Source organism: Streptomyces sp. NPDC087901, from assembly GCF_044742205.1.
In the GTDB taxonomy this organism is placed as follows: domain Bacteria; phylum Actinomycetota; class Actinomycetes; order Streptomycetales; family Streptomycetaceae; genus Streptomyces.
This window is the reverse complement of the sequence record NZ_JBIUUC010000001.1, coordinates 852,808-967,100: the sequence shown is the minus strand read 5'-3', so window position 1 is coordinate 967,100 and position 114,293 is coordinate 852,808. Positions and strand designations below refer to the sequence as shown.

The 114,293-nt window shown below is 70.7% G+C and carries 96 protein-coding genes and 1 riboswitch (2 of these 97 only partly in view); of the genes, 48 read left to right on the top strand and 48 right to left on the bottom strand.

Going from position 1 to position 114,293, the window contains the following annotated elements:
- A protein-coding gene (locus ACIOEW_RS04280; protein WP_401961140.1) for an AMP-dependent synthetase/ligase crosses the window boundary here: on the top strand, window positions 1-1,382 show its 3' portion. It extends 415 nt beyond the left edge of the window; the window shows 1,382 of its 1,797 coding nt (coding positions 416-1,797); the start codon falls outside the window, past its left edge; its stop codon occupies window positions 1,380-1,382.
- 69 nt (window positions 1,383-1,451) lie between these two features.
- Here the strand turns inward: ACIOEW_RS04280 and ACIOEW_RS04275 are convergent, their stop codons facing one another.
- Window positions 1,452-2,594 (bottom strand): glycosyltransferase family 4 protein, encoded by a 1,143-nt coding sequence (locus tag ACIOEW_RS04275; RefSeq protein ID WP_362555102.1) that lies wholly within the window; start codon window positions 2,592-2,594, stop codon window positions 1,452-1,454.
- Window positions 2,595-2,696: 102 nt separating this feature from the next.
- Here ACIOEW_RS04275 and ACIOEW_RS04270 point away from each other — a divergent pair, with 102 nt between their 5' ends.
- Complete coding sequence (locus ACIOEW_RS04270; RefSeq protein ID WP_401961138.1) at window positions 2,697-3,989, top strand: glycosyltransferase 87 family protein; 1,293 nt, start codon at window positions 2,697-2,699, stop codon at window positions 3,987-3,989.
- On the opposite strand, the gene ACIOEW_RS04265 is transcribed toward ACIOEW_RS04270, so the two are convergent.
- From ACIOEW_RS04265 to ACIOEW_RS04245, 5 genes are all read right to left on the bottom strand, one after another.
- Window positions 3,946-5,199, bottom strand: coding sequence for a hypothetical protein (locus tag ACIOEW_RS04265; protein ID WP_401961137.1), 1,254 nt, complete (start codon window positions 5,197-5,199; stop codon window positions 3,946-3,948). The genes ACIOEW_RS04270 and ACIOEW_RS04265 overlap by 44 nt on opposite strands.
- A gap of 128 nt (window positions 5,200-5,327) precedes the next feature.
- Window positions 5,328-6,362, bottom strand: coding sequence for an NlpC/P60 family protein (locus ACIOEW_RS04260; protein ID WP_401961135.1), 1,035 nt, complete (start codon window positions 6,360-6,362; stop codon window positions 5,328-5,330).
- Window positions 6,363-6,600: 238 nt separating this feature from the next.
- Entirely contained in the window at window positions 6,601-7,626 is a 1,026-nt protein-coding gene (locus ACIOEW_RS04255) for an NlpC/P60 family protein (protein WP_362555094.1), read from the bottom strand.
- A 286-nt stretch (window positions 7,627-7,912) separates the two neighbouring features.
- The gene (locus ACIOEW_RS04250) at window positions 7,913-9,274 is read right to left on the bottom strand and encodes an NYN domain-containing protein (protein ID WP_401961548.1); all 1,362 of its coding nucleotides are present in this window, start codon (window positions 9,272-9,274) and stop codon (window positions 7,913-7,915) included.
- Window positions 9,275-9,311: 37 nt separating this feature from the next.
- A complete protein-coding gene (locus ACIOEW_RS04245; protein ID WP_014156692.1) occupies window positions 9,312-9,554 on the bottom strand; it encodes a hypothetical protein in 243 nt (80 codons plus the stop codon).
- A gap of 160 nt (window positions 9,555-9,714) precedes the next feature.
- On the opposite strand from ACIOEW_RS04245, the gene ACIOEW_RS04240 reads away from it, so the two are divergent.
- Complete coding sequence (locus ACIOEW_RS04240; protein ID WP_362555090.1) at window positions 9,715-10,434, top strand: rhomboid family intramembrane serine protease; 720 nt, start codon at window positions 9,715-9,717, stop codon at window positions 10,432-10,434.
- A 176-nt stretch (window positions 10,435-10,610) separates the two neighbouring features.
- Window positions 10,611-10,892 carry an Lrp/AsnC ligand binding domain-containing protein gene (locus ACIOEW_RS04235; RefSeq protein ID WP_362555088.1) on the top strand — a complete coding sequence of 94 codons (282 nt, stop codon included), beginning with the start codon at window positions 10,611-10,613 and terminating at the stop codon, window positions 10,890-10,892.
- Between the two features lie 72 nt (window positions 10,893-10,964).
- Here the strand turns inward: ACIOEW_RS04235 and ACIOEW_RS04230 are convergent, their stop codons facing one another.
- The 6 genes from ACIOEW_RS04230 to ACIOEW_RS04205 form a co-directional block, all read right to left on the bottom strand.
- Window positions 10,965-12,344 carry an aminotransferase class V-fold PLP-dependent enzyme gene (locus ACIOEW_RS04230; protein WP_362555778.1) on the bottom strand — a complete coding sequence of 460 codons (1,380 nt, stop codon included), beginning with the start codon at window positions 12,342-12,344 and terminating at the stop codon, window positions 10,965-10,967.
- Window positions 12,345-12,518: 174 nt separating this feature from the next.
- Window positions 12,519-12,636: riboswitch (SAM riboswitch) on the bottom strand.
- Window positions 12,637-12,726: 90 nt separating this feature from the next.
- A complete protein-coding gene (gene trpD, locus ACIOEW_RS04225) occupies window positions 12,727-13,791 on the bottom strand; it encodes an anthranilate phosphoribosyltransferase (RefSeq protein ID WP_362555776.1) in 1,065 nt (354 codons plus the stop codon).
- A 122-nt stretch (window positions 13,792-13,913) separates the two neighbouring features.
- The gene (locus ACIOEW_RS04220) at window positions 13,914-15,539 is read right to left on the bottom strand and encodes a ubiquinol-cytochrome c reductase cytochrome b subunit (protein ID WP_362555774.1); all 1,626 of its coding nucleotides are present in this window, start codon (window positions 15,537-15,539) and stop codon (window positions 13,914-13,916) included.
- Window positions 15,536-16,588, bottom strand: coding sequence for a Rieske 2Fe-2S domain-containing protein (locus tag ACIOEW_RS04215; protein WP_362555773.1), 1,053 nt, complete (start codon window positions 16,586-16,588; stop codon window positions 15,536-15,538). The genes ACIOEW_RS04220 and ACIOEW_RS04215 overlap by 4 nt, the downstream gene beginning before the upstream one ends.
- A complete protein-coding gene (locus tag ACIOEW_RS04210; protein WP_362555771.1) occupies window positions 16,585-17,394 on the bottom strand; it encodes a c-type cytochrome in 810 nt (269 codons plus the stop codon). Before ACIOEW_RS04210 ends, ACIOEW_RS04215 begins: the two co-directional genes overlap by 4 nt.
- Window positions 17,395-17,452: 58 nt before the next feature.
- Complete coding sequence (locus ACIOEW_RS04205) at window positions 17,453-18,073, bottom strand: heme-copper oxidase subunit III (RefSeq protein WP_164399455.1); 621 nt, start codon at window positions 18,071-18,073, stop codon at window positions 17,453-17,455.
- 202 nt (window positions 18,074-18,275) lie between these two features.
- Here ACIOEW_RS04205 and ACIOEW_RS04200 point away from each other — a divergent pair, with 202 nt between their 5' ends.
- Window positions 18,276-18,677, top strand: a complete 402-nt coding sequence (locus tag ACIOEW_RS04200; RefSeq protein ID WP_148017684.1) for a hypothetical protein — start codon at window positions 18,276-18,278, stop codon at window positions 18,675-18,677.
- A gap of 47 nt (window positions 18,678-18,724) precedes the next feature.
- Here the strand turns inward: ACIOEW_RS04200 and ACIOEW_RS04195 are convergent, their stop codons facing one another.
- From ACIOEW_RS04195 to coxB, 4 genes are all read right to left on the bottom strand, one after another.
- The gene (locus tag ACIOEW_RS04195) at window positions 18,725-19,981 is read right to left on the bottom strand and encodes an Ig-like domain-containing protein (RefSeq protein ID WP_401961130.1); all 1,257 of its coding nucleotides are present in this window, start codon (window positions 19,979-19,981) and stop codon (window positions 18,725-18,727) included.
- A 122-nt stretch (window positions 19,982-20,103) separates the two neighbouring features.
- Window positions 20,104-20,502, bottom strand: coding sequence for a cytochrome c oxidase subunit 4 (locus tag ACIOEW_RS04190; protein WP_362555767.1), 399 nt, complete (start codon window positions 20,500-20,502; stop codon window positions 20,104-20,106).
- Window positions 20,499-22,235, bottom strand: a complete 1,737-nt coding sequence (gene ctaD, locus ACIOEW_RS04185; RefSeq protein WP_362555765.1) for a cytochrome c oxidase subunit I — start codon at window positions 22,233-22,235, stop codon at window positions 20,499-20,501. Before ctaD ends, ACIOEW_RS04190 begins: the two co-directional genes overlap by 4 nt.
- On the bottom strand, window positions 22,232-23,200 hold the full coding sequence (coxB, locus tag ACIOEW_RS04180) for a cytochrome c oxidase subunit II (protein WP_362555763.1): 969 nt from the start codon (window positions 23,198-23,200) through the stop codon (window positions 22,232-22,234). The genes ctaD and coxB overlap by 4 nt, the downstream gene beginning before the upstream one ends.
- 271 nt (window positions 23,201-23,471) lie before the next feature.
- Here coxB and ACIOEW_RS04175 point away from each other — a divergent pair, with 271 nt between their 5' ends.
- Window positions 23,472-24,869: an aminotransferase class V-fold PLP-dependent enzyme gene (locus ACIOEW_RS04175; protein WP_362555761.1), complete on the top strand. Its 1,398-nt coding sequence runs from the start codon at window positions 23,472-23,474 to the stop codon at window positions 24,867-24,869.
- Window positions 24,870-24,879: 10 nt separating this feature from the next.
- Here ACIOEW_RS04175 and ACIOEW_RS04170 read toward each other — a convergent pair whose 3' ends face one another.
- A complete protein-coding gene (locus ACIOEW_RS04170; protein WP_362555759.1) occupies window positions 24,880-25,854 on the bottom strand; it encodes a carbohydrate kinase family protein in 975 nt (324 codons plus the stop codon).
- A gap of 182 nt (window positions 25,855-26,036) precedes the next feature.
- Here ACIOEW_RS04170 and ACIOEW_RS04165 point away from each other — a divergent pair, with 182 nt between their 5' ends.
- Window positions 26,037-26,234: a hypothetical protein gene (locus tag ACIOEW_RS04165; protein WP_362555757.1), complete on the top strand. Its 198-nt coding sequence runs from the start codon at window positions 26,037-26,039 to the stop codon at window positions 26,232-26,234.
- A gap of 132 nt (window positions 26,235-26,366) precedes the next feature.
- Window positions 26,367-27,836, top strand: a complete 1,470-nt coding sequence (locus ACIOEW_RS04160; RefSeq protein ID WP_401961126.1) for a hypothetical protein — start codon at window positions 26,367-26,369, stop codon at window positions 27,834-27,836.
- Window positions 27,837-27,922: 86 nt separating this feature from the next.
- On the opposite strand, the gene ACIOEW_RS04155 is transcribed toward ACIOEW_RS04160, so the two are convergent.
- The gene (locus ACIOEW_RS04155; RefSeq protein ID WP_030970782.1) at window positions 27,923-28,279 is read right to left on the bottom strand and encodes an iron-sulfur cluster assembly accessory protein; all 357 of its coding nucleotides are present in this window, start codon (window positions 28,277-28,279) and stop codon (window positions 27,923-27,925) included.
- A 223-nt stretch (window positions 28,280-28,502) separates the two neighbouring features.
- Here ACIOEW_RS04155 and nadA point away from each other — a divergent pair, with 223 nt between their 5' ends.
- Window positions 28,503-29,699 carry a quinolinate synthase NadA gene (gene nadA / locus ACIOEW_RS04150; RefSeq protein WP_401961124.1) on the top strand — a complete coding sequence of 399 codons (1,197 nt, stop codon included), beginning with the start codon at window positions 28,503-28,505 and terminating at the stop codon, window positions 29,697-29,699.
- 292 nt (window positions 29,700-29,991) lie between these two features.
- Here the strand turns inward: nadA and ACIOEW_RS04145 are convergent, their stop codons facing one another.
- From ACIOEW_RS04145 to ACIOEW_RS04125, 5 genes are all read right to left on the bottom strand, one after another.
- Window positions 29,992-33,147: an efflux RND transporter permease subunit gene (locus tag ACIOEW_RS04145; protein ID WP_401961122.1), complete on the bottom strand. Its 3,156-nt coding sequence runs from the start codon at window positions 33,145-33,147 to the stop codon at window positions 29,992-29,994.
- A 164-nt stretch (window positions 33,148-33,311) separates the two neighbouring features.
- Window positions 33,312-34,007 carry a response regulator transcription factor gene (locus tag ACIOEW_RS04140; protein ID WP_351003503.1) on the bottom strand — a complete coding sequence of 232 codons (696 nt, stop codon included), beginning with the start codon at window positions 34,005-34,007 and terminating at the stop codon, window positions 33,312-33,314.
- The gene (locus ACIOEW_RS04135; protein ID WP_401961120.1) at window positions 34,004-35,275 is read right to left on the bottom strand and encodes a sensor histidine kinase; all 1,272 of its coding nucleotides are present in this window, start codon (window positions 35,273-35,275) and stop codon (window positions 34,004-34,006) included. The genes ACIOEW_RS04140 and ACIOEW_RS04135 overlap by 4 nt, the downstream gene beginning before the upstream one ends.
- A gap of 163 nt (window positions 35,276-35,438) precedes the next feature.
- Window positions 35,439-35,717, bottom strand: coding sequence for a hypothetical protein (locus tag ACIOEW_RS04130; RefSeq protein ID WP_362555742.1), 279 nt, complete (start codon window positions 35,715-35,717; stop codon window positions 35,439-35,441).
- 9 nt (window positions 35,718-35,726) lie between these two features.
- The gene (locus ACIOEW_RS04125; protein WP_330826684.1) at window positions 35,727-36,506 is read right to left on the bottom strand and encodes a PspA/IM30 family protein; all 780 of its coding nucleotides are present in this window, start codon (window positions 36,504-36,506) and stop codon (window positions 35,727-35,729) included.
- Between the two features lie 295 nt (window positions 36,507-36,801).
- Between ACIOEW_RS04125 and ACIOEW_RS04120 the strand changes: the two genes are divergently transcribed.
- The 3 genes from ACIOEW_RS04120 to ACIOEW_RS04110 all read left to right on the top strand — a co-directional run bounded on the left by ACIOEW_RS04120 (window position 36,802) and on the right by ACIOEW_RS04110 (window position 39,440).
- Window positions 36,802-37,401, top strand: coding sequence for a DUF3043 domain-containing protein (locus ACIOEW_RS04120; RefSeq protein ID WP_362555740.1), 600 nt, complete (start codon window positions 36,802-36,804; stop codon window positions 37,399-37,401).
- An 89-nt stretch (window positions 37,402-37,490) separates the two neighbouring features.
- Window positions 37,491-38,243, top strand: a complete 753-nt coding sequence (locus ACIOEW_RS04115) for a methyltransferase domain-containing protein (protein WP_362555780.1) — start codon at window positions 37,491-37,493, stop codon at window positions 38,241-38,243.
- Between the two features lie 105 nt (window positions 38,244-38,348).
- Window positions 38,349-39,440 carry a S1C family serine protease gene (locus ACIOEW_RS04110; protein WP_401961117.1) on the top strand — a complete coding sequence of 364 codons (1,092 nt, stop codon included), beginning with the start codon at window positions 38,349-38,351 and terminating at the stop codon, window positions 39,438-39,440.
- Between the two features lie 63 nt (window positions 39,441-39,503).
- On the opposite strand, the gene ACIOEW_RS04105 is transcribed toward ACIOEW_RS04110, so the two are convergent.
- Entirely contained in the window at window positions 39,504-39,713 is a 210-nt protein-coding gene (locus ACIOEW_RS04105; RefSeq protein WP_362555737.1) for a hypothetical protein, read from the bottom strand.
- Between the two features lie 243 nt (window positions 39,714-39,956).
- On the opposite strand from ACIOEW_RS04105, the gene ACIOEW_RS04100 reads away from it, so the two are divergent.
- The 5 genes from ACIOEW_RS04100 (at window position 39,957) to ACIOEW_RS04080 (ending at window position 45,890) form a co-directional block, all read left to right on the top strand.
- A complete protein-coding gene (locus ACIOEW_RS04100; RefSeq protein WP_401961115.1) occupies window positions 39,957-41,159 on the top strand; it encodes a bifunctional adenosylcobinamide kinase/adenosylcobinamide-phosphate guanylyltransferase in 1,203 nt (400 codons plus the stop codon).
- Window positions 41,160-41,223: 64 nt separating this feature from the next.
- Window positions 41,224-42,063, top strand: coding sequence for a class I SAM-dependent methyltransferase (locus tag ACIOEW_RS04095; protein ID WP_362555733.1), 840 nt, complete (start codon window positions 41,224-41,226; stop codon window positions 42,061-42,063).
- Between the two features lie 95 nt (window positions 42,064-42,158).
- A complete protein-coding gene (gene cobT, locus ACIOEW_RS04090) occupies window positions 42,159-43,283 on the top strand; it encodes a nicotinate-nucleotide--dimethylbenzimidazole phosphoribosyltransferase (protein WP_401961112.1) in 1,125 nt (374 codons plus the stop codon).
- A 94-nt stretch (window positions 43,284-43,377) separates the two neighbouring features.
- Window positions 43,378-45,177: a phosphatidylglycerol lysyltransferase domain-containing protein gene (locus ACIOEW_RS04085; protein ID WP_401961110.1), complete on the top strand. Its 1,800-nt coding sequence runs from the start codon at window positions 43,378-43,380 to the stop codon at window positions 45,175-45,177.
- Complete coding sequence (locus tag ACIOEW_RS04080) at window positions 45,174-45,890, top strand: hypothetical protein (protein WP_401961108.1); 717 nt, start codon at window positions 45,174-45,176, stop codon at window positions 45,888-45,890. Before ACIOEW_RS04085 ends, ACIOEW_RS04080 begins: the two co-directional genes overlap by 4 nt.
- Here ACIOEW_RS04080 and ACIOEW_RS04075 read toward each other — a convergent pair.
- Window positions 45,833-46,594: a hypothetical protein gene (locus ACIOEW_RS04075; protein ID WP_362555725.1), complete on the bottom strand. Its 762-nt coding sequence runs from the start codon at window positions 46,592-46,594 to the stop codon at window positions 45,833-45,835. The two genes, ACIOEW_RS04080 and ACIOEW_RS04075, sit on opposite strands and share 58 nt — an antisense overlap.
- An 88-nt stretch (window positions 46,595-46,682) precedes the next feature.
- Here ACIOEW_RS04075 and ACIOEW_RS04070 point away from each other — a divergent pair, with 88 nt between their 5' ends.
- Window positions 46,683-47,462, top strand: coding sequence for an adenosylcobinamide-GDP ribazoletransferase (locus tag ACIOEW_RS04070; protein ID WP_362555723.1), 780 nt, complete (start codon window positions 46,683-46,685; stop codon window positions 47,460-47,462).
- Window positions 47,463-47,493: 31 nt separating this feature from the next.
- Here ACIOEW_RS04070 and ACIOEW_RS04065 read toward each other — a convergent pair whose 3' ends face one another.
- Window positions 47,494-48,351: an endo alpha-1,4 polygalactosaminidase gene (locus tag ACIOEW_RS04065; RefSeq protein ID WP_401961106.1), complete on the bottom strand. Its 858-nt coding sequence runs from the start codon at window positions 48,349-48,351 to the stop codon at window positions 47,494-47,496.
- A gap of 248 nt (window positions 48,352-48,599) precedes the next feature.
- On the opposite strand from ACIOEW_RS04065, the gene ACIOEW_RS04060 reads away from it, so the two are divergent.
- The 7 genes from ACIOEW_RS04060 (at window position 48,600) to ACIOEW_RS04030 (ending at window position 59,160) form a co-directional block, all read left to right on the top strand.
- Complete coding sequence (locus tag ACIOEW_RS04060; protein WP_362555720.1) at window positions 48,600-50,153, top strand: leucyl aminopeptidase; 1,554 nt, start codon at window positions 48,600-48,602, stop codon at window positions 50,151-50,153.
- A 335-nt stretch (window positions 50,154-50,488) separates the two neighbouring features.
- The gene (lpdA, locus tag ACIOEW_RS04055; protein WP_351002598.1) at window positions 50,489-51,877 is read left to right on the top strand and encodes a dihydrolipoyl dehydrogenase; all 1,389 of its coding nucleotides are present in this window, start codon (window positions 50,489-50,491) and stop codon (window positions 51,875-51,877) included.
- Between the two features lie 61 nt (window positions 51,878-51,938).
- A complete protein-coding gene (gene sucB, locus ACIOEW_RS04050; RefSeq protein WP_401961105.1) occupies window positions 51,939-53,726 on the top strand; it encodes a 2-oxoglutarate dehydrogenase, E2 component, dihydrolipoamide succinyltransferase in 1,788 nt (595 codons plus the stop codon).
- Window positions 53,727-53,873: 147 nt separating this feature from the next.
- Window positions 53,874-54,497 carry a GntR family transcriptional regulator gene (locus tag ACIOEW_RS04045; RefSeq protein ID WP_148017657.1) on the top strand — a complete coding sequence of 208 codons (624 nt, stop codon included), beginning with the start codon at window positions 53,874-53,876 and terminating at the stop codon, window positions 54,495-54,497.
- Between the two features lie 269 nt (window positions 54,498-54,766).
- Complete coding sequence (aceE, locus tag ACIOEW_RS04040; RefSeq protein ID WP_401961103.1) at window positions 54,767-57,436, top strand: pyruvate dehydrogenase (acetyl-transferring), homodimeric type; 2,670 nt, start codon at window positions 54,767-54,769, stop codon at window positions 57,434-57,436.
- A 164-nt stretch (window positions 57,437-57,600) separates the two neighbouring features.
- Window positions 57,601-58,578, top strand: a complete 978-nt coding sequence (locus ACIOEW_RS04035) for a YafY family protein (protein ID WP_362555714.1) — start codon at window positions 57,601-57,603, stop codon at window positions 58,576-58,578.
- 60 nt (window positions 58,579-58,638) lie between these two features.
- On the top strand, window positions 58,639-59,160 hold the full coding sequence (locus ACIOEW_RS04030; protein ID WP_401961102.1) for a DUF4240 domain-containing protein: 522 nt from the start codon (window positions 58,639-58,641) through the stop codon (window positions 59,158-59,160).
- A 22-nt stretch (window positions 59,161-59,182) separates the two neighbouring features.
- Here the strand turns inward: ACIOEW_RS04030 and ACIOEW_RS04025 are convergent, their stop codons facing one another.
- A complete protein-coding gene (locus tag ACIOEW_RS04025; protein WP_362555710.1) occupies window positions 59,183-59,710 on the bottom strand; it encodes a GNAT family N-acetyltransferase in 528 nt (175 codons plus the stop codon).
- Window positions 59,711-59,761: 51 nt separating this feature from the next.
- Between ACIOEW_RS04025 and ACIOEW_RS04020 the strand changes: the two genes are divergently transcribed.
- Both ACIOEW_RS04020 and ACIOEW_RS04015 read left to right on the top strand, forming a co-directional pair.
- Window positions 59,762-60,661: a TIGR01777 family oxidoreductase gene (locus tag ACIOEW_RS04020; RefSeq protein WP_401961100.1), complete on the top strand. Its 900-nt coding sequence runs from the start codon at window positions 59,762-59,764 to the stop codon at window positions 60,659-60,661.
- Window positions 60,662-60,852: 191 nt separating this feature from the next.
- Complete coding sequence (locus ACIOEW_RS04015; protein ID WP_401961099.1) at window positions 60,853-62,202, top strand: NAD(P)/FAD-dependent oxidoreductase; 1,350 nt, start codon at window positions 60,853-60,855, stop codon at window positions 62,200-62,202.
- Window positions 62,203-62,300: 98 nt separating this feature from the next.
- On the opposite strand, the gene ACIOEW_RS04010 is transcribed toward ACIOEW_RS04015, so the two are convergent.
- A complete protein-coding gene (locus ACIOEW_RS04010; RefSeq protein ID WP_401961097.1) occupies window positions 62,301-63,980 on the bottom strand; it encodes a regulator in 1,680 nt (559 codons plus the stop codon).
- A gap of 328 nt (window positions 63,981-64,308) precedes the next feature.
- Here ACIOEW_RS04010 and lipB point away from each other — a divergent pair, with 328 nt between their 5' ends.
- From lipB to ACIOEW_RS03990, 4 genes are all read left to right on the top strand, one after another.
- Window positions 64,309-65,130 carry a lipoyl(octanoyl) transferase LipB gene (gene lipB / locus ACIOEW_RS04005; RefSeq protein WP_401961096.1) on the top strand — a complete coding sequence of 274 codons (822 nt, stop codon included), beginning with the start codon at window positions 64,309-64,311 and terminating at the stop codon, window positions 65,128-65,130.
- Window positions 65,131-65,262: 132 nt separating this feature from the next.
- A complete protein-coding gene (lipA, locus tag ACIOEW_RS04000; RefSeq protein WP_351003627.1) occupies window positions 65,263-66,228 on the top strand; it encodes a lipoyl synthase in 966 nt (321 codons plus the stop codon).
- 309 nt (window positions 66,229-66,537) lie between these two features.
- Window positions 66,538-66,738, top strand: a complete 201-nt coding sequence (locus ACIOEW_RS03995) for a hypothetical protein (RefSeq protein ID WP_136330099.1) — start codon at window positions 66,538-66,540, stop codon at window positions 66,736-66,738.
- 19 nt (window positions 66,739-66,757) lie between these two features.
- Window positions 66,758-67,468, top strand: coding sequence for a DUF4191 domain-containing protein (locus ACIOEW_RS03990; protein WP_362556756.1), 711 nt, complete (start codon window positions 66,758-66,760; stop codon window positions 67,466-67,468).
- Window positions 67,469-67,649: 181 nt separating this feature from the next.
- On the opposite strand, the gene ACIOEW_RS03985 is transcribed toward ACIOEW_RS03990, so the two are convergent.
- A complete protein-coding gene (locus tag ACIOEW_RS03985) occupies window positions 67,650-68,117 on the bottom strand; it encodes an RDD family protein (protein WP_401961093.1) in 468 nt (155 codons plus the stop codon).
- A gap of 277 nt (window positions 68,118-68,394) precedes the next feature.
- Between ACIOEW_RS03985 and glnA the strand changes: the two genes are divergently transcribed.
- On the top strand, window positions 68,395-69,804 hold the full coding sequence (glnA, locus tag ACIOEW_RS03980) for a type I glutamate--ammonia ligase (RefSeq protein ID WP_351003228.1): 1,410 nt from the start codon (window positions 68,395-68,397) through the stop codon (window positions 69,802-69,804).
- A gap of 122 nt (window positions 69,805-69,926) precedes the next feature.
- Here the strand turns inward: glnA and ACIOEW_RS03975 are convergent, their stop codons facing one another.
- A complete protein-coding gene (locus tag ACIOEW_RS03975; protein ID WP_401961092.1) occupies window positions 69,927-71,384 on the bottom strand; it encodes an MFS transporter in 1,458 nt (485 codons plus the stop codon).
- Between the two features lie 161 nt (window positions 71,385-71,545).
- On the opposite strand from ACIOEW_RS03975, the gene ACIOEW_RS03970 reads away from it, so the two are divergent.
- Window positions 71,546-72,193, top strand: a complete 648-nt coding sequence (locus tag ACIOEW_RS03970) for a TetR/AcrR family transcriptional regulator (RefSeq protein ID WP_362556811.1) — start codon at window positions 71,546-71,548, stop codon at window positions 72,191-72,193.
- Between the two features lie 125 nt (window positions 72,194-72,318).
- Here the strand turns inward: ACIOEW_RS03970 and ACIOEW_RS03965 are convergent, their stop codons facing one another.
- Window positions 72,319-72,705 (bottom strand): VOC family protein, encoded by a 387-nt coding sequence (locus ACIOEW_RS03965; RefSeq protein WP_362556761.1) that lies wholly within the window; start codon window positions 72,703-72,705, stop codon window positions 72,319-72,321.
- An 88-nt stretch (window positions 72,706-72,793) separates the two neighbouring features.
- Window positions 72,794-73,279 (bottom strand): hypothetical protein, encoded by a 486-nt coding sequence (locus ACIOEW_RS03960; protein ID WP_362556763.1) that lies wholly within the window; start codon window positions 73,277-73,279, stop codon window positions 72,794-72,796.
- 135 nt (window positions 73,280-73,414) lie between these two features.
- On the opposite strand from ACIOEW_RS03960, the gene ACIOEW_RS03955 reads away from it, so the two are divergent.
- Window positions 73,415-73,852: a hypothetical protein gene (locus ACIOEW_RS03955; RefSeq protein ID WP_401961089.1), complete on the top strand. Its 438-nt coding sequence runs from the start codon at window positions 73,415-73,417 to the stop codon at window positions 73,850-73,852.
- Between the two features lie 58 nt (window positions 73,853-73,910).
- On the opposite strand, the gene ACIOEW_RS03950 is transcribed toward ACIOEW_RS03955, so the two are convergent.
- The gene (locus tag ACIOEW_RS03950; protein ID WP_401961086.1) at window positions 73,911-74,180 is read right to left on the bottom strand and encodes a hypothetical protein; all 270 of its coding nucleotides are present in this window, start codon (window positions 74,178-74,180) and stop codon (window positions 73,911-73,913) included.
- Between the two features lie 119 nt (window positions 74,181-74,299).
- On the opposite strand from ACIOEW_RS03950, the gene ACIOEW_RS03945 reads away from it, so the two are divergent.
- Window positions 74,300-74,659 (top strand): arsenate reductase family protein, encoded by a 360-nt coding sequence (locus ACIOEW_RS03945; protein ID WP_401961083.1) that lies wholly within the window; start codon window positions 74,300-74,302, stop codon window positions 74,657-74,659.
- A gap of 51 nt (window positions 74,660-74,710) precedes the next feature.
- Here the strand turns inward: ACIOEW_RS03945 and ACIOEW_RS03940 are convergent, their stop codons facing one another.
- Window positions 74,711-75,619: a Gfo/Idh/MocA family protein gene (locus tag ACIOEW_RS03940; RefSeq protein WP_401961080.1), complete on the bottom strand. Its 909-nt coding sequence runs from the start codon at window positions 75,617-75,619 to the stop codon at window positions 74,711-74,713.
- Window positions 75,620-75,830: 211 nt separating this feature from the next.
- Here ACIOEW_RS03940 and ACIOEW_RS03935 point away from each other — a divergent pair, with 211 nt between their 5' ends.
- The 4 genes from ACIOEW_RS03935 (at window position 75,831) to ACIOEW_RS03920 (ending at window position 80,644) form a co-directional block, all read left to right on the top strand.
- A complete protein-coding gene (locus tag ACIOEW_RS03935; RefSeq protein ID WP_401961077.1) occupies window positions 75,831-77,318 on the top strand; it encodes a hypothetical protein in 1,488 nt (495 codons plus the stop codon).
- Complete coding sequence (locus tag ACIOEW_RS03930) at window positions 77,315-78,460, top strand: ARPP-2 domain-containing protein (protein WP_401961075.1); 1,146 nt, start codon at window positions 77,315-77,317, stop codon at window positions 78,458-78,460. The genes ACIOEW_RS03935 and ACIOEW_RS03930 overlap by 4 nt, the downstream gene beginning before the upstream one ends.
- A gap of 135 nt (window positions 78,461-78,595) precedes the next feature.
- Window positions 78,596-79,630, top strand: a complete 1,035-nt coding sequence (gene glnII / locus ACIOEW_RS03925) for a glutamine synthetase (RefSeq protein WP_401961072.1) — start codon at window positions 78,596-78,598, stop codon at window positions 79,628-79,630.
- 405 nt (window positions 79,631-80,035) lie between these two features.
- Window positions 80,036-80,644 carry a winged helix-turn-helix domain-containing protein gene (locus ACIOEW_RS03920; protein ID WP_401961070.1) on the top strand — a complete coding sequence of 203 codons (609 nt, stop codon included), beginning with the start codon at window positions 80,036-80,038 and terminating at the stop codon, window positions 80,642-80,644.
- Between the two features lie 65 nt (window positions 80,645-80,709).
- Here the strand turns inward: ACIOEW_RS03920 and ACIOEW_RS03915 are convergent, their stop codons facing one another.
- The gene (locus tag ACIOEW_RS03915; protein WP_401961067.1) at window positions 80,710-82,839 is read right to left on the bottom strand and encodes an MMPL family transporter; all 2,130 of its coding nucleotides are present in this window, start codon (window positions 82,837-82,839) and stop codon (window positions 80,710-80,712) included.
- A 247-nt stretch (window positions 82,840-83,086) separates the two neighbouring features.
- Here ACIOEW_RS03915 and ACIOEW_RS03910 point away from each other — a divergent pair, with 247 nt between their 5' ends.
- Together ACIOEW_RS03910 and ACIOEW_RS03905 are read left to right on the top strand one after the other, a co-directional pair.
- Entirely contained in the window at window positions 83,087-84,355 is a 1,269-nt protein-coding gene (locus tag ACIOEW_RS03910; RefSeq protein ID WP_401961065.1) for a histidine kinase, read from the top strand.
- On the top strand, window positions 84,340-84,987 hold the full coding sequence (locus tag ACIOEW_RS03905; RefSeq protein WP_393057309.1) for a LuxR C-terminal-related transcriptional regulator: 648 nt from the start codon (window positions 84,340-84,342) through the stop codon (window positions 84,985-84,987). The genes ACIOEW_RS03910 and ACIOEW_RS03905 overlap by 16 nt, the downstream gene beginning before the upstream one ends.
- Here the strand turns inward: ACIOEW_RS03905 and ACIOEW_RS03900 are convergent.
- Window positions 84,984-86,657: an alpha-L-fucosidase gene (locus tag ACIOEW_RS03900; protein ID WP_401961061.1), complete on the bottom strand. Its 1,674-nt coding sequence runs from the start codon at window positions 86,655-86,657 to the stop codon at window positions 84,984-84,986. The two genes, ACIOEW_RS03905 and ACIOEW_RS03900, sit on opposite strands and share 4 nt — an antisense overlap.
- 280 nt (window positions 86,658-86,937) lie before the next feature.
- On the opposite strand from ACIOEW_RS03900, the gene ACIOEW_RS03895 reads away from it, so the two are divergent.
- Window positions 86,938-88,455, top strand: a complete 1,518-nt coding sequence (locus ACIOEW_RS03895) for a DUF1996 domain-containing protein (protein WP_401961058.1) — start codon at window positions 86,938-86,940, stop codon at window positions 88,453-88,455.
- 40 nt (window positions 88,456-88,495) lie between these two features.
- Here the strand turns inward: ACIOEW_RS03895 and ACIOEW_RS03890 are convergent, their stop codons facing one another.
- Window positions 88,496-88,972 (bottom strand): hypothetical protein, encoded by a 477-nt coding sequence (locus ACIOEW_RS03890; RefSeq protein WP_401961055.1) that lies wholly within the window; start codon window positions 88,970-88,972, stop codon window positions 88,496-88,498.
- Between the two features lie 134 nt (window positions 88,973-89,106).
- Between ACIOEW_RS03890 and ACIOEW_RS03885 the strand changes: the two genes are divergently transcribed.
- The 4 genes from ACIOEW_RS03885 to ACIOEW_RS03870 all read left to right on the top strand — a co-directional run bounded on the left by ACIOEW_RS03885 (window position 89,107) and on the right by ACIOEW_RS03870 (window position 93,893).
- Window positions 89,107-91,056, top strand: a complete 1,950-nt coding sequence (locus ACIOEW_RS03885; protein WP_401961053.1) for a hypothetical protein — start codon at window positions 89,107-89,109, stop codon at window positions 91,054-91,056.
- Window positions 91,057-91,142: 86 nt separating this feature from the next.
- Window positions 91,143-92,048 (top strand): metal-dependent hydrolase, encoded by a 906-nt coding sequence (locus ACIOEW_RS03880; protein WP_401961050.1) that lies wholly within the window; start codon window positions 91,143-91,145, stop codon window positions 92,046-92,048.
- A 2-nt stretch (window positions 92,049-92,050) separates the two neighbouring features.
- Window positions 92,051-93,133, top strand: a complete 1,083-nt coding sequence (locus ACIOEW_RS03875; protein ID WP_401961047.1) for a PDR/VanB family oxidoreductase — start codon at window positions 92,051-92,053, stop codon at window positions 93,131-93,133.
- A 37-nt stretch (window positions 93,134-93,170) separates the two neighbouring features.
- On the top strand, window positions 93,171-93,893 hold the full coding sequence (locus ACIOEW_RS03870) for a TetR/AcrR family transcriptional regulator (RefSeq protein ID WP_362556796.1): 723 nt from the start codon (window positions 93,171-93,173) through the stop codon (window positions 93,891-93,893).
- Window positions 93,894-93,909: 16 nt separating this feature from the next.
- Here ACIOEW_RS03870 and ACIOEW_RS03865 read toward each other — a convergent pair whose 3' ends face one another.
- From ACIOEW_RS03865 to ACIOEW_RS03820, 10 genes are all read right to left on the bottom strand, one after another.
- A complete protein-coding gene (locus ACIOEW_RS03865) occupies window positions 93,910-94,260 on the bottom strand; it encodes an isomerase (protein WP_362556798.1) in 351 nt (116 codons plus the stop codon).
- A gap of 92 nt (window positions 94,261-94,352) precedes the next feature.
- On the bottom strand, window positions 94,353-96,389 hold the full coding sequence (locus ACIOEW_RS03860; RefSeq protein WP_401961044.1) for an ATP-binding protein: 2,037 nt from the start codon (window positions 96,387-96,389) through the stop codon (window positions 94,353-94,355).
- Between the two features lie 191 nt (window positions 96,390-96,580).
- The gene (gene pulA / locus ACIOEW_RS03855) at window positions 96,581-101,908 is read right to left on the bottom strand and encodes a pullulanase-type alpha-1,6-glucosidase (protein WP_401961041.1); all 5,328 of its coding nucleotides are present in this window, start codon (window positions 101,906-101,908) and stop codon (window positions 96,581-96,583) included.
- A 78-nt stretch (window positions 101,909-101,986) separates the two neighbouring features.
- Window positions 101,987-103,708, bottom strand: a complete 1,722-nt coding sequence (locus ACIOEW_RS03850; RefSeq protein WP_401961038.1) for a carbohydrate-binding module family 20 domain-containing protein — start codon at window positions 103,706-103,708, stop codon at window positions 101,987-101,989.
- A 671-nt stretch (window positions 103,709-104,379) separates the two neighbouring features.
- Window positions 104,380-104,721, bottom strand: coding sequence for a hypothetical protein (locus ACIOEW_RS03845; RefSeq protein ID WP_401961035.1), 342 nt, complete (start codon window positions 104,719-104,721; stop codon window positions 104,380-104,382).
- Between the two features lie 226 nt (window positions 104,722-104,947).
- Entirely contained in the window at window positions 104,948-106,006 is a 1,059-nt protein-coding gene (locus ACIOEW_RS03840; RefSeq protein ID WP_362556806.1) for a LacI family DNA-binding transcriptional regulator, read from the bottom strand.
- Window positions 105,991-107,667, bottom strand: coding sequence for a glycoside hydrolase family 13 protein (locus tag ACIOEW_RS03835; protein ID WP_401961032.1), 1,677 nt, complete (start codon window positions 107,665-107,667; stop codon window positions 105,991-105,993). Before ACIOEW_RS03835 ends, ACIOEW_RS03840 begins: the two co-directional genes overlap by 16 nt.
- A gap of 102 nt (window positions 107,668-107,769) precedes the next feature.
- Window positions 107,770-108,648 carry a carbohydrate ABC transporter permease gene (locus ACIOEW_RS03830; RefSeq protein ID WP_362556809.1) on the bottom strand — a complete coding sequence of 293 codons (879 nt, stop codon included), beginning with the start codon at window positions 108,646-108,648 and terminating at the stop codon, window positions 107,770-107,772.
- Window positions 108,645-109,661 (bottom strand): carbohydrate ABC transporter permease, encoded by a 1,017-nt coding sequence (locus ACIOEW_RS03825; protein WP_401961029.1) that lies wholly within the window; start codon window positions 109,659-109,661, stop codon window positions 108,645-108,647. Before ACIOEW_RS03825 ends, ACIOEW_RS03830 begins: the two co-directional genes overlap by 4 nt.
- 21 nt (window positions 109,662-109,682) lie before the next feature.
- A complete protein-coding gene (locus ACIOEW_RS03820; protein ID WP_362554577.1) occupies window positions 109,683-110,960 on the bottom strand; it encodes an extracellular solute-binding protein in 1,278 nt (425 codons plus the stop codon).
- Window positions 110,961-111,342: 382 nt separating this feature from the next.
- Between ACIOEW_RS03820 and ACIOEW_RS03815 the strand changes: the two genes are divergently transcribed.
- Entirely contained in the window at window positions 111,343-112,410 is a 1,068-nt protein-coding gene (locus ACIOEW_RS03815; protein WP_401961025.1) for a LacI family DNA-binding transcriptional regulator, read from the top strand.
- A 135-nt stretch (window positions 112,411-112,545) separates the two neighbouring features.
- The gene (locus tag ACIOEW_RS03810) at window positions 112,546-113,457 is read left to right on the top strand and encodes a phosphatase PAP2 family protein (RefSeq protein ID WP_401961543.1); all 912 of its coding nucleotides are present in this window, start codon (window positions 112,546-112,548) and stop codon (window positions 113,455-113,457) included.
- A 90-nt stretch (window positions 113,458-113,547) separates the two neighbouring features.
- Here the strand turns inward: ACIOEW_RS03810 and ACIOEW_RS03805 are convergent, their stop codons facing one another.
- Window positions 113,548-114,293, bottom strand: the end of a protein-coding gene (locus tag ACIOEW_RS03805; protein WP_362554583.1) for a bifunctional [glutamine synthetase] adenylyltransferase/[glutamine synthetase]-adenylyl-L-tyrosine phosphorylase. It continues 2,254 nt past the right edge of the window; only the last 746 of its 3,000 coding nucleotides appear in the window; its start codon lies off the right edge, out of view — the gene reads right to left on this strand; its stop codon occupies window positions 113,548-113,550.

Below are 114,293 nucleotides of genomic sequence, written 5' to 3'. Positions count from 1 at the left end.
TGCCGGAACTGCGCCATGTGTGGCAGATCGACAAGGGCGCGGTCGACGCGCTGACGGCGTCGGGTGCGGAGGTCTCCGAGGAGACCGTGGATCTGCGCAGCACGAGCGCGAAGGCCGACGATCCGGCCACCATCGTCTACACCTCGGGCACCACCGGCCGCCCCAAGGGCTGTGTGCTGACGCACCGCAGCTTCTTCGCGGAGTGCGGCAACGTGGTGGAGCGGCTGAAGCCGCTGTTCCGTACCGGCGAGTGCTCCGTGCTGCTCTTCCTGCCCGCCGCGCACGTCTTCGGCCGGCTGGTCGAGGTCGCCTCCGTGATGGCACCGATCAAGCTCGGCTGCGTACCGGACATCAAGAACCTCACCGACGAGCTGGCCGCGTTCCGGCCGACCCTGATCCTCGGGGTGCCGCGGGTCTTCGAGAAGGTCTACAACTCGGCCCGTGCCAAGGCGCAGGCCGACGGCAAGGGCAAGATCTTCGACAAGGCGGCGAACACGGCGATCGCCTACAGCCGCGCGCTGGGCACGCCGCAGGGTCCGTCCGTGGGCCTGAAGTTCAAGCACAAGGTCTTCGACCGGCTGGTCTACAGCAAGCTTCGGGCCGTGCTCGGCGGACGCGGCGAGTACGCGATCTCCGGCGGCGCGCCGCTCGGCGAGCGGCTCGGCCACTTCTACCGCGGGATCGGCTTCACCGTCCTGGAGGGCTACGGCCTGACCGAGACGTGTGCGGCCACGGCCTTCAACCCGTGGGACCGGCAGAAGATCGGTACGGTCGGCCAGCCGTTGCCCGGCTCCGTCGTGCGCATCGCCGACGACGGCGAGGTGCTGCTGCACGGCGAGCACCTGTTCGCCGGCTACTGGAACAACGAGGCGGCGACGGCCGAGGCACTGGCCGACGGCTGGTTCCACACCGGTGACATCGGCACCCTCGACGAGGACGGCTACCTCGCGATCACCGGCCGCAAGAAGGAGATCATCGTCACGGCCGGCGGCAAGAACGTCGCTCCCGCCGTCATCGAGGACCGCATCCGCGGGCACGCCCTGGTGGCGGAGTGCATGGTCGTCGGCGACGGCCGCCCGTTCGTGGGCGCGCTGGTGACGCTGGACGAGGAGTTCCTGGGCCACTGGGCCGAGGAGCACGGCAAGCCCGTCGGCTCGACCGCCCTGTCGCTGCGCGAGGACCCGGAGCTGCTGGCCGAGGTGCAGCGCGCGATCGACGACGGCAACGCCGCGGTGTCCAAGGCCGAGTCGGTACGCAAGTTCCGCATCCTGGCCGCCCAGTTCACCGAGGAGGCGGGCCACATCACGCCGTCGCTGAAGCTGAAGCGGAACGTGGTGGCGAAGGACTTCGCCGACGAGGTCGAGTCGATCTACCGCGCCTGATCCGTGTGACGCGTACGAAGGGGCCCGCACCACGTCCGGTGCGGGCCCCTTCGGCGCTCGGAGCAGCGCTCAGAGCAGTTCCCTGAGCTTCTCCGCCAGCAGGTCCCAGCGCCACTTCTCCTCGACCCAGGCCCGGCCCCGCTCCCCCATCCGCTGCCGCAGCTCCGCATCGCCGAGCAGTGCGACGATCCGCTCCGCCGACTCCTCGGCCGAGCCGCCGCGCACCACCCACCCGGTCTCGCCGTCGAGCACGGCGTCCGGGGCTCCGCCCGAGTCGCCCGCCACCACCGGCAGCCCGGTCGCGGACGCTTCCAGGTAGACGATGCCGAGGCCCTCCACGTCGAGGCCGCCGCGCCGGGTGCGGCACGGCATCGCGAACACGTCGCCTGCCCCGTAGTGCGCGGGCAGTTCCTCCCACGGCACCGGACCGGTGAACCGCACCGAGTCCTGCACCCCGGTCTCCGCTGCCAGCTTCCTCAGTTCCCCGGCGTACGGCCCGCCGCCGACGATCAGCAGGACCGCGTCGGGCACCTCGGCCAGGATCGCCGGCATCGCGAGGATCAGGGTGTCCTGGCCCTTGCGGGGCACCAGCCGGGACACGCAGACGACGACCGGCCGGTCGGTGAGCCCGAGCCGGGCCCTGACACGGTCGCCGCCGGAGTCCGGGTGGAAGGTCTTCTCGTCGACGCCGGGCGGGAGCCGGACCATGCGGCCCGCGGCCGCCGGGGTGAGCGCGGCGGCGATCCGGGAGCGGGTGTACTCGCCGAGGTAGGTGATCGTGTCCGTGCCCTCGCCGATCCTCCGCAGCAGCTGACGGGAGGCGGGCAGCTGGGCCCATCCGGCCTCGTGCCCGTGGGTGGTGGCGACCAGCCGGCGGGCGCCGGCCCGGCGCAGCGCCGGTGCCATCAGGCCGAGCGGGGCGGCGGCCCCGAACCAGACGGACGAACAGCCGTGGCTGCGCAGCAGTTCGGTGGCGCGCCGGGTCACCCGCGGGGTCGGCAGCAGCATCGTCGTACGGTCGCGGACCACGGTGAAGGGCTGCTCGGCGTCGAAGGCGGCGGTGGCTGCCGCGCCCTCGGCGCCGCGCTTCCAGGTGGAGGCGTAGACGACGACCTGTTCCGGGTCCAGGCGCAGCGCCATGTTGTGCAGGAACGCCTGGATGCCACCGGGGCGGGGCGGGAAGTCATTGGTCACGATCAAGGTCTTGTCCATCGCCGCCGACAGTACCGGGCGGCTGTGCCTGATGGCTCCCGCACAGACGGGCGGGGCATGATGGCCTGTCGTACTCACTGGCGGAACGGGCAAGGGCGGGTCATGACGGGTTCGAGCGGCTCACGGCCGGCAGCTTTCGCGGTGTGGGCGCTCACCAGATCCCTGCTCCTGCTCTGCGTCGTGAAGGTGATCACGCTGCCGGGCCCGGACGTGACGAGCGACGTGTCGGTGATCTACCACGGCTGGTACGACGTGCTGAGGTCGGGCAGCTACCCGCAGTCCGACGTGACCTGGCAGTACCCGCCGGTGGCGGCGCTCTCGATCCTCTCCCCCGCCCTGCTGCCCTTCCTGGACTACGCCTCGGCCTTCTTCGTCCTGGCCTTCCTGTGCGACGCGCTGGTGCTGGGCCTGCTGCTGTACGCGGGCCGGAGCGCCGCCCGGCGGACCGCCGGGGCCTGGGTGTGGGTGGCCGGGGTGCCGCTGCTCGGTACGACCGCGTACGCCCGGTACGACGTGATGGTCACGGCCGTCGCGGTGGCGGCCCTGCTCGCGGGGGTCCGGCATCCGCGGGTGCTGGGGGCGCTCGCGGCGTTCGGGGCGCTGCTGAAGGTGTGGCCGGTGCTGCTGCTCGCCGGTACGGCCCGCGGTCGCCGTACCCGCCTTGCGTGGACGACGGCGGCCGGAGTGGCGCTCGGGCTGCTGGTGCTGTGCACCGCGGCGGCGCCCGGTGCGCTGGCGTTCCTGGGCTTCCAGCGGGACCGGGGCACCGAGGTCGAGTCGCTGGGGGCGCTGGTCTTCCATGTGGCGCGGCAGTTCGGCTGGCAGGGCCGGGTGGAGCTGCACTACGGCTCGCTGGAGTTCCTGGGGCCGCACGTGCCGCTGGTGAGCACTCTCGCCCTGGGGCTGAGCGTGGCCGCGTTCGGCTGGCTGCTGGTGTGGCGGCTGCGGGCGCGCACGTTCGGGGTGAGTACGACGGCGGACGCGGCGTTCACCGCGGTGCTGCTGTTCACCACCACGAGCCGGGTGATCAGCCCCCAGTACATGCTGTGGCTGGTCGGTCTGGCCGCGGTGTGCCTGGTCTTCCGGGAGAGTCGGATGGCCTGGCCGGCCGCACTGGTGCTGGTGGCGACGGGCGTCACGCAGCTGGAGTTCCCGCTCGGCTTCATCCACGTGGTGACCAGCGACGCGACGGGCCTGACCCTGATGTTCCTGCGCAACGGGCTGCTGGTCGCGGCGTCCCTGCTCGCGTGTGCGCGGCTGTGGCGGGACACGGTGCCCGGCCCGTCCTCGGACGGGGCTTCGACCGATGACGTACCGGCGGCGGGAGACGGAGGATCCGCCGCGCCTCCGCTCAGCCGAGCCGGCTCTCCAGATACGCGCGCCAGCGCGCCGTGAAGTCCTGCGGTGTCGTGCCGAGCACCTCGTGCAGAGCCTGCTCCACCGCCCCGTCCCGCCCCGAGTGGCCCCCGACGGCCCCGTAGAAGGCGAACAGCTTCGCCTCGCCCCAGCGGTCGGCGATGAGCTCGCAGGCCAGCCAGCCGCCCTCGTACGCCCTCGCCAGCCGGTCCGCGTCGCCGGCGAAGCCGAAGTCCTCGTCCGTGGGCAGTGCGGCGGGCACGTCGCCGGCGCGGACGGCTTCGGCCAGTTCGGGCGCGACCTCGGCAGCGGTGCGTTCCTGAGCCCGGTAGGCGGCCCAGTCCGCGAAGCCCTCGGAGAGCCAGGCCGGGGTGGCGGCGGAGGTGTCGGTGCGGGTGGCCACGTGGGTGGTCTCGTGGGTGAGGACGACGCGCTGCCCGAAGGCACCGAGCATGGCGTACGCCTCCGGGTTGACGATCACCCGGTCGGCCGGCGCCTTCCCCGAGCCGCCGGTCTCGCCGGTCGTCACGGCCGCTATGCCCCGGTAGTTCGCGGCGGGCGATCCGAGCAGCTCCGCCATGTCCGTCACGGTGCCGGGAACCAGCACCACCACGCGCCCCGCCCAGTGCTCCGGCCAGGCGGCGGAGACGTCGGGCACCGCCCGGTCCTCGGTGGCGGCGATCTCCTTCAGCTCGTCCCGGGTCCGGCCGACCCCCAGCACCAGGCTGTAGGTGCCGCGCACCACCTCGACGTCGCCCTGCTCCCAGAGCTGCCTGCCCCCGCCGTCGGCGGCCCGGTCGGCGGTGAGGTACCAGCGGCCGTCGTCCGGGTCCCGCTCCAGGTCTAGCACCCGGTCGACGTGGACCGGCGCGCTGTCGTAGCCCTCGATCCGGTAGCCGAGCCGCACATCGGCGGTGGCCCGGCCGGCCCCGTGCGCGGCGAGGTCCGTCACCCGGTAGGTCCAGGTGGCGAGCGGTACGTCCGCGAGGTGGCCGAACTCCTTGCGCTGTGTGCCCCGCAGCGCGGTGGCGTCCGGGTCCACGACGGCGACGTAGGCGTCCTCGTCATGGTGCAGCACGGCGGCGGCGCGGCGGTCCAGCGTGACGCGGATGTCGCGGGCGGTGGTGTCGGGGGCCTTGCCGGCCGGGGCCGCGCAGCCGGCCGCGCACAGCAGCGCGGCGAGCACGGCGCCCGTCGCACGCCGTCGTCCGCCGCGTGCCCGCCCCGCGGTACGCCCTTGATCAGCCACATGACCGAGGGTAAGGGCTGTCCCCGGGTCTCCGGCGGATCAGCTCCTGAGGTCAGACCCGGGGCTCCGGCGGATCAGCCCGAGCCCGCGAGGTCGGACCCGGGTCTCCGGCGGATCAGCTCCTGGGGTCAGACCCGGGTGACCGAGGAGACGGGCATCATCCCGACGGGGTCGTAGCGGACCGGGGCTCCCGGGTACGGGGCGTGGATCACCTGGCCGTTACCCACGTACATCCCGATGTGGCTGGCGTCCGCGCGGTAGGCGACGAGATCCCCGGGGCGGGCCTCTTCGAGCGGCACCATGCGGCCGGCGTACCGCTGGGCCTGCGAGGTCCGCGGCAGGCTCACCCCGGCCTGGGCGTACGCCCACTGCATCAGCCCGGAACAGTCGAATCCGGAGGGTCCGTTCGCGCCCCAGACGTACGGGAGGCCCAGCGCCCGCTGGACGGCCATGACCGCGGCGGCCGCCCGCGCCGAACCCGCGGACAGACCGGCCACCGGCCCGGCGGCCCCGTCGTCACGGCCGGTCCGCGAGGCCCGCCCGAAGGCGTCCCGCTCGCTGCCGGGCAGCTCCTTCAGCAGCGCCCTGGCCTGGCGGAGCTTGCGCTCGACGGTGCGTTTGTGGCGGCTGACGGCCGCACGGTTGCGCTCCAGACCGGCGAGCGCACGGGCGGCCTCCGCACGGGTCTGGGCGAGCGCCTGCTGAGCCTTGTGGAGCCCGGCCAGAGCGGTGGCGCGGCGGTCGTTCACCCGGTCCAGGGTGGCGGCCCGGTCGAGATAGCTGTCGGGGTCGGAGGAGAGCAGCAGCGTGAGCGAGGGATCGATGCCTCCGGAGCGGTACTGCTCGCGGGCCGCCGAACCGATCTCCGTACGCATCCGGTTGATGCGCTCCTGGCCCCGGGCCGCCCGGTCCTGGGCCCGGCTCACCTCGCCGCGCAGCCGTCCGACGTTCTCGCCGGCCTCGTTGTAGTGCTCGGTCGCCTGCTCGGCCTCGGTGAGGAGGCGGTCGACCCGGGCCCCCGCGCTCTGCGGGGTGTCCTGCGGCTCGGCGTTCGCGGTGGCCCCGCCGAGCGCCGCCGCGGCGGTCGCCGCCGCAGCGGACATCACGGTCACCCGGACGCTCCGGCTCATGCCGGGCTGTGTGGAACGGCGATGGGACACCACAGGACGCCGCACTCCCTTCCGCTGTACGCAGACGTGCGCAGCCCCTGCCACCCGGGGCGGGCGGACCGATGCACGGGAGCTGCACAGCAGGCAGACAGTAGTCGCGTGATCACGGAGCGGACAAAGGCCGCGCCGGCCGGACGGGAGGCACACACAGTGACGCCCCGCCGGTGACCTGTGGGTCTCCGGCGGGGCGGCTGTCAGTACGGGGCGCGGGAATTCGCCCGTTCGGGCGTGGTCAGATGCGCACCGCGCCGTAGAAGCTGCCGATGGTGCTCATCGACTCGTAGCGGACGAACGTCCCCGAGCGCGGGGCGTGCAGCACGGTGTTGTTGCCCGCGTAGAGGCCCACGTGCTGGTTGCCGTTGAAGAAGACCAGGTCGCCCGGCTTCAGCTGGCTCATCCCGATCCGCGTGCCCTGGTTGATCTGGGTGAACGTGGTGCGGGTGATGTTGGCACCGGCCTGGGCGTAGGCCCACATGGTCAGGCCCGAGCAGTCGAAGGAGCCGGGGCCGGTCTGGCCGGGGGAATACGGCATCCCGATCCGGCTCGTGGCGGCCTGGAGCGCTGCGGCGCCCAGACCCGAGGCGGGGGCCTCGTTGCCGAGGTCGACCCGGTCGCTGGCGGCACGGCTGGCGCGCTGGTCGTCCGCGCGCATCTTGTCGCGCTCGGCCTGCGTGAGGGTGTTGAGCAGCTGACGCGCCTCGGTGAGCTTGGCCTGCTGCTTCTTCTTCTTCTCATCGAGCGTCTTGCGGACGTCCGCGAGGTCGCTCAGCTTGTCCTGGGCCTCCTTGCGCTCCTGCGCGAGGGACCGCTGCTTCTCCTGGATCTTCGCCAGCGACTCGGCCTGCTTGGCCGTCAACTGGTCGAGTGCGGAGGCCTGGTCCAGGAAGCTGTCCGGGTCCGAGGCGAGGAAGAGCTGCACGGAGGGGTCGATGCCTCCGGAGCGGTACTGCGCGGCGGCGAGGGAACCGAGGCCGGTGCGGAGGTTGTTGAGCTCCTGCTGACCGCGGGCGACCTTGTCCTGGATCGCATCGATCTGCTTCTGGAGCTTGTCCTGCTTCTCCTTGGCCAGACTGTGCTGCTCGGTGGCCTTCTCCGCCTCTTCGTAGAGCTTGTCGACCTTCTCCTTGACCTCGCTCTTGGTCGGCTTCGGGTCGGCGTGGGCCGCCTGGGAGGTCAAGGCCACGGCCGCGGCAGCGGTCACGGTGAGCACGGTCACGCGGGCGCGGCTCGGTTGCTTGGGACGACGGTGGGACCCCACGAAGGCGAGCTCCTTCTTCCTCGAGCCGCCTACCGGGCTCCGGGGGAGATGAACTCCCCCAGCTCCGTGCACGTCACGGCCTCGGCGGTTCCTTCACTGCCACCCCGGATGGGTGATCAACCGTGCGAAGGTTCGAGGCCCGACCTTAGTGACCATCTTGTGATCAGTTCAAATCCTCACAGGCAAAATCTCGTCACAGGAGGTACTTCTTTACTCACATCACACAGGGTGTAGCGGCGACTTGACGGTCCGTTCCCTGATTTCCGGCAAGTCGCATCAAGACGCGCTAGACGCGCGAAAGCCGCTTCAGGAGCAAGAGGGACGCAACGGGCCTTGCTCCCGCCTTCGCCACCCCGTCGGCCACCTCGCGGTCGGTGGAGACCACCACGACGGGCCGCCCGGGCGGTTCGGCACGCGCCAGTTGACGGATGACCTCGTCCGCCGTGACACCCGGCTTGCTGAACAGCACCCGTACCCCGCGCGGCGGCGCGAGCAGCACCGGAGCGGCCAGCTCGGCCCCGTCGAAGACACAGGTCATCTCGGCGCCCGTCTGGGCCGCGAGCACCGACAGACCGCCCAGCAGCCGCAGCCGCTGCTTCTCCAGCGGCATCTGCGGATAGCCGGTCTTGGTGACGTTGTAGCCGTCCACGATCAGGTGGGCCTGCGGCAGTGCGAGCAGTTGGTCGAGCAGCGCCGGATCGGTCTCCGAAAGGGCCCTGGCGGCGATGTCCTTGGGCGACATCCGTCCGGGCTCGACCGCGTCCACGCTGTCCGCGGGACGCATCGAGGAGGGCGGCAGTGCCAGTTCGCGCCGCAGCCCGCCGGCCGCTTCGAGCACCGTGTCGAGCAGCAGCCGCAGCCGCATGTCCTCGACCGAGCGCCCTTCCCTGGCGGCCCGGCGGCCCGCCTCGACGGACGCCTCCGCCTCGCTGAGCCTCGTCCGCAGCCTCCGGGTCTCACTCTCGGCCGCGGACACCTGGGCGGCCGTCTCGGCCCGCAGGGCGTCACTCTCGGCCTTGCCCCGGCGCAGCGCAGCCTCACCGCGCTTGACCTCGTTGGCCGCGCTGCGCAGCTTGCGCTGGAGCGCGTCGGCCTCCTTGCGGGCAGCGTCCAGTTCGGCGCGGAGCCGCTCGGTCTCGCTCTTCGTCTGGGCCCGCGCCCGGGTGAGTTCCTCGCGCAGCCGCTCCAGTTCGAGCCGGATCTCCTCGTCGGCCCGCTCGGCGCCGGCCCGCTCGGCCTCCTCGCCGGCGGCGGCGATCAGCTTGACCCAGCCGGCCGGGCGCAGCACGTAGGCCGCGGCGGCCACGTCGACGGGATCCGCGGCGGCAGGCGGAGACCCCGCCACCAGCGCGGCGGCCAGCTCCGGCTGGGTCTCCTTCAGCCGTTCACCGATGCGACGGCGGAAGGGCGCGTCGCCCTCCAGCGCGGCCGCCATCGCGTTCCCCGCGAACTTGGCACGCCGGGTCGGCGTGAAGCGGGCGTACTGTCGGAGCTGGGGCGGCAGTTCGGTGACCGTGAGACCGCCGAACGCGTCCGCGACGAGCGCGACGACCCGACGCCGCACACCTTCGGGCAGCGGGCGGTCGAGCGCCTCCACGGCGTCGTCGGCCGCGTCGGCCGACGTGGCGCCGCCAGCGGGCTGCTCCACCATCCGTCACCTCATTTTTTATGTCCGCGCGGCCCCGTCAGGAGTCGGCACCCGGCCTGTCGACTAGTTCGATCTGGTCCACCGCGTTGCACCAACGACAGCGCACCGACTCGATGGTCTCACTGACCACCTCGCGTTCCTCGACGCTGGACTCACCGGCCAGGTCGAGGTGGACGTATTCGACGACCTTGGACGAACGCGTCACGTCGAACCTCGTCAGGTTTCCGCAGAGCGTGCAGCGCCAGCGGGTCCCGTCGGTCGGCTGGGGAACCGTCGTCATCGTTGCGTCCTCTTTCGTCGAGCCGTGAGCTGCCGGACAAGGATCTCGCGGTGCGCCGTCGAACTGCGGATGTCCTCTCGTAACCCTACGGCCTCGACGCTTCCCCGCGGCACGGCGAGGCGGTCTGTCCCGTTCCCTCCGCTTGCGTCATGCTCTGTTCATGATCGATCGGCGGGCTGCGGCCGGCAGAATCCTGCGGGCGGCCACCTCGGGCGGACCGCCGGTGACGTACGCCCTCATCGCCCTGTGCTGTGTGGTCTTCGTGATCAGCCCGCTCTCGGGGTTCAACCCGGTCTACGGCACCGCGGACGCCCTGCTCGCCGCCCAGGCCGGGTACTTCGAGCGCTGGGGCGTCATCCCGAGCGAACTGTGGGACGGCTCGGCGCACTCCGTCCTCACCCCGCTCACCGCACTGTTCGTCCACGGCAGCTGGCTGCATCTGCTCGGCAACATGCTGTTCCTGTACGTGTTCGGAGCCATGGCCGAGGAGCGCATGGGCCACACCGAATTCGCGTTCTTCTACCTCGGCTGCGGCTACCTCGCCCTGCTCGCCTACGCGGCCGCGCACTCCACCTCCGACCAGACGCTCGTCGGCGCGTCGGGGGCGATCTCGGCGGTCCTGGGGGCCTTCCTCTACCTCTTCCCCCGCGCCCGGGTCACCAGTCTGTTCCCGTTCCTGCTGTTCCTGCCGCTGCGCTTCCCCGCGTGGATCGTGCTGGTCTTCTGGTTCGTCCTGCAGTGGCTGGCGGCCGAGGGCGCGGGCAGCGGGCCCGGCGTGGCCTACCTCGCCCATGTGGTCGGCTTCGCCACCGGCTTTCTCTACGCCTGGGGGCGCTTCCGGCGCGGGGCCGGAGCCTTGCGTCCGGATCAGGCGGGATAGAGGAGCGTGGTGCGGCGCGCGCAGCTGCAGGGCGGAGGAGGGAGTCACTGCGGAGCACGGGCGACCGACGACAACGCCGCTCACGTGCGTGCCGGGCCCCGCGGGCCCGGCATGATCCGGACGCAAGGCTCTAGAGTGAAGTCTCCAGCCACGGCCACCGAGGGAGAAAGCCAGCCGTGATCACCGCGATCGTACTCATCAAGACCAGCGTGGACCGGATTCCTGAGATCGCCGAGGCCATCGCCTCGCTGGACAGCGTCAGCGAGGTCTTCTCGGTCACCGGTACGTACGACCTGATCGCCATGGTCCGGGTGTCCAAGCACGACGACCTCGCCGATGTCATCCCCGGCCGGATCAGCAAGATCCCCGGTGTCGAGGGAACCGACACCCACGTGGCGTTCCGCACGTACTCGCAGCACGACCTGGAGGCGGCCTTCGCCATCGGTCTGGACGCTTAGGACTCTCAGCACTTTCGGCCGGGTACGGACAGCTGTCCGTACCCGGCCGAAAGTGCTGAGGGGGGTCTCGTCTCAGACCTGCGCGGCCGCGCCCCGGTCCGGGACGCAACGGCCGTCCTCGGTGCGGTACTTCCACTGGGCACCCTCGCTCACGAGTTCCCTGACCGCCTGCAGGAAGCGCTCGATGTGCTCGTCCGGTGTACCGGCGCCGAAGCTGACCCGGATCGCGTTGAGGGACTTCTGGCCCGGCTCCGCCTCCGGCGCGCCGCACTCCCCGACGTCCTGCGGGTCGCTGCCGAGCAGGGTGCGCACGAGGGGGTGGGCGCAGAACAGTCCGTCACGCACTCCGATGCCGTACTCGGCGGAGAGCGCCGCGGCGAAGTGCGAGCTGTTCCAGCCCTCCACCACGAAGGAGATGACGCCGACCCGCGGGGCGTCGTCGCCGAACAGCGAGAGCACCTTGACTTCGGGGACCTCGGCGAGTCCGGCGCGGACCGCGGAGACGAGCTGCTGCTCGCGGGCGACCAGGCTGTCGAACCCGGCCTCGGTGAGCGCCTTGCAGGCGGAGGCGATGGAGTAGACGCCGATGACGTTGGGCGAGCCGGCCTCGTGGCGGGCGGCGGTGGTGTGCCATTCGACGTCGACACCGCCGTCGGTGCGCCGGGCGACCTTGCGGGAGGCGCCGCCGCCGGCCAGGTAGGGCTCGGCGTCGCGCAGCCAGTCGGAGCGGCCGGCGAGGACCCCGGAGCCGAACGGTGCGTACAGCTTGTGCCCGGAGAAGGCGACCCAGTCGACGTCCAGCTCGGCGATGTCGACGGGGTGGTGCGGGGCCAGCTGGGCGGCGTCCAGCACGATCCGGGCGCCGTGGGCGTGCGCGGCGGCGGCGAGCTCCTTGACCGGCCACAGCTCGCCGGTGACGTTGGAGGCGCCGGTGACGCAGACCAGCGCGGGGCCGTAGGGGTCGCGGTCGGCGAGGGCCCGCTCCAGCGTCTCGACGGCCTCGTCCGGGGTGCGCGGGGCGTTCAGGTACGTCACGCGGGCGTCGCGCCAGGGCAGCAGCGAGGCGTGGTGCTCGGTCTCGAAGACGAACACCTGGCAGTCGGCGGGCAGAGCGGCGGCGAGCAGGTTGAGCGAGTCGGTGGTGGACCGGGTGAAGACCACCTGGTCGTCGGCGCGGCAGCCGAGGAACTCCGCGACCGTCTCGCGGCTGCTCTCGAAGAGGTCCGTGGAGAGCTGCGAGAGGTAGCCGGCACCGCGGTGGACGCTGCCGTAGTACGGCGCGTACGCGGCCACGTCGTCCCACACCCGCTGCAGGGCCGGAGCGCTGGCGGCGTAGTCCAGCGCGGCGTAGGTGACCTCTCCGCCGGTGACCAGCGGAACCGTCACATCCTTGCCCAGAACCGGCAGCGGCGCACAAATCGACTGGTCGGTGGCAGCGGTGAAGACAGACATGACGAACTCCCGTAACAGGCAGGCGAATTCCGCGTGCCTGCGGATACGCGGCAGCACGGAAGGAAGAAAGAGGGGTGTGCGGAAGAGGGCCGAAAAGCCCTATCGCATTCGCTTGCTCACAAGAGGCTCCCTGAGGACCAGGACCCCACGGGTGGACATCTGACGATGTCGAGGGGTCCGCGCTTGCCGCAGACCTCGCTGCCTGCGGCCTGGTCTTCACCCGGGGCACCCCGCCACGGACGGAGGGTTGCCGGACAGCGGGCCGGGGCCGTAGTCGCTGTCACTCATGACCTGCGCAGCATCTTGCCATACGTGCGAGAACGCGCAAGGCGCAGTCCATGATCTGGACTGCGCCCTGCCTCACACTCCGTACGCCGGCCCCTCAGGCGTTGCTGGCCACGACCCATCTCTCCAGCGCCCGGCCTGCCGCGCCCGAGTCGATGGACTCGGCGGCCTTCGCCATCCCCGCGGTGAGCTGCTCGGTGAGCGTGCCCTCCCCCGGGTCCAGCGCGACGAGCGCCGCCGCCGAGTTGAGCAGGACGGCGTCCCGTACGGGTCCCGTCTCCCCGGCGATCAGCCGGCGGGCCACATCGGCGTTGTACGAGGCGTCGGCGCCCCGCAGCGCCTCCACCGGCACCAGGTCGATGCCGACGTCGCGCGGGTCGAAGGCCTCCTCGCGCACCACGCCGCCCCTGGCGACCCAGACACGGGAGGTCGCGGTGGTGGTCAGCTCGTCCAGGCCGTCGTCGCCGCGGAAGACCAGGGCGGAGTTGCCGCGCTCGGCGAGGACGCCCGCGACGATGGGTGCCATCCGCAGGTCGGCGACGCCGATCGCCTGTGAGCGCACCTTGGCCGGGTTGGTGAGCGGCCCGAGGATGTTGAAGGTGGTCGGTGCGCCGAGCTCCGCCCGGGCCTTGGCCGCATACCTCAGGGCGGGGTGGAACTTCACGGCGAAACAGAACGTGATGCCCGCTTCCTCGGCCACCTCCACCACACGCTGCGGGGACAGCTCCAGATTGACGCCGAGCTTCCCCAGGACGTCGGAGGAACCGCTGGCCGACGACGAGGCGCGGTTGCCGTGCTTGACGACCTTGGCACCGGTCCCCGCCACGACGATCGCCGACATGGTGGAGATGTTGACCGTCTTGGCCATGTCGCCGCCGGTGCCCACGATGTCGACCGTACGGCCGGGTACATGGATGGTCGTGGCGTGCTCGTACATCGCGCGGACCAGGCCGGAGACCTCCGTGACGGTCTCGCCCTTGGCGCGCAGCGCCACCGCGAAGCCGGCGATCTGCACGTCGGTCGCCTCGCCGCTCATGATGCGGTCCATCGCCCAGGCGGTGTCGTCGGCGGTCAGGTCCTGGCCGCGCAGCAGGGGGGTCAGCACGCCGGGCCAGGAACGAGCCGCCACGCTGTCGCCGCCGACCGGGGTCACAACGTTCATGGTCCACTCCTGGGTCCACAGCCGATAAAAGGAACGACACCACCCTATCGAGCCCCTGGGACAGCGAAGAGCCCCGTCCATGCGATGGACGGGGCTCCTGCTGTGGCGATCAGTTCAGGTGATCAGTGGTGGCCGTGGCCGCTGGTGATCTCCTTGTACTCCTCGGCGGTGGGCTTGGCGATCTGGTTGTCCTCGCCGTAAAGCGCCTTGCTGAGCCTGGCCCGCAGCTTCTGCACCGCGGACACCTTGCGCTCGACACCGTTCTCGTCGACCGTCGGGCCGATCTCGACCGGCTTGTACTGCTCGTGCGCGGTGAGCGTGTGCAGCTGCGCCGGTGAGAGCGGCTCGTGGACCTCGACGAACTCACCGTGCGGCAGGCGCTTGATGAGACCGGACTCGCGTCCGTGCAGCACCTTCTCCTTGTCCCGGCGCTGAAGGCCGAGGCAGATCCGCCTGGTCGCGATGAACGCGATGACCGGGCCCACGAAGATGAAGATCCGGACGAACCACGAGATGGCGTTCAGCGACAGGTGGAAGTGCGTGGCCCACAGGTCGTTGCCACCGCCGATGAAGACGATGATGTACTCGGTGATCCAGGCGACGCCGAAGGCCGTACGGGTGGGGGCGTTGCGCGGGCGGTCCAGGATGTGGTGCTCGCGCTTGTCCCCGGTGATCCAGGACTCGATGAACGGGTAGACCGCGATGATCGCGAGCACCAGTCCGAAGGCCATCAGCGGGATGAACACACCCAGGACGAGCGTGTGGCCCCAGAGGTTGATCTCCCAGCCGGGCATCACTCGGATCAGACCCTCGGCGAAGCCCATGTACCAGTCGGGCTGGGCGCCGGTGGACACCTGGTCCGGGCGGTACGGGCCGATGGCCCAGATCGGGTTGATCGAGGCGATGCCCGCGATGACGGCGATGACACCGAAGACCAGGAAGAAGAAGCCTCCGGCCTTCGCCATGTACACCGGCAGCAGCGGCATGCCCACGACGTTCTTGTTGGTCCGTCCGGGACCCGCGAACTGCGTGTGCTTGTGGTAGAAGACCAGGATCAGGTGGGCCACCAGCAAGCCGAGCATGATGCCCGGCAGCAGCAGGATGTGGATCGAGTAGAACCGGGCGACGAAGTCGCCGCCGGGGAACTCCCCGCCGAACAGGAACATCGAGATGTACGTGCCGACGACCGGCGTGGCCAGGATCGCGCCCTGGGTGAAGCGGACACCCGTACCGGACAGCAGGTCGTCCGGGAGCGAGTAGCCGGTGAAGCCGGTGAACATACCGAGCACGAACAGCAGGAAGCCGAACAGCCAGTTGATCTCACGCGGCTTGCGGAACGCACCCGTGAAGAAGACGCGCATCATGTGCACGAACATGCCGGCCAGGAAGATCAGCGCGGCCCAGTGGTGGATCTGCCGGACGAGCAGACCACCGCGGACGTCGAAGCTGATGTCCAGCGTCGAGGCGTAGGCCTCGGACATCCGGATGCCCTGCATGGGCTCGTACGGGCCGTGGTACACGACCTCGTTCATGCTCGGGTGGAAGAACAGCGTCAGGTACACACCCGTGAGGATGATGATGATGAAGCTGTAGAGGCAGATCTCACCGAGCATGAAGGACCAGTGGTCCGGGAAGATCTTGCGCATGTTGGACTTGGCCAGGGAGAAGATCCCGAGCCGGCCGTCCGCCCAGTCGGCCACCCGCTCACCGGCGGGCGCCTTGCGCTTCGTATCGGTCGCAGTACTCATCCGCGCTCCCAGAATGCAGGACCGACGGGCTCTTCGAAGTCACCGAGCGCCTGGAGGTTGCCCTCGCTGTTCACGCCGATCCGCAGCTGCGGAAGAGCGTGACCGGCCGGACCGAAGATGACGCGGGCGCCGTCGGAGAGGTCGAAGGTGGACTGGTGGCACGGGCAGAGCACGTGGTGCGTCTGCTGCTCGTACAGGCTGATCGGGCAGCCCACGTGGGTACAGATCTTCGAGAAGGCCACGATTCCCTCGTGGGCCCACTCACGCTCGCGCTTGTCCTTGATGTTGTCCGGCTCGATGCGGATGATCATCAGCGCGGCCTTGGCGATCTGCACCTGGAAGTCGTGCGCGTCCTCCTCCAGGCCCTCGGGCATGGCGAAGGTCAGCGAACCGACGACGACGTCCTCGGGACGAAGCGGCTCCATCGTGTTCATGTTGATGAGCTGCTTGCCCTCGGCCCACAGGGTCGAGCGGAGCTTCTTCTCCGGCAGCGGACCGAGGTCGCGCAGCAGCACCACACCCGCGAGCGGCACCAGGGCCAGCGCGCCGAACATGGTGTTCCGGATCAGCTTGCGCCGGCCGAGTACGGACTCCTCGGCGCCTGCCGCGAAGTCGGCGAGCACCTTCGCCCTGACCTCGGGCTCGGCCGCGATCGCATGGCGGTCGTCCGCGACCTCCACGTCCGACATCAGGGTGCGCGCCCAGTGGACGGCGCCCGCGCCGATCGCGAAGAGCGCCACGCCCAGGGTCAGGCCCAGGGAGAAGTTGAGCGCGCTCACGTGGCCGAACGGGAAGATGAAAACGATCTTGTCGACCGGGAAGATGACGTAGGAGGCGATGAAGCCGACCGTCGCCAGCATGGACAGCGTGAACATGAACGCGACCGCGCGCTCGGACCGGTTGGCGGCCCGTTCGTCGATGTCCTGGATGCGCGGCCTGTGGGCCGGCAGCCCCGGGTCGGCGAACGGGTCGTCCGCACCCTCTACCGCGCCGTGCGCGGGGACCTGCTCTGCGGGCAGGTTCTCTTCTGGAATCTCTTGGCTACTCATGACTTCTTGGCCTTAGCGGTGTGGGCCGCGACCCAAATGGCAACTGCGATCAGCGAGCCGAGTCCGAAGATCCATGCGAACAGGCCTTCGCTGACCGGACCGAGCCCGCCCAGGCTGAGGCCGCCAGGGCTCGCCGACTCCGAGCTGTTCACTGTCTGGATGTACGCGATGATGTCCTTCTTCTGCTGCTCGGGCATCGTCGAGTCGGGGAACGAAGGCATGCTCTGCGGGCCGGTCTGCATGGCCTCGTAGATGTGCTTCGGGTCCACGCCTTCGAGGCTGGGGGCGTACTTGCCCTTCGTCAGGGCACCGCCCTCGCCGGTGAAGTTGTGGCACTGGGCGCAGTTGGTACGGAACAGGTCGCCGCCCTTGGCCACGTCCGCACCCTCAGGGCTGACCTGGCTCTTGGTCGGGACGATCGGACCGGCGCCGAGCGACGCGACGTATGCCGCGAGCTGGTCGATCTCGGCCTGGGTGTAGATGACCTTCTTCTTCGGCACCTGGGCGCCCGGCTGCTGTGCCGGCATACGGCCCGTGCCGACCTGGAAGTCGACGGCGGCGGAGCCCACGCCGACAAGCTGGGGCCCGTCGGTGGTGCCCTGACCGCCGGTTCCGTGGCAGCTGGCGCAACCGACGGAGTACAGCTTCTTGCCCTCGTCGATGGCGAGGGACTGGGCGGTGTCGTCGGCCTGCGCCCTACTCGCGGGCGCAAACGCGGCGTACAGACCCCCAGTAGCCGCAAGCGCGAGGAGTAGTACGACGACCGCCGCCAACGGATGGCGTCGTCGTGCGGAGAGCTTTTTCACGGATTACCCCGGTGTCAGGATCTTCTGCGTCGATGATGTGGTTCGGGTACGAGCCCGGTTACTTGATCATGTAGATCGTGGCGAACAGGCCGATCCACACGACATCGACGAAGTGCCAGTAATAGGACACGACGATGGCTGCGGTCGCCTGCTCATGGGTGAACCTCTTGGCTGCGTATGTCCTGCCCAGGACGAGCAGGAAGGCGATGAGGCCGCCTGTCACATGCAGACCGTGGAAGCCGGTGGTCAGGTAGAACACCGAGCCGTACGGATCCGAGGACAGCGAGAGGCCGTCCTTCTTCACCAGCTCCGTGTACTCGAAGACCTGGCCTCCGATGAAGATCGAACCCATCACGAAAGTGATCACGAACCAGGCACGGAGCTTCTTCACATCGCCCCGCTCCGCGGCGAAGACGCCGAGCTGGCAGGTGAGTGAGGAGAGCACCAGGATCGTGGTGTTCGTCGCCGAGAACGGGAAGTTCAGGGCGGACGCCATTTCCTTCCAGTGATCTGGTCCGGTCACCGATCGCAGGGTGAAGTACATCGCGAAGAGGGCCGCGAAGAACATCAGCTCGGAACTCAACCAGATGATGGTTCCGACGCTGGTGAGGTTCGGCCGATTGACCGACGGGTGCGCGTGCCCGGTTTCTACTGTCGTTGCTGTCGCCACGACCGACATTATGTCGGTCGCTTATCCCGCCCTCACTCCGGGGGGTGCCGTTCGGTGTGTCAGAGGGGTGTGTCCTCCCCGAACGGCCCATGGATCCGCTGTCCCGGGCGATGCTGACAGGCCATCGGGCGGAGTACGATCCGCGCATCGGACAGCCCTCATGCACCGGGTGCCCCGACAGCCCCGAAGACACAGATGTCACGGAGGAACCATGCAGCCGACCGCCACGGTCCTGGTCTACAGCGACAACGCACACACCCGTGAGCAGGTGAGGCTGGCAGCCGGGCGCAGGCCTGCTGCGGACGTACCGCAGGTGGAGTTCCTGGAGTGCGCCACCCTGCCCGCCGTCCTGGACGCGCTGGACCACGGAGGCGTCGACGTCTGCGTGTTGGACGGCGAGACGGCCCCCGTGGGCGGCATGGGCGTCTGCAGGCAGATCAAGGACGAGATCTTCCGCTGCCCGCCGGTCCTGCTGCTGATGGGCCGCCCCCAGGACGCCTGGCTGGCCACCTGGAGCCGCGCGGACGCCGCGGTGACCCTTCCGGTCGAGCCGGTCGAGTTCGCGGACGCCCTGGCCGCCCTGCTGCGCAGCAGGCTCTCCGTAGGGGCCTGAGGCCCCGCCTTCCTGCCGTGGCTCCGAGGGGCTGCGCACCCCGGCCGTCAGACCGCGGGGCGCAGCCGCGCCGCCCGGACCGTGTCGACGCGGTCCGGCGTGGCGTCGTTGTTCAGCGCGCTGCCCTTCTGCCACTTGGCCCAGGACAGGTTCCAGTCGCCGTAGCCGTTGTCGAAGGGCGTCATGGTCTCGCCCTCGCTGCCGACAACCGTGACGATGTCACCCTCGCGGACGGTGTTGAAGAACCATTCGGCCTCACTGGTGCTCATGCCGGTGCAGCCGTGGCTGACGTTCGCGGACCCCTGTGATCCGGTGGACCACGGGGCCGCGTGCACGTACTCGCCGCTCCAGGTGACCCGCGTCGCGTAGTAGACCGGCAGGTCGTACGAGTCGTCCGAGCCCTCGGCGATGCCGATGGACTCCCCGCGCATACGTACGTAGTACTCCTTGCCCAGCACGACCTTGACGCCGTTGCGGGTGGAGAAGCCGGGCTTGCCTGTGGTCACCGGAATGGTGTTGATCACTTCTCCGTTGCGCTTGACCGTCATGGAGTGCTCCGAGGCGTCGGTGATGGCCTCGATCCGGTCTCCGGTTGTGATCTTCAACGCCTTCGCGGGGGCGCCGTACAGCGCGTTGGTCACCTTGATGCCCGTCAGGCTGCTGCTGACCTCGACGGTGGCGTTCGCCGGCCAGTAGTCCTGCGGCCGGTAGTGCAGCGTCTTGTCGTCGACCCAGTACCAGGAACCGGTCACGGCGGGCGTGGAGCGCACCTTCAGGGCCCGTTCCACGGTGGCGCGGGCGGCTTTGTCGGCGACCGGGGCGCTGAGTACCGCTGTGACGGGCTGTCCGACCCCGTAGGTGCCCGCCTGCGGGCCGAAGGTGACCTTCAGGAACTTCTTTGCCGCTGCGGTCTCGAAGGAGAGCGTACGGCTGCCCGGGGCGCCGTCGTCGTCCTCCATGCTGACCTTGACGGTGTACTGGGTCCCTGCGGCGAGCGGGGCCGTGGAGTGCCAGCGGTGGCCGTCGGCGTCGAGTTCGCCCGCCAGATGGCGTCCTTCGGTGTCCACGGCCGTCACATCGGTGATGCGGCCGTCGTCACCGTCGACGCTGACTTCGAGGGGCTTGTCCGGATCGGCCTTCTCGCCGCCGTCTGGGGCGTTGGAGGAGATCTCGTCCGCCGCGTCGTACGGCTGCGCCGCGAGCGGATGATCGTCGGACTCCCCGCAGGCGGCCGCCCCTGCGACCAGGGTCGCGGCCAGCAGAGCACAGCTCATGACAGGACGGATGCGCGGCGTGTGGTTCATGAACCCACGCTAAGAAGATTCATCCGTTTCAGCGCGCCGGATGACTGCAAACGGGGGGCCCGCACTTCTCGTGGAAGTGCGGGCCCCCCGTCAGGTGGAGCGGTGTCACGGGTGGAGCGGTGTCACTGGGTGCGGTTCTCACCGCGGTAGTACTCGAAGACCCAGCCGAACAGACCGATGAGGAGCATCGGGGCCGAGAAGTAGAGCAGCCACCAGCCGAAGACGACTCCCATGAAGGCGAGCAGGCCCCCGACCGCCAGCGAGAGCGGCTGCCAGCTGTGCGGGGAGAAGAACCCCACCTCGCCGGCCTCGTCCGCCACATCGGCTTCCTTGTTGTCCTGCGCCAGTGCGTCGACCCGCCGGGCCGTGAAGGCCAGGTAGAAGCCGATCATGACGCTCAGGCCGAAGGCCAGGACGAGTGCGGTGGTGCCGACCGGCTCCTTGGACCACACGCCGTACGTGATGGCCATGACGAGGATGAACAGCGCCAGACCGAGGAACATCTTGCCCTGGACCTTCACTTGCCCGCCTCCTTGCCACCGGCGAGGGCCTTGTCACCCTCGGAGAGGTGATCCAGCTGCTCGAGCGCCGTGATCTCGGGGTGGTGCAGGTCGAACGCCGGGGATTCCGAACGGATCCGGGGCAGTGTGAGGAAGTTGTGCCGCGGCGGCGGGCAGGAGGTCGCCCACTCCAGCGAACGGCCGTAGCCCCACGGGTCGTCGACCTCGACCTTCTTGCCGTACTTGGCGGTCTTCCACACGTTGTAGAAGAACGGCAGGATCGACAGGCCGAGCAGGAACGAGGAGATCGTCGAGATCGTGTTCAGCGCGGTGAATCCGTCCGCGGCCAGGTAGTCCGCGTAACGACGCGGCATGCCTTCCGCACCCAGCCAGTGCTGCACCAGGAACGTGCCGTGGAAGCCGATGAACAGCGTCCAGAAGGTGATCTTCCCGAGCCGCTCGTCCAGCATCTTGCCGGTGAACTTCGGCCACCAGAAGTGGAATCCGGAGAACATCGCGAACACCACGGTGCCGAAGACGACGTAGTGGAAGTGCGCGACCACGAAGTACGAGTCCGAGACGTGGAAGTCCATCGGCGGCGAGGCCAGGATGACGCCGGTCAGACCACCGAAGGTGAAGGTGATCAGGAAGCCGACCGCCCAGAGCATCGGTGTCTCGAAGGACAGCGAGCCCTTCCACATCGTGCCGATCCAGTTGAAGAACTTCACCCCGGTGGGCACCGCGATGAGGAACGTCATGAAGGAGAAGAACGGCAGCAGCACACCGCCGGTGACGTACATGTGGTGCGCCCACACCGTCACCGAGAGACCGGCGATCGAGATCGTCGCGGCCACCAGGCCGATGTAACCGAACATCGGCTTGCGACTGAATACGGGGATCACTTCGGAAATGATCCCGAAGAAGGGCAAAGCGATGATGTACACCTCTGGATGGCCGAAGAACCAGAAGAGGTGTTGCCAGAGCAATGCGCCGCCGTTTGACGCGTCGAAGATATGCGCCCCGAATTTTCGGTCCGCCTCCAGCGCGAAGAGCGCCGCCGCCAGCACCGGGAAGGCCAGCAGGACCAGGACACCGGTCAGCAGGACGTTCCAGACGAAGATCGGCATGCGGAACATCGTCATGCCGGGAGCGCGCATGCAGATGATCGTGGTGATGAAGTTGACCGAACCGAGGATCGTGCCGAAGCCGGAGAAGGCCAGACCCATGATCCACATGTCGGCACCGACGCCCGGCGAGCGGACGGCGTCCGACAGCGGGGAGTAGGCGAACCAGCCGAAGTCGGCCGCACCCTGCGGGGTGAGGAAGCCGGCCACCGCGAGGATCGAGCCGAAGAGGTACAGCCAGTACGCGAACATGTTCAGCCGCGGGAACGCCACGTCGGGCGCGCCGATCTGCAACGGCATGATCCAGTTCGCGAATCCGGCGAACAGCGGCGTCGCGAACATCAGCAGCATGATCGTGCCGTGCATCGTGAACGCCTGGTTGAACTGCTCGTTCGACATGATCTGCGTGCCCGGACGGGCCAGCTCGGCGCGCATGAAGAGCGCCATCAGTCCGCCGATGCAGAAGAACGCGAACGATGTGACCAGGTACATCGTGCCGATCGTCTTGTGGTCAGTGGTGGTCAGCCACTTGATGACGACGTTGCCCGGCTGCTTGCGCCGGACCGGCAGCTCGTCCTCGTAGGAGTCGTCTGCTGCCGCGGCACCCTGAGGTTCGTTGAGGATGCTCACAGTTTGTTCGTCTCCGCATTCCTGGCCGGGTCGGTCTGCTCGATACCGGCCGGCAAGTAGCCCGTCTGGCCCTTCTTCGCGAGCTCCTTGAGGTGCGCCTGGTAGCGCTCCGGGGAGACGACCTTGACGTTGAAGAGCATCCGGGAGTGGTCGACGCCGCAGAGCTCGGCGCACTTGCCCATGAAGGTGCCCTCCTGGTTGGGAGTCACCTCGAAGGCGTTGGTGTGGCCCGGGATGACGTCCTGCTTCATGAGGAACGGCACCACCCAGAAGGAGTGGATGACGTCACGCGAAGTCAGGATGAAGCGGACCTTCTCACCCTTGGGCAGCCACAGGGTCGGACCGGGGTTGCCGTTCTGCGGGTTCCGGTCTCCCGGGATGCCGGCGTCGTAGACGCCGTCCGCAGCCTTGGGGAACTGGTCGCGGAACCTGTCCGGGATGGCGTCGAGCTCCTTGGGGATCTCGTTGCCCGTGGCGGCGGAGCCGTCCACGTTCTCGATGTAGTTGAAGCCCCAGCTCCACTGGTAGCCGACCACGTTGATGGTGTGGGCCGGCTTCGCAGAGAGCGAAAGGAGCTTCGTCTCGTCTCGCGCGGTGAAGTAGAACAACACCGAGACGATGATCAGAGGGACCACGGTGTACAGCGCCTCGATGGGCATGTTGTACCGGGTCTGCGGAGGTACCTCCACCTTGGTGCGGCTGCGCCGGTGGAAGATGACGCTCCAGATGATCAGTCCCCAGACAAGGACACCCGTGGCGAGCGCTGCCGCCCACGAGCCCTGCCAGAGGGAAAGGATCCGAGGAGCCTCTTCCGTTACCGGTGTGGGCATACCGAGGCGGGGAAAATCCTGCCAGTTGTATGAACAACCGGAGGCCGTCGCCAGGACCAGGCCCGCAGTCAGCACCTGCGGCAGCTTCCGCCGCATCGGGCGCCGCGACAAGCGGTCGGAGCCGTTGGGACTCACGTAGCGCCTTCCCGAGAGTCTCGCCCGCACGGTCGGCGCGCCCGTCTCGCTGGTCGGTCGCCGGCCCTGACGCGGGCAGGGGTTTGGATGTTTATGCGGACCAAACCCTACTGGACGCTATTTGGGGTCGCGCGGGGAGGGTGCCCAACGCGCCGCCCGACTCCCCGAAGGGGTGGAATCCGGGGCTCCGGCCGCCATCTGACGCCTCCTCTCCCCACCGTCCGGGCGGCCGGGTCCCGGGCCGCACCCGTGGCCGGGCTAGCGTGGTCGGGTGCCCTACTTCGACGCCGCGTCCGCCGCCCCCCTCCATCCCGTCGCCCGCCAGGCGCTGCTTGCCGCACTGGACGAGGGCTGGGCCGACCCGGCCCGTCTCCACCGCGAGGGACGGCGCGCCCGGATGCTGCTGGACGCGGCCCGGGAGGCGGCCGCGGAGGCCGCCGGCTGCCGTCCCGACGAACTGACGTTCACCTCGTCGGGCACGCGGGCGGTCCATTCCGGTATTTCCGGAGCCCTCGCGGGGCGTCGGCGTGTCGGCCGCCATCTGGTGGTGTCGGCGGTCGAACATTCGTCGGTCCTCCATTCGGCCGCCACCCACGAGAGCGGGGGCGGCTCGTTCACCGAGGTCCCGGTGGACGGCACGGGCGCGGTGAATCCGCAGGCCTACGCGAGCGCGCTGCGCGAGGACACCGCACTGGCCTGTCTGCAGTCCGCCAACCACGAGGTGGGTACCGAGCAGCCGGTGTCCGAGGTGGCCGAGCTCTGCCGGGCCGCGGGGGTGCCGCTGCTGGTGGACGCCGCCCAGTCACTGGGGTGGGGGCCGGTACCGGCCGGCTGGTCGCTGCTGACGGCGAGCGCCCACAAGTGGGGCGGTCCAGCCGGTGTCGGGCTCCTCGCGGTGCGCAAGGGTGTGCGGTTCGCGGCCCAAGGCCCCACGGACGAACGGGAGTCGGGGCGGGCCGCCGGCTTCGAGGACATCCCGGCGATCGTGGCCGCGGCGGCGTCCCTGCGGGCGGTGCGGGCGGAGGCGGCCGCGGAGTCGCTGCGGCTGCGGGCCCTGGTCGACCGGATCCGGGCCCGGGTGCCGGAGCTGGTGCCCGATGTGGAGGTGGTCGGCGATCCGGTGCGACGACTGCCGCATCTGGTCACCTTCTCCTGTCTCTTTGTCGACGGAGAGACCCTGCTCCATGAGCTGGACCGGTCCGGCTTCTCCGTATCGTCCGGTTCGTCCTGCACGAGCAGCACCCTGACACCGAGCCATGTGCTCAAGGCGATGGGGGTGCTCTCGGAGGGCAATGTGCGGGTCTCGCTGCCGGCGGGCACGTCGGACGAGGACGTCGACCGCTTCCTGGAGGTGCTGCCCCCGGCGGTGGCGGGTGTGCGGGAGAAGCTCGGCGCCCCTGCCGCGGCCGCCCCCGCAGCGGCGGCCCCCTCCCCCGCCACGGCGCCCTCGCTGGTCGTCGACGCGCTCGGGAGGCGCTGCCCGATTCCGGTGATCGAGCTCGCAAAGGTGATCGGGGAGGTACCGGTGGGCGGAACGGTGACGGTCCTGTCAGACGACGAGGCGGCCCGCCTCGACATCCCGGCCTGGTGTGCGATGCGCGAGCAGGAGTACGTGGGTGAGGAGCCGGCGGACCGGGGCTCGGCCTACGTGGTCCGCCGGCTCTCCTGACCAGAAGGGCTCAGGCGAGGTGCGTGCGCACCTCGGCCGCGGCCTCGTGGCCGTACGCCTTCGTGAAGCGGTCCATGAAGTGGTTGCGGTGCAGGGTGTACTCCTGGGTACCGACCGTCTCGATGACCAGGGTGGCGAGCATGCAGCCGACCTGGGCGGCCCGCTCCAGGCCGACGCCCCAGGCGAGACCGGAGAGGAATCCGGCCCGGAAGGCGTCGCCCACACCGGTCGGGTCGGCCTTGGTCTCCTCCTCGGGGCAGCCGACCTCGATCGGCTCCTCGCCGACGCGCTCGATCCGCACGCCCCGGGCGCCGAGGGTGGTGACCCGGTGGCCGACCTTGGCGAGGATCTCGGCGTCGGTCCAGCCGGTCTTGGACTCGATGAGCCCCTTCTCGTACTCGTTGGAGAAGAGGTACGTGGCGCCGTCGAGCAGGATGCGGATCTCCTCGCCGTCCATCCGCGCGATCTGCTGCGAGAAGTCCGCGGCGAACGGAATCCCGCGCGTGCGGCACTCCTCGGTGTGGCGGAGCATCCCCTCGGGGTCGTCGGCGCCGATGGAGACGAGGTCGAGGCCGCCCACACGGTCGGCGACGGCCTTCAGCTCGATCAGCCGGGCCTCGCTCATGGCACCCGTGTAGAAGGAGCCGATCTGGTTGTGGTCGGAGTCTGTCGTACAGACGAAGCGGGCGGTGTGCAGGACCTCGGAGATCCGCACCGATCCGGTGTCGACGCCGTGGCGGTCGAGCCAGGCGCGGTACTCGTCGAAGTCGGAGCCCGCCGCCCCGACCAGGATCGGGCTGGTGCCGAGCAGGCCCATGCCGAAGCAGATGTTGGCGGCGACACCTCCGCGGCGCACGTCCAGGTTGTCGACCAGGAAGGAGAGCGAGACCGTGTGCAGCTGATCGGCGACCAGTTGGTCGGCGAATCGGCCGGGGAAGGTCATGAGGTGGTCAGTGGCGATGGAGCCGGTGACTGCGATACGCACGGGGAGACTGCTCCTACGGAGGTCGAGGGAAACGATGTCTGCGTTCCCGGGGCGACGTGACAGGTGAGAGCGCCCGAAAATCAGGCCCCCTCACGCTACCGGTTCCCGCAATCAGGCGAAGGGGAAAAACTACCCGATAGTAGGGCTTTCCTCCTGAGCCAGGGGGTGCCTACGGTGCGGATATGTCGAACAACATCGCCCCGGGCGAGTCCGAGACCGGTCTGGCCGAGCTGCGCGGAGACTGCGCACTGATGGCTCCGCACTGGGTGGTACCCACAAAGACCGCAGCCACCCCGGTGGCGCCCTCCCTGATTCACGGCGTGACCGTGCCGCCCGCCTCGGCCCGGCTGATCGACTCGATGGCGGAGTACGGCGACTGACCGGCCGGGCTCCTCGTCGCAACGGCCGCCCCAGGAGGGAACCGTGTGCGCCCGCGCCCCGTCCCAACGGTGTCCGCACCAGCGGGACGGGCCCATACCGGGCCCCGGCGTACGAGGCGAAGGAGCGAACCGGTGAGCACCGAGCGACCCGACAACGATGTGACCGGCCCCCGGCGGCGCTCTCCGCTCGCCGTGGCCTCGGTGGCGGCGGCCGTACTCCTGGCCGGTGGCGGCGGCGCGTACTGGGCCGCGACCGCGGCCGACGGCGGCGGCAAGGACAGCGCAGCCGACGGCTCCGGCAGCACTCCCCCACTTCTCTCACTCGACGAACGGGCCGGCGGACCGGCCACACCCTCCCCCAGGCCCTCGGCCCCGACGGAGGGCATCGCGCCGGGCGAGCCCGATCCGCATGGCGGCCGGGTGGTCTACCGCGCGTCCGGCGCCCTGCCGGACGGCCCGGACAAGGCGGCCGTCCAGCGTGCCGAAGGGGCCGTTTCGGCGTCCGAGGTGGCCCGCCTGGCCAAGGCGCTGGGCGCGCAGGGCACCCCGCGGGCCGAGGGCACGTCCTGGAAGGTGGGCTCGGACGGGGATGGCTCGGGACCGGTACTGCGGGTGACCAAACAGGCGCCCGGGACCTGGACGTTCGCCCGCTACGGTTCCGGCGGCACGGACAACTGTGAGAGCGAGACGGTCTGTTCGAGCAAGCACGTGGCACCGGGCGGATCGGGTACACCGGTGAGCGAGAAGGCCGCGAAGGCCGCCGCGGTGCCGGTGTTGAAGGCGGTCGGCCAGGACGACGCCGCCCTCGACGCAGGCCAGTTGATGGGCTCGGTCCGGGTGGTGAACGCCGACCCGGTGGTGGGCGGACTGCCGACGTACGGCTGGGCGACCGGGATCCAGGTGGGCCCCGAGGGTGACGTGGTCGGCGGCAGCGGGCAGTTGAAGGGCCTGGAGAAGGGCGCCGACTACCCGGTGATCGGCGCGGTGGACGCACTGAAGCAGCTGAACGCCGCGCAGCCGCCGAGCGGCCGGAAGACCGGCGACTGCGCCACGCCCGCACCGCTGGAGGGCGGCGAGAAGTCCTCCGGCATGAGCTGCGGCAAGCGGACCGGTGCGGAGCCGGCCACGACGACGGTGACGGTCGACAAGGCGGTCTTCGGCCTGGCGGCCCGCTACGTGGACGGGAAGCAGCTGCTCGTGCCGTCCTGGATCTTCACGGTCCGGCCGGGCACGGGCGGCGGTACGGGCGCCACCGTCACCCAGGTCGCGGTGGATCCGGAGTACCTGACGAAGGACGCCCCCTCGGAGAAGACCCCGGACAGCGGCGGGACGACGGAGTCCGGGGGCACGATCCAGTCGTACAGCGCCGACGGACGGACTCTCTCGGTGACGTTCTGGGGCGGCGTCTGCAGTACGTACGCGGCGAGCGCGAGCGAGGACGGCTCCACCGTGCGGGTGTCCGTGACGGAGTCGAAGCCGGAGAAGGGGAAGGTCTGCATCATGATCGCCAAGGAGCTGACCCGTACGGTCACGCTGGACCAGCCGCTGGGCGAGCGGAACGTGGTCGACGCGGCATCGGGCACCGTGGTGCCGCGCGGCTGACGCACCCGCGCACACGTACGGCGGCGGCCCCGGGATCGGAATCCCGGGGCCGCCGCCGTACCGCCGCTACCGTGCGTCCTTCGCGTTTAGCTGAAGGAGTCGCCGCAGGCGCAGGAACCCGTGGCGTTCGGGTTGTCGATCGTGAAGCCCTGCTTCTCGATGGTGTCCACGAAGTCGACGGAGGCGCCGCCCAGGTACGGGGCACTCATCCGGTCGGTGACGACCTTGACGCCGTCGAAGTCCTTCACGACATCGCCGTCCAGCGAACGCTCGTCGAAGAAGAGCTGGTAACGCAGGCCCGAGCAGCCGCCGGGCTGGACGGCGACGCGCAGCGCCAGGTCGTCGCGGCCTTCCTGCTCCAACAGGCCCTTGACCTTGGCTGCGGCGGCGTCCGACAGGAGGATGCCGTCGCTCACGGTGGTGGTCTCGTCCGATACGGACATCTGCTTCTCTCCCGGGTTGTACGGAGACTGCTTGCCGACGTTGCAACCGTCGGGACCGCGGATTCATTCCGGGCCGAGCGCTTGCCTGTTCCATTCATGCTCGCACACCGGCCCCGCAGGCGGATGCGTCACATCGACGCTATCGGCATCGTCAAAGTGACGTGAAGCGGATATGATAGATAACGTCAATTAGACGAAAAGGCTCCCCCGCAGAGAAGAAAGGGTGCGTGACGTGACCACGGCCCACCCCGTCCAGGAACTCGATGTCCAGCCGACGCCCCTCGCCCTGCTCCTGCTCGGCCGCGACGCCGACCCCAAGAGCGAGCGCGGCGTCGAATGCCCCGGTGACCTGCCCTCCCCGTCCGACCCGGACCTGGTGGAGCGCGCCCGCGCGGCCAAGGAGAAGCTGGGTGAGAAGGTCTTCGTCCTGGGGCACCACTACCAGCGCGACGAGGTCATCCAGTTCGCGGATGTGACCGGCGACTCGTTCAAGCTCGCCCGGGACGCGGCGGCCCGGCCGGAGGCCGAGTACATCGTCTTCTGCGGCGTGCACTTCATGGCGGAGTCCGCGGACATCCTGACCACCGACGACCAGAAGGTCGTACTGCCGGACCTCGCGGCGGGCTGTTCGATGGCCGACATGGCCACCGCCGAACAGGTCGCCGAGTGCTGGGACGTACTGACCGAGGCCGGTGTCGCCGACCAGGTCGTGCCCGTCTCGTACATGAACTCCTCCGCGGACATCAAGGCATTCACCGGCCACCACGGCGGCACGATCTGCACCTCGTCGAACGCGAAGCGCGCCCTGGAGTGGGCCTTCGAGCAGGGCCAGAAGGTGCTGTTCCTCCCCGACCAGCACCTGGGGCGCAACACGGCCGTACGGGACATGGGGATGGCCCTGGAGGACTGCGTCCTCTACAACCCGCACAAGCCCAACGGCGGCCTGACCGCCGAGGAGCTGCGCAACGCGAAGATGATCCTGTGGCGCGGGCACTGCTCGGTGCACGGGCGCTTCTCGGTGGAGTCCGTCAACGACGTGCGGGCGCGCATACCCGGCGTCAACGTGCTGGTGCACCCGGAGTGCAAGCACGAGGTCGTCGCGGCCGCGGACTACGTCGGCTCGACGGAGTACATCATCAAGGCCCTGGAGGCGGCCCCGGCCGGCTCGAAGTGGGCGATCGGCACCGAACTGAACCTGGTGCGTCGCCTGGCCAACCGTTTCGCGGCCGAGGACAAGGAGATCGTCTTCCTCGACAAGACGGTCTGCTTCTGCTCGACGATGAACCGGATCGACCTGCCGCACCTGGTGTGGACGCTGGAGTCGCTGGCCGAGGGGAACCTGGTCAACCGGATCGAGGTCGACCCGGAGACGGAGAAGTACGCCAAGCTCGCGCTGGAGCGGATGCTGGCGCTGCCGTAGGGGTCTGCCTCGCGGACCTGACCGGACACGGCCGCATGTGTCCGTCCTGGCATCGAGGTGCCCCTCCCGTACAAACGCCCCGTACCCACGCCTGCTGTCCTCACAGTGCGCGGGTGCGGGGGAACGGGCCGGCAGTTGCGCAAGTCCGGGTTTCCTCGCTCTCCGCAGGCGTGACGGCGTCCGCCTGCCGCGCACCCCGGCTCACCGCGATGCGCGAGGCGTCACGGCGGGAAACGCGAGAGGCCTGTCCCACGCACTGGCGTGGGACAGGCCTCTCGTCGTACCGGGCAGGTCAGGCCTTCGCGGGCTCCGGCTCCTCGGAGGAGGTCTCCTCCGAGGCGGCCGGGGCCGGGACGCCGGCCTTCTTGGCACGCTTCGCGGCCTTCTTCTTCGCGCGGCGCTCCTTGAAGAGCTCCACCATCGCGTACAGCGTCGGCACCAGGAGCAGCGTCAGCAGCGTCGAGCTGACCAGACCGCCGATGACCACGACGGCCAGCGGCTGCGAGATGAACCCACCCTCGCCGGTGACGCCGAGCGCCATCGGGAGGAGGGCGAAGATCGTCGCCAGGGCCGTCATCAGGATCGGGCGGAGCCGGTGACGGCCGCCTTCGACGATTGCCTCGACGACGCCCATGCCCTGGGCGCGGTACTGGTTGATCAGGTCGATCAGCACGATCGCGTTGGTCACCACGATGCCGATCAGCATGAGCATGCCGATCATCGCGGGGACGCCCATCGGGGTGTCGGTGACGATGAGCAGACCGATGGCGCCCGTCGCCGCGAACGGGATGGAGACCAGCAGGATCAGCGGCTGGATGAGCGACCGGAAGGTGGCGACCAGCAGCATGAAGACGATCGCGATGGCCGCCAGCATGGCCAGGCCCAGCTTCATGAACGCGTCGTCCTGGTCCTGGGAGACACCGCCGATGGTGGCGGTGGCGCCGTCCGAGAGGTCCAGGGCGTTGATCTTCGTCTGGAGCGAGGCGCTGACCGCACCGGTGTTGTCACCGGTGGGCTTGGCTGTGATCGTCGCGGCCCGCTGGCCGTCGATCCGCGTCATGGAGACCGGTCCGGGGACCAGCTTCACTTCGGCGATCGAGCCGAGCTTGACCGCTCCCAGCGGAAGGTTCTTCAGCTCTTCCATCGTGGTGGCCGGGTGGGCCGACTTGATGACGACGTCACGCTCGGTGTCGTCCATGATCGCCTTGCCGGACGGGGTGCCCTGCACGGCGCCGGCGACGGCCGCGCCCAGCGTGGCCTGGTTGTAACCGGCGTCGGCGGCCTTGCCGTTGGCCTTGACCGAGATACGCGGGACGCTCTGCGCCAGGTCGCTCTGGACGTCGGTGACGTCCTTGAGCTTCGCGACCTCGGCGCGCACCTCCTGGGAGGCCTTCTTCAGGGTGTCCGCGTCGGCGGCCTTGACCACGACGCTCAGGTCCTGGCTGCCGAAGCCGTCGCCCGCTGCGATGGTGGTGTCCCCGATGCCGTCGAGCTTGCCCAGTGCCTCGTCGATGCGGTCCTGGGTGGCGTCGTAGTCGGCGGAGTCCTTCAGGGTGACCTGGTAGGAGGCCTGATTGGCTCCCGTGCCGCCGCCGAAGGCAGCCATGAAGCCGGATGATCCGACGGTGACCTGGTAGTCCTTGACGCCCTTGTCACCGGCGAGGACCTTCTCGACCTTCTTGGCCGCCTCGTCGGCGGCCGCCAGACTGGTGCCCGGGGTGAGCTCCTGCTTGATGGACAGGACTTCCTGCTCGCCCTGGTCGAAGAAGTTCGTCTTCAGCAGCGGGACCATGCCGAACGTGCCGAACAGCACGGCGACGGCGATGACGATGCTGGTGATGCGGCGACGGGTGGCGAAGCGGAGCACCGGGACGTAGATCCGCTGGAGCCTGCTGCGGGCTTCCTTCTCCTCGGCCTCACGGCGGGCCTTGTCCGGGTCCTCGGCACTGCCCTTGGGGGCGCGCAGGAACCAGTACGACAGAACGGGGACGACGGTCAGCGAGACCAGCAGGGAGGCCAGCAGGGCCGCGGTGACGGTCAGCGAGAACGAGCCGAAGAGCTGGCCGACCATGCCGCCGACCAGGCCGATCGGCAGGAAGACGGCGACCGTGGTGAGGGTCGAGGCGGTGACCGCGCCGGCCACTTCCTTCACCGCGGTGGTGATCGCGGACTGGCGCTCCTCGCCGTAGCCGAGGTGGCGCTTGATGTTTTCCAGAACGACGATCGAGTCGTCGACGACCCGGCCGATCGCGATGGTCAGCGCGCCCAGGGTGAGCATGTTGAGCGACAGGTCACGGGTCCAGAGCACGATCAGTGCGAGGACCACGGAGAGCGGGATGGAGACCGCGGTGACCAGGGTCGAACGGAGCGAGGCCAGGAAGACCAGGATCACGATGACCGCGAAGAGCAGGCCGAGCGCTCCCTCGGTGGTCAGGCCCGAGATCGCCTTGGAGACGGCGGGGCCCTGGTCGGAGACGACCGTCAGCTCGGCGCCGGCGCCCAGGTCCTTGCGCAGGTCGGGGAGCTTGTCCTTGACGGCGTCCGAGATGGCGACGGCGCTGCCGTCCTTGTCCATCGTCGCCATGACGGCGAGGCTCGGCTTGCCGTTCGTACGGGTGATGGAGACCGCGGTGGACGGCTCCTGCTTCACCGTCGCGATGTCACCGAGCCGGACCGGCTTCCCGGGCTTGCCCGTCGCCGGCTTCTGCCCGGTGACCCGCAGGTCCTCGAACTGCTGCAGGGTGGTGAAAGTGCCGCCGACCTGGACGGTGCGGCTCTTGCCCGCTTCGGAGAAGGAACCCGCCGGGACGGTCGCGCCGCCGGCCTTGAGCGCTTCGGCGAGCGATGTCGCGTTCAGTCCGGCCGCCGCGAGCTTCGCGTCGTCGGGGGTGATGGAGACCTGAAGGTCCTGAACACCGTCGACGGTGACCTGGCCGACGCCGTCGATGTCCTCCAGCGCGGGGACGACGGTGCGGTCCAGCTGGTCGGCGAGCGCCTGCTGGTCCTTGTCGGAGGTGACTGCGAGGACGACGGTCGGGATGTCGTCGGTCGAGCCGGCGATGACCTGCGGGTCCACATCGTCGGGCAGCTGGATGCGGGCGCGGTTCACCGCCTGCTGGATGTCCGCGACGAGCTGCTTGGTGCCCTCGTCGCCGAAGTCGAACGTCGCCATGATGACGGCGTTGCCCTCGCTGGCGGTCGAGGTCATGCCGGTGACGCCGTCGACGGTCTTGATCGAATTCTCGAGCGGTTCGACGACCTGCTTCTCGACCACATCGGGGGACGCGCCCTGGTAGGGGGCGAGCACCGACACCATCGGAAGTTCGATGGTGGGCAGCAGCTGCTGCTTGAGCTGCGGGATCGCAATCGCTCCGAATACGAGCGCGACGATCGAGATCAGCCCGATCAGGGCCCTTTGCGCGAGGCTGAATCTGGACAGCCAGGACATGGGTGGGTCTCTCTTCTGTGGCTTACGCGGCAGGTGGGCGGGTGACTCGGGGACAGACCCGGCCCATCTATACGATCGCCCACGCCCGGGACCGAATGCGTCGGTCCCAGGTCGCTTTCCTTATGCCGCGCATACCGCAGGTGGAGTACGCCGCCGCTGCACCCTCACTCCACCCGTGGGCGCACCAGGCCCGATTCGTACGCGATTACCACCAATTGGGCCCGGTCCCGTGCCCCCAGCTTCGCCATCGCCCTGTTCACATGGGTCTTGACGGTGAGGGGGCTGACCACGAGCCGCTCGGCGATCTCGTCGTTGGACAGCCCGCCCGCCACGAGCACCAGCACTTCGCGCTCCCGGGTGGTCAGGGCCTCAAGACGTGCGGAGTACTCCGCGGCTCCCGGCCCGCCTTCGCCCGAACTGCCGCCCTGCGCAAGGAACGTGGCGATCAGTCCCTTGGTCGCGGCGGGCGACAGCAGCGCCTCGCCGCCCGCGGCGATCCGGATGGCGTTGAGGAGTTCCTCCGGTTCCGCCCCTTTTCCGAGGAAGCCCGAGGCGCCTGCCCGCAGTGACTGCACCACGTACTCGTCCACCTCGAAGGTGGTGAGCATGACCACGCGCACGTCCGCGAGTTCCGGGTCGGCGCTGATCATCCGGGTCGCGGTGAGCCCGTCCGTACCGGGCATCCGGATGTCCATCAGCACCACGTCGGCGCGCGTCGACCGGGCCAGTTCCACGGCCTGCGCCCCGTCCGCCGCCTCGCCGACCACCTGCATGTCGGGCTCCGAGTCGACCAGGACACGGAACGCGCTGCGCAGCAGCGCCTGGTCGTCGACGAGCAGGACCTTGATGGCCGATGTCATGCGTGCTCCCCCGTCCGGCCCGCCGCACCCGGCTGATCCGGCTCCCGCACACGGACCTTGAGGGGCAGGATCGCATGGACGCGGAAGCCTCCGCCGTAACGGGGGCCGGCGGTGAGGGTGCCGCCCAGAGCGGTGACGCGTTCCCGCATGCCGAGGAGGCCGTGGCCGCCGCCGACGATGTCGCCGCCTGCGCGGCCGGCCGTTCCGCGCCCGTTGTCCAGGACCATGACCTCGGCCGTGGCCCCGACACGTACGACGCTGACCTCGGCCTTCGCCCCGGGGCCCGCGTGCTTGCGCACATTGGTGAGCGCCTCCTGGATCACCCGGTACGCGGCCAGGTCCACCGCGGCGGGCAGCGGCGGGCCCTCCTTCGCCGCGCAGGCCACCTCGACGGGCAGCCCCGCCTGCCGCAAGGTCTTCACGAGCTCGTCGAGGACGGCAAGGCCTGGGGCGGGTTCGGTCGGCGCCGTCGGATCGCCGGACTGGCGCAGCAGCCCCACGGTGGCCCGCAGTTCGTTGAGCGCGGACCGGCTCGCCTCCCGGACGTGGGCGAGCGCCTCCTTGGCCTGGTCGGGGCGCCTGTCCATGACGTGGGCCGCGACTCCGGCCTGCACGTTGACCAGGGCGATGTGGTGGGCGACGACATCATGCAGGTCACGGGCGATCCGCAGCCGCTCCTCCGCCACCCGGCGCCGGGCCTCCTCCTCACGGGTCCGCTCGGCGCGTTCGGCGCGCTCCCTGATCGCGTCGACGAACGCCCGCCGGGAGCGGACCGCGTCCCCCGCCGCGCCCGCCATCCCGGTCCAGGCGAAGATCCCGAGATTCTCCTGGCTGTACCAGGGAGCCGAGCCGAAGAACATCGCGGCCGCGGTGAGCACGGCCATGGTGAGCAGCCCGACCCGCCACGTCGTCGGCCGGTCGGTGCGGGCGGCGACGGTGTAGAGCGCGATGACGGTGCTCATCACCACGGGGGCCGGCGGATCCGCCGTCACCAGCTCGACGACGGCCAGCACTCCGGTGGCGGCGAGAACGGCCATCGGCCGGCGACGCCGCCAGACCAGGGCGAGGGCGCCCAGCGCCATCAGGAACACGCTGCCCACCGCGGGCGCGCGGGTGCCGAAGGTGGGTCCGTGGTGGGCGCCCGGATCGGCGAACGATCCGACGACCATGGCCACGTACACGGCCAGGGCGAGCGCGCCGTCCAGTGCGAGGGGATGGTCGCGCAGCCAGTTCCGGATGCGCAGAACCCCGGTTCCGAGGGTGGTCACGTCAAGCTACGTTACGGCGTGTCGCGCGGAAACCGGTGCGCGCGACCGGAGAAGCGGTACGGACAGCGGGGCACCCGTCGCCCTGCGCGCACAGCGCTGTGCCCCGTGACCGGCCGGGGCCGGTCACGGGGCACGGTGGTGCGGGTGCTGGAGCTGCCGGTTGTCAGCCGGGGATCAGACCGTCGTCGCTGAGCATGGCGCGGACCTCTTCGAGGGTCGCGTCGGGCGACGGCAGGATCAGTTCGGACGGCTCCAAGGAGTCGTCCGGCAAGGGTGTGCCGAGTTCGCGCACCCTTGCGAGGAGCGCGTGGAGCGTGGAGCGAAAGCCGGGGCCGTCGCCACTCTCCATTTCGGCGAGCAGTTCGTTGTCGAGCTTGTTGAGCTCGGCGAGATGACTGTCGGCCAGAACCGCCTGGCCCTCCCCCATGATCCGTACGATCATGACGCTGCCTTAATTCTTGTCGAACTTGTGCGGGGACCTGTCCTGCTGCTGCGCGGCATCCTGCGGGCCGCCCTCGATGGCCTGCTTCGAGGTGGAGCCGCCGGCCAGTTCGGCCTTCATGCGCTGCAGCTCCAGCTCCACATCCGTACCACCGGAGATCCGGTCCAGCTCGGCGGTGAGGTCGTCCTTCGCCGTGCCGGTCGGGTCGTCCAGGGCGCCGGAGGCGAGCAGCTCGTCGATCGCGCCCGCGCGCGCCTGCATCTGCTGGGTCTTGTCCTCGGCCCGCTGGATGGCCAGGCCGACGTCGCCCATCTCCTCGGAGATGCCGGAGAAGGCCTCTCCGATCCGGGTCTGCGCCTGGGCTGCCGTGTAGGTGGCCTTGATCGTCTCCTTCTTCGTACGGAAGGCGTCGACCTTGGCCTGCAGCCGCTGGGCCGCGAGAGTGAGCTTCTCCTCCTCGCCCTGCAGCGTGGTGTGCTGCGTCTCCAGGTCGGTGACCTGCTGCTGAAGAGCCGCGCGGCGGGACAGCGCCTCGCGGGCCAGGTCCTCGCGGCCGAGCGCGAGCGCCTTGCGGCCCTGGTCCTCCAGCTTGGACGTCTGGCCCTGCAGCTGGTTCAGCTGCAGCTCCAGGCGCTTGCGCGACGTCGCCACATCGGCGACACCGCGACGCACCTTCTGAAGCAGCTCCAGCTGCTTCTGGTACGAGTAATCGAGGGTCTCGCGCGGATCCTCGGCCCGGTCAAGGGCCTTGTTTGCCTTCGCGCGGAAGATCATCCCCATACGCTTCATGACACCGCTCATGGGCTTCGCGCGCCCCCTTCTGACTCAACCGGTATCCAGCACTCCAACAGAACCCACAGTACGGGCCCTGCCTCTATTACCGCACTGTTCGAGCAACGATGGGGTCCTCCCCAAGGACGACTGCCCCGGTGACCGCTCCGGCCCAGGGAGTAGGTGACGGTCAGGGAAACCGGTGGTGACGCCCGTATCGTCCCGCTCGGACACCAGCAAGGACGCAGGCCGTTGCCGGATCGTTCCCCGCCGGCCTGGGGTCGTGGCGATCGACCCCGTACCCTTGGGTCTTGTGTTCCGTAGCCGCTCCAAGGAAGAGAAGGCCCCCACCGACAAGGTGACGGCGGACCTCTCCAAGACGTCCCGCGACCCGCAGGCTCCCAAAGGTCGCCCCACCCCCAAGCGAAGCGACGCCCAGTCGCAGCGCCGTCGCGCCTCCAGTGGTGCGCCGCTCGACCGCAAGGAGGCCACGAAGCGCCAGCGCGAAGCGCGCCGCGTCGACATGGCCAAGCAGCGTGAAGCGCTCGCCAGTGGTGACGAGCGCTATCTGCCGGCTCGCGACAAGGGCCCCGTGCGGCGCTTCGTCCGCGACTTCGTGGACTCGCGCTTCTGCATCGCGGAGTACTTCCTGCCGCTCGCCGTGGTCATCCTGATTCTCAGCGTGATCCAGGTGCAGGGCATCCAGAACATCTCGCTGCTGCTCTGGCTCGGCGTGATCGTGCTGATCGTGATCGACTCGATCGGGCTCACGTTCCGTCTGCGCAAGCAGCTGAACGAGCGCTTCCCCGATACGCCCAAGCGGGGCGCGGTGGCCTACGGGCTGATGCGTACGCTCCAGATGCGTCGGCTCAGGCTGCCGAAGCCGCAGGTCAAGCGCGGAGAGCGGCCCTGAGTACGGATCTTTCCGGTTCGGCCGGCCGGGTGTCCGCCGGCCGGCCGGGTGATGCGGTCTCCGGTTTCTCGGGCGCCTCGCCGGCGTGGCTGAAGGGGCTCGGCGGACTGCGCAACACCGTGCGTCAGGAGCTGGTCGCACGACAGCTCGACGAACAGATAGCGGCACGCTTCCCCGTCGGGCAGCGGTTGCGGATCCTCGACGTCGGCATGGGCCAGGGGACGCAGGCCCTGCGTCTCGCCCGGGCCGGTCACACCGTCACCGGTCTCGAATCCGATGCCGAGATGCTGCGGGTCGCCCGCGAGGCGCTCGGCGGCGAGCCGGCGGGTATCCGTGAGCGCGTCCGCTTCATCGAGGGCAACGGCCAGGACACCGGCGTCCACTTCCTGCCGGGCAGTTTCGACGTGGTGCTCTGCCACGGCGTGCTGATGTATGTCCAGGAACCCGACGCCATGGTGGCCGGTCTGGCCAGGATGCTGGCGCCGGGCGGTCTGCTGTCGCTGCTCGTACGGAACGCCGAGGCGCTGGCGATGCGGCCCGGGCTCGCCGGAGACTGGGACGCGGCACTGGCCGCGTTCGACACGGACCGGTACACCAACCGCCTCGGGCTCTCCGTGCGCGCGGACCGGCTCGACGCCCTCACCGCCACGCTCGCCGGGATCGCGGCGCCACTGCACGCCTGGTACGGGGTGCGGGTCTTCACGGACAACGTGAGCAACGACGTGGAACTGCCGTCCGCGGCGGAGCTGGAGCGGGTGCTGGCGGCGGAGGACCGGGCCGGGCGGACGGATCCGTACCGCGGGGTGGCCGCGCTGCTGCACCTGTGCGGGGTGCGGGGCTAGGTTCTCCGGGCCTGCCCCGGGCACGCCCGGAGGGATTTGAGCGGCGCGGTTCCTGGCGGGTGCGCTCGACAGGCCGCCAATGGGGTTAAAGGCAATAATCCGGACATGGATGCCTTTGACTCCCGCAGCCGTGTGCGCCGGCTGCTGATGCCCCTGTCCGCAGGTGTCTGTGCGATCGCGCTGGTGAGCGGTTGCTCCGACTCGAATTCCAACGCCTCGAACGCCGCCGCGACGAAGTCCGGATCGGCCCAGCAGGGTTCGGCCTCGAAGGCCACCGGTGATCTGCAGGACGACTACCAGACCGTCATCAACAAGGTGCTTCCGTCGGTGGTGCAGATCGACGCCTCCGACAGCCTCGGTTCCGGCATCGTCTACGACACCAAGGGCAACATCGTCACCAACGCCCATGTCGTCGGCGAGGAGAAGACCTTCAAGGTCACCGTGGCCAACGGGGAGAAGGTGCTCAGCGCCTCGCTCGTCGCCGCCTATCCCGATCAGGATCTGGCCGTCATCAAGCTGGACGACGTCCCGGACGGGCTGAGGCCCGCGAAGTTCGGCGATTCGGAGAAGGTCGAGGTGGGCCAGATCGTGCTGGCCATGGGCTCGCCGCTGGGGCTGTCCAGCAGCGTCACCCAGGGCATCGTCTCGGCGCTCGGCCGGACCGTGAGCGAGAGCAGCGCGGGCGGCGGCACGGGCGCGACCATCGCGAACATGGTGCAGACCTCGGCTGCGATCAACCCGGGCAACAGCGGCGGCGCGCTGGTGAATCTGAACAGCGAGGTGATCGGCATCCCGACGCTGGCGGCGACCGACCCCCAGATGGGTGACAGCGCGGCGCCGGGGATCGGCTTCGCGATCCCGGTCTCGATGGTGAAGACGGTCGCCGACCAGATCATCAAGGACGGCAAGGTCACCGACTCGGGCCGGGCGGCACTGAACATCACCGGCCGCACGGTCGTCAACGACAGCTACCAGCCCGCGGGCGTCGCGATCGTCAGCGTGACGAAGGACGGCGCGGCCCAGAAGGCGGGGCTGCGGGCCGGCGACATCATCACCAAGGTGGGCGACACGTCCGTCACCACGATCACGTCGCTGTCGGAGGCGCTGGCCTCCGACAAGCCGGGCGAGAAGGTCACCGTGACGTATCTGCGCAGCGACGCGAAGAAGACGGCCGAGGTCACGCTCGGCGAGATCTGAGGCCCCTGAGCACCAGTGGCCCTTCCCGGCAGATGTGCCGGGAAGGGCCACTGGTGCTCCCGCTCAGCTCTGCTCGGCCTGGAGGCTCATCGGGCCGTAGATCTTCGTCGTGTCGTCGAAGAGCGTCACCTGGTCCGCACCGCCGTCGAGGAGTTCCTTCCAGTACTCACCGATCCAGGACTCGGCGTCGCCCTGCGTCGTGAATTCGTCCGGCTGCAGCGCCGGCTCCGTCTCCGTACCGTCGGACTTCTCGAACCGCCACGTCCACGCCATGTCCGCCTCCTGGGTCACTTTGTTCCGTCCGCAGCCTATGGCCTCCCGTCCGGATCCTGCCGGGCTCGCGCGGGGTCCGGCCCGATCCGGACGAAAGACCCTGGCGACCGGTGGCGTCGGCCCGACGGGGCGTAGCCCGCCGGGAGCGGCACCAGTGCTTCCGACCTGCCCAGGAAGGCGCCCGTCCACGCCTCGCCACCCCCACGTCGCGCACCCGGCGCGGGGACGCGGGAGGATCGGGGCGTGGAACTGACTCTGCTCGGCACCGGAGCCCCCGACGGGCTGCCGCGGCCCGACTGCCCCTGCGCCGTCTGCGCCGGCGCCCGCGGGGCGCGGGCGCGGGCCGCGACCGCCCTGCTGATCGACGACGCGCTGCTGCTCGATCTCACCCCGGGGGCGGTGTTCGCCGCCGCCCGCGCGGGGCATTCGCTCACCGGCGTACGGCAGGTGCTGCTCACCCATCCGCACGACGGCCCCGCCGTAGAACTGCCCGCCGGGCTGCCCCCGGCGGGCCGGGTGCCGGACGGGCGGGAGCTGACACTGATCAGCGGACACCGGGTGCGGGCCGTGCCGATGGACGCGCCCGGCACCGGGTACGAGGTCACGGCGCCGGACGGCGAGCGGCTGCTCTATCTGCCGCCGGGCGCCGCACCGGCCGGTCTCGCCGACCGGATGGCGGAGCCGTACGACATGGTCGTCGGTGACGTCGTGGGGCGGCCCGACGCCGTGGCCAGGCTGCGGGCCGTCGAGGCGATCGGGACGGCGACCGAGGTGATCGCCGTCCATCTGGACCATGACGCACCGCCCGGCCCCGAGCTCGACCGCCGGCTGGCCGCGGGCGGCGCCCGGGCCGTGCCGGACGGCACGACGCTGACGGTCGGCGGGTACCACGCCGAGCCGGACGTCCCCCGGCGCACCCTGGTCACCGGCGGCGCGCGCTCGGGGAAATCGGTCGAGGCCGAGCGGCGGCTGGAGACGTATCCCGAGGTCGTGTACGTGGCGACCGGCGGCAGCCGGGAGGGCGACACGGAGTGGGCGGCCCGGGTCGGACTGCACCGGGAACGCAGACCGGCGGCCTGGCGCACCGAGGAGACCTGCGAGCTGGTGGAGCTGCTGGCCTCGGACGGGCCGCCGCTGCTGATCGACTGCCTGTCGCTCTGGCTGACGGACGCGATGGACCGGGTGGATGCCTGGGACGACGCGGCGTGGGCAGGAGGTGGTGAGAGCGCGCTGTGGGAACGGACGGCCGAACTCGTGGCAGCGGTCCGCGGGACGCGGCGCACCGTCGTCGCGGTGACCAACGAGACCGGGTCCGGTGTGGTGCCCGCGACCGCCGCCGGGCGGCGTTTCCGGGACGAGCTGGGCCGGCTGAACGCCGCGGTCGCCGACGAGTGCGAGCAGGTGCTGCTTGTGGTGGCCGGGCAGGTGCTGACGCTGCGCGGCTGACGGCCCGCTCCCCGGCCAAACGAAGCGGACCGAAGCGGAACTGAACAGGACAGGAGAAGCGGACATGGCGCGTGTGCGGCCGATGCTGGACGGGGTTCCGGAGACCCTGCTGTGGACGTTGTACAACCGGGCGTACGAGGCGGGCCGGCCCTATCCGGTGCTGGACGACCCGATGGCGCTCCAGCTCCTGGCGGATCTGGACTATCCGTTCGAGGAGCGGTTCGGGATTCCCCACCCGTTCAACTCACAGGCGCAGGGTCTGCGCTCACGCTGCTTCGACCTGGCTGTCCAGGAGTATCTCGCCGACCGCCCCCGGGCCACCGTGGTCGCGCTCGGCGACGGCCTGGAGACCGGCTTCTGGCGGGTCGACAACGACCGGCTGAACTGGCTGAGCGTGGAGCTGCCCGAGGTCGCCACGCTCCGCCGCACCCTGCTGCCCGCTTCGGACCGGCTGCGGACGCTGTCCGGATCGGCGACGGACCTCTCCTGGCTGGACGAGATCGAGGATCCGGAAGGCCGGGGTGTGGTCATCACGACGCAGGGGCTGCTGATGTATCTGCGGCCCACCGAGGTGCGCGCGATCCTGGCTGCCTGCGCCGAGCGGCTGCCGGGCGGGATCCTCGTCCTGGACTCGATGGCGCGGTGGCTCGCGAAGGGCACCGTGGCGGGCACTTCGAAGGTCGGTGACATGACGATCCCGCCGATGCACTGGGCGATGAACCCGGGCGAGCGCGGGAAGCTGCGCAGCGCGCATCCGGGGATCACCGAGGTGCGGGCTCTGCACCTGCCGCGCGGGCGCGGTGCCATGGGTGAGCTGATCCGGGTCCAGAACCTGCTGCCCGGGCTGCGGACTCTCACGCCCGCGATCACCCAACTGCGGTTCGGGGACCGGACGCCGCACTGAGGGGGGCCGGAAATCGCGGCAGGTACTGTTCCGCAAGGGGCCCGCAGCCGGGCTCCCCGGCCCACCCCACGTATCGACCCGCGAGGCAGACCCCCGTGAATCTGGACGACTTCTCCGACCTGATCGAACGCCCCGACGGGGGTGTGCGGCGAGATGCCGAGGAACGCCGGGCGCGGTTCATCGTGCCGCCCGGCGCCCTCGGCCGCCTCGACGAGCTGGGCGAATGGCTTTCGGCCGCCCAGCAGGCCGTGCCGGTGCGGGCGATCGAGCAGCCGCGCGTGGTGCTCTTCGCCGGTGATCACGGGGTGGCGGAGCTGAAGGTGTCCGGCCGTGCGGCCGGGACCGCGCACGAGCTGGTGCGGGCCACGCTGGAGGGTTCGACGCCGCTCGCCGTCCTGGCCCGCCGGTTCTCCGTACCGGTACGGATCGTCGACGCCGGTCTGGACTGCGAGCCGGAGCTCCTGCCGGACGCGGTCGTCCGGACCCGGGTACGGCGCGGCAGCGGCCGGATCGACGTCGAGAACGCCATGACGGTCGAGGAGGCCGAGCAGGCGGTGCGCCTCGGCATGGCGATCGCCGACGAGGAGGCCGACTCGGGCACCGATCTGGTGGTGCTCGGTGATCTGAGCGTCGGCGGTACGACGGCCGCGGCCACGTTGATCGCGGCCCTGTGCGGCACCGACGCCTCGGTGGTCACCGGGCGCGGCGGTGCGGGGATCGACGACCTGGCCTGGATGCGCAAGTGCGCGGCGATCCGTGACGCGCTGCGCCGGGCCCGGCCGGTGCTGGGCGACCAGCTTGAGCTGCTGGCCACGGTGGGCGGCGCGGACCTGGCCGCGATGACCGGCTTCCTGCTCCAGTGCGCGGTGCGCCGGCTCCCGGTGATCCTGGACGGTGTGGTCTCCGCGGCCTCGGCGCTGGTCGGTCAGCGGGCCGCGTTCAGGGCGCCGGACTGGTGGCTGGCGGGACAGCTGAGCGGTGAGCCGGCGCAGGCGAAGGCGCTGGACCGGATGGCGCTCAACCCGTTGCTGGACCACGGCGTCATCGTCGGTGAAGGAAGCGGGGCATTGCTCGCACTTCCGTTCGTTCAGGCCGCGGCCGCACTGGCGGCGGAGCTGCCCGAGCGCGCACCGGAACCCGACGAGGACGACGCGAAGGACGACGGCGAGGAGGCCTCCGCGGACGGAGAGGCCGGCCCGGGCGACCCGGCCGGGGAATGACGGGCAGCAGCTGACTCATCGGACTGCGGCCGTCCGGACCCGGCCGCAGCGCGGCCCCTTTCCTGAAACGCGATGCCCCATATGATCGCTTTTCATGGGAGAGGTCCGATTGGCCAGCGAGGAATCCGGGCGGACTGCCGTCCGGCCGCAGAGCACCCAACGGTCGCGACGCGGCGCGGCCCTCGCCATCTGGTACCTGCGCGTCGTGTCGTTCATCAATTTCCTGAGCGCCGTCTGGGTCACCTTCGGCCAGGACCTGCGACGTCACAACACCGAGAACTACTTCACGCCCTACCTGCTCACCGCGGGCTTCTCCTCCGGAGTCGTCGCGCTGTTCCTCGCGGTCACGATGCGGCGGCGCAAACGGGCCGCGTGGATCGTCAACATGGTGCTGAGCGGGCTCACGCTGCTGCTCTTCGCCGCGGTGATCGGCTTCCCGGAGATCCGCCGGTACCCGCAGAACTGGATCTCGCTCGCGCTGACCGCCGCCTTCGTCCTCGCGCTCGCCCTCGGCCGGCGGGAGTTCTACGCGAAGGGCGACCGGTCCAACCCGAAGCTGGCCGCGCTGGTGGCGGTCGGCGGGCTGCTGGTCACCTCGCTGATCGCCGCCGCCCTGGTCACGGCCACCAACACCGCGCACGACGACTACCGTTCGACGTTCCTGGACCGCTGGCGCTACGGGGCCCTGCGCCTGGTCTCCGTCACCGCCGACGACTCCCGCTTCCCCGGGATCACCACGCCGGGGTGGGTGAACGTCGCCATCAACGTCCTGTCCACCCTGCTGCTCATCGCCGTCGTGTACGCGGCCTTCCGCGCGCGCCGCGCGGTCGATCCGATCGGCCCCGAGGACGAGACGGCGCTGCGCGCACTGCTCGACAGGCACGGCGAGCGGGACTCGCTCGGCTACTTCGCCCTGCGCCGCGAGAAGAGCGTCACCTGGTCCCCTACCGGGAAGGCCGCCGTCGCCTACCGGGTGGTCGGCGGGGTCTCACTGGCCTCCGGCGATCCGATCGGCGACCCCGAGGCCTGGCCCGGGGCGATCACCCCCTGGCTCGCCGAGGCCCGTGAACACGGCTGGATCCCGGCGGTGATGGGGGTGAGCGAGGAGGGCGGCACGGTCTACGCCCGGCACGGGCTCGACGCCCTGGAGCTGGGTGACGAGGCGATCGTGGAGACCGCCGAATTCACCCTCGACGGGCGGGCCATGCGAACCGTCCGCCAGGCGTACAACCGGGTCAAGCGGGCCGGTTACGAGGTGACCGTGCGCCGGCACGCGGACATCCCCGAGGCCGAGATGGCCGAGCTGGTGCGCCGGGCCGACGACTGGCGGGACGGCGCGACCGAACGCGGCTTCTCGATGGCGTTGGGCCGGCTCGGCGACCCGGCCGACGGACAGTGCGTCATGCTCGAATGCCGCGACACCGCCGAGGCCGGCGGCCCCGGTGAGCTGCGGGCCCTGCTGAGCTTCGTCCCCTGGGGCCCCAACGGTCTCTCGCTGGATCTGATGCGCCGTGACCGGGACGCCGAGAACGGCCTGATGGAGTTCATGGTCATCGAACTCCTGCAACGGGCCGGGAAGATCGGTGTCACCCAGGTGTCGCTGAACTTCGCGATGTTCCGCTCCGTCTTCGAGCGCGGATCGCGGCTCGGCGCCGGACCGGTCCTCAGACTGTGGCGTTCGCTGCTCAGCTTCTTCTCACGGTGGTGGCAGATCGAGTCGCTCTACCGCGCCAACGCCAAGTACCGGCCGATCTGGGAACCGCGCTACCTGCTCTTCGAGAAGAGCGCGGACCTGCCGCGCATCGCCATCGCCGCGGGCCGCGCCGAAGGGTTCCTGGAGGCGCCCGGACTGCCCAAGTGGCTGCACCGCTCCAAGCTCGGACCGCGTGGATGACCCCGCTGCACACGCTCGGCCGGGCGGCCCGCCGGGAGTGGGGTCCGCTGTGGACGGCCGTACGCGCGGCACTCGTCACCGAGCGGCTGCGGGCCGTCCCGATGACCCTGGCCGCGGTCTGTCTGACGGCGCTGCTCCAGGTGGTGCAGAACAGGTCCTGGGGATACGGGCCGGTACAGGCACTCGGGGCGGTGCGGGCCGAGGATCCGCTCCCGGCGGCTCTGCTGCGTACCCCGCTGTCGCTGTTCGTCCCCGCGCTCGACCTGCCCGTGTGGGGCGCGCTGGCGCAGGTGCTCCTGGTGTTCGGGATCGCCGAGATCTGCCTGGGCCGGTGGCGGACGCTGCTGATCGCGTACGTCGCGACGCTGGCCGGGACGCTGTACGCGCGGATCGGCGTCGCCGTGGGCCCCGACGGGTTCCTGGGACTGCCGGGCACCGACGCCCAGGTCGTCGACACCGGCCCCTCGGCGGCGGTGGTCGCGCTGGCCGTCTGCGTCTGCTGCGCCTACCGGGCCCGGTTCACCGGAGCCCTGGTGGTCGCGGCGATGGTGGTGGAGATCGTGGTGAAGGACAACCTGGCGGGCAAGGAGCACCTGGCGGCCATCGCGGTGGCGCTCGTGCTGTGCGCGGTCCCGGCTCTGCGCGGGCGGCGCCGTCAGGGCTTGGGTGAGGGGGCCGGGACGCGGTCGGGTGCGCCGCCGATCAGGTCCTGAAACCTGCGCCGCGGCCCGGCCCAGCGGACGTCGTGGTGGTACGCGCGCAGCACCGAGCGGGAGCGGGCCCGGTGCCGGTTGCGGTAGAACCGCTTGGCCCACATCGAGGCCGGCCGGGCCAGCCGGATCGCGCCGACCAGGGCGACGAACGGGACCAGGGTGCCGACCACCGCCATCCGCGCCTTGCCCTTGAACAGTGCGATCAGCACGAAGCAGAAGTTGACGACGAGGGTGAGGACGACGCCGAGCCGGCCCTGCTGCTGATTGTCGCTCAGGTCGTTCACGCCGAGCGGGGAGAAGCCGCCGAGCACCAGCAGGACGAGGGCTGCGGTGAGGACCACGACCTCCACGCTCTGGCGGCCCTGCTCGGTCCAGTACACGTCGTCCATGTGCAGGATCAGCGCGAACTCGTCCAGTACCAGCCCCGCGCCGACGCCGAAGACGACCGCGAAGGCCCCGGCCGCGAAGCCGTGCTTCCCGCTGGCCACCGCGCCGAACCCGCCGACCACGCTCAGCACCACGCCCGGCACCACATGGTGGACATGGACGCCGCCCGGCGTGATGTTGCGGAACGGCCCCTTGCCGGCCCGGATCATCCGGGTGATGACCCGGGTGATGGCGAACGTCAGCACGAAGGCGGCCAGCGCCAGGAGCAGGGGAAGCTTCCCCGGCTCGACGATGTTCCGATCGAACCAGTGACCCATCCCACCCACTCCAGAAAAGCCGCTTAAGCACCGTTCTGTGCCGTTTCAGCCAATCTAGCCGCCGCGCCCACCGATTAGCCTGCGCGCCGTGACCTCCCTGAACAGCCACGGCCTGCGTTTCGCCTTCGGCACCCTCACCGTGCTCCCCGTCCGCGTCACCCGCTGGGACCGCGAGACCGCCCGGGCCGGAATGCTGTGCGCCCCGCTCACCGGCCTCGTCGTCGGAGTGCTCGCGGCGGTGCCCGGCAGCCTGTTCCTGCTGTTCGGCTCGGGGCCGCTGCTCGCCGCGGTCGCCTCCGCCGCGGTGCCGGCGGCCCTCACCCGGGGGCTGCACCTCGACGGCCTCGCGGACACCGCCGACGGTCTGGGGAGCGGCAAGCCGGCCGACGACGCGCTGCGGATCATGAAGCAGTCGGACATTGGGCCATTCGGTGTGATCACCCTGCTGTTCGTGCTGCTCGCCCAGGTGGCGGTCCTTCAGCAGCTGTACGCGCAGGGCTGGGCGCAGGGTGCGGTGGCGGCCGCCGCGTCCGGTGTCGTCGCCCGGCTCGCGCTCACGCTGGCCTCCCGCCGCGGCGTCCCGGCTGCCCGCCCGGAGGGGCTGGGCGCCGCGGTCGCGGGCACCGTGCCGGCCGCAGCCGCCGTGGCGGCCGCTGCCGCGGCGGTGGCGGTCTGCGCGGGCGCCGGTGCGCTGCTGGGCGGGTACGGGGCGCTGCGGTACGCCCTCGCCGCCCTGGCCGCGCTCGTGGTGGCCCAGTTGCTGCTGCGGCACTGCGTCCGACGCTTCGGCGGCGTGACCGGCGATGTGTTCGGTGCGCTGGCGGAGACGGCGGCGACGGTGACGCTGGTGGGCCTGGCTCTCGGCTGAGCTCCCGTCCGAGCTCCCGTCCGGCGTTCCGTCAGGCCCCGGCCGCCGGGCACCGAACACGCCAGACGCCGAGCTCGTACTTCTTGAGCAGCGAGCTCAGCCCCAGCTTCCGGGACTGTGCGCAGAACCGGGCCACGGGCAGCTCGTACTCCACGTGGAAGACCGCCTTGCCCGCCTTCACGAACGGGGCGAGCTCCTCGCACTCCTCGTACTGGGCGCACTGTTCGTTGACCGCGAAGTCGAAGTCACCCACCAGCTCGGGGATCTGGGGCAGGTCGTTCTTCAGGCCGACGGCGAGGTGGTGGCGGTGCGCGATGCGCGCGATGAGCCGGTTGTAGCGCAACTGGTCGGCGGCGGTCAGCGGGAAGCCGCTCGGATTGCGGTAGCCGTCCATGTTGTCGGGCTCGACCGCGTCGAAGCCCTTCTTCGCACACATGGAGATCCGGCTCTCCATCAGCGGTTCCAGGACGTCGGTGCGCCGGATGTCGAGCCAGCGCTCCCCCTCCCAGCCGTTGCCCTTGCCGAGGACCGCCGTGGGGAACCTCGCCGCGTCCGGGCGGAACTCCTCCCAGGCGCCCGTGGACAGATAGCAGATGACCTTGCGCCCCTTGCGGTGCAGCTCCGCCACCTGCGCCGCGTCGTGGTCGAAGCCGTCGATGTCGTACACGGGGGCGTCCACCGTCGTGTCCAGCCGGCCGGAGAGCTGCCACTGCCAGTCGGTGCCCGGCTCCGGCTGCCAGAGCGCCGCGGCGGACCGCCCGGAGGGGGCGGCCGACGGCGCGGATCCGGGTGCCGAGGTGCAGCCGGCCAGCATCACCAACAGAATCAGTACGGTGACGGGCAGCGCCGCCGGCCGGCCGGTCACCCGTGCGGCCATCCGGTCGTTCATCGTTCTCCCTCGTCCGCAGGACGTCCGCCAACGCCGTTGCGGTCGCGATCCGTTCCGCCGGGAAGATCATCCCGGCGGAACAACCGTACGACGGCTCCGGCGCACTGACGGCCCGCCGCCGTAATCGGGCAGCAAAGGCGCGCGTAGGCTCATTCCCGGCACATCGCGGCGGCGTCTACGATGCGCCGGGCACGGTCGCCCCACCCCGCGACCGACAAAGAACTCAACGGAAGCGAGATTTCACCACCGTGACTGCTCTCACTCTCAGCACTGCCGGTGCGGCGACGCTGCGCGCCGACGCGCTCGTCGTCGGCGTCGCCAAGGACGCCGGCTCCAAGTCCGGTGACCTGGTCCTCGCACCGGGCTCCGAGGCCGTCGACAAGGCGTTCGGCGGGAAGCTCGCCGCCGTCCTTGCGACCCTGGGCGCCTCAGGTGCCGAGGGCGAACTGACCAAGCTCCCCGCGCCCGACGGCCTGAAGGTCCCGGTCGTCATCGCGGCCGGACTCGGCCCGGTCCCGGAGAAGGACGGCGCGTACGACGCCGAGGCGCTTCGCCGCGCCGCGGGCAGTGCCGCCCGCTCGCTCCACGGCTCGAAGAAGGCCGGCTTCGCACTGCCCATCGGCTCCGTCGAGGACGCCGAGGCCATCGCGGAGGGCGCGCTGCTGGGCGCGTACGCCTTCACCGCCTACCAGGGCGGCGAGAACAAGCTCGCTCCCAAGGGCGCCAAGGACAACGGCCCGAAGCTGCCGCTCGGCGAGATCGCCCTGCTGGGCGCCAAGCCGCGCGACAAGGCCTTCAAGGCCGCCGCCGAGCGCGCCGTCGCCGTCGCCGAGGAGATCAACCGCGCCCGCGACCTGGTCAACACCCCGCCGAACGACCTGTACCCCGAGTCCTTCGCCGCCGTGGCCACCGCCGCGGGCAAGGAGCACGGCATCAAGGTGCAGGTGCTCGACGAGAAGGCCCTCGTCAAGGGCGGCTACGGCGGCCTGCTGGGTGTCGGCCAGGGCTCGACCCACGGCCCGCGCCTGGTGAAGCTCGCCTACACGCACCCGAAGGCGGAGAAGACCCTGGCCCTTGTGGGCAAGGGCATCACCTACGACTCGGGCGGCATCTCGCTGAAGCCGGCCGGCCACAACGAGACGATGAAGTGCGACATGAGCGGCGCCGCCGCCGTGTTCGCGGCCGTCGTCTCGGCCGCCCGTCTGGGCCTGCGGGTCAACGTCACCGGCTGGCTCGCGCTCGCCGAGAACATGCCGTCGGGCAACGCCACCCGCCCCGGTGACGTGCTGCACATGTACAGCGGCAAGACCGTCGAGGTCCTCAACACGGACGCCGAGGGCCGGCTCGTCCTCGCCGACGCGCTGACCCGTGCCTCCGAGGAGAACCCGGACGCGATCGTCGACGTGGCGACCCTGACCGGCGCGATGGTGCTGGCCCTGGGCAACCGCACCTTCGGCATCATGGCGAACGACGACGCCTTCCGTACCTCGATCCACGAGATCGCCGAAGAGGTCGGCGAGGCCTCCTGGCCGATGCCGCTCCCGGCCGACCTGCGCAAGGGCATGGACTCCCCGACCGCCGACATCGCCAACATGGGCGAGCGGATGGGCGGCGGCCTGGTGGCCGGTCTGTTCCTGCAGGAGTTCGTGGGCGAAGGCATCGCCTGGGCGCACCTGGACATCGCGGGCCCGGCCTTCCACGAGGGCGCCCCGTACGGCTACACACCGAAGGGCGGCACCGGATCCGCGGTCCGCACCCTGGTGAAGCTGGCGGAGCGCACCGCGGCCGGAGACCTCGGCTGAGTTCGCACATGACGTACGGCCCCGGGCATAGGTCCGGGGCCGTACGTGTTCCCCTCACGGCACCGCGGCAGGGTCCGGGCGGTTTCGCTCTCGACGAAACTCGACGGAATCGACCTGTCCCTACGCAGCGGTAACCCACTGGGACGGACGATCATCCGTCTCAGACACGGGCCCCGCGTCCCGCCCACCGTCAACAAGTGCGAAGATGGGTTCTCGGCAGGACAGGGCCCCCACCACAGGGCCGAATGACAAAAGCGGCCGAACACCAGCCGACCGGCCGGTCACACCCCGATGACGGGGCCCGGCATCCGGCGCACATGCATGGAGGACGTGACGTGGCGAACGACGCCAGCACCGTTTTCGACCTAGTGATCCTCGGCGGTGGTAGCGGCGGTTATGCCGCGGCCCTGCGCGGAGCGCAGCTGGGCCTGGACGTCGCTCTGATCGAGAAGGGCAAGGTCGGCGGCACCTGCCTGCACAACGGCTGCATTCCCACGAAGGCCCTGCTGCACGCCGGCGAGATCGCCGACCAGGCACGCGAGGCCGGCCAGTTCGGCGTCAAGGCCACCTTCGAGGGCATCGACATCGAGGCCGTCCACAAGTACAAGGACGATGTGATCTCGGGCCTGTACAAGGGTCTGCAGGGTCTCATCGCCTCCCGCAAGGTGCACTACATCGAGGGTGAGGGACGTCTCTCCTCCGCCACCTCGGTGGATGTGAACGGCCAGCGCATCCAGGGCCGCCACGTGCTCCTGGCGACCGGCTCCGTGCCGAAGTCGCTCCCGGGCCTGGAGATCGACGGCAACCGCATCATCTCCTCGGACCACGCGCTGAAGCTGGACCGCGTCCCGAAGTCCGCCATCGTCCTGGGCGGCGGCGTCATCGGCGTCGAGTTCGCCTCGGCGTGGACGTCCTTCGGCACCGACGTCACGATCATCGAGGGCCTCAAGCACCTCGTGCCGGTCGAGGACGAGAACAGCTCGAAGCTTCTTGAGCGCGCGTTCCGCAAGCGCGGCATCAAGTTCAACCTCGGTACGTTCTTCCAGGGCGCCGAGTACACGCAGGACGGCGTCCGCGTGACCCTCGCCGACGGCAAGACCTTCGAGGCGGAGGTGCTGCTGGTCGCGATCGGCCGCGGCCCGGTCTCGCAGGGTCTCGGCTACGAGGAGGCCGGCGTCGCGATGGACCGCGGCTACGTCCTCGTCGACGAGTACATGCAGACGAACGTTCCGACGATCTCGGCCGTGGGCGACCTGGCCCCGACGCTCCAGCTCGCCCACGTCGGCTTCGCCGAGGGCATCCTGGTCGCCGAGCGGCTGGCCGGTCTCAAGACCGTCCCGATCGACTACGACGGTGTCCCCCGGGTGACGTACTGCCACCCCGAGGTCGCCTCCGTCGGCATCACCGAGGCCAAGGCCAAGGAGCTCTACGGCGCGGACAAGGTCGTCGCGCTGAAGTACAACCTCGCGGGCAACGGCAAGAGCAAGATCCTCAAGACCGCGGGCGAGATCAAGCTCGTCCAGGTCAAGGACGGTGCCGTGGTCGGCGTCCACATGGTCGGTGACCGTATGGGCGAGCAGGTCGGCGAAGCCCAGCTGATCTACAACTGGGAGGCGCTGCCGGCCGAGGTCGCGCAGCTCATCCACGCCCACCCGACCCAGAGCGAGGCGCTCGGCGAGGCCCACCTGGCCCTGGCCGGCAAGCCCCTGCACTCCCACGACTGATCCAGTCGACCGGGCGCGACGACCGACCACTTCCGCATTTTCGTTAGGAGCAACTGAAACCATGTCGGTTTCCGTAACCCTTCCGGCGCTCGGCGAGAGCGTCACCGAGGGCACTGTCACCCGCTGGCTGAAGGCCGAGGGCGAGCGCGTCGAGGCCGACGAGCCGCTGCTCGAGGTGTCGACCGACAAGGTCGACACCGAGATCCCGGCCCCCGCCTCCGGCATCCTGGCCTCCATCAAGGTCGCCGAGGACGAGACCGTCGAGGTCGGCGCCGAGCTGGCCGTCATCGACGACGGCACGGGCGCCCCCGCGGCCGCTGCGGCTCCGGCCGCCGAGCCCGAGGCCGCCCCGGCCCCGGCGCCGGCCGCCGAGGCCCCCGCCGCCGCTCCGGCCCCCGCGGCCGAGGCTCCGGCCGCCGCCCCCGCCGGTGGTGCCTCCGGCACCGACGTCACCCTTCCGGCGCTCGGCGAGAGCGTCACCGAGGGCACCGTCACCCGCTGGCTGAAGGAGGTCGGCGAGGAGGTCACCGAGGACGAGCCCCTCCTCGAGGTCTCCACGGACAAGGTCGACACCGAGATCCCGGCCCCGGTTTCCGGTGTGCTGCTGGAGATCGTCGTCGCCGAGGACGAGACCGCCGAGGTCGGCGCCAAGCTCGCCGTCATCGGTGCTCCCGGTGCCGCCCCGGCCGCTGCTCCGGCCGCAGCCGCTCCGGCTCCGGCCGCTGCCCCGGCCCCCGCCGCGGCTCCCGCTCCGGCAGCTCCCGCACCGGCCGCCCCGGCGCCGGCTCCGGTGGCTCCCGCCGCGCCCGCCGCCGCTCCGGCTCCGGCCGCTCCGGCACCCGCCGCCGCTGCTCCGGCTCCGGTCACCCCGGTGGCCCCGGCCGCTCCGGCCGCGACCTCCGGTGACGACGGCGCGTACGTCACGCCGCTGGTCCGCAAGCTCGCCGCCGAGAACGGCGTCGACCTGGGCGCGGTCAAGGGCACCGGCGTCGGTGGCCGTATCCGCAAGCAGGACGTAGTGGCCGCAGCCGCCGCCGCGGAGGCCGCCAAGGCCGCCGCTGCCGCCCCGGCGCCCGCCGCCGCTGCTCCGGCCGCCGCCTCCAAGGCGCCGAAGCTCGAGGTGTCCCCGCTGCGCGGTCAGACGGTCAAGATGACCCGCATGCGCAAGGTCATCGGCGACAACATGATGAAGGCGCTGCACTCGCAGGCCCAGCTGACCTCGGTCGTCGAGGTCGACGTCACCAAGCTGATGAAGCTGCGCAACAAGGCGAAGGACGGCTTCGCGGCCCGTGAGGGCGTCAAGCTCTCCCCGATGCCGTTCTACGTCAAGGCCGCCGCCCAGGCGCTGAAGGCCCACCCGGTCGTCAACGCCCGGATCAACGAGGACGAAGGCACGATCACGTACTTCGACTCGGAGAACATCGGCATCGCCGTGGACGCCGAGAAGGGCCTGATGACCCCGGTCATCAAGGGCGCGGGCGACCTCAACATCGCCGGCATCTCGAAGAAGACCGCCGAGCTGGCCGGCAAGGCCCGCGGTGGCGGCCTGACGCCGGACGACATGTCCGGTGCCACCTTCACCATCAGCAACACCGGCTCGCGCGGTGCGCTGTTCGACACCGTCATCGTGCCGCCGAACCAGGCAGCCATCCTGGGCATCGGCGCCACCGTCAAGCGTCCCGCGGTCATCGAGACCGAGGAGGGCACCGTCATCGGCGTCCGCGACATGACGTACCTCTCGCTCTCCTACGACCACCGTCTGGTGGACGGCGCTGACGCCGCCCGCTACCTGACCGCGGTCAAGGCGATCCTGGAGGCCGGTGAGTTCGAGGTCGAGCTCGGCCTCTGAACAACGCGGTTGTAACCAGCCTCACCAGCGGCGCCCCCGTCCGGAACACTCCCGGACGGGGGCGCCGCCGTATTGTCTAGACACCACCGGTCGCTCCGGCAGCCGAGTTGGTGCAGGCAGCACCGGTTTGCCCCGAAGGAGCCCCTCATGACCCCGCCCGTCGTCCACTCGCTGCGCGAACAGATCCGCGAGCACATCGTGGACGGGATCGTCAGCGGGCGCTGGAAGCCGGGCGAGCGGATCGTGGAGCGCCGGATCGCCACCGAGCTGGAGGTCAGCCAGACGCCCGTGCGCGAGGCGCTGAGGGAGCTGGAGACGCTGCGGCTGATCGAGTCGGCACCCAACAAGGGCGTCCGGGTCCGCAACCTCACCGCGGCCGACCTGGAGGAGAGCTACCCGGTACGGGCCGGCCTGGAGCAGATCGCCGCCGAGCTCGCGGCCCCGGGGCTCGGCGAGGACTGCTCGCTGCTCGCCCCGCATGTGACGGCCCTGTACGAGGCGGACCGGCTGGCCGACGGCGAGGCGCAGGTGCGCCACACGGTCGGGTTCCACCGGGAGATGGTCCGGGCGGCCGGCAACGCCGTTCTGCTGCACACCTGGGAGGGGCTGGGCATCGAGGTGTTCACGGCGCTCTCGATCCGCTGGCTGGGCACGGTGCAGAAGTCGTACGCGGAGGAGCACGAGGCGCTCATCGAGGCGTTCCTGCGGAAGGACCCGGACATCGGGGTGCTGGTCAAGGCCCATGTGCTCGGCTGCGCCCCGCGCGCCTGAGGTCGCCGCGCCGCGCGGTGCGCATGTGTCGTGAGGGGCGCTCGCCTGTGCAGGCGAGCGCCCCTTTTGTCTGATAGGTCCCGTCACTCCGTGCCCCATTTCGCGGCACCCCATGCCACTTTTCTCGATATCGAGAAGTTTTGCCTTTCATCCTTTGATCGATCATCGATCGGAGCCTTACAGTTCACTCCGCGGGCCCACCGGCCCCATCGCCCTGTCCTGCCAGTCAGGGACTTCTCCACCCCCCTCCTCACCGGAAGGCGGCGATCATGACCGACCCCGTAGGAAAGCTTCCGAGCGAGCTCGACCAGCTCCCGGACCGCGACCCGGAGGAGACCGCTGAATGGGCGGCCTCCCTGGATGCCGTCACCAAGGCCGCGGGCCCGCACCGTGCCGCGTATCTGATGCGGCGCTCGCTCCAGCACGCCGAGGGCGCCGGTCTCGCGCTGCCCAAGCTGCTGGAGACCGATTACGTCAACTCCATCCCCACCGCCGCGGAGCCCGCCTTCGACGGCGACCTGGAGATGGAATCGCGGATCACCGCGTGGAACCGCTGGAACGCGGCCGCGATGGTGACCCGTGGCTCCCGCTTCGGCGTCGGCGGTCACATCGCCACGTTCGCCTCGGCGGCCTGGCTGTACGAGACCGGCTTCAACCACTTCTTCCGCGGCAAGGAGGGGGACGGCTCCGGCGACCAGCTCTACATCCAGGGCCACGCCTCCCCCGGCATCTACGCCCGCGCCTTCCTCGACGGCCGGCTGAGCGAGCAGCAGCTCGACAACTTCCGCCAGGAGGCGGGCGGCGACGGTCTGCCGTCCTACCCGCACCCGCGGCGGCTGCCCTGGCTGTGGGAGTTCCCCACCGTGTCGATGGGCCTCGGCCCGCTGTCGGCGATCTACCAGGCGCGCTTCAACCGCTACCTGGCCAACCGCAACATCAAGGACACGTCGAACTCGCACGTCTGGGCCTTCCTGGGCGACGGCGAGATGGACGAGCCCGAGTCGACCGCTGCCCTCGCCCTCGCGGCGCGCGAGCAGCTCGACAACCTGACCTTCGTCATCAACTGCAACCTGCAGCGCCTCGACGGTCCGGTCCGCGCCAACTTCCGTGTGGTCCAGGAGCTGGAGGGCGCCTTCCGCGGCGCCGGCTGGAACGTCGTCAAGACGCTCTGGGGCACCGCCTGGGACGAGCTCTTCCAGCTCGACACCACGGGTGCGCTGGTGCGCCGGCTCCGTGAGGTCCCGGACGCGCAGTTCCAGACGTACGCCACCCGCGACGTCGCCTACATCCGCCAGCACTTCTTCGGCACCGAGCCCGCGCTCGCCGAGCTGGCGAAGCTGCTCACCGACGCGAAGATCGCCGAGTGTTTCCACACCTCGCGCGGCGGCCACGAGGCCCGCAAGGTGTACGCGGCGTACCGGGCGGCACTTGCGCACAAGGGTGCGCCGACGGTGATCCTGGCGCAGACGGTGAAGGGCTACACGCTCGGCCCTGGCTTCGAGTCGCGCAACGCCAACCACCAGATGAAGAAGCTGGACGGCAGGCAGTTCCGCGCCATGCGCGACCTGCTGGAGCTGCCGATCCCGGACGCGAAACTGGACGAGGGCCTGGTGCCCTACGGCCACCCGGGCGCCGACTCCCCCGAGGTCCGTTACCTCCAGGAGCGCCGTGCCGCCCTCGGCGGCCCCGCCCCGGCCCGCCGGGTGCACGCGGTGGCGCTGCCCGCGCCCGAGGAGCGCGCGTTCGCCGCACTGAAGAAGGGCTCCGGCAAGCAGGAGCTGGCCACCACGATGGCGTTCGTCCGTCTGGCCAAGGACCTGATGCGGGACAAGGAGACCGGCAAGCGCTGGGTTCCGATCGTCCCCGACGAGGCCCGCACCTTCGGCATGGAGGCGCTGTTCCCGTCGGCCGGCATCTACTCGCCGCTGGGCCAGACGTACGACCCGGTCGACCGCGACCAGCTGATGTACTACAAGGAAGCCAAGGACGGCCAGGTCCTCAACGAGGGCATCACCGAGGCCGGCGCCATGGCCGACTTCATCGCCGCTTCCACGTCGTACGCGACGCACGGCGAGCCGATGATCCCGTTCTACATCTTCTACTCGATGTTCGGCTGGCAGCGTACGGGCGACCAGTTCTGGCAGCTCGGCGACCAGCTCGGCCGCGGCTTCGTGGTCGGCGCCACGGCGGGCCGTACGACGCTGACGGGCGAGGGCCTCCAGCACGCGGACGGCCACTCGCACCTGATCGCGTCCACGAACCCGGCGTCGCTCAACTACGACCCCGCGTTCGCGTACGAGATCGCGGTGATCGTCCAGGACGGTCTGCGCCGGATGTACGGCCCCGAGGCCGAGAACGTCTTCTACTACCTGACGGTCTACAACGAGCCGAAGCCGCAGCCCGCGATGCCGGAAGGCATCGAGGAGGGCATCCTCAAGGGCCTCTACCGCTTCAAGGAGGGCACGCCCGCGAAGGCGGACGCGCCGCGCCTGCAGCTGATGGCCTCGGGTACGGCGATCCACTGGGCCCTGGAGGCCCAGGAGCTGCTGGCCGCGGACTGGGGTGTCACGGCCGACGTCTGGTCCGCCACCTCGTGGGGCGAGCTGCGCCGGGACGCGCTGGAGTGCGACGAGGCGCTGCTCCGCGGGGAACTGCGGGTGCCGTACGTGACCCAGGCGCTGGAAGGCGCACCGGGCCCGGTCCTCGCGGTCAGCGACTGGATGCGCCAGGTACCGGACCAGATCAGCCAGTGGGTGGAGCAGGACTGGACCTCGCTCGGCACGGACGGCTTCGGCCTCTCCGACACCCGTGACGCGGCCCGCCGCCACTTCGGCGTCGACCCGCAGTCGATCACGGTCGCGGCCCTGGCCCAGCTGGTCCGCCGCGGCGAGCTGCCCGCGTCGGCGGTCAAGGAAGCCCGCGAGCGCTACGGGCTCTGACGGCCCCGGAGGACGGGGCGCGGGCCCGCCCCGCTCCCCGTCCTCCGTACGCGTCCGCCCCGCTCCGGCACAGGCTTTGTACTCGATCGGGCCCGGCCGGTGCTTGAGGCCGCACCGGTCGGGCCCGAGCCACACGCGCCCCCGGCCGCGGCCACAATGGCCGCATGCGTGCTGCCCGGCTCATCAGAATGGTGCTGCTTCTGCAGTCCCGCCCCGCCATGACCGCCGCCGAGCTCGCCCAGGAGCTGGAGGTGTCCGAGCGGACCATCACCCGGGACGCCCAGGCGCTCTCCGAGGCCGGGGTCCCGGTCTACGCGGACCGGGGACGGGCGGGCGGGTACCGGCTCGTCGGCGGCTACCGCACACGGCTCACCGGTCTCGCCCGTGACGAGGCCGAGGCGCTCTTCCTGTCCGGCCTGCCCTCCGCGCTGCGCGAGATGGGCCTGGAGGACGCGGCGTCCGCCGCCCGGCTGAAGGTGTCGGCGGCCCTCCTCCCGTCCCTGCGGGACGCCTCCGCCAGCGCCTCCCAGCGCTTCCACCTGGACGCACCCGGCTGGTACCAGGAACCGGCCACCCCCGCGCTCCTGCCCGTCGTGGCCGAGGCCGTGTGGGACGACCGCACGGTCCGCGCCCGCTACCGCAGGGCCGGCCGGGACGCCGAGGTGGACCGCGAACTGGCACCGTACGGGCTCGTCCTGAAGGCCGGGGTCTGGTATCTCTGCGCCCGCGCGGGAGACGACTTCCGGGTGTACCGGATCGACCGCTTCACGGCGATGACCGTGTCGGACACCCGGTTCGTCCGGGACGAGAGCTTCGATCTGCCCGCGTTCTGGGACGAGCGCTCGGCCGGGTTCGCCCGGTCGATCCTGCGGACCGAGGTGACGCTGCGGCTCTCGGAGACAGCCGTCCGCCGGCTGCCGCACGCGGTGGACCGCGTCGCCGCCCGGGACGCCCTGGACGCGGCCGGTCCGCCCGGCCCCGACGGATGGGTCACGGTCACGCTGCCGGTCGAGTCCCTGGATGTCGCGTACGGTCAGCTGCTTTCCCTGGGACCGGAGTTGGAGGTCCTGGAGCCGGCCGCCCTGCGCAGCAGGTTCGCGGCGGCCGCCGAAGCGCTTCACGCGCTCTACGTGAGGCCGTAAGGCTTCATTTCGGCGTCTCCGCGTGCATCGGCAGTCTCCGGGGCAGATGCTGGACCCGTGATGGACGAGACGGAATTCTGGGAGATCGTCGACAGCACCCGCGAGGCCGCCGACGGCGACCCCGAGGACCATGCCGACCTGCTCGTCGAACGGCTGGTGCAGCTCGATCCCGATTCCGTGCTGGACTTCGCCCGGCACTTCGAGGCCCGCTACAACCGGGCGTACCGCTGGGACCTGTGGGCGGCCGCCAGTGTGCTGCTCGGCGGGGCGAGCGACGACGCCTTCGACTACTTCCGCTGCTGGCTGATCGGCCAGGGCCGGGAGGTCTTCGAGGGCGCTGTGCACGATCCGGACAGCCTGGCCGAACTCCTCGACGACTTCGACGAGGAGCTGGACGGCGACGCGGAGGAGCTGGGTTACGCCGCCGACGAGGCGTACGAGCAGCTCACCGGGGTGGTCGCGCCGGATCTCGGGCTGCCGCCCCAGGCCTCCGAGCCGGAGGGCACCCCGTTCGACTTCGAGGACGACGCGGTCCTGGAGGCGCGAATGCCCGCACTGTGGCAGCGGTTCGGCGCCGGGTGAGGCGCGGCCGTCCGGGTCCCGGTCACGGGCTGAGCGGCCGGCCCATCATCACATCGTCCACGTAACGCCCGCCGAGGAAGAACTCGCCTGGCAGGACGCCCTCGACGGTGAACCCCTGCGCCTCGTACAGCGCACGGGCGGGCGCGTTGTGACTCAGCACCCGCAGGGTGATCCGGTTCGCCCCCTGACGGCGCGCCGCCAGGCACGCCGCGCCTATCAGCGTGCGGCCCAGGCCCCGCCCCCGCGCCCAGCCGGCCACGGCGAGGCCCTGTATCTGCCGGACGTGCGCGTTGCAGGCCAGCGGCGTGGGCGGCACGACGCGGACGTACCCGGCGACGACCGTCTCGCCCGCCGCGTTCACCGCATCGGCCACCAGGACGTCCTGCGGCCGGTGCCGGTCGTCGAAGAACGGCTCGTACGGCGGCTGCGGGCGCGGCTGCACGGCGTGCAGCGTCGACCAGGTGCTGCGGTCGAGCTCTCCGAGGGCGGGGCCGTCGTCGAGGACGGCGGAGCGGACGAGGGGTACGGAACGGTCGAAGGACTCAGCCATGGGCGTCACTGTGCCACGCGTCGTCGGCGGCATATGGGGCAGGATGGCCCCATGTCGCACTCCCGTATCGCTGTCACCGGATCGACCGGACTCATCGGAGCGGCGCTGGTGCGCTCGCTGCGGGCCGACGGGCACGAGGTGGTCCGGCTGGTCCGGCGCCCTGCACGGACGGGCGACGAGGTGGAGTGGGACCCCAAGCGGGGTTACGTGGACGTGGCGGGGCTGGTGGGCTGTGATGCCGTCGTCCATCTCGCCGGGGCCGGGGTCGGCGACCACCGCTGGACCGAGGCGTACAAGCGGGAGATCCGGGACAGCCGGGTGCTGGGCACGGCCGCGGTCGCGGAGGCCGTCGCCTCGCTGGACGTGCCGCCGAAGGTGCTGCTGTCCGGGTCCGCGATCGGCTTCTACGGGGACACCGGGGACCGTGCGGTCGACGAGGGCGCACCGCCCGGCGACGGTTTCCTGCCGTCGGTGTGCGTGGAGTGGGAGCAAGCCACGGCCGCCGCGGAGGAGGCCGGGGTGCGGACCGTGCACGCGCGCACCGGACTGGTCGTCGCCCGGGAGGGCGGCGCCTGGGGGCGGCTCTTCCCGCTGTTCCGCGCGGGGCTCGGCGGCCGGCTCGGCAACGGGCGGCAGTACTGGAGCTTCATCGCGCTGCACGACCACATCGCGGCGCTGCGGCACGTCCTGGACACCCCGGAGCTGTCGGGAGCGGTGAATCTGACCGGGCCGGACCCGGTCACCAACGGCGAGGTGACAGCGGCGATGGGCCGGGTCCTTCGTCGGCCCACCCTGTTCACCGCTCCCGCACCGGCGCTGCGGATCGCCCTGGGCGACTTCGCCGAGGACGTGCTGGGGAGTCAGCGGGTGCTGCCCGGGCGGCTGCTGGACTCGGGATTCGCCTTCGCGTTCCCCGGGATCGACGCCGCCGTCCGGGCGGCTCTGCGCTGATCCCGCACCCCAGGAGCCGCGCTCCGTCGCCGGATTCAGACGGACGCGCGACCCCGTGCACCGGTGCCCCGGCCCGCGCGCGACTGCGCGCAATCCCGCCACCCTCCTAGCATCATGCCGAACTCGCGCATTCCGGTGGCCTGTTGAGGGCAATACCCTCCCACCAGTTGCGCCGACTCGGGGAGGGGCACGTGCTCAGCACGGCACACCACGCGGACGTCGTCATCATCGGGGCCGGGATCGCCGGCCTGTCAGCGGCCCACCGACTGACCAGTGCGGGAGTGAGCGTCAGCGTCCTGGAGGCCGGCCCCCGGGTCGGCGGCCGGATGATGACCGACGAGGTCGACGGGTTCCGGCTCGACCACATCGGACCGCTTCTCAACACCTCGTATCCGGAGCTGCGCTCGACGCCAGGACTCGACGGACTCGTCCTGCGGAACTTCGACCCCGGCGTACTCGTCCACAGCGAGGGACGCCGGTACCGGACCGGGGAGATACGCAGCCCCCGGGGCTCGCGCAGCGCGCGGGGCGCATTCAAAGCGGCGCGCGCCCTCGCAAGCGCCCCCCGGGCGCCCCTGGGAGGGAGCCTCACCGGCGCCATGGGCGGGGCGATCGACCAGGCCCGGCTCGGTGTGGCGCTGGCCCGGCTCGCGGCCACCCCCCGGGCCCGCATCCTGGCCAGGCCCGAACGGGCCGCGCTCGACGCCCTGTCCGGCCGCGGCCTGTCCGCCCGGACGCTCAACGGCTTCGTGCGGCCCCTGCTCACGGCGCTGCTCAGCGACCCCGCGCTCACCACGTCGAGCCGGTGCGCCGATCTCGCGCTGCGCGGGTACGCGAGCGGCAGGCTCTGCGTACCGTCGGGGGGTTCGGCCACACTGCCCGAACTGCTCGCGGCCACACTGCCGCCCGGCACCGTACGGACCGGCGTGCACGTCACGGCGGCGGACATCACCTCGGTGCGCACCAAGGAGCACGGCGAGCTGGGCTGCCGCTCCCTGCTGCTCGCAACCGGCGCGGGCGCCGCGGCCGAACTGCTGCCCGGTCTGCACGTGCCCTCCTTCCACCCGGTGACAGTGCTCCACCACACCGCCCCCGCTCCCCCGCCGACCGGCGCATCGCTGCTCCTGGACGCCGACCGCTCGGGACCGGTCACGCACACGGCGGTGATGAGCGAGGTCGATCCGGCGCGCGCCCCGCACGGCCGGGTCCTGATCAGCTCGACGGTGCTCGGTACTCCGCCGCCCGATCTGGACCGCACGGTCCGCGCGCACCTCGCGGCGCTCTACGGCACTCCCACCGACGACTGGGAGCTGCTGGCCACCCACCACGATCCGGAGGCGGTGCCCGCGATGGTGGCCCCGCACGACCCGCAGCGCCCGGTCCGGCTGCTCGCCGGCCTGTACGTGTGCGGCGACCACCGCGACACCGGCACGGTCCAGGGGGCCCTGTCCTCCGGCCGTCGCGCGGCCGCGGCGATCCTCACCGACCTGGGGGTGAGCCCTGCCGGGGAGAACACCACGGCGCTCTCCGAGGCGGCGTAGAACCCGTCGGACCGGGGACCGCAGGGCGCAGGGCCCTCGGAGAGCGGGCCGCAGGGCGCAGAGCCCTCGGACCGGGGCCGCGCCCGTCGGGCGCGGCCTCATCCCAGCGCGGCCACCCGCTCGCGGTAGCCGCGGACCGCGGCGGCGTCGCGGAAAGGTTCGAGGCGCCGCTCGAAGTCCCGTACGTACTCCGTGGCGCGCACCGACCGCATCTCGGCGGCCTGCTGCGCGGCTTCCGCGCCCAGCCGGCAGGCCTGGTCGAGCTCGCCGAGCCCGAGCCGGGCGGAGGCCAGGACCACCCGGCAGAACAGCCGGCTGCGGGCGTACGCGGGCGCGCGCAGCTGGAGAGAGCGCTCCGCGTGCTGTGCGGCGGCCCGGTACTGCTGGAGGTCGCGATGGCAGTGCCCGAACTCGTCGGCCAGCTGCGCCTCGTCGAAGTGGCGCGCCCAGTACGGCACCTCGTCGCCGGGACGGGAGGCCTCCAGCGCGCGTTCCGCCCGCGCGAGCGAGGCCACGCACGCCTTGGCCTCGCCGAGCACGCCGTGGCCCCGCGCCTCGACCGCGTGCAGCAGGGCCAGCACGGCGTGGGGCGCGGAGGAGCCGACTCCCTGCTGGGCCACCCGCGCCAGCTGCACCGCCTCGCGCCCGTGGCCGAGGTAGACGGCCTGCCGGCTCATGGTGATCAGGACGAAGCTGCCGTAGGCCCGGTCGCCGGCGGCCTGTGCCAGCCGGAGCGCCTGGACGAAGTAGCGCTGGGCGAGACCGTGGGCCGCGATGTCGTACGAGGTCCAGCCGGCGAGCCGGGTCAGATCGGCCGCTGCGGCGAAGAGCCGTCGCCCGGTTGCCTCCCCGTACGTACCGCGCAGCATCGGCTCCGTCTCGTGCTCCAGGTACCGGACGAGGGCCTGTCTGGCGTGGCCGCCACCATAGGCGTTGTCCAGCGTGCGGAAGAGCTCGGCGACCGAGCGCAGGGCGGCGACGTCGCCGCTGCCGACCTTCTGCCCGGAGCCCCGCTCGGCCTGCCGCTGCCGGGGAAAGCCGGGGCCGAGGGAGGCCGGGGAGCCGCCCGGCGCGTGCGGTCCGGCCGGCCGGGACGGTGTGGGCCCGCGGAGGCCGTGCCGGACGCCGGGTGCGCTGCCCTGCTCGGGCACCCCGGGCACGAACCCGCCGCCGGGTCCTCCGAGGCCGCTCCCGCCGCTGTGCTGCCCGTTGGCCGCGCTGCCGGGCATCCCGTGCGGTCCGGGCGCCGTACGCGGCCCGGGGTGCGCCTGGGCGCCCCCGTGCGCCCCGGCGGTACCGCCCGCCACCGCTGCGGCTTCGCCCGCCCGTCCCACCCACTCGTCCGCCCGCCCGATCAGCCAGTCCCGGCTGGGGACGACCAGGCCCGCCGGGGTGAAGGCGATCTTCCGCAGCTCCACATGACTGCCGGAGTCCTTGCGCCACAGTCCGCTGACGATGTCGACCGCCTCGGCGGGGGTCGCCGCGAACTCCAGACCGGCGTAGACGGGCGCGCAGGCGTCCAGGCCCAGGTCCTGCGCGGAGAGCCGGCGGCCGAGCCGCCGGGTGAAGACCTCGGCGATCAGTGCGGGTGTGGTGCCCCGCGGCTGCTGCCCGCGCAGCCAGCGGGTCACGGAGGTCTTGTCGTACCGCAGGTCGAGGCCGTGTTCGAGACCGAGCTGGTCCACCCGGCGGGCGAGGCCGGCGTTGGAGAACCCGGCCTCGGTGATGAGTGAGGCGAGTCGGCGGTTGGGGGTGCGCTGCGGGGGTCGTTCCGACATCAGCTGTACGGTCTCCTGCCTTCGGGGCCGGGCGGGCATGGGCGGGCAGTCCCTGAGGCCTGCTCTGACACGTTTCCCCGCGGAGTCACGGTGCTGGGCAGGCCCCGGGGAACGGCGCGAATTTAGCGGCAACCGGGGCAACCCCGGCCACTCTCGCCTCACATTCATCCGATCGTGTGAGGATTGAGGGCGGCGCTGACGGGAACCACCTGCCGGGCCCCCGCTCCGACGCCGGTCGTACAGTGGCCGGAGGCGCGATTCGGTGCATGGTGACGTGACGACGGGGACATCCCCCGGCCCCGGCGCCGCAAGTAGAGAGGCTGCTTCCGTGACTGAGCTTCGGTTCGTCCGTCTGGGATTCGGCGAGGATGCCGTCGACTACCAGGAGGCCTGGCAGAAGCAGCGCGAGGTGCATGCGGCGCGGTTCGAGGACACCGTTCCCGACACCTGCCTGCTGCTGGAGCACCCGCCCGTCTACACGGCGGGCCGGCGCACGGCCGACAGCGAGCGCCCCCTGGACGGCACCCCGGTCATCGACGTGGACCGCGGCGGCAAGATCACCTGGCACGGTCCGGGCCAGCTGGTCGGCTACCCGATCCAGAAGCTGCCGCGTCCGGTGGACGTCGTCGCACACGTCCGCCGGCTGGAGGACGCGCTGATCCGCACGGCGGCCGAGTTCGGCGTGGCGACCAGCCGGGTCGAGGGCCGCAGCGGCGTCTGGGTGCTCGGCGACCCGGTCGAGGAACGCCCGGCGATCGGCGGCCTCTCCCTCGACTTCGACCCGCGGCTGCAGGACGAGGAGTTCGACGCCCGGCTGAACGGCCCCGAGTACGCCCCGTCCAACGCCGGTCAGCGCCGCGAGGACCGCAAGCTGGCCGCGATCGGCATCCGGGTCGCCAAGGGCGTCACCATGCACGGCTTCGCCCTCAACGTGAATCCGGACACCACCTCGTTCGACCGGATCGTGCCGTGCGGCATCCGGGACGCCGGCGTGACGTCGCTCAGTTACGAGCTCGGCCGCGAGATCACGATCGCCGACGTGCTGCCGGTCGCCGAGAAGCACCTCCGGGACATCCTGGAGAACGCCGACCTCGCCCCGCGCACGATCGAGCGGGAGTCCTCCGAGGGTCAGGCCGTGGCCACGGCCTGACCCTCGGAGCGCCCCTCCGGGAATAGGCCCTGTCGGCCACAGGTTGGGCAGACGTAAAGCCGTTTGAACTACGGGCGTACCCTGGTGTTCGCCGAAGAATCCAATGCAGCGAGAGCAAAGGGGAGTGCCGGAGTGTCCGCTGTCGCACCCGACGGGCGCAAGATGCTGCGCCTCGAGGTCCGGAACAGCCAGACCCCCATCGAGCGCAAGCCCGAGTGGATCAAAACCCGGGCGAAGATGGGCCCCGAGTACAACCAGCTGCAGAAGCTCGTGAAGAGCGAGGGTCTGCACACGGTGTGCCAGGAGGCCGGCTGCCCCAACATCTTCGAGTGCTGGGAGGACCGCGAGGCCACGTTCCTCATCGGCGGTGACCAGTGCACCCGCCGCTGTGACTTCTGCCAGATCGACACGGGCAAGCCGCAGGAGCTGGACCGGGACGAGCCCCGCCGTGTCGGCGAGTCGGTCGTCACGATGGACCTGAACTACGCCACCATCACCGGCGTCGCGCGCGACGACCTGGAGGACGGCGGTGCCTGGCTGTACGCGGAGACCGTGCGCCAGATCCACGCACTGACGGCGGAGCGGGAGGGCGGCCACACCAAGGTCGAGCTGCTGATCCCCGACTTCAACGCGGAGCCCGAGCAGCTCGCCGAGGTCTTCTCCTCGCGCCCCGAGGTGCTGGGGCACAACGTGGAGACGGTGCCGCGGATCTTCAAGCGGATCCGCCCCGGCTTCCGCTACGAGCGTTCCCTGGAGGTCATCACCCGCGCCCGCGAGGCCGGCCTGGTGACCAAGTCCAACCTGATCCTCGGCATGGGCGAGACCCGCGAGGAAGTCAGCCAGGCACTCCGGGACCTGCACGACGCGGGCTGCGAGCTCATCACGATCACGCAGTACCTGCGGCCGACCCCGCGCCACCACCCGGTCGAGCGCTGGGTGAAGCCGCACGAGTTCGTGGAGCTCAAGGACGAGGCCGACGCGATCGGCTACTCCGGTGTGATGTCCGGACCGCTGGTCCGTTCCTCGTACCGCGCGGGCCGGCTGTTCCAGCAGGCGATGGAGCGGCGCGGCGCGGTGGCCGCGGCGCCGACCGCGTAGCAGCGTCCGTGTGAATCCGAGCACAAGAAGCTACTGAGCAGTAATCGCTGATTCGACGCGGCCCATGCGCTCCTCGCAGGTCGGAGGCGCGTATGGGCCGCGTCGGCGTGCGCGGCGCCCGTATCAAGGTTTCATTGGTGTTTGACCGACCGGTCATGCGCTGGTAACACCAAGCAGTGACCCTGGATACACGCAGCGCAGTGACTCTCCCTGCCACTGCCGACCCTGCGTCCCGTATCCAGTCCGCGCAGCACACTCCGCCCGCCGGCACCGTCCGGTGAGCGCATCCGTTCCGAGGGGAATTCCACGATGCAGGCCGTGCCGGTACGCGCCACCGCCCTTCCTTCCGTCACCGATGCCCTCCGCGCCGTCGAGTCGCTGCTCCTGAGCAGCGGCCAGCGCACCGCCCGCCGCAACGCCTGGACCGCGGTCCTGGAGGACCGCCGCCGGGCCAAGGACCGGGTCGAGTCCGAGTACGTACTGGAGGCCGTGGCCGACCACCGTTCCTAGGCCACGTAAACTTCATTGCATGGCGAGGAAGGCAGAATCCACTGAAGGCGCGGACAGCGCCGAGAACGCGGGGCGGCTCAAGCAGATCGCCCTGACCTACAAGATGACCAGGCGGACCGACTCCAAGATCGGTCTTGTTGTCGCGGGCGTGGGAATCGTCACCTTCGGTGTCCTCCTCGCGATCGGTTTCTTGATCGACCACCCGATCTACGTGGGCATCCTGGGCTTCGTGCTCGCCCTCCTCGCGATGGCGATCGTCTTCGGGCGGCGTGCCGAGCGAGCGGCCTTCGGGCAGATGGAGGGACAGCCGGGTGCGGCGGCGGCCGTGCTGGACCGTGTGGGCCGTGGCTGGACCACGACGCCTGCGGTCGCGATGAACCGCAGCCAGGACGTCGTCCACCGTGCCGTGGGCAAGGCGGGCATCGTGCTGGTGGGTGAGGGCAACCCGAACCGGGTGAAGGGCCTGCTGGCGGCCGAGAAGAAGAAGATGGCCCGCATCGCGGTCGACGTACCCGTGCACGACATCATCGTCGGCAACGACGAGGGTCAGGTGCCGCTCAAGAAGGTGCGCACCAAGATGCTGAAGCTGCCGCGCATCCTGACCGGCCCGCAGGTGACCGCCACCAACGACCGGCTGCGGGCGATGGGCGACCTGATGAGCAACATGCCGCTGCCGAAGGGCCCCATGCCGAAGGGCATGCGGATGCCGCGCGGCGGAAAGATGCGCTGAGCGGACTGAGAGAACGCAAGAAGAGGGCGGGTCGCGAACCACAGGGTTCGCGACCCGCCCTCTTTCGTCGGTGCGCCGCTCGCGTTCGTCGGTGCGCCGCTCGTCGGTGCGCTGTTCCCCGGCGGCTCTCCCTCGGATCAGATACGGACCTGAACGTCAGAAACGGACCTGAACGGCCGGATCAGATACGGACCTGAACGGCGCGGGCCAGCCGGTCGTGGAGTCCGCGGCCGTCGCGGTCCCAGACGAGGGCCGGGATCGCCAGGCACAGCAGCACGCTGCGCACCAGCACCCGTCCGGTCCCCAGGCGCCCGCCGCCCTCGGAGACGACCTTGATGCCCAGCAGGCGCTTGCCGGGCGTACAGCCGATGGTGCCGACGGTGAGCACACTCAGTACGAGGAAGATGCCGAGCGCCCAGTTGCCCGTCGCCTGCTGGTCACCGCGAGCGAACAGCCCGTATGCGATCAGCATGCACAGGGCCCAGTCGACGAAGATCGCGCCGAAGCGCCGGCCGAGCGGCGCCATGGCACCCGGCCCCTGCTCGGGAAGCCCGAGCCGCTTGCCCCGGTGCCCGAAGTCGGCGCCCATCTCCTCGGCGGCCGCACGCGGCCCGGAGAGCCACGATCCGATTGCTTGCCTATTGTCCACCCGACCACGGTACTGCGCCCGCCCGTGGCCCCTGCCGGGCGGGGGGCCGCCACGGCCCGGGACACCGCACCGAAACCGGCCCGGAACGTGCCGGGAACCGGCCGTCGTACGGGTGACGAGGTGCCGCTCACACCCGGCTCGGTTAACTTCGGCGAAACAAATGGGTCATGCTTGAGAAATCCGGTCTGCCTATGGTCGGGTCCAGCGTGTGCCACCGCACTGGCCACACAACGAGCTGCAACCCCGTCCCTCCCGGGCCGGGAGTAGGAGGAGTTGGATGTTCCAGAACGCCGACGACGTGAAGAAGTACATCGCCGACGAAGACGTCAAGTTCATCGACGTCCGGTTCTGCGACCTGCCCGGTGTGATGCAGCACTTCACCATCCCGGCAGCGGTCTTCGACCCGACCGAGGAGCTCGCCTTCGACGGCTCCTCGATCCGCGGCTTCCAGGCCATCCACGAGTCCGACATGGCGCTGCGCGCGGACCTGTCGACCGCCCGTGTCGACCCGTTCCGCCGCGACAAGACCGTCAACATCAACTTCTTCATCCACGACCCGATCACCGGCGAGCAGTACAGCCGTGACCCGCGGAACGTGGCCAAGAAGGCCGAGGCCTACCTCGCCTCCACCGGCATCGCCGACACCGCGTACTTCGGCCCCGAGGCCGAGTTCTACGTGTTCGACAACGTCCGCTTCCAGACCTCGGCGAACGAGTCCTTCTACCACATCGACTCCGAGGCCGGCGCCTGGAACACCGGGTCGGAGGAGAACAACCGCGGCTACAAGGTCCGCTACAAGGGCGGCTACTTCCCGACCCCGCCGGTCGACCACTTCGCCGACCTGCGTGCCGAGATCTCCATGGAGCTGGACAAGAACGGCCTCCAGGTCGAGCGCCAGCACCACGAGGTCGGCACCGCCGGCCAGGCCGAGATCAACTACAAGTTCAACACGCTGCTCGCCGCGGCCGACGACCTGATGCTCTTCAAGTACATCGTGAAGAACGTCGCCTGGCGCAACGGCAAGACCGCGACCTTCATGCCGAAGCCGATCTTCGGCGACAACGGCTCGGGCATGCACGTGCACCAGTCCCTGTGGGCCGGTGGCGACCCGCTGTTCTACGACGAGCAGGGCTACGCGGGCCTCTCGGACATGGCGCGCTACTACATCGGCGGCATCCTGAAGCACGCCCCGTCGCTGCTGGCCTTCACCAACCCGACGGTGAACTCGTACCACCGCCTGGTCCCCGGCTTCGAGGCCCCGGTCAACATGGTGTACTCGCAGCGCAACCGTTCCGCCGCGATGCGCATCCCGATCACGGGCTCCAACCCGAAGGCCAAGCGCGTCGAGTTCCGCGCCCCGGACCCGTCGTCCAACCCGTACCTCGCTTTCTCGGCCCTCCTGATGGCCGGCCTGGACGGCGTCAAGAACAAGATCGAGCCGCCGGAGCCGATCGACAAGGACCTGTACGAGCTGGCTCCCGAGGAGCACGCCAACGTCCAGCAGGTCCCGACCTCCCTCCCGGCCGTGCTCGACGCCCTCGAGGCGGACCACGAGTACCTCCTGGCGGGCGGCGTCTTCACGTCCGACCTCATCGAGACGTGGATCGACTTCAAGCGCACGCACGAGATCGCCCCGATCCAGCTGCGCCCGCACCCGCACGAGTTCGAGCTGTACTTCGACCTCTAAACCGCGGGGTCAGGTGTACGACCTGAGCTGCGACACGTGAACAGGCCACCGGGACCGGCGCTGAAATGCGCTGGTCCCGGTGGCGTTTTGCGTGTCCTGCCCCGCGCGGTCGCGGGTGGCTCTCAGTGGGGCTCCTCGGTGGCGTGGGAGTCGGTGAGGGTGAGTGCTCCGCCTGCCGCGACCAGGCCGACGATGACCGCCAGCACGGCGTAGGTGATCCGCTCCCCGTGGAAGAACGACGCCACCAGGGTGTCGCTCCAGGTGCCTGCGGGCAGCTGCGTGGTGACCAGCGCCGCGATCAGGGTGCCGACCACGGCGGTGCCGATGCTGCTTCCGACCTCCTGGGCGGTGTCGTTGAGCGCCGCGCCGATCGACGTGCGGTTGCTCGGCACCGCGTCGACGAGCGCGATGGCGCAGATCGTCATGACGGTGCGCAGTCCGACGGTCATCACGACCATGCAGACCGCGATGACGCCGTACCCGCGGTCGACGCCCCAGGACAGACCGGCCAGTGAGCCGGCCAGGCAGACCGCGCCGACCAGGCAGGCGATGCGGTGGCCGAACCGTGCCGCGAGCCACTCGGACAGGGGGGTTGCGGCGATCATGGTCACGATGAGCGGCAGGTTCGCCAGACCGGCCCGTACGGGGCTCCACCCGTAGGCGTACTGGAAGTGGAGGATCAGCCCGAACATCACGGCGGCCATCGCGATGGCCGTGCCGATCTGCGCGATGGCGGCGCCGCGCACGGTGCCGTTGGAGAAGAGGCGGAGATCCAGCATGGGCGATGGGCTGCGGCGCTCGTGCCACACGAACGCGATCCCCGCGGCCAGGGCGCCGAGGAACGAGGCGAGGGTGATCGCGGAGAGCCAGCCGTGCTCGACGCCGCTGGTCAGCGAGTAGCAGGCGAGGCCGATGGTGGCGACGCTCAGCGCGGCGCCCGGCAGATCGAGCCTGTCGCGGGTCAGGTCCTGCGGCCGGTCCGCCGGGACGCCGAGACGGACACCGATGGCCGCGATCAGGGCGATCGGGGCGTTGATGAGCAGGAGCCACTGCCACCGCACGTGAGCCAGGGCGGTCCCGCCCAGCAGCGGGCCGAGGATGAAGCCGGACATGCCGACGATGATCATCAGGGTCATCGCGCGCATCCGCAGCGCCTTGTCGTCGAACAGCCGGAAGACCAGCGAGTTGGTGACGGGGGCCATCGCCGCAGCAGCGATGCCCAGGCCGGCCCGCAAGGTGATGAGCTCCCCCGCGGTGCCGACCGCGACGACGCCCAGGCTCAGCAGGCCGAACACCGCCAGGCCGACCAGCAGCACGCGTCGGCGCCCGAGCCGGTCGGCCATCGATCCCGCCGTCAGCAGCAGGCCGCCGAACGTCAGCGAGTACGCGCCGGTGACCCACTGGAGCGCGGTGGTGCCGCTGCCGAGGTCCCGGCCGATCGTGGGCAGTGCGATCGAGAGCAGCGTGTTGTCGACCATCTCGACGAAGAAGGCCAGGCAGAGCGCGGCCAGGGGAATCCATGCGGCGCGCAGAGACGGATAGGTGCGTGACGCAGGGGGCGCGGTGGCGGTGGTGGTCATGGCGGGCCTCCTTTCGGAACGTCGCCGACTATCGAACGACGTTCGACCATAGAACGTAGTTCGATAAATGCGCAAGCTGTGATTGGATGGGCACCATGACAGGCCCACGATCACGACCCGCCGATCGCCCTTCCCGAGGACGTCAGCGTGGATCGCACTCCATCGAGGCCGTTCTCACCGCGGCCGTGGCCCTGCTCGACGAAGCGGGCGCGCCCGCGCTGACCCTTCGCGCCCTCGCGGCCCGGCTCGGCACCGGCGTCGGCAGCATCTACTGGTACGTATCGGGCAAGGACGACCTGCTCGACCGCGCCATCGACCACGTGCTCGGCGGGGTGCTGACCGCCGTCGAAGGGCAGAACGACAGCGGCGACCCGATCGATGACCTGCGCGTGATGGCCGTCACGCTGTTCGACGCGGTCGTGGACCGTCCGTGGCTGGGTGCGCACTTCATGCGCAACATCAACGTCGAGGGCAACGCGTTGCGGCTCTACGAGGAGCTGGGGCAGCGGACGCTTCGGCTCGGCCTCACGCCACGGCAGCGGTTCCACGCCGTTTCGGCGATCGTGGGCGTCGTGGTCGCCAACGCCGCCGACCTGGGGCAGGAGCCGCCCCAGGAGGTGGTCGACGGCCTCGTGGGCCGCGAAGAGTTCCTCGGGCGCTACGCCGAGACGTGGCGTGCGCTCGACGCCGAGAAGTATCCGTTCGTGCACGACATCGTCGACGAGTTCGACGGGCACGACGACAAGGAGCAATTCCTGGCCGGGCTGGAGCTGACCCTGGCGGGCCTCCGCCTTCAGGCCGGAGCCTGAGGGCGGGGCAGGAGCCTGAGGGCGGGGCAGGAGCCTGAAGGCGGGGCGACCGTTCCCGCCCGCCACCGAACGGCCCGGCGGATCCGGCGGATTCCAGGGTCAGGCGGACTCGGCGGATTCCAGGGTCAGGCGCTGTGCACGATCTGGATCAGGTTGCCGCAGGTGTCGTCCAGGACCGCGACGGTCACCGGCCCCACCTCCAGCGGCTCCTGGGTGAAGCGCACTCCGCGTTCACGCAGTCGGGCGAACTCCGCGGGAACATCGTCCACGGCGAAGGAGGCGGCCGGGATGCCGTCCCTGACCAGGGCCGTCTTGTACGGCTTCACCGCGGGATGGCCGTCGGGCTCCAGCAGGAGTTCGGTCCCGTCGGGGTCGTCCGGCGAGACCACGGTCAGCCAGCGGTCCCGGCCCGCCGGGACCTCGGCCTTCTTCACGAAGCCCAGTACGTCGGTGTAGAAGCGCAGGGCCTTGTCCTGGTCGTCGACGAAGACGCCGGTCAGATGGATCCTCATGTGCTGTTCTCCTGGGTCGGGGCATGGCCGTCGGGTACCGACGGCGGAGCGTACCGGCCCGGCGGACCACCGTGGACGTCCCGCGCCGTCAGTGCCGCAGCGCCTTTCCGACCTCCACCTCGACGTCCCCGTCGAGCTTGCGGTTGCTGCGGGCCGTGGCGGTCTTGGTCCCCTTCGCGGCCACGTCGTCGACCGTCACCACGACCGTGTCGAGCAGATTGCCGTTCGGGTCGTTGAAGTTGATCTGCACGCCGTAGGACTGCGTCGAGCCGGTGCTGTTCGTCACGGTGATCTTCGAGGTGACACGGCCGTCCTCGTCGGTGGACGGGGCGCCCGCCTTGACGTCGCCGCCCGCGTTCACGCCGTCCTTGAAGTCGTTCAGCTTGTCCCCGGCGGCGGCCGTCGCCGAGGCGACCACATCGGCGCCCCGGGAGGCGACGGATGCGGCCGCCGACGCCGCCTTGGACGCCGTGCTGGACGCGCTGTCCCCGTCGTCCGAGCAGGCCGATGCCGTGAACGCCACGGTCATCGCCACCAGCACCGCGCCCGCACCCCGTAGGCCTCGCCTCTTCATCGTGCCTCCCAGCACTCGTCCGTCACCCCAAGTCAAAGGGGCGGCAGGTGGGGGCGCATGCGGTGTAGGCCGGACGGGCGAGCGGCCGGGGGCCGTGGGGTCGCGGGCCGGGCGCGGACCGCCGAGGCTGGGGGGATGAGTGAGCAGACCGCCCCCGGCGCACCGGTCCCGCCGCCCCCGCGGCGGCGGCTGTGGCCGTGGGTGCTGTTGATGGTCCTCGTGCTGCTCGCCCTCGGCCTCGGTGCGGTCTCCGCGGTGCTGGCCCGTGAGGTCTCGGCGGAGAGCTCGCGGACCGTTCACATCCGGTACGAGGTCACCGGCACCGCCGAGAACGTGGTGCTCACCTACAGCACCTGGCGGGGCGACGCCCTGTCGACCGGACGGATGACCCTGCGGACCCTGCCGTGGGCCGGGGAGCTGGACTCCAAGGGGTTCATGAACAACGGCTCGTTCGCCGCCGGCCTCGGGAAGTCGGGCGGTGACGTGGCCTGTTCGGTGTCGGTGGACGACGGCACCCGCCGCACCGCCAGGGCTTCCGGCCCCTTCGCCACCGCGACGTGCAGCGGGTTCTGAGACGCGACCGCGCCCCCGGGTCGTCCGGGGGCGCGGTCCTCGGCGGGAGCGGTGGGAGTCAGCGTCCGTAGCGGATCAGCGCGCGGACCATGCGGCAGGTGGTGTCGGACGGCGGGTGGACGGCGAGGCGCTCGGCGGCCGTACGTATCCGGGCGTTGCTCGCGCTCGACGGGTGGTAGACGCCTGCGTCGAGCAGGGCGATCGCCAGGCGCATCGCCTTCAGCCGGCGATTGTGGGAGACGTACCACTCACGGGGCCGTCCGGCGGGGAGCCGCCTCTTCTTCAGGGGTGTGTGGAGCGGCTTGGTCGTCACTGCGGCTACGGCCATCTGCAACCTCCTGGCACGGTGGTGGAACCCTCACGAACTACCCCTATTTTACTGCCCCCCACTGACAATCGCCCCTGGCCAGAGGGGTTTTCGCGAGTCCATCGCGTACCTTTGGACCCATGGAGATCTGGATCAATCCCGCCTGCTCGAAGTGCCGCAGCGCGGTGCAGCTGCTCGACGCGGAGGGTGCCGACTACACCGTCCGCCGGTACCTGGAGGACGTGCCGTCGCCGGACGAGATCCGGGTCGTGCTCGACCGGCTGGGGCTGGAGCCGTGGGACATCACGCGGACCCAGGAGGCGGACGCGAAGGAGCTGGGGCTCAAGGAGTGGCCGCGCGAGGCGGATGCGCGGGAGCGGTGGATCACCGCCCTCGCCGAGCACCCGAAACTCATCCAGCGGCCGATCATCACGGCGCAGGACGGCACAGCCGTGGTCGCGCGCACGGACGAGGCGGTCCGGGACGCGCTGGGGCGCTGAACAAGGGCCCTGCGCGCCGGGCGTGAGTGACCGCCCGGCGCGGGCAGAGGCCTACTCTCCCGCCTGCGCCTCGGCGTCCGCGAGCAGTTCCGTCAGGCGGAGCCCGAACCGTGCGTCGCAGGGGTGCGCCTCCCCCGTACGCACCGATTCGATCAGCGCGTCCACCGCCGCGCCGAACGCCCCGACGGCGCCGTCCCACCGGGGCAGGCCGACGATGCCGTGCTCGCCCCTGAGCTCGATGCCCACCCCGGCCGCGGCCACCGGTGCCGCCAGCGTGAGCGTCACCGTGCTGGAGGCGCCGGACGTGTGGCGCAGGACGAGATGGTGGGTGCCTGCGGGGCCGCGGGCCGCGGTCAGGGCGGTGACGTCGCCGAGCACCGGAATAAGGACCGAGAGCGCGTGCGGGCCGACGTCCCACAGGCCGCCCTTCTCCCGGCGCCAGGGGGACGCGGCGTACTCGCTGTCCGCGCCGGGTGCCCACAGGGCGCCGATCCACTCGGCGTGAGCGGTGAACCAGCCGCCCTTCGCGCCCTGTTCGGCGATCCAGTCCGCGGTCTCCGGCGCGAACCGCAGGGTGCAGAAGACGATCGAGGCGACCCGGGCCCGCTCGGCGGCCTCGGCCACTTCACGGGCGCCCTCGACGGTGGTGGCCACCGGCTTGTCCATCAGCAGATGGCAGCCGGCCGCCGCGGCGCGCGCGGCCAGCGGGGCCTGGACGTCCGGCGGCAGGGCGAACGCCACGGCGTCGCTCGCGCCGAAGAGTTCGTCGAGCCCCGCGTCCCCGGTGTACGCCGTGGTGCCGTGCGCGGCGGCCAGCTCCTCGGCCGCCTCGGCGCGTCGGCCCCACACCCCGCTCAGCACGGCGCCGGGGTGGGCGGCGAGGGCGGGGGCCTGGGTGTTGCGGGCCCAGGGGCCCGCACCGACCAGACCGATACGCAGGGGGGTCACGGGTGTAGTCATGGGACCAGTGTGCCGGGTGCGCCGTCCTGGCCGTTCGAATCCGGTGGCGGGGCGTGCGGGGAGGTCGTTATGTTGGCGGGGCCGGCCGCGGGACTCCGGGGCGACTTCCGGGACTTGCCTCTAAAGCAAAAATTTCGCTGTTCGCCCCCTCATTCCCCGGCCGGCTTCCGCCTGTGCGTACCGCCTCGCGGAACACCACGGGGGATTCATCATGCCGACCGAAACCTTTGCCGATCTTGTCGCCGCCGAGGACGTGCTCCTGTTCGTCAACGCGGCGATCACCGCGACCGGACAGCGCGAGTTCCGCTCGGAGGCGTACCGGCAGCAGCTCTCGCTGGACTTCCTGCACGAGTACGTGCGGGTCAACTACCGCCGGGTGTATGCCGCTTCGCTCGCCCTGGACATCAACGACCACAACGCCGTGCGCATCGTGCAGGGTCTGCTGGAGCACGCCGCCGAAGCCTCGGACGAGGAGAGGCGCACCGAGGGCCGGCTGATCGCGGCCCGGCTGGCGAAACTGCCGCCGCAACGGGTCTACCGCCTCTTCCGGGGGCTGCGCGCGGCCAAGGTCAACAACCGGCGCACCCGCGCGATCATGCGTGACTGGCTGGCCGGGCGGCCGGATCCGGCACACGACGCCGTGAAGTACCGCACAGGGCTGAAGACCGCGGTCCGCCATGCCCATCTCCGGCTCGACGACGACGGGGGACAGCCGGGCGCGGCGCCGGGCGGCGAGCTGGGGGCCTTCCTCTTCCGGCCGGGGAAACTGCCGCGCTACCGGCACGGGCTACTCGACGCCTGGCGCCGCGCCCACTACGAGCAGGGCGCCGTCGGCGAACTGCCGTTCACCGTCGCCGAGGGCTTCGCCGCCCGGCACGGCATGAAGCGTGAGGCGTTCCTGGAGCGGATGGCTCCCCGGATGACGCGGCTGGAGCGGCTGCGCACCCAGGGGCAGCGCGGCAAGGCCTCTCCGCGGGAGCTTCCGGCGGGCGTCGATCTGACCGTGATGCCGCTGACCCGGCTCGCGCTGTACGTCCTGGCGTTCGACGCCCCTGCGCGCCGGCAGCATCGCGCGGAGCTGACCCTCGCCCTGCGTACCGCCGCCCGCCGCGCGGCGGGCCCGCACGCCGGGAGCTGGGGACGGGTCGCCGCCGTGCTCGACGACAGCTACTCCTCGTCGGGCTCGGGCGAGAAGCGACGCCGCCCGCTCGCCGTGGCACTGGCCTGCCACTTCCTGCTGGAGGCGCTCGCCGCACCCGGCGCGTACGCCCCGCTGTGGACCAGCGGGGTGCGGGATCCGCTGCTGGTCAGGCCATGGGGCCCGACCCCGCTCGGTCTCCGCGTCCTGGACGCTCTGGAGCACGGTCCGGACCGGCTGGTCATCGTCTCGGACGGCTGGGACAACGCCCCGCCGGGGCTCGCGGGCGAGGTGCTGCGGGTGTGGCGGACCAGGCTCGACCCGGATCGGAGCACTGCTGTGGTGCATGTGAACCCTGTATACGACGCGGACGGTTTCGACGTCCGGCGGCTGTCGCCCGGCGTGCCGACGGCCGGTATCCGGGACGCGGAGGACCTGCCGGCGCTGGTGGAGATCGCGCACTTCTCCGAGGGCCGCACCGGCCCCGCCGAGCTGTACGCGTACCTGGACCGGCAGGTCGCCCGGTTCGTGAACGACGACCCGTCGGGAGGACCGCTGTGAACAGGCTCGAACTGACCGGGCTCACCGCCCGCCCGGCGCAGGTGTGGGGCGGCGTCCGGCTCGTACCGCTGGTTCGCGAGCAGCCCGTCGAGGGGCTCCGGCTGCACCGGGAGGTGTACTCGGGGTTCGGGACCGGTGTGGTGGAGGTGGGTCCGCGTACGCACTACACCTCGTACATCCCGCATGGGTTCGTCGCGGACTGGACGGGTAAAGGCGCGAACACCGCCGCGTACGGGACACAGCTCGCCGCTCAGGACGGGAGCGGCTCCCGGAGCACCCCGCCCAGGACGCTCACGCTGCCGCGCCACCGTCACCACCGCCTGGCCAAGCGGCAGCCCGGGAACCGGCTGCGCTTCCTGCCGCTGCACCTCGCGATGGAGGGCTATCTGTCGCTGCACTTCGGCGGGCCGTCCACCGCCTGGGAGGAGTGGTCGCGCCAGGCGCTGCGCGACGGGCTGTCGCCGCGCGCCGAGGACGCGTACCTGGGGTGGTCGGTGCGCGGGCTGGGCGACGCGCTGCGGGCGTTCGAGATCCATCCCGGTCAGTGCGGGGTGATGGTGTATACGGCTGACGCGCTCGCCGCCGCCTTCGTCGTCCCGCATCCCGACGACTACCGCCTCCTGCACCCGACGCTCGTGCAGGACCTGTACGGGGAGCTGGTCCATCAGTACGCGATGTACGGCGCGCCGGTCGCCGAGTTCGGGGCCCGGATCGCGGACGGCCCCCATGTCCGGACGCTCGCCGGTCTGCGGGCCGCCGCGCGGGGGCAGGAGCGGGAGTGGAGCGAGACGCACGACACGCTCTTCGCACGGGAGCTGCTGGACACCTCGTACGGCTTCGACCGGGTGTACCGGATGGGGTCGTTCACGCTGTGGCGGTTCCTGCCGCCGTTCCTGCGCAACCGGGACGGGCAGCACATCGGCGAGACGATCACCGACCACAAGGGACAGGTCGCCTACCTGAAGACGTTCCGGCTGTCCGAGGCGCAGGTCCGGCGCGGGCACCTGCTGCAACGGCTCGCCGACGCGGACTGGCTGCTCCCGCGTGCGGCGGTGGCCCTCGGCACCACCCCGGAGGAGCTGGTGCGGCGGATCCGTGCCGCCGGCTTCGAGCCGCTGCTCCGGGACCGCGGCAGCCGGTAGGCGGCACCCCACGGCCGGCCGGTCTTACGCAGGAAACCTCGGTAACACGGGGTTCACACGAGGGCAACGGTCGGGAAATCGCGCCTTGCGAAGCTGCGCTGCATAGACCGCAGCACCCGCAAAGGATGGGCTTCCGTGACGTTCAAGGCTGAGTACATCTGGATCGACGGCACCGAGCCGACCGCCAAGCTCCGTTCCAAGACCAAGATCATGCCCGGTTCCCCGCCGTCCGACGTGGCCGTGCTGCCCATCTGGGGCTTCGACGGGTCGAGCACCAACCAGGCCGAGGGCCACGCCTCCGACCGGGTGCTGAAGCCGGTCTTCACGTGCCCGGACCCGATCCGTGGCGGTGACGACGTCCTGGTCCTGTGCGAGGTCTTCAACATCGACATGACCCCGCACGAGTCCAACACGCGTGCCGGACTGCGCCCGATCGCCGAGCAGTTCGCGGGTCAGGAGCCGATCTTCGGCATCGAGCAGGAGTACACCTTCTTCGACGGCCACCGCCCGCTCGGCTTCCCCGTGGGCGGCTTCCCGGCCGCGCAGGGCGGCTACTACTGCGGCGTCGGCGCGGACGAGATCTTCGGCCGCGAGATCGTCGAGAAGCACCTCGACAACTGTCTGAAGGCGGGCCTCGCCATCTCCGGCATCAACGCCGAGGTCATGCCCGGCCAGTGGGAGTTCCAGGTCGGCCCGGTCTCCCCGCTGGAGGTCTCCGACCAGCTGTGGATCGCCCGCTGGCTGCTCTACCGCACCGCCGAGGACTTCAACGTCTCCGCGACCCTCGACCCGAAGCCGGTCAAGGGCGACTGGAACGGCGCGGGCGCGCACACCAACTTCTCCACCAAGGCGATGCGCGAGGGCTACGACGCGATCATCACCGCGTGCGAGTCGCTGGGCGAGGGCTCGAAGCCGATGGACCACGTCAAGAACTACGGCGCGGGCATCGACGACCGCCTTACGGGCCTGCACGAGACCGCCCCGTGGAACGAGTACAGCTACGGCGTCTCCAACCGCGGCGCCTCGGTCCGTATCCCGTGGCAGGTCGAGCAGGACCAGAAGGGCTACATCGAGGACCGCCGCCCGAACGCCAACGTCGACCCGTACGTCGTCACGCGGCTGATCACCGACACCTGCTGCGCCGCGCTGGAGAAGGCCGACCAGGTCTGATCCCGCAGCAACCGCACGTCCGAGAGGCGCCCGCCGCACTGCCGGTGGGCGCCCTTCGGCGTGCCCGGGACGGCATGAGTCCCCAACCGGCGCGGGTGACCGGCGGGTTGAGAGACACGAGTGAGGAACGTAACGCAAAGGGTCCGTATCGACGAGTGAGAGAGGCCTGCTCCCCCGCCCCGTTCTCTGGTTCAATGGGGGCATGGCCAGCATCCAGCACACTTCGACAGGTCGCAGCGACCTCGAGCCGTTCTGGCCTTCCCGTCAGCATCACGACTTCGACCGGGTGTGTTGCCGCGCGTTGAACGCGCAGGCCCTCTAACACCGCTCACCCCGGTCTTCGGTCCGCGCGCACGAAGCAAGTCCGTCCACAGACGACTCCCTCGCGCGAAAGAGCTGACCCTCATGGCGAACACTCGTACCTTCTCCGCCGCAGTCGCTGCCACCGCAGCGCCGTCGACGACCGCTGCGACCGCTTCCGCCCGTCCCCACTCCCCCAGCCGGCCTCGTCTGCGAGCCGTGGATCCGGACGAAGTCGTCCGGCCTGCCGACGTCTCCGCGTTCCTGACTCCGGGCGCGACCTGGCTGCCCGCGCCCCAGCACACCCTGCCGGCGCTGCCCGGCCGGCCGGCCATGGTCGGATATCTGGTGCTCATCCCCGCCGACCAGCAGCCGGCCATCGCGGCCGCGGCCGCCCAGTACGTGGTGCCCGAGGTGCTGGAGGACGAGGAAGCCGGGGCTGTGCGGATCGACTCCGTCCAGCGCACCGCCGCGGTGAACGGGGACACACTCGACCTCACCTACCTGGAGTTCGAGCTCCTCGCCCATCTGGTGGCGTACCCCCACCGGGTGCACACCCGCGACCAGTTGGTGACCACGGTCTGGGGTTACGGGCACGTGGGCGACGGTCGCACCGTCGACGTCCACATCGCCCGGCTGCGCCGCAAGCTGGGCGTCAAGCACCGCCGGTCGATCCAGACGGTGCGGCGCGTCGGCTACAAGTACGCGCCCTGACCGCACACAGGTGGGCCCCGGCTGCGGTACGTACCGCAGCCGGGGCCCGCCTCGTCCGTCCGGGGTCAGTTGTGCATCACCGGGGACGCCGCAGCAGCACGGTCCGGCTCCGGCTCGCTGTGGTCCAGGTCCGGCAGGCGGGTCAGGCCGCGCGGGGTGCGCCAGTTCCGCTCGCCCAGCAGCGCCATCACGGAGGGCAGCAGGACCATCCGTACGACCGTGGCGTCCAGCAGCACCGCGACGGCCAGGCCCACGCCCATCTGCTGCATGTCCTGCATCGACAGCGTCCCGAAGACCGAGAACACCGCCACCATGATCACGGCCGCACCGGTCACCGCGCCGGCCGTGCGCCGGATGCCCTCGTCGATCGCGGCCGGGGTGGAGAGACCGCGGCCACGGGCCTCGCGGATCCGGGAGACCACGAAGACGTGGTAGTCCATCGAGAGCCCGAACAGGACGACGAGGACGAACAGCGGCATCCAGGACTCGATCGCGCCGACCCCCTCCGAACCGATCAGCGAGGCGCCCCAGCCGTGCTGGAACACGGCGGTCATCACACCGTAGGCGGCGGCGACCGAGAGCAGGTTGAGCAGGATCGAGGTCACGGCGATGACGTAGCTGCGGAAGCAGAACAGCATCAGCAGGAAGGTCACCGCTGTGATGAAGAGGAAGACGGGCACGATGCCGCTCTTCAGCTGGTCGTTGAAGTCCACCGACCCGGCCACCTCACCGGTGACATAGGCCCGCGCACCCGTGCCGTCGAACGCGGCCGGCAGCCGGTCCTCCCGCAGTTCGGACAGACCGGCCTTGCCGCCGGGCAGCGGTACCTCGATCTCCGCGACGTTCTGCGCCCGGTGGACGGTCACCTTGTCGAAGCCGGCGAGCGCCTTGCGTACGGCCGGTGCCTCGATGTCGTCCGCCTCGACGACCACCTGGGCGGGGGCGGGACCGCCGGGGAACGTCTCGCTGATGTGGCGGTAGGCGACCGACAGCGGGGAGTCCGATCCGAACTGCTTCTCCAGGCCCAGCGACTCGGTCTTCATTCCGAGGGCCGGTGCGGCAAGCACCAGCAGGACGACGACGGAGGCGGCGGCGAAGAACTTCGGCTTGGCGAGGACGAGCCGCAGCAGCTTGCCGGCGATCCTGCCGCTCTCCTTCTTGCCGCGCTTGTTGCGGCGGTTCAGCAGCGGTACCCGTCCGGCGTCGATCCGGTCACCCAGCCAGGAGAGCAGTGCGGGCAGGACCGTCACGGAGCCCATCATGGCGATGAAGACCACGATGATCGTGGCCAGGGCGAAGCCCTTGAACAGCAGGAGCCCGGACAGGAACATGCCGGCCATCGCGACCATGACGGTCAGCCCCGACACGAGCACGGACCGGCCGCTGGTCGCCGCGGCGATCCGCAGCGCCGTCTCGGCATCGCGCCCCGCGGCCCGCTCGTCACGCTCACGCCGCAGGTAGAAGAGGCAGTAGTCGACGCCGACGGCGAAGCCCATCAGGAACATCACGGAGTACGTGGTCTGGAAGAGGTGCAGCTGGTGGCTGGCGAGCGAGAGCAGGCCGAAGGCCGCCAGGCACGCGGTCAGCGCGAGGCCCACGGGCAGCAGGGCCGCGACCACGGCGCCGAAGGCGACCAGCAGGATGCCGAGCGCCAGGGGCACGGCGGTGAACTCGGCCTTCTTGAAGTCCTCGGAGAGCAGATCGCCGAGCCACTTCCCGGCACTGGCCTCGCCGAACTGGCGGACCGTCACGTCCGCCCGGTCGTCCTGGACCCCGGACACGGCGTCCAGGACGGGCTGCACCCGGTCGGCGGAGGTGGCCGCGTCGCCCTTCATCTCGAAGGTGATCAGCGCGTCCCTGCCGTCCTCGGAGACGACCGGCTCGGCCAGGCCCGTCACCTCACCGGTCTTCCCGAGGGCCGTGGACAGCTCCGAAGCCGCCTTCCGCCAGCCGTCGGGCTCGGCCGACGACACCATGACCATCTCGCCGGCCCGGTGGCCGAGGCCGGCGTCGGAGAGGATCTGCTCGGCCCGGGCCGAGTCACCGGCGCCGTTCTCCGCGTTCGTCATCTCGACCATGCCCGACGCGCCGCCGATGCCCGCGGCGAGTACGACGAAGAGCAGCCAGCCGAGAATGGCCGTCTTGCGATGGTGTGCGCTCCACACACCGATACGTGCCGCGAGATTGCGCCTCATGGCGTTGTTCGCCCCCTGATGTAGACGTCGGACCGGACACCACGAATCTAGGAACCCCGGGCCCGCCGCCCCAGCCGCCGAGGCCCCCACTCGGCGGGACGTAGGGCGAGGTCACGGGGGTGGTGGTAGGTACACCCCCGCCCGGTGGCAGGACGGCTGACGCCCGCGGCGCCCGACGGGTCAGACTGTGTGCGGACCGGGGCCGGCACGACGGCTCGGCAAGCCGGGCGAGGGAAGAGGGACCAGCATGAACGCGAAGCAGGGACGGATCAGAGCGGCGTTGCTGGCCGCGGGGCGCGGGCTGGTGCTGTCGATCGCCGCGACGGTGGGGTCGATCACGCTCTTCGTGCTGGCGGTCCTCTCCATCGCCTTCATCCCGCTGGGCATCGGCCTGGTCACCACCCCCCAGGTACTGGAGGCGGTCCGCAAGCACGCCAATCAGCGCCGGCTGCTGGCCATCACCTGGTCAAACGTCCGTATACCGGTCCCGTACCGGCCGCTTCCGAAGGATGTGCGCAGCGGGTTCACCGGGCAGGTGGAGCGGACCACGCTGATGCTGAAGGACCCGGCGACCTGGCGGGACATCCAGTGGATGCTGGTCGACATGACGGCCGGCTATGTCGTGGCCGTCCTGGCGGCGGCACTGATGATCTACCCCGTGGAGGGCTTCGTCCTGGCGGCGGGTCTGTGGCGGGTCTTCACGGACGACCGGTACTGGTACGCGTTCGTCCCCGTCGACAGCCAGGCGACGGGGCTCGCCGCCGCCGCGCTGGGTGTGGCGCTCTTCGCGACCGGTGTGGCACTGAGCGAGCGGCTGCTGCGGGCACACTTCGTGATCGCCCGCTCGGTGCTGGCCCCCACCCATGAGCAGGAACTGGCCCTGCGCATCGACCGGCTGACCGAGAGCCGGCACGAGGCGGTCGACACCGCCGCGTCGGAGCTGCGGCGCATCGAGCGGGATCTGCATGACGGGGCGCAGGCCCGGCTGGTCGCCATGGGCATGAATCTCGGCACCATCGAGGCGCTGATCGAGAAGGACCCGGAGCAGGCCAAGAAGCTGCTGGCGACGGCGCGCGCGTCCTCTGCCGAGGCGCTGACGGAACTGCGTGACCTCGTACGGGGCATCCACCCGCCGGTCCTCGCCGAGCGGGGGCTCGGTGACGCGGTCAGGGCGCTGGCGCTGCGGCTGCCGATCCCGTCGGAGGTGGACGTGGAGCTGGACGGCCGGGTCGATGCCCCGGTCGAGTCGGCGGCGTACTTCGCGGTCAGCGAGGCCCTGACGAACGCGGCGAAGCACTCGGGAGCGGACCGGATCTGGGTGGACCTGCAGCATGTCGGCGGGATGCTGAGGATCTCGGTCACGGACAACGGCAAGGGGGGCGCGGTGGCCGGAGCGGGCTCGGGCCTGAGCGGTATCGAACGCCGACTCGGTACATTCGACGGCATCATGGCCGTCAGCAGCCCCGCGGGCGGTCCCACCATGGTGACCATGGAGATCCCTTGCGAGTTGTCCTAGCCGAAGATCTCTTCCTGTTGCGCGACGGCCTGGTGCGCATGCTGGAGGCGTACGACTTCGAGATCGCGGCCGCCGTCGAGACCGGGCCCGAACTCACCAGAGCACTCGCCGAGTTGGAGCCGGACGTCGCCGTCGTCGACGTCCGGCTTCCGCCGTCCCACACGGACGAGGGGCTCCAGTGCGCTCTGGCGGCCCGGCGTGCCAGGCCGGGGCTGCCGGTGCTCGTACTCTCCCAGCACGTCGAGCAGTTGTACGCGCGCGAGCTGCTGGCGGACGGCAACGGGGCGATCGGCTACCTGCTGAAGGACCGGGTGTTCGACGCCGACCAGTTCATCGACGCGGTACGCCGGGTCGCGGCGGGTGGCACGGCGATGGACCCGCAGGTGATCTCACAGTTGCTGTCGCGGCGCGCGCAGGACAAGCCGATGGGCGGGCTGACACCGCGGGAGCGGGAGGTCATGGAGCTGATGGCCCAGGGCCGTTCGAACGCGGCGATCGCCTCACAGATGGTGATCACGGAGCGGGCGGTGGCCAAGCACACCTCGAACATCTTCGGGAAGCTGGGCCTGCCGCCCTCCGACGACGACAACCGCCGCGTTCTTGCGGTACTGGCGTATCTGGACCGGGGTTAGGGCCTGGCCGCAGGGGTGCTGAGATGCAGCGTCGTCGCCCCGAGGTGCGGCTTCGCCCTGGATTCCAGCACCTTGACGCGGACCGCCGACGCGGTGACGGCTGCGGGGAGCGGCAGGATGCGCTCGTGGCCGATGGTGGTGCCCTCGGCGATCCGCTGCCACGCACCGTCGATCCTGGCCTCCACGGCGAACTTCTCGACCCGCTGTCCGCGCCGGATGTCCTCACGGACCGCCACCCGGTCGAAGGTGAACGGGCCCGGGCCCTGCGTGCGTACGTCGGAGCCGTAGATCCGGCGCACGTCGTCGCCGAAGGCGGTCAGTGTCGCGACGTCCGCGTCGGCGATCCGGCCGTCGGGAGTGGGCGGGACGTTGAGCAGGAGCGAGGCGTTACGACCGACGCTCTTCTCGTACAGGTTCATCAACTGCGCTGCGGTCTTGGGCTGTTCGTTCTCGTGGTAGAACCAGCCCGGCCGGTTGGAGACGTCCGCCTCGGCCGGGTACCACTGGAGGTGGTTGACGTCCGGGCCGAGGAGCCTGGCGCGTGAGCCGATGTCGGCGTCGGTCGAGTCGTTGGGGAGGCTGCCGAGCCCCGTCCACGGGTCGGTGGCGTGCGGGGTGACGCTCCACTCGGTCTCCCGGGCGGTGCCGGACTCGTTGCCGACCCAGCGGACGCCCTGCGGGCCCTGGAAGACGACGGTGTTCGGCGAGAGCGCCTTGACCATGTCGAACCACTGCTTGACGTCGTACTTCTGCGTGATGCCGGAGCCCGACCAGGGGTTGGCGCCGTCGAGCCAGAGCTCCTCGACCGGACCGTACTGGGTGAAGATCTCGTAGAGCTGGTTGAGGTAGTACGCGTCGTAGTCGTCGGCCCGCACCTTGAAGGTGGGCAGCTTGCCGCTCTTCACCCGGGCGGCACGGTCGTCGCCGGGGACGAGCGTGGGAATCGTTCGCTCGGTGACGGCGCTGCCGTTGCCGAAGCGGCCCTGGCCGGCGGGGGCGCGGTCACCGTCCGCCAGCGCCATCCGCTCGGGCAGGCTCAGCGGTTTCCCCTCGGCCTGCTTGGCGCGGATCTTCTCGACCCACTCCGCGTGCCAGGCGTGCGGGAGCTCGGCGCCGTCGGAGGGCGAGAGGTAGAGGCCGACCTTCAGGCCCGCCTTGCGGGCAGCCTTCACATAGGCGGCCACGACATCGGGGCTGCCCGGGCTGAGGGCGACCGAGTGGTCGGTGTAGCGGCTCGGGTAGAGGACGAAACCGTCGTGGTGCTTGACGGTCAGCATGACCTGCTCGACGCCGGCCGCCTTGTAGGCGCGCATCCACTGGTCGGCGTCGATGCTCTTCGGCGCGAAGAGCTTCTCGTCCTCCGTGCCGGAACCCCATTCGCGGTCGGTGAAGGTGTTCATCCCGAAGTGCGTGAAGGCGGTGACCTCCCGCCGCTGCCACGCCAGCTGTCCCGTCGTGGGGACGATGTTCGCCGCCTTCTCGATGATCCGCTCGGGGCTGTCGCACGCCTCGACCGTCATCTGCGAGGCGGGTCTCACGGGTGCGTCGCACGAGGCGGCGGGCGACACGGACGCCCGGGGCGCGGACTGCTGCGCCGTGGCCTGTACGGGAACGAGCGCGGCGGCGGCCGCCAGTGCGATCGCGCTGAGTGCATGGGTGCGTCGTGCCATGGTTCCCTCTCATTCACAACCACGAGTGGTCGGATCTATCGAGTGCCGACGCGTGCATGTTGCCGCAAGAAGCGGCTCTCGGGAAGGGTGTGCGCTTCATACGTCCTATCTCTCATGCGTGAAAGTCCAAGCCTCCAGCTGCTGCGGCCACCCCAACCGGACGCGCACGCCCGACACTTGACGCACACGCATTCCACCTCCCGTTGAACGGACCGCGCACCGGCCCCGTATGGAACGTCACGCTTCTCCCCCGCGAAGCCTGAGGAGTCCGAGGAGTTCCATGGGACGCACATCGCGCAAGAAACGCTCCACCCTGGCCAACCGGGCGATCATCGCCTCGGCCGCACTGATCCTGGGCGGGGGTGGGCTGGCCGCGGTCAACGTCTACGCCTCTGCGGGCGAGGGCTCGTCCGCCTCGTCCCACGGCCGGAACTGGCAGCCGGTCCGCCAGGCGTCCACCATCGACTGCCCCGAAGTGGTCAACGAGATCCCCGAGGTGCCCGATCCGGCCCGGCCGGAGGTCGACCGCGAACTGGCCGCCATGGACACCCAGATCACCGATGCCTACCGGGAGTTCGCCGACCGCAGGGACAGGATGGCCAGGGATCCGCAGCTGGCCCGGAACGCCGTGCTCGACCCGCTGGAGGCCCGGCGGGCCGCCAGCATCGACCGCATCGCGACCGCCATCGGGCGCACCGCGCAACGCCCGGAGGGGCTCGGCTCGCTGGCCCCGTGCAGTCTGCGTGCGGACGACGAAGGGGGCGGTGAAGGGGGCGACGAAGCGGACGGTCCCTCGGACGAGCCCACGAGCGAGCCCACGAACGACGGTTCCGGCGAGGACGGAAACGGGGACGGGGACGGAAACGGAGACGGAGACGGAGACGATCAGGACCAGGACCAGGACCAGGGCGGCAACGGCCCCGAGGACTCCGACTTCGTCGACATCCAGTCCGTCCGGCCCGACGTCGGCACGCCCGCCCGGCTGCGCGGCGCGTCGCGTGGCACCTTCACCACCGAGTGCGGGCGCAACCAGAACGGGAAGTTCAACCCGGACAACGTCATCGCCGCCCCCGGTGTCGGCAACGGCGCCCACCACATGCACGACTATGTCGGCAACCAGGCCACGGACGCCTTCTCGGGCGACGACGACCTGGCGGCCGGGGACACCACCTGCCGCAACCAGGGCGACCGGTCCACGTACTACTGGCCCGTGCTCCGCCTGCAGAACGGCACGGCGGAGAACGACGCCGACGCCGACGGCGGGGGCAGGGACCAGAACACCGGCGAGATCCAGACCCCGTCCCAGGTCACGCTGAAGTTCGCCGGGAATCCCACCGGGAAGGTCACGGCCATGCCGCGCTTCCTGCGCATCATCACCGGCGACGCCAAGGCGTTCACCAACGGCGACGCCAATGCCAACGCCTCCTGGAGCTGCACCGGCTTCGAGGACCGGCAACTCAAGGACAAGTACCCGATCTGTCCGGAGGGCAGCCAGGTCGTCCGTTCCTTCGCCTTCCAGAGCTGCTGGGACGGCCGGAACACCGACAGCGCGAACCACCGCACCCATGTGGCCTTCGCGCAGGACGACGGGAGGTGCCCGGGCGGCTTCCGGGCCATTCCGCAACTGGTCCAGCGGATCGTGTACGACGTACCTCCGGGGCCCGGGTTCGCCGTCGACTCCTTTCCGGAGCAGCTGCACAAGCCCGTCACCGATCACGGCGACTTCATCAACGTCTTCGACGACAGGCTGATGCGGAAGGTGGTGAGCTGCATCAACGACGGGCGCAAGTGCCGCTGAGGGCCACCTCTGCGGCGAACACCCCCGCACGCCTGCGCGGTCAGCTCCCGCGGTGACCGGAGTGTCCTGCCTCGCTCCCCCCACTGCCGCCACTCCCCGAGTGGTGCGGCGAGGCAGTCTCCACCGTCCCCCCGAGCCGGCCGCGCAGCGCTGCGATCACCGTGGCGTCCGAGACGGCGACCCACCTGCGGCCGACCAGATACGAACCGCCGTAGTCGTTGGCCTCGTTGATCCACTCCCGCTGGCCCCGGTCGGTGGCGAAGGTGGCCAGCACATAACGCCCTTCTTCCGTGGTGCAGTTGGCCTGCCGCAGCTCCTGGGCGTCGGTCTGGATCTTCGGCTCGCAGTGCGCCTGTGCGGCGAGTTCCTCCAGTGTGCCGGTGGCGGTCGGCGGGATCGCGGTCCCGTCACCGCCACCGTCGCATGCCGCGAGCAGGGCCAGGCCCACGCAGCCGGCCACGAGGGCCGCCGCGCGCCACGCATCCTGCACCCCTCGCGCCCCGCGCCGCGTCGTCATCCGCCCATCGTGCCGCTTCGGTGCGGGTCCTGGCAGCCGAACGCGAGAAGGCCCGCGGGCGCGAGAAGCCGTGCGGGGCGGGCCCCTCACATCACCCGGAGTGACCATCGCACGATTCGCTCGTTCAGCTGAACGTGCGTCCACTGCCAGAGGTACCGTCAGCCGCCGCCGGGTTCGATGCGGGGCGGTCCGAGGCCGCGCTCGTCGAGCACTACCCGCGGCTGACCCGGCTCGGCTATCTCGTCCTGCCGCACTCGCTGAGCCGCGACCGGCGCGTTCTCACGGCCCACGCGCTGGCCCAGCGGTCCCTGCAGGCGGCACGCAGAGCCGGGCCGGCGGACAGCGAAGCCGTTCCGCTGCCGCGCCGTCCCGGCCGCGCGGAGCCGGCCGATCCTGGCTACGCGTACCTCCGGCGGCAGGTGCTGCGGGGCGCGCTGGCTGCGGGCCTGCCGCTGCGCCTGCGGCGGCGGCCGCGTCGCGCCCAGTTTCCGCCCGTCCTGCCGCTGACCTGGGGCCTCCGGCTGTTCCCGCACTCCGGCGGAGTCGATGAACTGGCCCTGGAGCAGCAGCTGTCGGCGATGAGCGGCGCGGCGCGGGCCGCGTTCGTCCTGCGCGGTCTGGAGGGGCTGGCGGACGGCGAGGTCCGGAGGGTGCTGGCCGACGCCGGGGTGGCCGATCCGCATGCGGCGCTGATGGAGGCGGACGGGGTGTCGGCCCCCTGCGCGCTGCTGGCGTCGTCCGGGTTCGATCCCTGTTCGCTCCAGGCCCGGCTGCCGGATCTGCCGCGCCGCCGCAGATACGTCCGGGCGGCGCTGGCCGGCATTGCCGCCCTGCTGGTGTGCGGGACGCTGTGGGGTCTGCCGGGCGATGGCTGGGGCCGTGACGCCTTGTCCGCGCCCCTGTACGCGCGCAACCCCGCCGCCGAAAAGGCCCTGGATCCGGGGGCGTTGCGGAGGGTGCCCGCGATGTTCTGGCAGCGCTCACCGCGTACCGACTTCACCGCCTGGCCCACCCGCGGCGACCGCACCGAGGACACGCGGCTGCTGCGGCGGGCGCTGCGGGTGTGGGCGCGGCCGGACGGCGGTGTGCGGACGTCGGCGACGCCGCGGACGCCGGTGGGGCCGCCGATGGGGCCGCCGCAGCTGCTGTACGCGGGCGAGGTGGGCGCGTCCGCGGTGGTGCTGTTCTACGACGGGCTGCGGGTCGTGCGGTATGCGGAGCCCCGTGACGCCGATCCGTCCGAGGGCGCGGCGCTCGACTTCGCACGGGTCGACGGGGCGGACGTGACGTCGGCGGGCGCCCTGGTCGTGGCCCGGGCGGGGGGCGCGGTCCGCTATCTGACGGCGCCCTGGGTGCGGCAGGTGCGGGTCCGGGATCTGCTCGCCCCGGGCCGGCCACCGCGCGCGCTGCACCGCTCCGCCGACGGGGTGACCGATCCGCTGACCAGCCCGGCGACCGCACCCGGCTGCCGGTCCTGGTACGCCGTCGAGCTGGCCGACGAGGCGGCGGTGCGGCTGGTGACGGATCTCGGTGAACTCGCCCCGGTCCGGCTCACCTCGGGCCCGCCGGCGAGGCCGCACGACGTATCGGGGCGCTCGGAGTACGCGAGCTGGGCGCGGACCGCCTGCCTGCTGTCGGCCGTGCGCTCGCACGGGGTGCGCACGGTGAACTCATGGCTGTACGCGACGCAGTCGCTGCCCGAGGGGAACGGCACGGCCCAGTGGCTGTGTACCCGGGCGGAGACCTGGCGGGGCACCGGGAACAGGGCCCTTGCCCAGTTCCAGGCCCCGTCCGGGCGGCCACCGGGGAGCAGACCGCCGGGGGTGGTCGCGGCGCGGGCGGAGGATTCGCCGGACTGCGGGACGCGCTCCCCGCAGGTGCTGGCGGGCGTGCTGTGGAAGTCGCGCGGCGGCCGGTGGTACGTACTCGCGGCGGGCAGCGAGCAGTTCGCGTCGCTGACCACGTCCGGCGGGGTGACCGGCCGTGCGCGGGGCCGGCTGCTCGCGGTGCCGGCCGGGGCGGGCGACCGGGCGCGGCTGACCGGGCGGCTCGCGGACGGCAGCCACGTCGGGGCTCTGCGTTGAGCGCACCGGGGCCGCGGCCGGATGCCGGCTCAGGAATTCGTGGCATGCCCCTGTTCCCTGGGCCTACCCCTCAGTACATTGACACCATGTCTAACACGCAGCCGGCGGCGGTCGCGTCGGAGCGGACACCGCTCAAGGCCCGCCGAGTCTCCTTCGCCTGGGACAGGACTCCCCTGCACTGGTTGCCGGGCGACCCGTTCTCCACGCACACCATGAACGTGCTCCACCTGCTGCTCCCGGCCGGGGAGCGCTGGTTCATCCACGTCTACCGCCAGGTGCTCCCGTACATCCACGACGAGCAACTGCGCCAGGATGTCATCGGGTTCATCGGCCAGGAGTCGATGCACTCCCAGGCCCACGACGACGTGCTCCCTCACCTGAAGGAGCTCGGTCTCGACCCGACCCCGTACACCGCCCAGGTCGACTGGCTCTTCGAGAAGATGCTCGGCGACCGGACGCTGCCGCCGGGCCGGGCGCGCAAGTGGTGGCTGATGGAGCGGGTGGCGACGATCGCGGCGATCGAGCACTACACCGCGTTCCTCGGCGACTGGATTCTCAACGCCGACGAGCTGGAGCGGCGCGGCGCCGATCCCACGATGCTGGATCTGCTGCGCTGGCACGGTGCGGAGGAGGTCGAGCACCGCTCGGTCGCGTTCGACGTGTTCATGCATGTCGACGGCAGTTACCGGCGGCGGGTGCGGACCTGGGCCACGGCGTTCTCCGCGCTGGCCTTCCTCTGGCAGCGCGGCGCCCGGTTCTTCATGGAGAACGACCCGAGCCTGCTGGACGGCAAGGCGTCGTTCGGGCAGTTCTACCGCAGCGGCCGGCGGGGCACCCTGCCCAGCACACCCGCGATGCTGCGTTCCATCCCGCGCTATCTGAGCCGTACCTACCACCCCTCGCAGGAGGGCAGTACCGCACAGGCCGTCGCCTATCTCTCCCACTCGCCCGCCGCGGTCGCGGCCGAGGCCCGCACGACGGAAGCCGGCTGACGATGCCCCTCCCCCTCCCCCGTCTGCGTACCGTCGCCGTAGTGGCCGGCGCGGCACTGCTCGCCAAGCGGGCGATGCGCCGGCGCATCGAGAAGTCCCCGCTGTGGCCGCTGCCCGCACTGGAGGAACCGGTGTCCGGCCGGGCGCAGCGCCGTTCCACCACTGCCCGGCGGCTGCTGATCACCGAGCGGACCATGCCTGCGGACGGCGTCGTACAGCTCCGTCTGGAGGGCCCGGACCTGCCGCCCTGGCAGCCCGGCGCGCATCTGGACCTGGTACTGCCGTCCGGCCCGGTCCGTCAGTACTCACTGTGCGGCGACCCGGCCGAGCGCGGCACGTACACCGTGGCGATCCGGCTGGCCGAGGACGGCCGCGGGGGCTCCCGCGAGGTGCACGCCCTGCTCCACGAGGGCCAGGAGATCGAGGTCCGCGGCCCCCGCAACCGCTTCCCGCTGGCCGATGCCCCCTCGTACCTCTTCGTCGTCGGCGGCATCGGCATCACGCCGGTTCTGCCGATGCTGCGCACGCTCGCGGCCTCGGGCGCCGACTGGCGGCTGCTGTACGGGGGGCGCAGCCGGGCGACGATGCCGTTCCTGGCGGAGATCGAGAAGCTGGGCGGGGACGGCGACCGGGTCACCGTCGTCCCGCAGGACGAGGCGGGCCACCCGGACGTCGCGGCGGCCCTCGCGGACGCGGCCGAGGGCACGGCGGTCCACTGCTGTGGTCCCGAGCCCTTGATGGACGCCGTCGCTGCCGCGCTCCCGCCGGGCTGCACCCTGCACCTGGAGCGGTTCTCCGCGTCGGGCGCGGAGGCCGCCGGGTCGGCACCGTTCGAGGTGGAGCTGCGCCGCTCGGGCCGCACCGTGCCGGTCGCGGCCGGTCAGTCGGTGCTCGCCGCCGTACGGGCCGAGCTGCCGCATGTCTCGTACTCCTGCGAGCAGGGCTTCTGCGGAACGTGCCAACAGCGCGTCCTGGAAGGCGACATCGAGCACCGGGACGATCTGCTGACGGACGCGGAGCGGCGCGATTCGATGCTGATCTGCGTGTCGCGGTGCCGGGGGGAACGCCTGGTACTGGACCTCTAGACGGATGCCCGGCCCGCCTGTCGGTACCCTGTTCCTCATGACGACCGGGGTACGGCGCAGGATGGGCGTCGAGGAGCGCAGACAGCAGTTGATCGGTGTCGCGCTGGAGTTGTTCAGCCACCGGCCCCCGGACGAGGTGTCGATCGACGAGATCGCCGCTGCGGCCGGGATCTCCCGGCCGCTGGTCTACCACTACTTCCCGGGCAAGCAGAGCCTGTACGAGGCGGCGCTGGGGCGGGCGGCCGACGAGCTGGCCGCACGGTTCCTGGAACCGCGCGAAGGCCCTCTGGGTGCACGGCTGTTGCGGGTGATGGGGCGGTTCTTCGACTTCGTCGACGACCACGGTGCCGGGTTCGCAGCGCTGATGCGAGGCGGGCCGGCGGTCGGTTCCTCGACGGCCAACGCGATGATCGACGGGGTGCGTCAGGCGGCCTGCGAGCAGATTCTGGCCCATCTGGGCGTCGAGGAGCCCCCGGCCCGGCTGAGACTGGTCGTACGGTCCTGGGTCTCGCTCGCCGAGTCGACGGCCCTGATCTGGCTGGACGGACGCCAGATCCCGCGTGCGGAGCTGGAGTTGCAGCTGGTGCACGACTTCGCCGCGCTGGCCGCCGTGAGTGCCGCGTACAACGAGGAGATGGCGGGCGTCGTGCTGCGTGTCCTCGCGCAGGAGCCGGCCGACGGGCCGTTCGGAGACCTGCTGGTGCGGCTCTCCTCACTGGCGCCCGCCGTGCCGGCCGTGCCTCCTCAGCGGCTGCGGTAGCGAGACCTCCTGGAGCTCAGTTCTTGCGGTAGGAGGGATCGAGGTCGCGCACCTCGGCCGAGAGGTGGAGGGTCAGCCCGGCGGCCGGCCGGATGTGCCCTGCCAGCAGCTCCAGTACGGATTCCGTGAGCCCGGCCTTGATCTCGGGGGTGCGGCCGGGCAGCAGCGAGATGTCTACGTGCACGAGCGCGTCGCCGTCGGGTGCGTCGGCCACCACGGTCTCCTCGACCCGGCGGAACCGGGTCTTGCAGGCGGCGATCTTCGTGGTGACCTTCTCGGCGACCAGCGGGTGCAGCGCACCCGCGAAGCCGGAGCGGTCGAAGGTGTCGTCGAGCTCGGCGGAGTAGTCAACGGTGATCTGCGGCATGAAGGTCTCCTGGCGGGGCGCGGGACGGCGGGCGCGGACGGTGATCGCCTCTACCCTTCCCTCGTTCGGGGAAGGCGCACAAGCAGAATTCACTATGTGAGCAATTCGCCGTGGAGCGCTTGGGCCAGGCCCGCCTCCGCGCTGTCGGAGCGGCCCCGTTCGAAGGCAAGCCGGTAGGCGGCGTCGCCCACGGCGGCGCGGGCCTGGCGTTCGCAGGCCTCGCGCAGCGGGCCCAGTTCCGGGGTGCCGCGCTGGGGGTGACCGACCATGCGCCAGTAGACCTGCCCGGTGCCGTACACCCGGGCGGCTTCGGCGCCTTCGCCCTGGGCGGCGATCGCGGCGGCCAGGATGTCGAGGCCGAGCGCGATGCCGAAGCGGTCGCGGAGCCGGTGCTTGCCCGCGAGCATGGACCTGGCGTGCGTGGCGGCCGCAGTGGCGTGGCCCTGGAGCAGGGCGATCAGGGCGAGCTGGTAGTCGACATAGCTCAGGGTCCAGCACTCGTCCCTGGCCTCGCAGGCCGCGCGCAGGACGACGGCGGCCTCGGCGGCCTCGTCCAGTCGGCCGAGGCCGGTCAGGGCGAAGACGGTGATCAGGTGGCAGCGCAGCCGGTAGGCGGTTTCGAGCGGGGTGCCGGCCACGGTGGTGCGCAGGACCCGGTCGGCCGCGCGCAGCCCCTTCTCCGGTTCGCCGGTCATCAGATGGGTGAGGCCGCGCAGATAGGCGGCGGCGAGGACCCCCTCGTCGGTGCCGTCGTCCGCCGCCGCCCGTACGCACTCCTCGCCGATGCGCTCGGCGGCGGGGTAGTCGCCCTGGAGCAGGACGCAGATGCCGAGCACCCACAGGACGCGGGTGCGGTGCGGGCCGGTGGCGGGGCCGGCGTCCAGGGCGCGCTGGGCGTAGCCCCGGTTCTGCGCGAGGTGGCCGCAGCAGCACCAGAAGAAGCCGATCCGGCCGGCCATCTCCTGGGCGGCGGCGGCGTCGTGGGCCAGGAGGTGGTCGAGGGCTGCGCACAGGTCGGCGTGCGCATCGGCGATGCGGTGGTACCAGTGGATCTGGTCGTCGCCGGTCCAGCCCGCATGGGCGCCGCGGGCCAGTTGGAGGAAGCAGGCGGCGTGCCGGTCGGCTGCCGCGCGTTCCTCGCCGAGTTCGGCGAGCCACATCCGGCCGTACTCGCGCAGCGTGTCCAGCATGCGGTGGCGTTCGCCGTCGCGGGCGACGACGGACTTGGCGACCAGGGCGCGCAGGGTCTTCGGGATCGCGTCCGCGGTGAGCGGTCCACCGGCACAGACGGTGATGGCCGTGGACTCGTCGAAGTCGCCGCGCAGTACGGCGAGCCGGGCCCAGAGCAGCCGTTCCAGCGGGGTGCACAGCTCGTGGGACCAGCCGATGGTGGTACGCAGGGTGCGGTGGCGCATCGGCCTGAGCGTGGCATCGGCGAACACGTCGAGGCGGGAGGCGAGCCGGCCGGCGATCTCCTGGGCGCTCTGGCGCCCGATGCCCGCGGCGGCCAGTTCGACGGCGAGGGGGATTCCGTCGAGACGCCGGCAGATCTCGGCGACGGCCGCGATGGTGGCGGGTTCGTCGAGGGGTGTGCCGGGGGCGGCGGCGGCCGCCCGCTCCAGGAACAGGGTGAGGGCGTCGGCCGTGCCGTCGACGGGCAGGGGCTCCACGTCGACGGTCTGCTCGCCCTTCATGTTCAGGGGCTGTCTGCTGGTGGCGAGGACGGTGAGCCCGGGCGAGGTGGTGAGGATCTCGCCGAGGAGATGCGCGCAGGCGGGGCGCAGGTGTTCGCAGGAGTCCAGGACCAGCAGGAGCTGCTTGTCGGCGAGCCATTCGCACAGCACGTCGATGGGCATCCGCAGGGTGTGGTCGCTGAGTCCGACCGCGTCGGAGACGGTGGCAAGGAGCAGTCCGTCGTCGTGGAGAGGGGCGAGATCGGCCCACCGGACACCGTCGCGGTACGCGGATTCCGCGCGCCCGGCCGCGCGGACGGCCAGCCGGGTCTTGCCGACGCCGCCGGTACCGGTGAGGGTGGTCAGCCGGCCGGTGGCGAGGGAGTGCCCGATCCGGTCGAGTTCTGCCTCGCGTCCGACGAAACTCGTGGTCTCCTCGGGAATGTTGCTCGCCATCGTCACCGTCGCTGACCGGGTGGAGCGGCCGGTCCCGGCCCCCGTGCCCCGTACGGCACCGGCAGGCGATCGACGCCGGTGCCGTACGGGGAAGGAGGCCGGGACCGGCCTGGTGGAGTGGGAGGGCGCGCCCGGGAGTGTGGTGCTGCGGCTCTCCCCGGCGGCTGCCCATACGGTAGTCCCGTTGCGGGTCAGCGCAGTGAGAACACCGCCACCGTGCGTCCCGGGACGGTGAAGCTTCCCGAACTCCTCTCGTACGTCGACTTCTTGACGGTAAGATCCGCGCCCGCCGCCTGGACGGGGTGCAGGGCGTAGTTCTTCCCGGCCAGAGCGGCGACCTTCTGGGTGGTGATGCCGGGGGCGGCGTTGAGGACGACGACCAGCTTGCCGAGCCGCATGGTGATCACACCGGGGGTCTCGTCCTTGCCGGAGAGCGGGAAGGAGAGCGTGGACTGCACCTGTCCGGCGGTGGAGAGGTCGAAGTCCTTCTCCGTGGACCGGATGGTGAGCAGGTCCTGGTACGCGGCCGAGGCGCCGTTGATCTGTGCGCAGCCGGGGCTGATCGCCGTGTTGCTCAGCAGCGGCTTGGCGTAGGACCACTTGGCCTGGTTGTCGGCGGCCGGCGGCAGGCCGCGGCCGAAGCCGTTGCCTGCGCGGCAGTCCCAGTGCAGGGCGTTGAACCAGTCGCCGCTGTCGAAGGAGTTGCGGTCCAGCGACTTGGAGCGCAGCAGGTCCGTGCCGGCCTGGGAGAGCGAGGGGCCCTGCGAGAGGGTGGCCGTCGCCATGGCCAGGACCTGCATGCGGGACCGGTCGGCTGCCGAGGTGCCCGCCGGGAGCTTGAAGGCGAGGGCGTCGTACAGCGTCTCGTTGTCGTGTGCGTCGGAGTAGGCGAGGGCGTCGCCGGGGACCGCGGCGTATCCGGCCGGGGCTCCGTTGTAGTCGACGCCCGAGCCCTTGACCGCGGTGCCGGTGGTGTCGGTGAAGGTGTAGTCGGCGAGGTTGCCGGTGAGTCCGACCTTGATCAGGTCCTGGTAGTGGAGCAGCCGGGCCTTCTGCTCGGCCTCGGTGCCGTTGTGGGTGGAGGTGTTGGGGTCGGTGTAGAGGCCGGTGGCGAAGCCCTGCACGCCGGGGTCCTCGTCGAACGGGGAGCCGCCGCGTACGGCGTCGCGGGCCCGGTCGGAGAAGGTGGCGATGCCGGTGCCGGCCATGTTCTTCTGCGTGGCCTGGACGAAGCGGGCGTCGTCGGCGATCTCACCGAAGTTCCAGCCCTCCCCGTACAGGATGATCTTCTTCCCGTCGACGCCGTCCTTGGCCACGGTCAGCGCGTCGAGCGCCTTGCGGACAGCCAGGATGTTGGCCTTGGGGTGGTGGCCCATCAGGTCGAAGCGGAAGCCGTCGACCTTGTACTCCTTGGCCCAGGTGACGACCGAGTCCACGACGAGCTTGCCCATCATGGTGTTCTCGGGCGCGGTGTTGGCGCAGCAGGTGGAGGTGGCGACGGTGCCGTCCTCCAGGAGCCGCTGGTAGTAGCCGGGCACGATCTTGTCGAGGACGGACTTGTCGTCCTGGCCGGAGGCGACGGTGTGGTTGTAGACGACGTCCATGACGGTCCGCAGTCCGGCGCCGTTGAGGCCCTGGACCATCTGCCGGAACTCGACGGTGCGCTTGGTGCCGTCGGGGTCGGAGGCGTAGCTGCCCTCGGGGACGGTGTAGTGCAGCGGGTCGTAGCCCCAGTTGAAGGCGTCCTTCGCGGCGGCCTTCGCCACGCAGGCCTGCTGCTCCTCGGAGTCGGGGGCGTAGACGGACAGGTCGCAGGCCGGCTTCTGCTGGTCCTTCTTCTTCTCGGGGATGGTGCCGATGTCGAAGGCGGGCAGCAGGTGGACGTAGTTGGTGCCGGAGCCGGCGAGCTCCTTGAGGTGCTTCATCCCGTCCGAGCGGGTGTCGGTGAAGGCGAGGTACTCACCGGGGTGCTTGGACGTGGGGTCCGCGATCGAGAAGTCGCGGATCTGGAGTTCCTGGATCTGGGCGTCGCGCAGCGGCACGGCGGCGGGCTTGGCCAGCCCGCTCCAGCCCTTCGGCGCGAGCCTGCCGTCTTCGAGGTCGACCACGAGGCTCCGGGCGGAGTCGGTGGTCAGCGCGGTGGAGTAGGGGTCGGTGACCTTGTTGGTGACGAGCTTCTGGACGGTGGGTGCCCAGACGTTCACGGCGTACCGGTAGGGCTTGCCGTTCCAGCTCCGCTTCCCGGTGACGGACCAGACGCCGGTGCGGTCGTCGCGCCGCATCGGGACGGTCCTGCCGTCGAGTTCGAGCGAGACGGTACGGGCGGTGGGCGCCCAGACGGACAGGGTGGGTGTGCCGTGCCGGAAGACCGGGCCGAGCGAGGCGCTGCCCGCCTTCGTCCCGTAGAGGTCGTCGAGCACGCCGGCGCTCTGGACGCCGGTGGCGGCGAGCAGGGCGCCGTTGGCCGCGCGCTGGGTGGCGATCAGCTGGCCGCGCAGGGCCTCGCGGACCCTGTCCCGGTCACGGGCGTCGACGGTGAAGGCCGGGTAGTCCTTGAGGTGCGGGTACTTCGTCTTCTGCGCGTCGGTCAGTGCGGACGGGCTGAGCCTCAGCCACTGGCCCTCGTCGGAGAGTGCGCCGTCGACGACGGAGATGCCGCCGCTCGATGCATAGACGAGCTGCTGGCTGGTGGCGTCGGTGGCCTTCACCTTCCACACGACGGTGTCGGAGTCGATCCACTGCGCCTCGGCCTTGGTGAGGTCGGGGGTGGGAACGCCGCCGGTCTGCGGCAGCAGATAGCCGGCCGTACCGCCGAGCATCCAGACCTCGTGGCCGTAGCTCGCGATGTCGAGCGACTGGTCGCTGGGCAGGTCCTTCTCGTCGCCGCGGTGCAGGATGTAGCTGAGCGAGGTGGCCCCGTCGGCGAGCGGGACCTCGAAGGTGACGCCGGAGGAGTCCTTCTTCACCGGCTGGAGCGGCTTGGACCAGTCGGTGGGTTCCTTGGCGCCGGTCCAGGTGTGCAGTCCCCAGCCGTCGTAGTCGCCGTCGGCCCGGTAGTAGTGCAGGACGGCCTTGGTGCTGTCCGGTGCGGGGTAGGCGCCGTCGGGGGCGGTGTCGGTCTGGCCGTCCTTGCCCTGCTCGATCCAGACCTGGCCGGTCTTCGCGAGGTCGACGGTGCGCTCGGCCCCGTCGGCGGTGCCGGCCTTCTCGACGGTGTACGGAACCGCGGAGGCGCCCTCGGGCACCTTGATCCAGGCGAAGGCGCCGTAGGCGTCCCGGCCGGCGAAGGCGGCGGTGGTGTCGCCCGACCTGGCCTGCCAGCCGTCGTAGTCGCCGTCGGCGCGCTTGAAGTGGATGACGGCGTAGTCGCGTTCGACCGCGACGGGCTTCGCCGGGGCGGGGGCCTGTCCGGCGGCCGACGCGGCGAGCGCGCTCGCGGTGCGTCCGGTGCGGTCGACCACAACGGCCTTGTAGCGCAGCGGTGTTCCGGCGGCGGTCGTGTCACCGATGGTCTGGGTGACCTTGTACGGGGCGTGGTCGGCGGTGCCGAGGGTGGTCCACGCGCCGTTGCCGGTCTGGGCGGCGAAGACGACCCGGTTGAGGGAGCCGCCGTCGACGTCGGCGGTGAGCTCGACGGTGCCGGTGGCGCCGGCGGCCGGTGCCTTCAGCGTGATCGAGGGCCTGGCCGCGGGGGCGTTCAGGGTCTTCGCGGCGCGGAGCACGATGCTGGACAGCGCCGGGACGGTGACGGTGATCTTCTTGTCGGCGCCGCTGCGGACCGTGCCGGAACCGCCGTACAGCGTACGGAAGTCCATTCCGGCGGACTCCGTGGACAACTCGACGGTCTTCGCCGCGGTGCCGTTGTTGGTGGCGACGACGTACTCGTTGCCGCGCTCGGGGTCCGTACGGGAGAAGGCGTAGACGGAGCCCTCGGCGTACCTCTCGGTCTGGACGCCGTCGCGCAGCGCCGGGTTCTTCGCGGTCAGCTCGGAGAGCGCGGCGATGGACCGGTAGAGCGGGTGCGTGGTGTCGTACGCGTCGGAGGCGTGCGTACGGTCGGTGCCCAGCTCGTCGTCGTCGAGGTAGTCCGCGGTCTTCGAGGCGAACATGGTCTGCCGGGCGTCCTTGTCGCCGCCTGCGCCCGTGAAGCCCTGCTCGTCGCCGTAGTAGACGACGGGGTTGCCGCGGCTGAGGAACATCAGCTCGTTGGCGAGCTCGGCGCGCTTGACCAGCTCCGCGTCGTCGGCCTTCGGGTTGTCCTGCTTGAGGAAGGTCCCGATGCGGCCCATGTCGTGGTTGCCGAGGAACTTCACCTGCTCGTAGGCGTTGGCCTTGTCGGTGGTGTACCGGTAGTCGTCGCCGAAGACGGCGGCGAGCTCGGAGGCCGGGGCGCCCTGCGAGGCATACTGACGGGCCGCTTCCTGGAAGGGGAAGTCGAGCGTCGCGTCCAGCCGCCCCTGGGTGACGTAAGGGGAAGTGATCGCGGTGTCGGCGGAGTAGACCTCGCCGAACATGAAGAAGTCCTTGCGGCCGTGCTTGGCCGCGTAGGTGTCGAGCGCGGTCGCCCACTGGGTCCAGAAGTCCATGTCGACGTGCTTGACGGTGTCGATCCGGAAGCCGTCGATACGGAAGTCGCGGACCCACTTCTCGTAGATCTTCTCCATGCCGGAGACGACCTCGGGCCGCTCGGTCCACAGGTCGTCGAGCCCGGAGAAGTCGCCGTACGTGGTGGACTCGCCGGCATAGGTCGAGTCGCCGCGGTTGTGGTACATCGTCGGGTCGTTGAGCCAGGACGGCGTCTTGCCGCCGGTGGTGACCGGCTTGTACGGGAACGAGTCCGCGTCCGTCTTCGCCATGCCCGCGGCGTCGTCGAAGGGCCGGCCGTTCCGGTCGAGGTACGGGTAGGCGCCCTTGGGCTTGTAGCCGTAGGTCTTCTCGGCGTAGTCGACGGTGTCGGCGGTGTGGTTGGTGATGACGTCGAAGAAGACCTTCATGCCCTTGCGGTGGGCCTGTTCGATCAGCTTCGTCAGGTCGGCGTTGGTTCCGAAGTGCGGGTCGACCTGGGTGAAGTCGGTGATCCAGTAGCCGTGGTAGCCGGCCGACGCGTCCTTGCCTGTGCCCTGGACAGGGCGGTTCTTGAAGATCGGGGCGAGCCAGATGGCGGTCGTGCCGAGCCCCTTGATGTAGTCGAGGCGGCTGGTCATCCCCTTGAGGTCGCCGCCCTGGTAGAAGCCCTTGTCGGTGGGGTCGTACCCGGTCTCCAGCCGCGAACCGGTCAGCCCGCCCCGGTCGTTGCCGGTGTCGCCGTTGGCGAAGCGGTCGGGCATGACGAAGTAGAACTGCTCGCGGGTCAGGTCGTGACGGTCGGGCTGGGCCGCCAGCCTGGCGTCCGAGGGCGCGGCGGGCGGCCTGGCCGCGGCGGCGGGCAGCGCGGGCACGAGGGCCGCGCACAGGGCGGCCGCGACGACGGCGGCGGGCGCCGCTCTTCGCGCGGACACGCGCGGGTACGGACGTATCACTCGGGTTCTCCTCGACGGGGTACGGGTGCAGGGCCGGACGGGCCGGTGGGGCCCGTCCGGCAGGTGAGGCGTAAGGGGTCAGCTGCGCCAGACGTCGGCGGTCAGCGTGACTTTGCCGGAGGACGGCACCGTGGCCGTGCGGTTGGCACCGCTCTCCCAGGTGACGTTGCCGCTCGCGTCCTTGCGGACGTACTTGTACTCGAACGACGTACCGGCGGGCAGGCTCACGTCGAGCTTCCAGACGGGATACGTGGCCGGGTCCAGCTTCAGCGCGGCGGCGGGGTTCCAGCTGCCGAGGGCGGACTGGTTGCCGGTGACGTAGATGTTCTGGCCGAGCTGGGTGGTGGCGTTGACGCCGAAGGAGGCGCCGGACGTGCCCGTGCCGGGGTCGGTCGGGTCCGTCGGGTCGGTGCCGCCGCCGGTGCAGGTACGGGCGCCGGTCTGGAGGGCGAGAGCCGTGTTGGCGCCGAGCGTGGCGGTGAACTGGCCGGAGCCGTTGACCGTGACGCCGTTGCCGGACTGGATGTCGCAGTAGTCGCCTGCGGGCAGCGAGGTCTGGAACGTACGGGTCAGGGATGAACCCTCGTGGTTGATCGCGACGTACGCCTTGGAGCCGCGGCCGAAGGCGATCTGGTCGCCGCCGTTGTCCCACCAGTTGGTGACGGCCTCACCGCGTGCGGTGTTGCGGAAGCCGACCATGGAGGAGATCTCGGTCCAGGCGTGCTGGCACTTCCAGCCGTCGCTGAAGCAGGCGTTCACCGTGCCGCCGCTGGGCGGACCGGCGTCCTTGTCCGACCACTCGTAGCCGGAGTGGACGTCGGGCGAGCCGTAGGGCCAGGCCAGCATGAACACGCTGGCGAGGGTGTAGTTCGCGCCGTCCTTGTAGTTCAGCGTCTCGCCGTTGCGCTCGGTGTCGTGGTTGTCGACGAACACCGCGGCCTTCGAGGAGGACATGAAGCCCCAGCCCTCGCCGAAGTTCTTCAGGTTGGCGAGGTTCTCGTTGTTGAAGACCTGCTTGAGGCTGCGGGCGTAGCGGAACTCCTGGACGTCGCCGGTGCCGGCGTACTCGTCGGGCGAGACGGCCTCGCCGCCGCCGTAGATCGCCTCCTGCTTCCAGTAGACGCCGGAGTTGCTCAGCCGGGACTTGATGTTGGCGAGGTCACCGGCGGGGATGTGCTTGGCCGCGTCGATGCGGAAGCCGTCGACGCCCAGGGAGAGCAGGTCGTTGAGGTATCCGGCGATCTTGCCGCGGACGTAGTCCTCACCGGTGTCCAGGTCGGCCAGGCCGACGAGCTCACAGTTCTGGACGTTGGCCCGGTCGCCGTAGTTGTTGATCTGCGACTGGCAGTCGTTCATGTCGTTGACCGAGTACAGGCCGGGGTAGTCGTACTTGCTGTACGAGGACCCGCCCGTGCCCGTGCCGGAACCGGCCGACATGTGGTTGATGACCGAGTCGGCCACGACCTTGACGCCCGCGCTGTGGCAGGTGCTGACCATGTTGGCGAACGAGGTGCGGTCGCCGAGCCGTCCGGCGATCTTGTAGCTGACCGGCTGGTACGAGGTCCACCACTGCCCGCCCTGGATGTGCTCCTGGGGCGGCGAGACCTGCACGTAGCCGTAGCCGGCCGGGCCGAGGGAGTCCGTACACGCCTTGGCTACGGAGTCGAACTTCCACTCGAAGAGGACAGCGGTGACGTCCTTGGTACCCGGGGCGGAGGCCTGCGCGTTCGTGGCGGGGACCACGAGGGCGGCGGCGCCCGCTATCAGAGCGAGCGCGGCAGACAAGGGTCTGCTGGCCATGTTTTCCTCCTGCTGTGGGGGAAATGCGGGTGACGGTTCAGAGGCTTGCGGATCACCTCCGACCGGGCGGCCACGCCCTGGCGCGCACGCTTCCGGCGTTGTCGTCGGTCGCCGGCGCTCCGCGTCGACGCCCTCCGCCTTGGAACCGCACACACCAGACCGCGTCCGCTCTCCGGTCCGAGGCAACCCGCGAGCCTCGCAGCCTCATACGGCAACGCGCCCTGCCCTCAAGGCTCCTGAATCTTCTTGCTGCAAGAATGCAAACCTTGCCGCGGGGAGACCGTACGAGTCCGTCAGGTTCCGGTCAACCCTTTGGACACGACCTGCTCACATCCACGAAATACTGCAGATTTCTTCCTGCAAGGTCTTACGCAAGACATTGCAGCGCTGTTACCTTTCTCCCGACTCCGGTCCGGCCGGCCGGGGGTCCCGTCACCCACGGGCCCCACGCGCCCGGCCGGCCGGACCGGTCACACCACCGGAAAGGCCCCGAGGCCGCTTCCCCGCCGGCCCATCCGGGCCGGCCTCGGGGCCTCTCCTGTGCGTGACCCCCGCAGTCGCGATCCGCTCGCCGGCGATGACGAACCGTCAGGAACCGCACCGCCGCAACAGGCCCGGCAGGCCTCACTAGACTCGCCTTCCATGTGGCCAGAACAGCAGTCGCCCCGTGATCAGCCGAACCCCCGGGCCGAATCCCCCGGTTCGACTCCGCCGCAGCCCGGCCTGCCGGGCCCCGACTGGCACGCCGCACCCACACTCGGCATGGGCGCTCCCGAGCCCCGCCGCCGGAACAGGACCGTGACCGCTGTCGTGGCCGCTTCCGCGGCGGTCGTCGTGGCCTGCGGCGTGACCAGTTTCCTGGTGCTCCGCGACGACGGGGGCGAGGGGAACGCGAAGACCGACACGAAGCCCGCGGCGACGGGCTCGGCGAGCCCCGACGGCACCGACCGGTCCGCGGCCGATGGCAGCTCGGGCCCGCTCGTCCCCGGCTGGAACACGGTGGTCAACGCCAAGCGCGGCATCACCTTCGACGTGCCCGCCTCCTGGGCGCGGCAGTCCGCGAGCTGGGTCAGCTACGTCGCGGAGGACGACGACCCCGAGGAGAAGCCGCTGGCCCGCCATCCGTCGTCCCGTCGGAATCACCGCCCCCCTGAGCTGCGAGCTCGCGGCGCCGGCCCCGGAGGACGCGCGTCGGGGCCGGGTCCCCCCTCCGGACCCGGCCCCGATTCCCCCCGCCGCTCAGGCGCTGCGCAGCGCCGCCGTGGATCCCCGTACCACCAGCTCCGGCTGGAACACGTACTCCGTGCGCTGTACGGGACTTCCGCCGATCTCCTCAAGCAGTGCGCCCACCGCGGCCGCCGCCATCGCCTGCACGGGCTGGCGCACCGTGGTCAGCGGCGGGTCGGTGAACGCGATGAGCTGCGAGTCGTCGAAGCCGACCACGGACACGTCGCGCGGCACGTCGAGCCCGCGGTCCCGGGCGGCACGCACCACGCCCAGCGCCATCAGGTCGCTGCCGCAGACGATGCCCGTGCAGCCCTGGTCCAGCAGCGCACCGGCCGCCACCTGACCGCCCTCGACGCTGAACAGCGTGGAACAGACCAGGGTTTCGGCGTCGGCGCGGTCCAGGCCCAGCAACGCGACCGCAGCGTCCACGAACCCGTCCCGCTTGCGGCGGGAGGGCACATAGCGCTGAGGTCCGATGGCCAGACCGACCCGGCGGTGGCCGAGTTCGGCGAGATGCCCCACGGCCATCCGCACGGCAGCGTTGTCATCGGGCGAGACGAACGGGGCGCTGATCCGCTCGTTGTAGCCGTTGATCAGCACGAACGGCACGCCGCGGTCGGTCAGCGCGGCGTAGCGCGCCGGGTCGGCCGAGGTGTCGGCGTGCAGTCCGGAGAGGAACACGATGCCGCCGACGCCGCGTTCGACGAGCTGCTCGACGAGCTCGTCCTCGGTCGCGCCGCCGGGCAGCTGGGTGCAGAGCACCGGGGTGTAGCCGTGGCCCGCCAGGACCTGTTCCACGGACTGCGCGAACGCCGGGAAGATCGGGTTGGTGAGCTCGGGCGTCACCAGTCCGATCAGCCCGGCGCTGCGCTGCCGCAGCCTTACGGGGCGCTCGTAGCCGAGGATGTCGAGCGCCGCGAGCACCCGCTGACGCGTGGTGTCCGCGACGCCCGGCTTGCCGTTGAGCACCCGGCTGACGGTCGCCTCGCTGACGGACGCCTGGCCGGCGATGTCCGAGAGCCTCAGCGCGCCGCCTGCCCTGGGCGGGGGGACGGTCACACCGTCCACCACACCGTGGTGTCCGCCGGCAGCTCGATCTCGGCGCCGTCGGCCTGGACCGGGCTGCTCGACAGCAGGACGGTGCCGCGTACGGGGACCCGGACCGGGGCGCCCGTGGTGTTGACGGTGCAGACGAAGCCGGGACGGGCGAAGACCAGCACGCCCTCGGGGCCGTCCAGCCACTCCACCGCGGTCCCGGCGCCGAGCCCGGGGTGCACCCGGCGGGCGGCGATCGCGGCCCGGTACAGCTCCAGGGTGGAGCCGGACACGCCGGTCTGTGCCTCGATGCTCAGCTCGCCCCAGCCGGTGGGCTGCGGCAGCCAGCTGCCGCCGTCGCCGAAGCCGTACGAGCTGCCCTCACGGGTCCACGGGATCGGCACGCGACAGCCGTCGCGGAAGCCGTCCTGGCCCTCGGCCCGGAAGAACGACGGGTCCTGGCGGGCCTCGTCTGGCAGGTCGGTGACGTCGGGCAGGCCGAGCTCCTCGCCCTGGTAGACGTAGGCGGAGCCGGGCAGCGCCAGCATCAGCAGGCTGGCGGCACGGGCCCGGCGCAGGCCCAGCTCGCGGTCGCCCGCGGTACGGATCTGGGTGCCGAGGCCGGCCGGGTTGGCGAACCGGGTCGCGTGCCGGGTGACGTCGTGGTTGGAGAGCACCCAGGTGGTGGGGGCGCCGACCGGACGCATGGCGTTGAGTGAGGTGTCGATGACGGTGCGCAGCTCGGCGGCGTCCCAGGCGGTCGACAGGTACTGGAAGTTGAAGGCCTGGTGCATCTCGTCGGGGCGCACGTAGTTGGCGGTGCGCTCGACGGTGGGGGTCCAGGCCTCGGCGACCGCGATTCGATCACCGGGGTACTCGTCCAGGATGGTGCGCCAGCTGCGGTAGATCTCGTGCACACCGTCCTGGTCGAAGAACGGCATGACATCGTTTCCGAGCAGCTTCAGCTGGTCGTGCGCGCCCAGGTCGGGCAGCCCTTCGGCCTTGACGAGACCGTGCGCGACGTCGACCCGGAAGCCGTCGACGCCCATGTCGAGCCAGAAGCGCAGGATCGAGCGGAACTCGTCGGCGACGGCCGGGTGTTCCCAGTTGAAGTCGGGCTGCTCGGGCGCGAAGAGGTGGAGGTACCACTCGCCGGGCGTGCCGTCCGCGTCGGTGGTCCGGGTCCAGGCCGGGCCACCGAAGATGGACTCCCAGTCGTTGGGTGGGAGTTCGCCGGTCGCGCCCTTTCCGGGGCGGAAGTGGTAGCGCTCGCGCAGCGCGGAGCCGGGGCCCTCGGCGAGCGCGCGCTTGAACCACTCGTGCTGGTCGGAGGAGTGGTTGGGCACCAGGTCGACGATGATCCGCAGGCCCAGGTCGTGGGCGTCCCGGATCAGGGCGTCGGCGTCCAGCAGGGTGCCGAACATGGGGTCGATGGCCCGGTAGTCGGCGACGTCGTAGCCCGCGTCGGCCTGCGGGGAGGCGTAGAAGGGGCTGAGCCACACCGCGTCGACGCCGAGGTCCCTGAGGTACGGGAGCCGGGCGGTGACGCCTGCGAGATCGCCCATGCCGTCGCCGTTGCCGTCGGCGAAGCTGCGCGGATAGACCTGGTAGATCACCGCGTCCTGCCACCAGCCGGTGCGGTGGCCCGGGGCGCCGTCGGACGTGCCGGTGGAGGGGGCAGCGAGGTGCTGGGTCATGTCGTCCCTGGGGTGTCTGGGTGGGGGGCGGCGCCGGGACCGGGTCGGGATGCCGGCGCCACCGTGACTTGGTGCGTGCGGGTCGTGCTGCTGCCGCGGACCTCAGCCCTTGACGGCTCCGGCGGACACGCCGGTGACGAGGTGCTTCTGCGCGAACAGGAAGACCAGGGCCGCGGGTATCGCGATGAGCACGGACGCGGCGGTCATCGGACCCCACTGAGCCCCGTACCGGTTGACGAACAGCTGGAGTCCGCCCGCGAGCGTGAGGTTGTCCTCGCCGACCATGAAGGCGGAGGCGTACGCCACCTCGCCCCAGGCGGTGATGAAGGAGTAGAACGCGGTGACGGCGAGGCCGGGCTTGGCCAGCGGCAGGATGAGCCGCCAGAACGTGCCGAACGGGGTGAGGCCGTCGACCTGGCCCGACTCGTCGATCTCGCGCGGGATGGTGTCGAAGAAGCCCTTCATCATCCAGGCGCAGAACGGCACCGAGATGGTGAGGTAGGTGATGACCAGACCGGCCGGCTTATTCAGCAGCCCCATGCCCGCCATGATGTTGTAGATCGGCACGATGAGGACGGCGACCGGGAACATCTGGGTGATCAGCAGCGTCCACATCAGTCCGCGCTTGCCGGGGAAGCGGAAACGGCTGACGGCGTAGCCGGTGGAGGCGGAGACGAATACGCCGATGAGCGTGGTGAGCCCCGCGACGACCACCGAGTTGCCGAACCAGGTCAGGAACTTCGTGTTCTGAAGCAGGTTCGTGTAGTTCTCGAACGTCGTCTCTTTGAAGAAGTCCGTGGTGGTCGCGAGCTCGGCGGGCTTCAGCGAGGTGAGCAGGACCCAGAGCACGGGGAAGACCGCGATCACGGACGCGACGATCAGCGTCAGGTGCAGTGCGGTGGAGGCCAGCGGTGAACGCTCGCCACGCAGCCGGACCTTGGGCGCGGAGTGCCGCGCGGTGGGGGTGGGTGCGGTGGTCACCAGTCGTCTCCCTGGGTGCGGAGGACTCGCCGGTACACAGCGGCGAAGAGCAGCAGGAGTACGAGGATCAGCACGCCCCACGTGGAGGACTGCGCGAAGTCGCGCGGGCTGATCTCGAAGGAGAACTTGTACGCCTGGGTCACCAGGATCTGGGTGGCGTCGCCGGGTCCGCCGCCGGTCAGCAGGAAGATCACCGGGAACATGTTGAAGGTCCAGATGGTGGAGAGCAGGATCACCGTCGTGGAGACGGGCCGCAGTCCGGGCAGCGTGATGTGGCGGAAGCGCTGCCAGGCGGTGGCGCCGTCCATCTCCGCGGCCTCGTAGTGCTCGCTGGGGATGGACTGGAGCCCGCCGAGGAGGGCGACCATCATGAACGGCACACCGAGCCACACGTTGACGACGATGACGGAGACCTTCGCCCAGGTGGGATCGCCCAGCCAGTCGATGCCACCCAAGCCGCCGCCGGAGAGGAACTTGTTGAGCAGCCCGCGGTCCTCGTTGTAGAGGAAGCGCCAGGCGAAGACGGAGACGAAACCGGGGATGGCCCAGGGCAGGATGAGCGCCATCCGGTAGGCGGAGCGTCCGGCGATCCTACGGTTGAGGATGTTGGCGAACACCAGGCCGAGAGCGAAGGTGATGGCCACGCAGGAGACCGTCCACACCAGGGTCCACCAGAGCGTGCCGAGGAACTGTTCACCGGTGAGCGCGTCGGTGTAGTTGTCCAGGCCCACGAACTTGTACGTGGCGGGCATGTGGTTGACACCGATGGACCGCGCGACGTTGCGCTCGTTGGCGTCGGTCAGCGACAGGTAGATACCGCGGACCAGCGGATAGCCGATGATCACGCCGATCACGACGACGACCGGGGCCACCATCGTCCAGGCGTACCAGTGCGTCGACAGAGCCCGCCGGAGCTTGCTCGGGGGCGGGGGGTTACCAGTACCGCGGCTCCGGCCGCGGGCGACGTCGTCGCCCGCGGCCTTCGCCACCGACTGGCTGGTGTGGACAGCCATCAGTCGGCCTGCCTTCCTGAGTTACTTCCAGCCCTTGAGGAGCTTGCGGTAGGAGTCGCCGGTCGTCTTGACCGCCTTCTCCGGGGAGGTCTGGCCGGTGAGGACCTTCGTGTACTCGGTGACGAGCGGGGCGAAGAGGCTGCCGGTCTCCGGGATCCAGGGGCGCTCGACGGCGCTCTCGACGACCGGCTTGAAGAAGCCGACGATCTCGTTGTCGACGACGGACTCCTCGGCGTAGGCGGAGGTGCGGGTCGGCAGGAGGTTGAGCTCCTTGGTGACCTGGGCCTGCGTCTTGACGGAGGTCATGTAGTCGACGAAGGCGTAGGAGGCGTCGAGGTTCTTGGAACCGGCGTAGACAGCCAGGTTGTGACCACCCTGCGGGGCACCCTGCGCGGCGGAGCCGGCCGGGACCGGGGCGACGCCCAGGTTCGCCTTGTCCTTGAACTCCTTGCCGGCGTACGTGTCGGCAACGGCCCACGGGCCGTTGATCATCATCGCGACGTCGCCGTCCTTGAAGGACGACTGCATGTTCTCCCAGCCGTCCGTCGCGTCGGTCTTCGCGGCGCCGGAGTCGACGAGGTCCTTGACGACCGCCATGGCCTTGACGCCGGCCGCGTTGTCGATGGTGACGGACTTGTTGGCGGCGTCGACCATGTCGCCGCCCTCGCCGTACAGGAAGGACAGGAACCAGTACGCGTCGTCGCCGCGCAGGTAGAAGCCGGTCTTGCCGGTCTTCGCCTTGATCTTCTTCGAGACGGACTTCAGCTCGGCGATCGACTTCGGAACCTCGACGCCGGCCGCCTTGAAGATCTTCTTGTTGTAGAAGATGCCCATGGAGTCGATGACCTGCGGCACCGCGTACGTCTTGTCCTTGTACTTGGTGGACGCGGCGGCCTGCTTCAGGAAGTCGTCCTGCTTCACCAGGGCGGCGGTGCCGTCCAGCGGGGCGAGGTAGCCGAGGTCCGCGAACTCGGGGGTCCAGGCGACCTCGGAGCGGATCACGTCGGGGGCGCCGGAGCCGGCCTGCGCAGCGTTCTTGAACTTGTTCTGGGCATCACCGAAGGGGACGTTGACGTACTTGACGTCGACCTTCGGGTGCTCCTTCTCGAAGCCCTCGGCGATCTTCTTGAAGACCTTGTCCTCGCTGCCCGCGGTGGAGGTGTCCCACCACGTCACGGTGCCCGAGAGCTCGCCCGAGCCCTTGGACGTGCCCTCGGAACTGTCGTCATCGCTGCCGCAGGCGGTCGCCGCGAGCGCCAGGGCCGCGACCAGGGCGGTGGCCGTTATGCCACGTCGCATCTGAACTCCTTCAACTGCCGTACCGCTCCGTCGCGGCGCCGGGTCGACGTGAACGTAACAAGGATGAAAGACGGCCGAAAGACTTTGCGGAAGATTTCTGCAAGCTTCGGCGATCGTTACATTCGCGTGTCCTCACGGTTGCCGTCAAGCCTCTTGACGGGAGCGCCCGACCCCTGGCAGTAGCGGGTACCCACGCCCGATTCCGCAGTGCGACGAGCTGACCGCAACCCGCAATCCCGCCCCGCAAGACCTTGCAAGACGTTGCTGCCGGGCCGTGAGGGCGTCCCCTCCTGCCCATGCGCGCGAGGGCCCGCGCGGGAGCTGTCGCACGATTCCTGTCCATGGTGGGCAATCCGACCCACGCCCGGTACAGTCCAGTCCCATGACCGCACGGCTTGCCGATATCGCAACTCAGGCGGGGGTCAGCGAAGCGACGGTCAGCCGTGTACTGAACGGCAAGCCCGGTGTTGCTGCGGCCACCCGTGAATCCGTCCTTGCCGCGCTCGACGTCCTCGGCTACGAACGGCCCGTACGTCTGCGCAGGCGCAGCGCGGGACTCGTCGGCCTGATCACGCCCGAGCTGGAGAACCCCATCTTCCCGGCGCTCGCCCAGGTCATCGGCCAGGCGCTGACGCGTCAGGGCTACACCCCGGTGCTGGCGACCCAGACGCCCGGCGGCTCCACCGAGGACGAGCTCACGGAGATGCTGGTCGACCGGGGCGTCTCCGGCATCATCTTCGTCTCAGGACTGCACGCCGACACCTCGGCCGACATGCAGCGCTACGAACAACTGCGCGCCCAGGGCGTCCCCTTCGTCCTGGTCAACGGCTTCTCACCCAAGGTGCAGGCGCCGTTCATCTCACCGGACGACCGGGCCGCCATGCGACTCGCGGTGACGCACCTGGTGTCACTGGGCCACACCCGGATCGGCCTGGCGGTCGGCCCGAAGCGCTTCGTGCCCGTACTCCGCAAGATCGAGGGCTTCCACGCCACGATGCAGGAGCAGTTGAACCTCACCGCGGACGAGGTGGAGGAACTGATCCAGCACTCTCTGTACACGCTGGAGGGCGGGCAGGCGGCCGCCTCGGCGCTGATGGAGCGGGGCTGCACAGCTGTGGTGTGCGCGAGCGACATGATGGCACTCGGTGCTATCCGCGCAGCCCGCCGGCTCTCCAGGGACGTACCGCGCGACCTTTCGGTGGTCGGCTACGACGACTCTCCGCTCATAGCGTTCACCGATCCGCCGCTGACCACGATCCGGCAGCCGGTGACGGCGATGGGGCAGGCCGCGGTGCGTACGCTCCTGGAGGAGATCGGCGGCACGCCCGCCCCGCACAGCGAGTTCGTCTTCATGCCGGAACTGGTCGTGCGCGGTTCGACCGCCGCAGGCCCTGGCCCCGACGCGGCCGCCACCGCCCCGGCCGTCCCAGGATCCCACGCGCGCCCGTAGCCCGCAGGACGTGCAACCCGCTCCCGGCCGGAGGATCATCAGGCGGAGGGGGCAAATCTGGCAGACTCTGTGCCTATGGGTGAATTGAGCGTGAAACCACAGGAAGGCCGCACGGAGGCCACCCCGTCACCCATCGTGAACGAGGCGGCTCCCGAGGCAAATGCGAAGCAGAACGGCGACGCGAACCGGATCGGCAGACTGCTCGACCGCGGTCTGGCCGGACTCCGCTCACCACGGTCGCCACGGCGACCACGCATCTGGTTCGAAATCCTGCTGATCGCGGTCAGTTACTGGCTGTACTCGCTGGTGCGCAACGCCGTTCCGGAACAGAAGGCGGCAGCCCTCTCCAACGCCGACTGGCTGTGGTCGGTCGAGCGGTTCATGGGAATCGCCGTGGAGCAGTCGGTCAACCACGCGGTCAACTCGGTGACATGGCTGATCGTGTCGATGAACTACTACTACGCGACCCTGCACTTCGTCGTCACCATCGGTGTGCTCATCTGGCTGTTCCGCCGCCACCCCGGCCGCTACGCACCGGCCCGCCTGGCGCTGTTCGCGACCACGGCGGTGGCTCTGCTCGGCTACTACCTGTACCCGCTGGCTCCGCCCCGTCTGATGAACGGCGGCAACTTCATCGACACGGTCATGGTCCACCAGACCTGGGGTTCGATGGCTTCGGGCAACTTCAAGCAGATGTCGAACCAGTACGCGGCGATGCCGTCGATGCACATCGGCTGGTCGCTGTGGTGCGGCCTGACCGTCTTCGCACTGGCCTCCGCCCCGTGGGCGCGCATCCTGGGCCTGCTCTACCCGGCGGTGACCCTGATGGTGATCGTGTCGACCGCGAACCACTTCTGGCTGGACGCGGTGGGCGGCATGGCGTGCCTGGCCTTCGGTTACGCGGTGTCGTACGCCTGGTACGGAGCGCTGCCGCACCACCTGCCGAGGCTGATCCCCCCGAAACTCACCCGCCGCCCACGCCTGGCCGCGGTGACGAGGCGCCCGCGTGCCCAGAAGGCAGCCATCTCAAGCCCCTCCGGCGATTGAGGAGGCGGTTGAGGAGCGGGGTCCGGGGGGACGGAACCCCGCACGACCCGCGCCCCGCACCACCTCGCGCCCCGCACGACCCGCACCACCTCACGCCCCGTAGAACCGCTCCTCCACCACCGCCCGGGCCCTCCGCGTGATCCGCCGGTAGTCGTCCAACATGTCACCGACGTGCCCGGGCTCGTACCCCAGATAGCGCCCCACCGCCGTCAGCTCCCGCGGCCCGGAGGGGAACGTGTCGGCCGGCCGGCCTCGCACCAGCATCACCGCGTTGCGGACCCGTGTCGCCAGCACCCACGCCTCGTCCAGCGTCTGCGCGTCCTCGCCGGAGATCAGCTCCGCCGCGCACGCCGCGGCCAGCGCCTCCCTCGTCCGGGTGGTGCGCAGCCCCGGCTCCGCCCAGCCGTGCTGCATCTGCATCAGCTGGACCGTCCACTCCACGTCGCTCAGCCCGCCCCGGCCCAGCTTGGTGTGGAGGGTCGCGTCCGCGCCGCGCGGCAGCCGCTCGGACTCCATCCGGGCCTTCAGCCGCCGAATCTCCCGGACCGCGTCCTCCCCCAGTCCCTCCATCGGATACCGCAGCGGGTCGATGAGCTCGATGAAGTCACGGCCCAGGTCGATGTCGCCCGCCATCGGCTGGGCGCGCAGCAGGGCCTGGCTCTCCCAGACCAGGGACCAGCGCCGGTAGTAGGCCTCGTACGACTTCAGTGTGCGCACCAGCGGCCCGCTCTTGCCCTCGGGACGCAGATCCGCGTCGATGAGCAGCGGCGGGTCGGCGGTGGGCAGCTGGAGGAGCCTGCGCATCTCGGCGACCACCCGGTTCGCGGCCCGGCTCG

What these genes read in the sequence shown, in the direction of transcription:
- ACIOEW_RS04275 (WP_362555102.1), bottom strand. Translation starts at nt 2,594, where the DNA reads ATGGACAAGACCTTGATCGTGACCAATGACTTCCCGCCCCGCCCCGGT.
- ACIOEW_RS04270 (WP_401961138.1), top strand. Translation starts at nt 2,697, where the DNA reads ATGACGGGTTCGAGCGGCTCACGGCCGGCAGCTTTCGCGGTGTGGGCG.
- ACIOEW_RS04245 (WP_014156692.1), bottom strand. Translation starts at nt 9,554, where the DNA reads ATGACGACGGTTCCCCAGCCGACCGACGGGACCCGCTGGCGCTGCACG.
- ACIOEW_RS04240 (WP_362555090.1), top strand. Translation starts at nt 9,715, where the DNA reads ATGATCGATCGGCGGGCTGCGGCCGGCAGAATCCTGCGGGCGGCCACC.
- ACIOEW_RS04230 (WP_362555778.1), bottom strand. Translation starts at nt 12,344, where the DNA reads ATGTCTGTCTTCACCGCTGCCACCGACCAGTCGATTTGTGCGCCGCTG.
- trpD (WP_362555776.1), bottom strand. Translation starts at nt 13,791, where the DNA reads ATGAACGTTGTGACCCCGGTCGGCGGCGACAGCGTGGCGGCTCGTTCC.
- ACIOEW_RS04220 (WP_362555774.1), bottom strand. Translation starts at nt 15,539, where the DNA reads ATGAGTACTGCGACCGATACGAAGCGCAAGGCGCCCGCCGGTGAGCGG.
- ACIOEW_RS04215 (WP_362555773.1), bottom strand. Translation starts at nt 16,588, where the DNA reads ATGAGTAGCCAAGAGATTCCAGAAGAGAACCTGCCCGCAGAGCAGGTC.
- ACIOEW_RS04205 (WP_164399455.1), bottom strand. Translation starts at nt 18,073, where the DNA reads ATGTCGGTCGTGGCGACAGCAACGACAGTAGAAACCGGGCACGCGCAC.
- ACIOEW_RS04200 (WP_148017684.1), top strand. Translation starts at nt 18,276, where the DNA reads ATGCAGCCGACCGCCACGGTCCTGGTCTACAGCGACAACGCACACACC.
- ACIOEW_RS04195 (WP_401961130.1), bottom strand. Translation starts at nt 19,981, where the DNA reads ATGAACCACACGCCGCGCATCCGTCCTGTCATGAGCTGTGCTCTGCTG.
- ACIOEW_RS04165 (WP_362555757.1), top strand. Translation starts at nt 26,037, where the DNA reads ATGTCGAACAACATCGCCCCGGGCGAGTCCGAGACCGGTCTGGCCGAG.
- ACIOEW_RS04155 (WP_030970782.1), bottom strand. Translation starts at nt 28,279, where the DNA reads ATGTCCGTATCGGACGAGACCACCACCGTGAGCGACGGCATCCTCCTG.
- ACIOEW_RS04145 (WP_401961122.1), bottom strand. Translation starts at nt 33,147, where the DNA reads ATGTCCTGGCTGTCCAGATTCAGCCTCGCGCAAAGGGCCCTGATCGGG.
- ACIOEW_RS04140 (WP_351003503.1), bottom strand. Translation starts at nt 34,007, where the DNA reads ATGACATCGGCCATCAAGGTCCTGCTCGTCGACGACCAGGCGCTGCTG.
- ACIOEW_RS04130 (WP_362555742.1), bottom strand. Translation starts at nt 35,717, where the DNA reads ATGATCGTACGGATCATGGGGGAGGGCCAGGCGGTTCTGGCCGACAGT.
- ACIOEW_RS04125 (WP_330826684.1), bottom strand. Translation starts at nt 36,506, where the DNA reads ATGAAGCGTATGGGGATGATCTTCCGCGCGAAGGCAAACAAGGCCCTT.
- ACIOEW_RS04110 (WP_401961117.1), top strand. Translation starts at nt 38,349, where the DNA reads ATGGATGCCTTTGACTCCCGCAGCCGTGTGCGCCGGCTGCTGATGCCC.
- ACIOEW_RS04105 (WP_362555737.1), bottom strand. Translation starts at nt 39,713, where the DNA reads ATGGCGTGGACGTGGCGGTTCGAGAAGTCCGACGGTACGGAGACGGAG.
- ACIOEW_RS04095 (WP_362555733.1), top strand. Translation starts at nt 41,224, where the DNA reads ATGGCGCGTGTGCGGCCGATGCTGGACGGGGTTCCGGAGACCCTGCTG.
- ACIOEW_RS04085 (WP_401961110.1), top strand. Translation starts at nt 43,378, where the DNA reads ATGGGAGAGGTCCGATTGGCCAGCGAGGAATCCGGGCGGACTGCCGTC.
- ACIOEW_RS04080 (WP_401961108.1), top strand. Translation starts at nt 45,174, where the DNA reads ATGACCCCGCTGCACACGCTCGGCCGGGCGGCCCGCCGGGAGTGGGGT.
- ACIOEW_RS04075 (WP_362555725.1), bottom strand. Translation starts at nt 46,594, where the DNA reads ATGGGTCACTGGTTCGATCGGAACATCGTCGAGCCGGGGAAGCTTCCC.
- ACIOEW_RS04065 (WP_401961106.1), bottom strand. Translation starts at nt 48,351, where the DNA reads ATGAACGACCGGATGGCCGCACGGGTGACCGGCCGGCCGGCGGCGCTG.
- sucB (WP_401961105.1), top strand. Translation starts at nt 51,939, where the DNA reads ATGTCGGTTTCCGTAACCCTTCCGGCGCTCGGCGAGAGCGTCACCGAG.
- ACIOEW_RS04045 (WP_148017657.1), top strand. Translation starts at nt 53,874, where the DNA reads ATGACCCCGCCCGTCGTCCACTCGCTGCGCGAACAGATCCGCGAGCAC.
- aceE (WP_401961103.1), top strand. Translation starts at nt 54,767, where the DNA reads ATGACCGACCCCGTAGGAAAGCTTCCGAGCGAGCTCGACCAGCTCCCG.
- ACIOEW_RS04035 (WP_362555714.1), top strand. Translation starts at nt 57,601, where the DNA reads ATGCGTGCTGCCCGGCTCATCAGAATGGTGCTGCTTCTGCAGTCCCGC.
- ACIOEW_RS04030 (WP_401961102.1), top strand. Translation starts at nt 58,639, where the DNA reads ATGGACGAGACGGAATTCTGGGAGATCGTCGACAGCACCCGCGAGGCC.
- ACIOEW_RS04025 (WP_362555710.1), bottom strand. Translation starts at nt 59,710, where the DNA reads ATGGCTGAGTCCTTCGACCGTTCCGTACCCCTCGTCCGCTCCGCCGTC.
- ACIOEW_RS04020 (WP_401961100.1), top strand. Translation starts at nt 59,762, where the DNA reads ATGTCGCACTCCCGTATCGCTGTCACCGGATCGACCGGACTCATCGGA.
- ACIOEW_RS04010 (WP_401961097.1), bottom strand. Translation starts at nt 63,980, where the DNA reads ATGTCGGAACGACCCCCGCAGCGCACCCCCAACCGCCGACTCGCCTCA.
- ACIOEW_RS03995 (WP_136330099.1), top strand. Translation starts at nt 66,538, where the DNA reads ATGCAGGCCGTGCCGGTACGCGCCACCGCCCTTCCTTCCGTCACCGAT.
- ACIOEW_RS03990 (WP_362556756.1), top strand. Translation starts at nt 66,758, where the DNA reads ATGGCGAGGAAGGCAGAATCCACTGAAGGCGCGGACAGCGCCGAGAAC.
- glnA (WP_351003228.1), top strand. Translation starts at nt 68,395, where the DNA reads ATGTTCCAGAACGCCGACGACGTGAAGAAGTACATCGCCGACGAAGAC.
- ACIOEW_RS03975 (WP_401961092.1), bottom strand. Translation starts at nt 71,384, where the DNA reads ATGACCACCACCGCCACCGCGCCCCCTGCGTCACGCACCTATCCGTCT.
- ACIOEW_RS03965 (WP_362556761.1), bottom strand. Translation starts at nt 72,705, where the DNA reads ATGAGGATCCATCTGACCGGCGTCTTCGTCGACGACCAGGACAAGGCC.
- ACIOEW_RS03960 (WP_362556763.1), bottom strand. Translation starts at nt 73,279, where the DNA reads ATGAAGAGGCGAGGCCTACGGGGTGCGGGCGCGGTGCTGGTGGCGATG.
- ACIOEW_RS03955 (WP_401961089.1), top strand. Translation starts at nt 73,415, where the DNA reads ATGAGTGAGCAGACCGCCCCCGGCGCACCGGTCCCGCCGCCCCCGCGG.
- ACIOEW_RS03950 (WP_401961086.1), bottom strand. Translation starts at nt 74,180, where the DNA reads ATGGCCGTAGCCGCAGTGACGACCAAGCCGCTCCACACACCCCTGAAG.
- ACIOEW_RS03945 (WP_401961083.1), top strand. Translation starts at nt 74,300, where the DNA reads ATGGAGATCTGGATCAATCCCGCCTGCTCGAAGTGCCGCAGCGCGGTG.
- ACIOEW_RS03940 (WP_401961080.1), bottom strand. Translation starts at nt 75,619, where the DNA reads ATGACTACACCCGTGACCCCCCTGCGTATCGGTCTGGTCGGTGCGGGC.
- ACIOEW_RS03935 (WP_401961077.1), top strand. Translation starts at nt 75,831, where the DNA reads ATGCCGACCGAAACCTTTGCCGATCTTGTCGCCGCCGAGGACGTGCTC.
- ACIOEW_RS03920 (WP_401961070.1), top strand. Translation starts at nt 80,036, where the DNA reads ATGGCGAACACTCGTACCTTCTCCGCCGCAGTCGCTGCCACCGCAGCG.
- ACIOEW_RS03915 (WP_401961067.1), bottom strand. Translation starts at nt 82,839, where the DNA reads ATGAGGCGCAATCTCGCGGCACGTATCGGTGTGTGGAGCGCACACCAT.
- ACIOEW_RS03910 (WP_401961065.1), top strand. Translation starts at nt 83,087, where the DNA reads ATGAACGCGAAGCAGGGACGGATCAGAGCGGCGTTGCTGGCCGCGGGG.
- ACIOEW_RS03900 (WP_401961061.1), bottom strand. Translation starts at nt 86,657, where the DNA reads ATGGCACGACGCACCCATGCACTCAGCGCGATCGCACTGGCGGCCGCC.
- ACIOEW_RS03895 (WP_401961058.1), top strand. Translation starts at nt 86,938, where the DNA reads ATGGGACGCACATCGCGCAAGAAACGCTCCACCCTGGCCAACCGGGCG.
- ACIOEW_RS03890 (WP_401961055.1), bottom strand. Translation starts at nt 88,972, where the DNA reads ATGACGACGCGGCGCGGGGCGCGAGGGGTGCAGGATGCGTGGCGCGCG.
- ACIOEW_RS03880 (WP_401961050.1), top strand. Translation starts at nt 91,143, where the DNA reads ATGTCTAACACGCAGCCGGCGGCGGTCGCGTCGGAGCGGACACCGCTC.
- ACIOEW_RS03875 (WP_401961047.1), top strand. Translation starts at nt 92,051, where the DNA reads ATGCCCCTCCCCCTCCCCCGTCTGCGTACCGTCGCCGTAGTGGCCGGC.
- ACIOEW_RS03870 (WP_362556796.1), top strand. Translation starts at nt 93,171, where the DNA reads ATGACGACCGGGGTACGGCGCAGGATGGGCGTCGAGGAGCGCAGACAG.
- ACIOEW_RS03865 (WP_362556798.1), bottom strand. Translation starts at nt 94,260, where the DNA reads ATGCCGCAGATCACCGTTGACTACTCCGCCGAGCTCGACGACACCTTC.
- ACIOEW_RS03860 (WP_401961044.1), bottom strand. Translation starts at nt 96,389, where the DNA reads ATGGCGAGCAACATTCCCGAGGAGACCACGAGTTTCGTCGGACGCGAG.
- ACIOEW_RS03850 (WP_401961038.1), bottom strand. Translation starts at nt 103,708, where the DNA reads ATGGCCAGCAGACCCTTGTCTGCCGCGCTCGCTCTGATAGCGGGCGCC.
- ACIOEW_RS03835 (WP_401961032.1), bottom strand. Translation starts at nt 107,667, where the DNA reads ATGACCCAGCACCTCGCTGCCCCCTCCACCGGCACGTCCGACGGCGCC.
- ACIOEW_RS03825 (WP_401961029.1), bottom strand. Translation starts at nt 109,661, where the DNA reads ATGGCTGTCCACACCAGCCAGTCGGTGGCGAAGGCCGCGGGCGACGAC.
- ACIOEW_RS03820 (WP_362554577.1), bottom strand. Translation starts at nt 110,960, where the DNA reads ATGCGACGTGGCATAACGGCCACCGCCCTGGTCGCGGCCCTGGCGCTC.
- ACIOEW_RS03815 (WP_401961025.1), top strand. Translation starts at nt 111,343, where the DNA reads ATGACCGCACGGCTTGCCGATATCGCAACTCAGGCGGGGGTCAGCGAA.